This is a genomic window from Serratia sp. AR11 (genome assembly GCF_056376275.1).
The window spans coordinates 1-115,343 of sequence record NZ_CM150739.1 but is presented as its reverse complement, the minus strand read 5'-3'; the positions used below and the strand labels follow the sequence as shown (position 1 = coordinate 115,343).

The 115,343-nt window shown below is 56.3% G+C and carries 105 protein-coding genes and 2 tRNA genes (1 of these 107 running past the window's edge); 43 read left to right on the top strand and 64 right to left on the bottom strand.

The genetic code is table 11. The annotated features are described in order from the left end of the window. Positions 1-1,486: the 5' portion of a dipeptide ABC transporter periplasmic-binding protein DppA gene (gene dppA / locus ACSOSI_RS00535; RefSeq protein WP_012004610.1), read on the bottom strand. 122 nt of this gene lie to the left of the window's left edge; only the first 1,486 of its 1,608 coding nucleotides appear in the window; its start codon is at positions 1,484-1,486; its stop codon lies off the left edge, out of view. A gap of 603 nt (positions 1,487-2,089) precedes the next feature. Then, entirely contained in the window at positions 2,090-3,781 is a 1,692-nt protein-coding gene (chiA, locus tag ACSOSI_RS00530) for a chitinase ChiA (protein WP_012004609.1), read from the bottom strand. A gap of 382 nt (positions 3,782-4,163) precedes the next feature. On the opposite strand from chiA, the gene ACSOSI_RS00525 reads away from it, so the two are divergent. Further along, positions 4,164-4,454 carry a toxin-antitoxin system TumE family protein gene (locus ACSOSI_RS00525; protein ID WP_017891236.1) on the top strand — a complete coding sequence of 97 codons (291 nt, stop codon included), beginning with the start codon at positions 4,164-4,166 and terminating at the stop codon, positions 4,452-4,454. Continuing rightward, the gene (locus ACSOSI_RS00520) at positions 4,451-4,798 is read left to right on the top strand and encodes an HVO_A0114 family putative DNA-binding protein (RefSeq protein WP_017891235.1); all 348 of its coding nucleotides are present in this window, start codon (positions 4,451-4,453) and stop codon (positions 4,796-4,798) included. Before ACSOSI_RS00525 ends, ACSOSI_RS00520 begins: the two co-directional genes overlap by 4 nt. Before the next feature lie 48 nt (positions 4,799-4,846). Here ACSOSI_RS00520 and ACSOSI_RS00515 read toward each other — a convergent pair. The 7 genes from ACSOSI_RS00515 to ACSOSI_RS00485 form a co-directional block, all read right to left on the bottom strand. After that, positions 4,847-4,923 (bottom strand) — tRNA-Pro (locus ACSOSI_RS00515). A gap of 120 nt (positions 4,924-5,043) precedes the next feature. Continuing rightward, complete coding sequence (uhpC, locus tag ACSOSI_RS00510; RefSeq protein WP_017891234.1) at positions 5,044-6,375, bottom strand: MFS transporter; 1,332 nt, start codon at positions 6,373-6,375, stop codon at positions 5,044-5,046. Between the two features lie 94 nt (positions 6,376-6,469). Beyond that, on the bottom strand, positions 6,470-8,011 hold the full coding sequence (uhpB, locus tag ACSOSI_RS00505) for a signal transduction histidine-protein kinase/phosphatase UhpB (protein ID WP_017891233.1): 1,542 nt from the start codon (positions 8,009-8,011) through the stop codon (positions 6,470-6,472). Next, positions 8,011-8,601 (bottom strand): response regulator transcription factor UhpA, encoded by a 591-nt coding sequence (uhpA, locus tag ACSOSI_RS00500; RefSeq protein WP_012004604.1) that lies wholly within the window; start codon positions 8,599-8,601, stop codon positions 8,011-8,013. The genes uhpB and uhpA overlap by 1 nt, the downstream gene beginning before the upstream one ends. 120 nt (positions 8,602-8,721) lie before the next feature. Beyond that, a complete protein-coding gene (gene eptB, locus ACSOSI_RS00495; protein WP_012004603.1) occupies positions 8,722-10,416 on the bottom strand; it encodes a kdo(2)-lipid A phosphoethanolamine 7''-transferase in 1,695 nt (564 codons plus the stop codon). 225 nt (positions 10,417-10,641) lie between these two features. Next, positions 10,642-11,067, bottom strand: a complete 426-nt coding sequence (locus ACSOSI_RS00490) for an organic hydroperoxide resistance protein (RefSeq protein ID WP_004934114.1) — start codon at positions 11,065-11,067, stop codon at positions 10,642-10,644. Between the two features lie 156 nt (positions 11,068-11,223). After that, on the bottom strand, positions 11,224-11,688 hold the full coding sequence (locus ACSOSI_RS00485) for a MarR family winged helix-turn-helix transcriptional regulator (protein WP_017891230.1): 465 nt from the start codon (positions 11,686-11,688) through the stop codon (positions 11,224-11,226). A 111-nt stretch (positions 11,689-11,799) separates the two neighbouring features. On the opposite strand from ACSOSI_RS00485, the gene ACSOSI_RS00480 reads away from it, so the two are divergent. Next, the gene (locus tag ACSOSI_RS00480; RefSeq protein ID WP_261277823.1) at positions 11,800-12,399 is read left to right on the top strand and encodes an HD domain-containing protein; all 600 of its coding nucleotides are present in this window, start codon (positions 11,800-11,802) and stop codon (positions 12,397-12,399) included. A 12-nt stretch (positions 12,400-12,411) separates the two neighbouring features. Here ACSOSI_RS00480 and ACSOSI_RS00475 read toward each other — a convergent pair whose 3' ends face one another. Next, entirely contained in the window at positions 12,412-13,170 is a 759-nt protein-coding gene (locus tag ACSOSI_RS00475) for an SDR family NAD(P)-dependent oxidoreductase (protein ID WP_259191412.1), read from the bottom strand. Positions 13,171-13,284: 114 nt separating this feature from the next. On the opposite strand from ACSOSI_RS00475, the gene ACSOSI_RS00470 reads away from it, so the two are divergent. Next, entirely contained in the window at positions 13,285-14,148 is an 864-nt protein-coding gene (locus ACSOSI_RS00470; RefSeq protein ID WP_476706395.1) for a LysR family transcriptional regulator, read from the top strand. Positions 14,149-14,241: 93 nt separating this feature from the next. Continuing rightward, positions 14,242-14,991 carry an NAD-dependent epimerase/dehydratase family protein gene (locus tag ACSOSI_RS00465; protein WP_012004598.1) on the top strand — a complete coding sequence of 250 codons (750 nt, stop codon included), beginning with the start codon at positions 14,242-14,244 and terminating at the stop codon, positions 14,989-14,991. Here ACSOSI_RS00465 and ACSOSI_RS00460 read toward each other — a convergent pair. Next, the gene (locus ACSOSI_RS00460) at positions 14,988-16,436 is read right to left on the bottom strand and encodes an alpha/beta hydrolase (protein WP_476706394.1); all 1,449 of its coding nucleotides are present in this window, start codon (positions 16,434-16,436) and stop codon (positions 14,988-14,990) included. The two genes, ACSOSI_RS00465 and ACSOSI_RS00460, sit on opposite strands and share 4 nt — an antisense overlap. Positions 16,437-16,759: 323 nt before the next feature. Here ACSOSI_RS00460 and ACSOSI_RS00455 point away from each other — a divergent pair, with 323 nt between their 5' ends. The 5 genes from ACSOSI_RS00455 (at position 16,760) to ACSOSI_RS00435 (ending at position 22,087) form a co-directional block, all read left to right on the top strand. Further along, the gene (locus ACSOSI_RS00455) at positions 16,760-17,773 is read left to right on the top strand and encodes a TRAP transporter substrate-binding protein (RefSeq protein WP_012004596.1); all 1,014 of its coding nucleotides are present in this window, start codon (positions 16,760-16,762) and stop codon (positions 17,771-17,773) included. A gap of 24 nt (positions 17,774-17,797) precedes the next feature. Continuing rightward, on the top strand, positions 17,798-19,669 hold the full coding sequence (locus tag ACSOSI_RS00450) for a TRAP transporter large permease (RefSeq protein WP_135344766.1): 1,872 nt from the start codon (positions 17,798-17,800) through the stop codon (positions 19,667-19,669). A gap of 24 nt (positions 19,670-19,693) precedes the next feature. Then, positions 19,694-20,455: an SDR family NAD(P)-dependent oxidoreductase gene (locus ACSOSI_RS00445; RefSeq protein WP_476706393.1), complete on the top strand. Its 762-nt coding sequence runs from the start codon at positions 19,694-19,696 to the stop codon at positions 20,453-20,455. A gap of 68 nt (positions 20,456-20,523) precedes the next feature. Next, positions 20,524-21,561 (top strand): LacI family DNA-binding transcriptional regulator, encoded by a 1,038-nt coding sequence (locus ACSOSI_RS00440; protein ID WP_476706392.1) that lies wholly within the window; start codon positions 20,524-20,526, stop codon positions 21,559-21,561. 103 nt (positions 21,562-21,664) lie between these two features. Next, a complete protein-coding gene (locus tag ACSOSI_RS00435; RefSeq protein WP_017891223.1) occupies positions 21,665-22,087 on the top strand; it encodes an HIT family protein in 423 nt (140 codons plus the stop codon). 36 nt (positions 22,088-22,123) lie between these two features. Here the strand turns inward: ACSOSI_RS00435 and ACSOSI_RS00430 are convergent, their stop codons facing one another. Continuing rightward, positions 22,124-22,360 carry a DUF4282 domain-containing protein gene (locus tag ACSOSI_RS00430; protein WP_037426124.1) on the bottom strand — a complete coding sequence of 79 codons (237 nt, stop codon included), beginning with the start codon at positions 22,358-22,360 and terminating at the stop codon, positions 22,124-22,126. Positions 22,361-22,504: 144 nt separating this feature from the next. On the opposite strand from ACSOSI_RS00430, the gene ACSOSI_RS00425 reads away from it, so the two are divergent. Continuing rightward, on the top strand, positions 22,505-23,092 hold the full coding sequence (locus ACSOSI_RS00425; RefSeq protein WP_112363423.1) for a histidine phosphatase family protein: 588 nt from the start codon (positions 22,505-22,507) through the stop codon (positions 23,090-23,092). A 65-nt stretch (positions 23,093-23,157) separates the two neighbouring features. Here the strand turns inward: ACSOSI_RS00425 and ACSOSI_RS00420 are convergent, their stop codons facing one another. The 4 genes from ACSOSI_RS00420 to ACSOSI_RS00405 all read right to left on the bottom strand — a co-directional run bounded on the left by ACSOSI_RS00420 (position 23,158) and on the right by ACSOSI_RS00405 (position 26,644). After that, positions 23,158-23,889, bottom strand: coding sequence for a helix-turn-helix transcriptional regulator (locus ACSOSI_RS00420; protein WP_261421962.1), 732 nt, complete (start codon positions 23,887-23,889; stop codon positions 23,158-23,160). A gap of 556 nt (positions 23,890-24,445) precedes the next feature. Beyond that, on the bottom strand, positions 24,446-25,582 hold the full coding sequence (locus ACSOSI_RS00415) for an HlyD family secretion protein (protein WP_476706391.1): 1,137 nt from the start codon (positions 25,580-25,582) through the stop codon (positions 24,446-24,448). A 5-nt stretch (positions 25,583-25,587) separates the two neighbouring features. Next, the gene (locus tag ACSOSI_RS00410) at positions 25,588-25,911 is read right to left on the bottom strand and encodes a DUF3302 domain-containing protein (protein WP_476706390.1); all 324 of its coding nucleotides are present in this window, start codon (positions 25,909-25,911) and stop codon (positions 25,588-25,590) included. 160 nt (positions 25,912-26,071) lie between these two features. Further along, positions 26,072-26,644, bottom strand: a complete 573-nt coding sequence (locus ACSOSI_RS00405; RefSeq protein ID WP_218217390.1) for a GNAT family N-acetyltransferase — start codon at positions 26,642-26,644, stop codon at positions 26,072-26,074. Between the two features lie 274 nt (positions 26,645-26,918). Here ACSOSI_RS00405 and ACSOSI_RS00400 point away from each other — a divergent pair, with 274 nt between their 5' ends. Then, entirely contained in the window at positions 26,919-28,373 is a 1,455-nt protein-coding gene (locus ACSOSI_RS00400; protein WP_218217389.1) for an aminotransferase-like domain-containing protein, read from the top strand. Position 28,374: 1 nt separating this feature from the next. Here the strand turns inward: ACSOSI_RS00400 and ACSOSI_RS00395 are convergent. The 3 genes from ACSOSI_RS00395 to ACSOSI_RS00385 form a co-directional block, all read right to left on the bottom strand. Beyond that, positions 28,375-28,469: transfer RNA gene (locus ACSOSI_RS00395), tRNA-Sec, on the bottom strand. Between the two features lie 101 nt (positions 28,470-28,570). After that, positions 28,571-29,917, bottom strand: a complete 1,347-nt coding sequence (locus ACSOSI_RS00390; RefSeq protein ID WP_476706389.1) for an esterase-like activity of phytase family protein — start codon at positions 29,915-29,917, stop codon at positions 28,571-28,573. Positions 29,918-29,993: 76 nt separating this feature from the next. Continuing rightward, on the bottom strand, positions 29,994-31,193 hold the full coding sequence (locus ACSOSI_RS00385) for a CynX/NimT family MFS transporter (protein WP_276552763.1): 1,200 nt from the start codon (positions 31,191-31,193) through the stop codon (positions 29,994-29,996). Positions 31,194-31,319: 126 nt separating this feature from the next. Here ACSOSI_RS00385 and ACSOSI_RS00380 point away from each other — a divergent pair, with 126 nt between their 5' ends. Next, positions 31,320-32,174, top strand: coding sequence for a LysR family transcriptional regulator (locus ACSOSI_RS00380; protein WP_476706388.1), 855 nt, complete (start codon positions 31,320-31,322; stop codon positions 32,172-32,174). A 5-nt stretch (positions 32,175-32,179) separates the two neighbouring features. Here ACSOSI_RS00380 and ACSOSI_RS00375 read toward each other — a convergent pair whose 3' ends face one another. From ACSOSI_RS00375 to xylF, 6 genes are all read right to left on the bottom strand, one after another. Beyond that, a complete protein-coding gene (locus ACSOSI_RS00375; RefSeq protein WP_259191403.1) occupies positions 32,180-32,620 on the bottom strand; it encodes a DNA-binding protein in 441 nt (146 codons plus the stop codon). Continuing rightward, positions 32,571-33,191 carry a nucleotidyltransferase domain-containing protein gene (locus tag ACSOSI_RS00370; protein ID WP_476706387.1) on the bottom strand — a complete coding sequence of 207 codons (621 nt, stop codon included), beginning with the start codon at positions 33,189-33,191 and terminating at the stop codon, positions 32,571-32,573. The genes ACSOSI_RS00375 and ACSOSI_RS00370 overlap by 50 nt, the downstream gene beginning before the upstream one ends. 67 nt (positions 33,192-33,258) lie before the next feature. After that, positions 33,259-34,437, bottom strand: coding sequence for a D-xylose utilization transcriptional activator XylR (xylR, locus tag ACSOSI_RS00365; RefSeq protein WP_017891190.1), 1,179 nt, complete (start codon positions 34,435-34,437; stop codon positions 33,259-33,261). A 104-nt stretch (positions 34,438-34,541) separates the two neighbouring features. After that, a complete protein-coding gene (xylH, locus tag ACSOSI_RS00360; RefSeq protein ID WP_476706386.1) occupies positions 34,542-35,726 on the bottom strand; it encodes a xylose ABC transporter permease XylH in 1,185 nt (394 codons plus the stop codon). Continuing rightward, on the bottom strand, positions 35,704-37,245 hold the full coding sequence (locus tag ACSOSI_RS00355; protein WP_012004573.1) for a xylose ABC transporter ATP-binding protein: 1,542 nt from the start codon (positions 37,243-37,245) through the stop codon (positions 35,704-35,706). Before ACSOSI_RS00355 ends, xylH begins: the two co-directional genes overlap by 23 nt. Positions 37,246-37,274: 29 nt before the next feature. Next, positions 37,275-38,270, bottom strand: coding sequence for a D-xylose ABC transporter substrate-binding protein (gene xylF / locus ACSOSI_RS00350; protein ID WP_012004572.1), 996 nt, complete (start codon positions 38,268-38,270; stop codon positions 37,275-37,277). A gap of 366 nt (positions 38,271-38,636) precedes the next feature. On the opposite strand from xylF, the gene xylA reads away from it, so the two are divergent. From xylA to ACSOSI_RS00325, 5 genes are all read left to right on the top strand, one after another. Continuing rightward, a complete protein-coding gene (xylA, locus tag ACSOSI_RS00345; protein ID WP_085115228.1) occupies positions 38,637-39,956 on the top strand; it encodes a xylose isomerase in 1,320 nt (439 codons plus the stop codon). A 43-nt stretch (positions 39,957-39,999) separates the two neighbouring features. Next, positions 40,000-41,451, top strand: a complete 1,452-nt coding sequence (gene xylB, locus ACSOSI_RS00340; protein ID WP_476706385.1) for a xylulokinase — start codon at positions 40,000-40,002, stop codon at positions 41,449-41,451. A 146-nt stretch (positions 41,452-41,597) separates the two neighbouring features. Beyond that, a complete protein-coding gene (locus tag ACSOSI_RS00335) occupies positions 41,598-42,992 on the top strand; it encodes an amidohydrolase family protein (protein ID WP_261132780.1) in 1,395 nt (464 codons plus the stop codon). Positions 42,993-43,092: 100 nt separating this feature from the next. Next, entirely contained in the window at positions 43,093-43,644 is a 552-nt protein-coding gene (locus ACSOSI_RS00330) for a cysteine hydrolase family protein (protein ID WP_012004568.1), read from the top strand. Positions 43,645-43,646: 2 nt separating this feature from the next. After that, positions 43,647-44,570: a GlxA family transcriptional regulator gene (locus tag ACSOSI_RS00325; protein ID WP_476706384.1), complete on the top strand. Its 924-nt coding sequence runs from the start codon at positions 43,647-43,649 to the stop codon at positions 44,568-44,570. On the opposite strand, the gene ACSOSI_RS00320 is transcribed toward ACSOSI_RS00325, so the two are convergent. Continuing rightward, positions 44,565-45,557 (bottom strand): acyltransferase, encoded by a 993-nt coding sequence (locus ACSOSI_RS00320; protein ID WP_476706383.1) that lies wholly within the window; start codon positions 45,555-45,557, stop codon positions 44,565-44,567. The genes ACSOSI_RS00325 and ACSOSI_RS00320 overlap by 6 nt on opposite strands. 218 nt (positions 45,558-45,775) lie before the next feature. Here ACSOSI_RS00320 and ACSOSI_RS00315 point away from each other — a divergent pair, with 218 nt between their 5' ends. After that, complete coding sequence (locus ACSOSI_RS00315; RefSeq protein ID WP_174354779.1) at positions 45,776-47,023, top strand: MFS transporter; 1,248 nt, start codon at positions 45,776-45,778, stop codon at positions 47,021-47,023. Between the two features lie 27 nt (positions 47,024-47,050). Here ACSOSI_RS00315 and darG read toward each other — a convergent pair whose 3' ends face one another. The 11 genes from darG to fdnG all read right to left on the bottom strand — a co-directional run bounded on the left by darG (position 47,051) and on the right by fdnG (position 59,678). Beyond that, positions 47,051-48,127 carry a type II toxin-antitoxin system antitoxin DNA ADP-ribosyl glycohydrolase DarG gene (gene darG / locus ACSOSI_RS00310; protein ID WP_476706382.1) on the bottom strand — a complete coding sequence of 359 codons (1,077 nt, stop codon included), beginning with the start codon at positions 48,125-48,127 and terminating at the stop codon, positions 47,051-47,053. Continuing rightward, positions 48,124-48,780: a type II toxin-antitoxin system toxin DNA ADP-ribosyl transferase DarT gene (gene darT / locus ACSOSI_RS00305; protein WP_476706381.1), complete on the bottom strand. Its 657-nt coding sequence runs from the start codon at positions 48,778-48,780 to the stop codon at positions 48,124-48,126. Before darT ends, darG begins: the two co-directional genes overlap by 4 nt. Further along, positions 48,767-49,360 carry a DarT ssDNA thymidine ADP-ribosyltransferase family protein gene (locus tag ACSOSI_RS00300; RefSeq protein ID WP_476706380.1) on the bottom strand — a complete coding sequence of 198 codons (594 nt, stop codon included), beginning with the start codon at positions 49,358-49,360 and terminating at the stop codon, positions 48,767-48,769. Before ACSOSI_RS00300 ends, darT begins: the two co-directional genes overlap by 14 nt. Positions 49,361-49,434: 74 nt before the next feature. Beyond that, positions 49,435-51,276, bottom strand: coding sequence for a selenocysteine-specific translation elongation factor (selB, locus tag ACSOSI_RS00295; RefSeq protein WP_476706379.1), 1,842 nt, complete (start codon positions 51,274-51,276; stop codon positions 49,435-49,437). Continuing rightward, the gene (gene selA / locus ACSOSI_RS00290) at positions 51,273-52,664 is read right to left on the bottom strand and encodes an L-seryl-tRNA(Sec) selenium transferase (RefSeq protein ID WP_476706378.1); all 1,392 of its coding nucleotides are present in this window, start codon (positions 52,662-52,664) and stop codon (positions 51,273-51,275) included. Before selA ends, selB begins: the two co-directional genes overlap by 4 nt. A 67-nt stretch (positions 52,665-52,731) precedes the next feature. After that, on the bottom strand, positions 52,732-53,337 hold the full coding sequence (locus tag ACSOSI_RS00285; protein WP_261132773.1) for a glutathione S-transferase: 606 nt from the start codon (positions 53,335-53,337) through the stop codon (positions 52,732-52,734). A 34-nt stretch (positions 53,338-53,371) separates the two neighbouring features. Further along, positions 53,372-54,019 carry a DcrB/PsbP domain-containing protein gene (locus tag ACSOSI_RS00280; protein ID WP_012004561.1) on the bottom strand — a complete coding sequence of 216 codons (648 nt, stop codon included), beginning with the start codon at positions 54,017-54,019 and terminating at the stop codon, positions 53,372-53,374. Positions 54,020-54,157: 138 nt separating this feature from the next. Next, positions 54,158-55,087: a formate dehydrogenase accessory protein FdhE gene (gene fdhE / locus ACSOSI_RS00275; RefSeq protein WP_017891178.1), complete on the bottom strand. Its 930-nt coding sequence runs from the start codon at positions 55,085-55,087 to the stop codon at positions 54,158-54,160. After that, the gene (gene fdoI / locus ACSOSI_RS00270; RefSeq protein WP_012004559.1) at positions 55,087-55,722 is read right to left on the bottom strand and encodes a formate dehydrogenase cytochrome b556 subunit; all 636 of its coding nucleotides are present in this window, start codon (positions 55,720-55,722) and stop codon (positions 55,087-55,089) included. Before fdoI ends, fdhE begins: the two co-directional genes overlap by 1 nt. Beyond that, a complete protein-coding gene (gene fdxH, locus ACSOSI_RS00265) occupies positions 55,719-56,618 on the bottom strand; it encodes a formate dehydrogenase subunit beta (RefSeq protein ID WP_017891177.1) in 900 nt (299 codons plus the stop codon). The genes fdoI and fdxH overlap by 4 nt, the downstream gene beginning before the upstream one ends. Before the next feature lie 12 nt (positions 56,619-56,630). Beyond that, the gene (gene fdnG, locus ACSOSI_RS00260) at positions 56,631-59,678 is read right to left on the bottom strand and encodes a formate dehydrogenase-N subunit alpha (RefSeq protein ID WP_156816632.1); all 3,048 of its coding nucleotides are present in this window, start codon (positions 59,676-59,678) and stop codon (positions 56,631-56,633) included. A gap of 171 nt (positions 59,679-59,849) precedes the next feature. Between fdnG and fdhD the strand changes: the two genes are divergently transcribed. The 5 genes from fdhD (at position 59,850) to ACSOSI_RS00235 (ending at position 65,122) form a co-directional block, all read left to right on the top strand. After that, positions 59,850-60,659 carry a formate dehydrogenase accessory sulfurtransferase FdhD gene (gene fdhD / locus ACSOSI_RS00255; RefSeq protein ID WP_240780391.1) on the top strand — a complete coding sequence of 270 codons (810 nt, stop codon included), beginning with the start codon at positions 59,850-59,852 and terminating at the stop codon, positions 60,657-60,659. Positions 60,660-60,786: 127 nt separating this feature from the next. Next, on the top strand, positions 60,787-61,407 hold the full coding sequence (gene sodA, locus ACSOSI_RS00250; RefSeq protein ID WP_012004554.1) for a superoxide dismutase [Mn]: 621 nt from the start codon (positions 60,787-60,789) through the stop codon (positions 61,405-61,407). Between the two features lie 127 nt (positions 61,408-61,534). After that, the gene (locus ACSOSI_RS00245; RefSeq protein ID WP_476706377.1) at positions 61,535-63,463 is read left to right on the top strand and encodes a methyl-accepting chemotaxis protein; all 1,929 of its coding nucleotides are present in this window, start codon (positions 61,535-61,537) and stop codon (positions 63,461-63,463) included. Between the two features lie 93 nt (positions 63,464-63,556). Beyond that, positions 63,557-64,228 (top strand): 6-hydroxyaminopurine reductase, encoded by a 672-nt coding sequence (gene yiiM, locus ACSOSI_RS00240; RefSeq protein WP_012004552.1) that lies wholly within the window; start codon positions 63,557-63,559, stop codon positions 64,226-64,228. A gap of 114 nt (positions 64,229-64,342) precedes the next feature. Next, complete coding sequence (locus tag ACSOSI_RS00235) at positions 64,343-65,122, top strand: class I SAM-dependent methyltransferase (protein ID WP_012004551.1); 780 nt, start codon at positions 64,343-64,345, stop codon at positions 65,120-65,122. Between the two features lie 34 nt (positions 65,123-65,156). Here ACSOSI_RS00235 and ACSOSI_RS00230 read toward each other — a convergent pair whose 3' ends face one another. Continuing rightward, positions 65,157-65,519 (bottom strand): YibL family ribosome-associated protein, encoded by a 363-nt coding sequence (locus ACSOSI_RS00230; RefSeq protein WP_017891171.1) that lies wholly within the window; start codon positions 65,517-65,519, stop codon positions 65,157-65,159. Between the two features lie 72 nt (positions 65,520-65,591). Then, positions 65,592-67,058, bottom strand: coding sequence for an aminotransferase-like domain-containing protein (locus tag ACSOSI_RS00225; protein WP_476706376.1), 1,467 nt, complete (start codon positions 67,056-67,058; stop codon positions 65,592-65,594). Positions 67,059-67,197: 139 nt separating this feature from the next. Here ACSOSI_RS00225 and ACSOSI_RS00220 point away from each other — a divergent pair, with 139 nt between their 5' ends. After that, complete coding sequence (locus ACSOSI_RS00220) at positions 67,198-67,806, top strand: LysE family translocator (RefSeq protein ID WP_476706375.1); 609 nt, start codon at positions 67,198-67,200, stop codon at positions 67,804-67,806. Here the strand turns inward: ACSOSI_RS00220 and ACSOSI_RS00215 are convergent. The 4 genes from ACSOSI_RS00215 to ACSOSI_RS00200 form a co-directional block, all read right to left on the bottom strand. Beyond that, positions 67,803-68,354, bottom strand: a complete 552-nt coding sequence (locus ACSOSI_RS00215) for an MltR family transcriptional regulator (protein WP_012004547.1) — start codon at positions 68,352-68,354, stop codon at positions 67,803-67,805. The genes ACSOSI_RS00220 and ACSOSI_RS00215 overlap by 4 nt on opposite strands. A gap of 94 nt (positions 68,355-68,448) precedes the next feature. Next, positions 68,449-69,600 carry a mannitol-1-phosphate 5-dehydrogenase gene (locus tag ACSOSI_RS00210; RefSeq protein ID WP_476706374.1) on the bottom strand — a complete coding sequence of 384 codons (1,152 nt, stop codon included), beginning with the start codon at positions 69,598-69,600 and terminating at the stop codon, positions 68,449-68,451. A 58-nt stretch (positions 69,601-69,658) separates the two neighbouring features. After that, entirely contained in the window at positions 69,659-71,578 is a 1,920-nt protein-coding gene (locus tag ACSOSI_RS00205; RefSeq protein ID WP_476706373.1) for a PTS mannitol transporter subunit IICBA, read from the bottom strand. 549 nt (positions 71,579-72,127) lie between these two features. Next, positions 72,128-72,847: a DUF3053 domain-containing protein gene (locus ACSOSI_RS00200; RefSeq protein ID WP_012004544.1), complete on the bottom strand. Its 720-nt coding sequence runs from the start codon at positions 72,845-72,847 to the stop codon at positions 72,128-72,130. A gap of 186 nt (positions 72,848-73,033) precedes the next feature. Between ACSOSI_RS00200 and ACSOSI_RS00195 the strand changes: the two genes are divergently transcribed. Further along, positions 73,034-74,080: a Fic family protein gene (locus ACSOSI_RS00195; protein WP_223272803.1), complete on the top strand. Its 1,047-nt coding sequence runs from the start codon at positions 73,034-73,036 to the stop codon at positions 74,078-74,080. Positions 74,081-74,118: 38 nt separating this feature from the next. Here ACSOSI_RS00195 and glyS read toward each other — a convergent pair whose 3' ends face one another. Next, on the bottom strand, positions 74,119-76,188 hold the full coding sequence (glyS, locus tag ACSOSI_RS00190; protein WP_012004543.1) for a glycine--tRNA ligase subunit beta: 2,070 nt from the start codon (positions 76,186-76,188) through the stop codon (positions 74,119-74,121). 9 nt (positions 76,189-76,197) lie between these two features. Continuing rightward, positions 76,198-77,112, bottom strand: a complete 915-nt coding sequence (gene glyQ, locus ACSOSI_RS00185; protein WP_218217374.1) for a glycine--tRNA ligase subunit alpha — start codon at positions 77,110-77,112, stop codon at positions 76,198-76,200. A gap of 262 nt (positions 77,113-77,374) precedes the next feature. On the opposite strand from glyQ, the gene ACSOSI_RS00180 reads away from it, so the two are divergent. Further along, positions 77,375-78,715 (top strand): MFS transporter, encoded by a 1,341-nt coding sequence (locus ACSOSI_RS00180; RefSeq protein ID WP_476706372.1) that lies wholly within the window; start codon positions 77,375-77,377, stop codon positions 78,713-78,715. An 18-nt stretch (positions 78,716-78,733) separates the two neighbouring features. On the opposite strand, the gene ACSOSI_RS00175 is transcribed toward ACSOSI_RS00180, so the two are convergent. Continuing rightward, entirely contained in the window at positions 78,734-80,722 is a 1,989-nt protein-coding gene (locus tag ACSOSI_RS00175; protein ID WP_476706371.1) for an autotransporter outer membrane beta-barrel domain-containing protein, read from the bottom strand. 198 nt (positions 80,723-80,920) lie between these two features. Between ACSOSI_RS00175 and ACSOSI_RS00170 the strand changes: the two genes are divergently transcribed. The 8 genes from ACSOSI_RS00170 to ghrB all read left to right on the top strand — a co-directional run bounded on the left by ACSOSI_RS00170 (position 80,921) and on the right by ghrB (position 88,355). Continuing rightward, entirely contained in the window at positions 80,921-81,484 is a 564-nt protein-coding gene (locus tag ACSOSI_RS00170; protein WP_261132753.1) for a DNA-3-methyladenine glycosylase I, read from the top strand. Beyond that, positions 81,460-81,918: an N-acetyltransferase gene (locus ACSOSI_RS00165; protein ID WP_017891164.1), complete on the top strand. Its 459-nt coding sequence runs from the start codon at positions 81,460-81,462 to the stop codon at positions 81,916-81,918. The genes ACSOSI_RS00170 and ACSOSI_RS00165 overlap by 25 nt, the downstream gene beginning before the upstream one ends. Positions 81,919-82,188: 270 nt before the next feature. After that, a complete protein-coding gene (locus tag ACSOSI_RS00160; protein WP_476706370.1) occupies positions 82,189-82,851 on the top strand; it encodes an OmpA family lipoprotein in 663 nt (220 codons plus the stop codon). 137 nt (positions 82,852-82,988) lie between these two features. Continuing rightward, positions 82,989-84,005, top strand: a complete 1,017-nt coding sequence (locus ACSOSI_RS00155; protein ID WP_041418841.1) for a LacI family DNA-binding transcriptional regulator — start codon at positions 82,989-82,991, stop codon at positions 84,003-84,005. A gap of 183 nt (positions 84,006-84,188) precedes the next feature. Next, positions 84,189-84,941 (top strand): sugar phosphate isomerase/epimerase family protein, encoded by a 753-nt coding sequence (locus ACSOSI_RS00150; RefSeq protein ID WP_329910682.1) that lies wholly within the window; start codon positions 84,189-84,191, stop codon positions 84,939-84,941. A gap of 6 nt (positions 84,942-84,947) precedes the next feature. Then, the gene (locus tag ACSOSI_RS00145; protein WP_012004532.1) at positions 84,948-85,907 is read left to right on the top strand and encodes a sugar kinase; all 960 of its coding nucleotides are present in this window, start codon (positions 84,948-84,950) and stop codon (positions 85,905-85,907) included. A 97-nt stretch (positions 85,908-86,004) separates the two neighbouring features. Further along, complete coding sequence (locus tag ACSOSI_RS00140; protein WP_012004531.1) at positions 86,005-87,273, top strand: MFS transporter; 1,269 nt, start codon at positions 86,005-86,007, stop codon at positions 87,271-87,273. A 104-nt stretch (positions 87,274-87,377) separates the two neighbouring features. Further along, on the top strand, positions 87,378-88,355 hold the full coding sequence (gene ghrB / locus ACSOSI_RS00135; protein ID WP_218217369.1) for a glyoxylate/hydroxypyruvate reductase GhrB: 978 nt from the start codon (positions 87,378-87,380) through the stop codon (positions 88,353-88,355). 44 nt (positions 88,356-88,399) lie between these two features. Here the strand turns inward: ghrB and ACSOSI_RS00130 are convergent, their stop codons facing one another. After that, a complete protein-coding gene (locus ACSOSI_RS00130) occupies positions 88,400-88,687 on the bottom strand; it encodes a type II toxin-antitoxin system RelE/ParE family toxin (RefSeq protein ID WP_012004529.1) in 288 nt (95 codons plus the stop codon). Then, on the bottom strand, positions 88,677-88,925 hold the full coding sequence (locus ACSOSI_RS00125) for a CopG family ribbon-helix-helix protein (protein ID WP_012004528.1): 249 nt from the start codon (positions 88,923-88,925) through the stop codon (positions 88,677-88,679). Before ACSOSI_RS00125 ends, ACSOSI_RS00130 begins: the two co-directional genes overlap by 11 nt. Before the next feature lie 188 nt (positions 88,926-89,113). Here ACSOSI_RS00125 and ACSOSI_RS00120 point away from each other — a divergent pair, with 188 nt between their 5' ends. The 4 genes from ACSOSI_RS00120 (at position 89,114) to ACSOSI_RS00105 (ending at position 93,252) form a co-directional block, all read left to right on the top strand. After that, positions 89,114-91,180: an alpha-amylase gene (locus tag ACSOSI_RS00120; RefSeq protein ID WP_476706369.1), complete on the top strand. Its 2,067-nt coding sequence runs from the start codon at positions 89,114-89,116 to the stop codon at positions 91,178-91,180. Positions 91,181-91,314: 134 nt separating this feature from the next. After that, positions 91,315-92,562, top strand: a complete 1,248-nt coding sequence (locus ACSOSI_RS00115) for a valine--pyruvate transaminase (RefSeq protein ID WP_041418423.1) — start codon at positions 91,315-91,317, stop codon at positions 92,560-92,562. 88 nt (positions 92,563-92,650) lie between these two features. Further along, a complete protein-coding gene (locus ACSOSI_RS00110; protein ID WP_041418839.1) occupies positions 92,651-92,872 on the top strand; it encodes a ribbon-helix-helix domain-containing protein in 222 nt (73 codons plus the stop codon). Beyond that, positions 92,872-93,252, top strand: a complete 381-nt coding sequence (locus ACSOSI_RS00105; RefSeq protein WP_012004524.1) for a type II toxin-antitoxin system VapC family toxin — start codon at positions 92,872-92,874, stop codon at positions 93,250-93,252. The genes ACSOSI_RS00110 and ACSOSI_RS00105 overlap by 1 nt, the downstream gene beginning before the upstream one ends. Positions 93,253-93,270: 18 nt before the next feature. On the opposite strand, the gene ACSOSI_RS00100 is transcribed toward ACSOSI_RS00105, so the two are convergent. The 3 genes from ACSOSI_RS00100 to ibpA all read right to left on the bottom strand — a co-directional run bounded on the left by ACSOSI_RS00100 (position 93,271) and on the right by ibpA (position 96,047). Further along, positions 93,271-94,929 carry a putative transporter gene (locus tag ACSOSI_RS00100; RefSeq protein WP_112363463.1) on the bottom strand — a complete coding sequence of 553 codons (1,659 nt, stop codon included), beginning with the start codon at positions 94,927-94,929 and terminating at the stop codon, positions 93,271-93,273. A gap of 167 nt (positions 94,930-95,096) precedes the next feature. After that, entirely contained in the window at positions 95,097-95,525 is a 429-nt protein-coding gene (ibpB, locus tag ACSOSI_RS00095; protein ID WP_012004522.1) for a small heat shock chaperone IbpB, read from the bottom strand. Between the two features lie 108 nt (positions 95,526-95,633). After that, the gene (ibpA, locus tag ACSOSI_RS00090) at positions 95,634-96,047 is read right to left on the bottom strand and encodes a small heat shock chaperone IbpA (protein ID WP_004950577.1); all 414 of its coding nucleotides are present in this window, start codon (positions 96,045-96,047) and stop codon (positions 95,634-95,636) included. 304 nt (positions 96,048-96,351) lie between these two features. Here ibpA and ACSOSI_RS00085 point away from each other — a divergent pair, with 304 nt between their 5' ends. Beyond that, entirely contained in the window at positions 96,352-96,696 is a 345-nt protein-coding gene (locus ACSOSI_RS00085; protein WP_012004521.1) for a YceK/YidQ family lipoprotein, read from the top strand. A gap of 33 nt (positions 96,697-96,729) precedes the next feature. Here the strand turns inward: ACSOSI_RS00085 and ACSOSI_RS00080 are convergent, their stop codons facing one another. The 8 genes from ACSOSI_RS00080 to ACSOSI_RS00045 form a co-directional block, all read right to left on the bottom strand. Next, positions 96,730-98,010, bottom strand: a complete 1,281-nt coding sequence (locus tag ACSOSI_RS00080) for a YidR family protein (protein ID WP_476706368.1) — start codon at positions 98,008-98,010, stop codon at positions 96,730-96,732. A gap of 46 nt (positions 98,011-98,056) precedes the next feature. Next, on the bottom strand, positions 98,057-99,349 hold the full coding sequence (locus tag ACSOSI_RS00075; RefSeq protein WP_259191373.1) for an MFS transporter: 1,293 nt from the start codon (positions 99,347-99,349) through the stop codon (positions 98,057-98,059). A gap of 218 nt (positions 99,350-99,567) precedes the next feature. Next, positions 99,568-100,716 carry a galactonate dehydratase gene (dgoD, locus tag ACSOSI_RS00070; protein ID WP_012004518.1) on the bottom strand — a complete coding sequence of 383 codons (1,149 nt, stop codon included), beginning with the start codon at positions 100,714-100,716 and terminating at the stop codon, positions 99,568-99,570. After that, entirely contained in the window at positions 100,713-101,330 is a 618-nt protein-coding gene (locus ACSOSI_RS00065; RefSeq protein WP_261277904.1) for a 2-dehydro-3-deoxy-6-phosphogalactonate aldolase, read from the bottom strand. The genes dgoD and ACSOSI_RS00065 overlap by 4 nt, the downstream gene beginning before the upstream one ends. Beyond that, on the bottom strand, positions 101,314-102,207 hold the full coding sequence (locus ACSOSI_RS00060; protein WP_476706367.1) for a 2-dehydro-3-deoxygalactonokinase: 894 nt from the start codon (positions 102,205-102,207) through the stop codon (positions 101,314-101,316). Before ACSOSI_RS00060 ends, ACSOSI_RS00065 begins: the two co-directional genes overlap by 17 nt. Beyond that, on the bottom strand, positions 102,204-102,902 hold the full coding sequence (locus ACSOSI_RS00055; protein WP_026142139.1) for a FadR/GntR family transcriptional regulator: 699 nt from the start codon (positions 102,900-102,902) through the stop codon (positions 102,204-102,206). The genes ACSOSI_RS00060 and ACSOSI_RS00055 overlap by 4 nt, the downstream gene beginning before the upstream one ends. A gap of 243 nt (positions 102,903-103,145) precedes the next feature. Then, on the bottom strand, positions 103,146-104,093 hold the full coding sequence (locus ACSOSI_RS00050; RefSeq protein ID WP_476706366.1) for a 2-hydroxyacid dehydrogenase: 948 nt from the start codon (positions 104,091-104,093) through the stop codon (positions 103,146-103,148). Beyond that, a complete protein-coding gene (locus ACSOSI_RS00045; RefSeq protein WP_476706365.1) occupies positions 104,086-105,402 on the bottom strand; it encodes an MFS transporter in 1,317 nt (438 codons plus the stop codon). The genes ACSOSI_RS00050 and ACSOSI_RS00045 overlap by 8 nt, the downstream gene beginning before the upstream one ends. A gap of 274 nt (positions 105,403-105,676) precedes the next feature. On the opposite strand from ACSOSI_RS00045, the gene ACSOSI_RS00040 reads away from it, so the two are divergent. The 3 genes from ACSOSI_RS00040 to ACSOSI_RS00030 are packed head-to-tail and all read left to right on the top strand — an operon-like array spanning position 105,677 to position 108,175. Continuing rightward, entirely contained in the window at positions 105,677-106,282 is a 606-nt protein-coding gene (locus ACSOSI_RS00040; RefSeq protein WP_476706364.1) for a helix-turn-helix transcriptional regulator, read from the top strand. Continuing rightward, positions 106,279-107,247: a threonine/serine dehydratase gene (locus ACSOSI_RS00035; protein ID WP_476706363.1), complete on the top strand. Its 969-nt coding sequence runs from the start codon at positions 106,279-106,281 to the stop codon at positions 107,245-107,247. The genes ACSOSI_RS00040 and ACSOSI_RS00035 overlap by 4 nt, the downstream gene beginning before the upstream one ends. Then, positions 107,234-108,175, top strand: a complete 942-nt coding sequence (locus tag ACSOSI_RS00030; RefSeq protein WP_476706362.1) for an ornithine cyclodeaminase family protein — start codon at positions 107,234-107,236, stop codon at positions 108,173-108,175. The genes ACSOSI_RS00035 and ACSOSI_RS00030 overlap by 14 nt, the downstream gene beginning before the upstream one ends. A 45-nt stretch (positions 108,176-108,220) precedes the next feature. Here the strand turns inward: ACSOSI_RS00030 and yidA are convergent, their stop codons facing one another. From yidA to dnaA, 5 genes are all read right to left on the bottom strand, one after another. Then, on the bottom strand, positions 108,221-109,036 hold the full coding sequence (yidA, locus tag ACSOSI_RS00025; protein WP_476706361.1) for a sugar-phosphatase: 816 nt from the start codon (positions 109,034-109,036) through the stop codon (positions 108,221-108,223). Positions 109,037-109,159: 123 nt separating this feature from the next. Next, the gene (gene gyrB / locus ACSOSI_RS00020; protein WP_012004509.1) at positions 109,160-111,574 is read right to left on the bottom strand and encodes a DNA topoisomerase (ATP-hydrolyzing) subunit B; all 2,415 of its coding nucleotides are present in this window, start codon (positions 111,572-111,574) and stop codon (positions 109,160-109,162) included. An 18-nt stretch (positions 111,575-111,592) separates the two neighbouring features. Further along, on the bottom strand, positions 111,593-112,678 hold the full coding sequence (gene recF, locus ACSOSI_RS00015; protein WP_012004508.1) for a DNA replication/repair protein RecF: 1,086 nt from the start codon (positions 112,676-112,678) through the stop codon (positions 111,593-111,595). 168 nt (positions 112,679-112,846) lie between these two features. Beyond that, complete coding sequence (dnaN, locus tag ACSOSI_RS00010) at positions 112,847-113,947, bottom strand: DNA polymerase III subunit beta (RefSeq protein ID WP_012004507.1); 1,101 nt, start codon at positions 113,945-113,947, stop codon at positions 112,847-112,849. 4 nt (positions 113,948-113,951) lie between these two features. Beyond that, positions 113,952-115,343, bottom strand: coding sequence for a chromosomal replication initiator protein DnaA (dnaA, locus tag ACSOSI_RS00005; RefSeq protein WP_012004506.1), 1,392 nt, complete (start codon positions 115,341-115,343; stop codon positions 113,952-113,954).

The following is a 115,343-nucleotide window of genomic DNA, read 5'->3' as shown; positions in this document are numbered from 1 at the left end:
CGTGCATCACTACCTGAGCCTGTTTGTACAGTTCGATGCGTTTGTCGTGGTTCGATTCGGCGCGCGCCGGTTGAATAAGATCTTCAAACGGCTTGTAGCACCAGCGAGAGTAGTTGGAGCCATCTTTAGCCGCGGCGCAGCTAAACAGCGTGGCGAAGAAGTTATCCGGATCCCCATTGTCGCCGGTCCAGCCCATCATCACCGTCTGATGTTCGCCCGCTTTGGCGCGCTTGAGGTATTCGCCCCACTCATAGGTTACGATTTTGGCTTTCACACCGATTTTCGCCCAGTCAGACTGGATCATTTCCGCCATGCGGCGCGCGTTCGGGTTGTACGGACGTTGTACCGGCATTGCCCACAGATCGATGGAGAAACCGTCTGCCATGCCCGCTTCTTTCAGCAGCTCTTTAGCCTTGACCGGATCGTAGGTGTAGTCTTTCACCGCGTCGTTATAGCCCCACATGGTCGGTGGGATCAGGTTCTTGGCCGCCTGGCCTGCACCCTGGTACACCGCGTCGATGATCGCCTGCTTGTTGACCGCCAGGGTCAACGCCTGGCGCACCTTCAGGTTATCCAGCGGTTTTTTCTCAACGTTGAACGACAGGTAACCGACGTTCAGCCCCGGTTGTTCCATCAGGTTGATGGTTTTGTCCTGCTTCATGCGCGCGATGTCAGCCGGGTTCGGGTACGGCATCACCTGGCATTCGTTTTTCTGCAGTTTGGCGTAACGCACGGAAGCGTCTGGCGTGATGGAGAACACTAAGCGGTCGATCTTCGGCTTGGTGCCCCAGAAACCGTCAAACGCCTTATAGAGAATTTTGGAGTCTTTCTGGTATTGCAGCAGTTGGAACGGACCGGTACCGATTGGGTTCAGGTCAATTTTCTCCGGGGTGCCGGCCTTCATCATTACGTCGGCGTATTCGGCAGACAGAATAGAAGCGAAGTCCATGCCCAGGTCAGCCACAAATGGCGCCTCAGGACGGGTCAGCACAAAGCGAACGGTGTAGTCGTCCACTTTCTCGATTTTGGCGATCAGCTTCGGCATGTCCATGCCTTCAAAGTACTCATAGCTGCCGCCGGAGACTTTGTGATAGGCATTTTTCGCGTCCAGCTGGCGTTCGAAGGAGAACACCACGTCGTCGGCGTTGAAATCACGGGTCGGTTTGAAGTCTTTGCTGCTCTGCCACTTCACGCCTTTACGCAGGTGGAAGGTGTAGATTTTGCCGTCTTCGCTGACATCCCATTTTTCAGCCAGGCCCGGCTGCAGTTCGGTGGTGCCGATTTTGAACTCGACCAGACGGTTGTAAATAGGCACCGAGCTGGCGTCATAGGTAGTACCCGAGGTGAACAGCTGCGGGTTGAACCCTTCCGGGGAACCCTCAGAACAGTAAACCAGAGTCTTGGCTTGCACGCTGGCCGCAACGGTCAGCGCAATCAGCCCAATACCGAATTTCAGAATCCCTGTTTTTCCCAAGGAACTTGTCATCGTTTGTGCTCCATTATGTGATGTGATGTGTGTATTACCGCCAGAGCCTGTATTTTTTATTGCGCGGCCTGTGCAGTCGTGCCCGAAGGCTGGGAGGGATAATTGCGCGAGAGAGCCGGGTGGAACGCCTCCCGGTGGGGGCGTCTGAGCGCGTGGAATTCACTCAAACAACTCTCGCTCTTACCCCTGAGGCTACCAAATTGCCAACTGTTTGGGGTGTCGTCAATATAACCAGTGGGGATTTACGCAGACTGTGAGAAACAGCAAACAAACATAAAAAAAACCTTTTTTTAACAGTAGCAGCATGAAAACTTATGCTATGCGGTCATTTTTAGTTCGATAGGCTGTGTTGCAGAAAGTTGCTGGTGTTTAACTCCGATAAAAAACTAAAAAAGTTTGTTGCTGAATGATGAATATCTGAACGGTTATTTTTGTGATCGGCGTAAAAGACAGGACGAAATGCTGCCCTGTCACCCGAAAGGGTGAGGCGTCGGCGCATTTTTTTAGCCGGGTGACGCCACAATCTATTCACCGTAAAAAAACTTTCGTCTGTTAAAAAGCCGGGGGCAAAAGGATATCCCCCGGCAACGTGCTACAACCGATTTATTGCGTGCCGGCGCTGTTGCCCAGGCTGCTATTCATATTGTTCAGAATATCACCGTTATCGGCGTCGATTTCCCAGGAGAACAACCCGCCCAACTGCTTATCGAGCACATACTTGCCCTTCGCCTGTACCGAGCGGGCATCGTCGAAGGTGATCAGGTCACCGGTGGAAGGTTTGAACACATAAGGCGCTTCGGCAGTGGCGTCGTAGCTGTACTGCCATTCACCGCTCATAAACTCATTGGCGATTTGGCGATAATCCACGATGCCATTTTCCCAGGTGCCTTTCACCGGGCCGGTTGCGGTGCCGGTAAACGGAATGTTGTTCTGGTAGCCGTTAACACCGGTCCAGCCGCGGCCGTACATGGCAGTCCCCACCACGATTTTGCCCGGCTTCACCCCCTGCGTCAGCAGCGCGTTAACGCCATTCACCGTGGTATAGGCCGTATCCGGTTTCCAGGACGGCGCTTTCAGTGCGGTCTGATGGCCCAGGTTTTTCAGATCGAACGCGCCGTAGAAGTCGTAGCTCATCAGGAAGATGTGATCCATCGAGTTCTGCGCAGTGTTGTAGTCCACCTTGTCGATTTTGTCCTTGCCGGCACTGATCGCAGAGGTCAGTTCATACTTGCGACCGGTTTCCGCGGAAAGCTGATCCAGCATCGCCCGCAGTTCTTTCATCAGTTGCACATAGGTCGCCCCATCCTGTGCGCTGCCCAGTTTCGGGTTAGCGCCCTGCCCGCCCGGGAACTCCCAGTCGATATCTACGCCGTCAAAGAACTTCCAGGTTTGCAGGAACTCTTTCACCGAGCCGACGAAGCGATCGCGCTTGGCCTTGTCACCCATAAAGAAGAACGGGTCGGACAGCGTCCAGCCACCAATCGACGGCAGGATTTTCAGGTCCGGACGTGCCTGCTTCAGCGCCATCAACTGACCAAAGTTGCCTTTGTAGGGGTCGTCCCAGGCGGTCACGCCTTTTTGCCCTTTCTGCAACGCGGCGAACGGATCGTGGATCGACACCTTGAAGTCTTCACGGCCCTGGCAAGAACGTTGCAGCGCCTGGAAACTGCCTTCGATCTCTTTCAGGCTGTCGTTGATGCCGTCACCGCCGCAGATTGGAATGAAACCGTACAGCAAATGCGTCAGGTTCTGTGCCGGCAGTTTATCGACGGTGAAATTACGGCCGTAAACGCCCCATTCAACGAAATAAGAACCGACCACTTTGCCGGAGTCTTGTTTATAAGGCTTATTCTTTTCCAGCAACGGTTCTTTTAACGGTGCCAAATGGCTGCCATCGGTATCCGCCACTACAATTTCGGTGGCATCGCTGGCGGTACAACCATCAGCATTACATAACGCCACCTGCATTTGATAACGGCCGCCTTTATTAACCTTAAAGTTTGCCGTGCCCGAAGCGCCGGTTGAGGCACCGCTCCAGACTTCTTTGCCATTTAATAATACTTTTGCCGTAGTACCGGTATCGCCATTCCATAAATTCCATGAAACGGAAACGTCGGCGGCATTTTTCACCTTCACCAGGTTATTATAAGCCGTCGCCGCCTGATCAACCTCGACAATGGCGAACTTGGTATTGCCCCAGGCCAGCGTAGGCTTGCCCGGTACGGCGGCCTGTGCCGCAGAGCACAGCGTGCTGCCGATCAGCAACGCCAACAGCGGTTTATTAAATTTGCGCATAACTGATTCCTTTATTCCGAGAGGATAAACGTAAAATATTTAATGACGACCGCCGATTGTCGGACAAGAATAATTCCGCAATAACTCTGGCCGATTAAAATGAATAACTAAGTATTAATCTTTCCCACGTAACGGAAATCTATCATTCCCATTTCGTGTATTCAGACTATAGATAAATTAATCCTTAAAACAATAGCGCTATCAACCGGGTTTTATTGAGCAATAATGAATTAATTTAATAATAGATAACCAACAGCAGTGGGAATAAGGATAGTGAATTAAATACAGGGAAAGGATAAATATTTGTCATGCCACAAGATGTTGTCTTCATTGACAACACTCTAAATATGCTGTTATTTTAAACAACACGAAGGAGACGGAAGTGCCTTCTCAACTGATCTATCAGGACAAAATCCAACTGACAAACACTGAATTTATGCAAATGGTTATTTGGCATGTCGATCCCCCCGTTAACGGCAGCACTCATAACTACAAGTACAGGTTTGCCTACGTCAAAGCGGGCATTTGCCGTTTACGTTATGACAATGAAGCAGGTAAAGGCGACCACAAACATGTGGGCGACAAGCAGCAACCTATTACGTTTACCCACCTGACAGCGCTGCAACGCAGCTTCTTCAATGAAGTCGCACGACTAAGAGGTGAAAGAGAATGAACAGAGTCACCATCCGCGTGGCTTCTCTTGAGGAAGTACAACGCAATTTGGAGAAAGCCCTGCAGGGCAACAAGCAACAGCAAGGAAGCTACATCACATTTTTAGACTGGGAGAGCCTGTGGAAAACCCTGTCGCCTAAAAAAATGCAAATCCTTCATACCATGACCGGCGCTGGCGAACTTTCAATCCGGGAAGTGGCACGTCGCGTTAAACGGGATGTTAAAGCGGTGCATACCGATCTACAGGCTCTGTTAGGCTGCGGCATTGTTGATAAAAGCGAACGGGGCATTATTTTCCCCTATGACGAAATCCATTTTGACTTCGTAGTCGGCAAGGCCGCCTGAATGACAGACGAAAAAAAACCTGCTTTAAAAAGCAGGTTTTCTTGAATGTGGTCGGCGAGAGAGGATTCGAACCTCCGACCCACTGGTCCCAAACCAGTTGCGCTACCAAGCTGCGCTACTCGCCGATGCGGGGCGCATCTTACTGCTGACGATAATACGCGTCAATCACTTTCTCGTCCCGGTCAATCAAGTGGTGATAAAAGCGGCATAAAGCGCGCTACAGCAGCCTGCAGCACGCTTTTTCATCATGCCTTGGCGGTTTTCAGCGTCGGTGATTGGGCGCGTAAAAACGGCAACAGGAACAACGCAGACAAACAGGCAGCGATCGAGATCACCACGAAGAACCCATTCCAGTGCCAGATTTCCATGATGCGGGCAATCGGGTAACCGGACAACGCCGCCCCCAGATAAGCAAACAGGCCGACAAAACCGGTTGCCGCCCCGGCAGCATCCTTGTGCGAACATTCAGCCGCTGCCATGCCGATCAGCATCTGCGGACCAAAGATAAAGAAACCGATAGCAAAGAAGCAGGCCGCCTGCAGCAGGAAAGTAACACCCGGCATGATCCACAGCGCCGCAACCGACAGGAAGATGCCGATGGCGAAGATCAGGTTCATTGGCCCACGGTTACCGCGGAACAGTTTGTCAGAGCCCCAACCGGCCACCAGTGAGCCGATAAAGCCACCCACTTCGAACAAGGATATCGCCGAGTTGGCAGTCATCAGCGAATAGCCTTTCTCCTGCGTCAGATACAGGTTACCCCAGTCGTTGATGGCCGTACGCACGATGTACACCAGCACGTAAGACACCGCCAGCAGCCAAATGTATTTGTTGGTCAACACGTAGCGCTTGATAATTTCGCGGTTGGTCAGCCCCTGGCCTTCCGATTCCTGTACCAGCTCCATGGCGTCGTTACGCCATTTACCCACGCTGGGCAGCCCCATGGTGGACGGCTTGTCACGCAGGCGCCAGCACATCAGCAGGCCCAACACCACGCCGATAATACCCGGAATAATCATGCCGTAGCGCCAGCTAAAGTGCAGCGAGATAAAGCCGACCAGCAGCGGGATTAACGCACCGCCAAAGTTGTGCGAAGTATTCCAGATCGCCCACCAGCTACCGCGCTCGGAACGCGAGTACCAGCTGGTGAGGATTTTCGAACATGGCGGCCAGCCCCAGCCCTGGAAGAAGGCGTTGAGGATCCACAACGTCCCCAGCATCAGCAGCGAAGAACTGAGGCCGAAGAAGATATTGAGTATGCCGGTCATAATCAGGCCCAACCCCATAAAATAGCGCGGGTTGGAACGATCGCTGATCATGCCTGAAATAAACTTCGAGCAGCCGTAAGTGATGTAGAACAGCGTACCGAGGATGCCGACGTCGGACATCGTCAGGCCAAGATCGCTCAGCATCGCCGGCATAATGAAGTTGAAGCTTTTGCGCGTGAAGTAAAACGCGGCATAGCCGATGTACATCGTCCACATCAGCTGGATGCGCCAGTATTTATAGCTGGCATCGATCTGTTTTTGATCGGTAACCGGCGGCACATCATCGCGGCTTTTAAGGAAAGACCACATGTGAAACCTCAGAGAATATGAAAAGTGCCGCTATCATGCTGCGCGCGCGCGAAAATGACTTACGCCGGATTCCCGACGCGCCTAGGAGTATTTCCTAGTTTGGCCCTTCCGCCGGTGAAACTGTGGGTAAGATCACATTCAAACAGGTGCCATTCTCCGACGTCAGCCGCAGGCGGCCGCCCAGTGCGCTGATGCGCTCCTGCATGCCACGCAGACCATAACCCGGCTCATGATGGGCCAGATCGATACCGACGCCGTTATCGCGAATGGTCAGCAAGACTTGCGGCAACCGCCCTTTGCGCTGACGAAGACGTGCATCCAGCTCAATCCGGCTGGCGGCGGCGTGACGGCAGACATTGGTCACCCCTTCCTGACACACCCGATACAGCGTAATTTTCAAAGTCTCATCCAGCAATTCATCCGGTACCTGCCACTGCATCACGCTCACCAGCGACGTATCCTGCGGCAGCGATTCGCGCAGCATCGCCGCCACCGCCGCCGACAGCGGCAAATTATTCAACGCAGCCGGCCACAGTTGCGTCAACACGTCGTGGACGCCGTCATACACCCGCAGCGCCAGGGTATCTATCGCCTCGGCGCAGCCCATCACCTGCGGCTGCGGTGCCAAACGCTTGATAATACTGGCCTGAGTGCGGATCACGGTAATGGTTTGACCGACCTCGTCATGCAGCTCCCGCGCCACCTCGCGCCGGGTCTGTTCTTCTGCCGTGACCAGCGCGCGCGCCAGTTGGCGGTTTTCCGTCAGCCGCAGCCGCAGTTGCTGGTTCAGCTCGCGCTGGCGTTGAATACCTGCGCCGAGCAGCAGACCGGTCAGGCTCTGGGCCAGCAGCGACAACAGTAAATCACGGTGCGATTCAGGTTGTGGCGGTTCGTTGGCCACCAGCACCACCCCATTGAGCAAGGTTGCCAACAGTGCGCCCTGCCAGCCGTAGCGATAGGACATAAAGACTATCGGGATGGCCAGACAAAACGGCGCGAAGCGACGCAGCTCAGCGGCATTAACCTGCTGTTGCAGCCAGATACTGAGCGCAAACAGCAGCAAATAGCTGGCCAGATGGCGCAACCTTAGCGTCACCGGCTTATGGATCAGGCCCGGTTCAAGCGGCACCCAGATCTGCCGCGCCAGATAGTGCCACAGCAGCAGACAGGTTGGGGCAATGGTAAAACCGCCAGCCAACCCGAGCAGCAGCGCACGGGCACCCTCGCCGTTCACTAACTGCCACACCAGCGCCTGCAGCAACGCGGCCACCGCCACTACCGCGCCCTGCATCAATGGCCATTGCCATTCGCTGTCGCTTTCCTGATGCCGCAGCAACCAGGGGGAGGCCACCAGACTGAGCAACACCGTCAGTAGCAGCACCACCACCGAAGCCCACAGTGCCGGCCCGTAACCGAACTGATCGGCCAACACCACCATCAGCAGCAGATCGGCCAACAGGATGCCCGGCCAGAAGCGGTAAGGGCTTTGCAGCAGAATGCCCATACGCAGACCAAACGGGAACAGCAACAACGCCTGCCACGGCGGGTCGATCAGCGCGGTGCCAATCCCCCACAGGCAAAATGCACTGGTGGCATAGATAAAGAACAACGCCAGTTGGGTGATCAGGCGTTGCATCACAGGTTCAGCATCCGCTTCGCCAGCTCGACGTTGTTGTTGATACCCAATTTGGCGAACAGATTGGCGCGATGCACGTGTACCGTTTTGGGTGACAACCCCAGCGCGACAGCAATCTCCCGCACCTCCTGCCCTTGCGCCAGCAACAGTGCGATTTCGCGTTCACGACGGGTCAGCGGGTCTACCTTCACTCGCGCCAGTTGCTGGGCGATTTCAGGCATCAGATACACGCCACCGCTGGCGACGGTGCGTACCGCGGTGATCAAATCTTCCGGCTTGCAGCGTTTGGACAAGAACCCGCAGGCACCGCGTTCCAGTGCCAGCTCCACCAGCGCCGGGTTGTCATGCATCGACAGCATCACCACCCGAATACCGGAGGGAATGTCCGCCAGCAGATCCAGCCCGCTGCCGTCCGGCATCGAAATATCACAGATACAGATTTCCGCCTCCAGACCGGGCAGGCCGGCGCGTGCCTGAGCCGCGCTGCTGAACTCGCCGACCACCTGAATATCCGGCTCCAGCGACAGCAGTTGCACAAAGCCCGATCGCACAATGTCATGATCGTCAATAAACGCCACGCGCAAGGTCATGGAAATCTCCGGTCCGAGGGGGAAAGTGCGCAAGTATAGCGCAAGCCTGAGCCAGATTAGTTGATGAAAGGAAGGTATAAGCAGATTTTACCGGGCGCAGTGCGCCCGGTATGGGAGAGGTTACAGCTCGCTTGGCGACGCTTTTTCCTGCGGAATATCACACCAGTTGTTTTTGGCCACGATGCCGCCGTTCGGTGAGGTATAACCGAGGCAGCCGAGAATGGTATCGAACAGCTCAACATGGCGGTGGGTTTTACCAACCCGTTGCTGCGCCTGCAATTGCTCAAACGCTCCGCGATGCTGTGGGTCTTCCAGGAACTTGTCGGATGCCCATACCATCATTGGCACGCGGAACTGCTCCACCGGCGCCATTTCACGCGGCGTGCCGTGCAGGTGTGAATTCTCGCCGATCGATTCGCCGTGATCGGAAGAATAGAACACAATCGCCTTCTTCTCGCGTACCTGATCAATCACATTGGCGATAAAGCTGTCGGTATACAGCACCGAGTTATCGAAGGCGTTAACCAACTGATCCTTGGAGCAGAAATCGTCAACGCCAATACATTCCGGCTGATAACGCGCGTAGCTACGCGGATAACGCTGGGAATAGAGATAATGTGAGCCCTTGGTGTGCAGGATCACCAGATGCTTGCCCTTGGGATAACGGGCCAGCGACTCCTTCATTTCATCCACCAACAGCATATCGTCAACCGATTTGCCGTCGTTGCGCTTTTCGGAGGCGATCATCTCGCGGAACGAATAGTTGTTCACTTCGGTGTTGTTGTAGAACCAAACCTCACTCTGCATGGCGAACAGCTCGGAGGTGAAGCCCAAATCTTTCATTACCGCGAACACGTTTTGCTCTTTCAGAGTCCGTTGCGGGTTATCTGCCGTGCCGCCTTCCCGCACGAACATACAGCGCAACGACAGTTTGGTGGCGGTATCACAAGACGTGCCGCGGAACGCCACCAGATTTTTCTCTTTGGACAGCCGTGGCGTAGTGTCACGGTCGTAGCCAAGAATGCCCATGTGATCCCAGCGCGTGGTTTCACCAATGATAAACACCACGTAGGTATCATCAATATCGGCCGGTGCAACATAGGTAAAGTTCTTGGCCGGGTCGAACAAATTGGCCTGATCCTGACTTTCGTCATAACGGGTGTAGGCAAACAGCCCCAACGCCGACAGCCAGTTGGATGGCAAATAGGAATGTGCAACTACGCCACCGTAGCTTGGCAAATCCACATTGGTGATTTTTTCCTGTGCGCTTTGCTCGTTATCCAGCATACGCAGCGGCACCCAGACCAGCGCCACCACCGCCACCAGCACCACCAGCGGTTTTATCCGGTGTCCGGGCGTTTTCAGTTGCTCGATCAGGGTATAACGCAGGTTGTTTTTCCAGATGCACAGCAGCGGCAATGCGCTGAGCACTACCATCCACAGCACGAAGTGCATACCGACCACTTCTTTCGACAGGTCGATATCGGTGGTCATCACCGACACCACAATGCCGTAGCCGATCACCACGTTGAAAAACGTCATGTAATAGCTGGCCGCCACGGAAATCAGCACCAATAGCGAGGCAATAATCCGGTAGAACAGCCGGCCGCCGAGCGAGACCAGCCGCATAATAAAGAAGGTGAACAGAACGATGGCGATAACCTCGGTTACCGCAGAAATGACCTTAATCCCCTGAATGCCGTGCGAAAACGAATCAAAGCGACGATAGAAAACGGAAAGGTTCAAAAAGATGCCGATATAGATCGCTAACAATAACGATAAATTCTGCTGTGATAGCGATTTAACTTTGTTCATGTAACGCGGTGGCTCCGGGGGCTTTAACAGTTCTGAAGTCAGTCAGACATTCGATGCGGCTGCAGGTTCAGCCGATCGGCAATAAGCGCTATTTTGGGGGTAAGAATCAAGAGAATTCTCACAAAATAACCATTTTTGCCATTTTTTGTGCAAGGGATAAAGGGGCACGAGACGAGAAATGGAGGGCTGAAACCCTCCATTTGTTCCGTGATATTGGCGGAAATCTTACTTAACGTTAAGCGTTACATCAATATTGCCGCGAGTGGCGTTGGAATAAGGGCAGACCACGTGGGCTTTTTTCACCAGGTCTTCCGCCACGCTGCGCTCGATGCCCGGCAGAGAGATATCCAACTGCACTTCGATGCCGAAACCGTTGGGGATTTCGCCAATACCGACGGTGCCGTCAATTTTGGCTTCGGCCGGGATCTTCACTTTTTCTTTCGCCGCGACAAACTTCAGTGCGCCGAGGAAGCAGGCCGAATAACCGGCAGCAAACAACTGTTCCGGGTTGGTGACTTCACCGCCCGCGCCGCCCATTTCTTTCGGCACGCCCAGTTTGACATCCAACACGCCGTCAGATGAGGTCGCACGGCCATCGCGGCCACCGGTTGCGGTGGCATGAGCACGGTACACAACTTTTTCAATCGACATACATCATTCCTTCTTTCTGGTTGGAGGCAAGACGGCAATTCCTGCAGGTGGAACGTCGTCATTGGTATATCTTTCACGATTAAATCGCACACTATATATTTACTGCTTACTTCCAGTGTAGTCCACCCATGCCGATCCTGCTGCCGGCACTGGAGGTCAAAGCTGGTTGATTAGCTTGCCACGCAGCTTTTCCAACTGCTGTTTGATATTGACGATTTCATCGAGGCTGCAATCGGTAGCACACATGACCGCTTCCGGCACCGACTGCGCTTTTTCACGCAGCGCACGACCGGCATCGGTTAACGCAATAATCACCTGCCGCTCATCGGTGGTGGCACGGTAACGCGCTAACAAACCGGCGGTCTCCAGGCGTTTGAGCAATGGCGTCAGGGTGGCGGAATCGAGAAATAGCCGTTCGCCAATGTCCGTGACTCTGATTTCGTCCCGCTCCCACAGCACCAGCATCACCAGATATTGCGGATAGGTGAGTTCAAGCTGGCTCAGCAGTTTGCGATACACCTTGTTCAGCGCCAGGTTGGCGGAGTACAGGGCAAAGCAAAGTTGCTGGTCAAGCAGCAGCAGGTTTTTCGTCGCGGGTTGTTCGGTGTTTTCGATTTTCATGCTCTGAATATAGATAGTGCACGATGTAATCGCAAACTATTTTTTTGCCAATATGCTACCTTGTTAAAAGCAGGGGATGCCACAGCGAGGTGCTGTGTGGAGGGAAAGGACATGACAGACACTCTGACAGAACGCGCGCGCCGCTACGCCACCAAGGCCCATGCGGCTATCGATCAGCGCCGCAAATACACTAATGACCCCTACATTGTTCACCCGCAGGCGGTAATGGAAATCGTCAGCAGCGTGCCGCACAGCGAAGAAATGCTGGCCGCCGCCTGGCTGCACGACACGGTAGAAGATACGCCCACCACTCTTGGCGATATCGAAAGCCACTTTGGGCCACAGGTCGCAAGCCTGGTGGCGATGCTGACCAACGTCAGCGGCACCGGTGACGGCAACCGCTTCGAGCGTAAAAACCGCGATCGGCGCCACAGCGCCAAGGCTTCACCACAGGCCAAGACCATCAAGCTGGCGGACCTGATCGACAACACCCGCTCACTGCTGGACTATGACAGCCATTTCGCCAGAACCTATCTGATCGAAAAACAGCGGCTGCTGGAAGTGTTGACCGAAGGTGACCCGACGCTATGGCAGCAGGCGCATCATATTGTCGAAAAGGGGCTGGAAAGGCTCCAATTGCCACCGCATAACGTCCCGGCAAGCTGGTTTGAACATGCCCGCCGGCGCTATCGGGAAAGCGATGCGGCATAGCCGACAACCACTTCAGTGCGCAAAATAATGCATACCGCCATCCACCGGGATCACCGCCCCGGTGATATAGCGCGCCTGCGGGGAACAAAGAAACGCGGCCAGATAGGCCATATCCTCCGGCTCACCAAAATAGCCAATCGGGATATTCTGTTCGATAAACGCCTGGCGGGCGGCCTCCGTCGGGTGCAGTTTTTCACGCACCTGCTCGCTATTAATCCGCCCGGGCTGCAGTGTATTAACCGTAACCCCTTGCGCCGCCACGTTGCCTGCCAGCCCCTTGGCCCATAGGTGCAACGCCCCCTTGGCGGCGGTGGCAGCGTTCAAACTGCGCGGCTCCATCGAGCCACTGATGTTGATCACCCGTCCCCAGCCCTGCGCCAGCATCCGGGGCAACAACGCATGGGTTATCCGACGCGCCGGGGTAAAGTTCAGGGCAAAGGCTTCTTCCCAACCGGCATCGCCTTCGCTCAACGTGGTCGGGCGAGCCCCACCGACCGCATTAATCACAATATCGATGGTCCCGAACTGCTGTAGCGCCAGCGCCAGCATGCTGTCGAGCGCTTGCGCATTGGTGATATCTGCCGCGATGACATAGGGCCGTATGCCACCGGCTTGCTCAACCTCATCCGCCAGGGTCTGCAAACGGTCTTCCCGGCGCGCCGTCGCCACCACAGTCACCCCCTGCGCCGCCAATACCCGAACCATGCCTGCGCCAATCCCTTCGCTGGCACCGGTCACCAACGCGATACGCCCCTGCAGATGCAAATTCATAAGATATCCTAATTGAATAATTCAATCTGGTTACAAAGATAACGCCATTGAATCACGTCCCAGTCTGTGTGAATATTCCGTAAACTCGCGGCAATACTGTGCAGGAATTCACTGATGTTCGATTGGCAGGATTTAAAACACTTCGTGGTGCTGGCACGCACCGGTTCATTGTCGGCAGCGGCACGGGAGCTGGGCTGCGATCACGCCACGGTAGGGCGTCGGGTGGCAGCGCTGGAGAAAGCTCTCGGCCTGCCGCTGATCCTGCGCCTGCCGCGCAGCACGCCGCTGACGCAGGACGGAAAGGTGATTGCCGGGCTGGCCAACGACATCGAAAACCAAAGCCACGCCATAGTCCGCCATGCGCGCAGCATTGGTGAAACACCGCAAACCCAGGTGCGTATCAGCGCCCCGCCGTCGATTGCCGCGCGGGTTATTGCCCCGCAAATTGCGCAATTTCACCAGACTTTTCCGCATATTACGCTGATACTCTCCGGCGAATCGGCGATCGCCGAACTGGATCGCGGTGACGCCGAAGTGGCGGTGCGCATGGTGCGGCCGCAGCAGCCGGATTTACTGGTGCAACGCATCGGCATGATGCGCTATGCGCTGTACTCCACACCGCAGCACGCCGCCCTGCCGGAGGCGGCGCGGGCCTTCATTGGCTACGATCACCACTACCAAAACCAACCGCATCAACAGTGGCTGCAGCAGCTTTTGCAGGGCCGTCCGGTGGTATTTCAGGCCAGCGACCTTTTCTCGTTGCAAGAAGCCGCACGATCGGGACTGGGAGCGGTAGTATTGCCGACGTTTGTTGCCGATGGCGACCCAGACATGGTTACACTGCCCACTGCAATCGCTGCCCCGACCCGCGAGCTGTGGCTGGTCACTTACCCGGACCTGGCCCGCTCGACGGCCGTGCGCGCGGTAATGAATTTCCTGGCCGAAATCATCGGGGAAAAATGCCCACTGACACGCTAAAACATAAGGCATGCTAATTTGATACTGGACAAATCTTACGCGGCGGATTATTACTGGTCACCACAGAATGGACTTTAGGGACTGGTTGAGAGCATGACTTTGCGTACTGAATTTGGACGAATTCTGATTACCGGCGCGGGCGGCCGGGTGGCGACGGCATTCCGTCAATCGGTGGGAAATCGCTATCAACTGCGGCTGGCGGAAAAAGACCTCGGGCTGCTGACCAACCTACAGCCGAATGATGAGATCATCAGCTTCGACATTGCCGACATCGCCGCCTGCCGCGCGGCCTGTGCCGGCATCGATACCGTGTTGCACCTGGCGGCCGATCCTTCTCCTGACGCCGACTTCTGCAATTCATTGATGGATAACAATATCCTCGGCACCTTCAATATTTTCCGCGCAGCGAAGGACGCCGGTTGCAAACGCGTGGTCTTCGCCAGCAGCGCGCAGGCGGTGGAAGGTTATGCGTTGGATTACCAAATTCGGCCGCAGGACGCACCCAAACCGAAAAATCTGTACGGCGTCAGCAAGGCATTCGGCGAAGGCATCGCCGCCTACTTTGCCCATCAGGAAGGACTTTCCGCATTGTCGGTGCGCATCGCCAACTTCACCACGCTGGAACCAGGTGAGCAGCTCAGCGCTCGTGATATGAGCGCTTTTCTCAGCCACCGCGACGCCGCCGATCTGCTGGAACGTTGCCTGCGCATTGAAGGCGTACACCATGCGGTGGTGCACGGCGTTTCCAACAACCGCTATAAGCGGCTGTCGCTGGAGGAAACCAGCCAACTGCTGGGTTACTACCCACAGGACGACGCGTTTAGCATCCTCGGTTTCGGCTAAAGTTTGCTATCAATACGCTGCAGCAGGTAAGGGAAAAACGGGTTGGAGGCGATGCGCATTAGCGAATCGAGGTCCACCACCAGCACCGAGCGTTCACCACGCGCAGCAAGCGTGCCGAGGCTAATACCAAACTCGCCACGCTGCACCGGGAAACGACCATAAAGTGAATCGCTTACCGGGAATGGCAACGCCACATGCGACAACGAATAAATATCCGCTGGGTAAGTCATGCCCAGCGGCTGCTCACTTACCGTCGTTGCCCCGGCTGGCGTTACGCTGGCGATCGCCTCACTGCTATCCGGTGAGGCGTTGGCAATCACCGTGGTCTGGTAGCGGCGTGGGGGCGTAGGCAGCAATTGGCTGACTGCCGCCGCCGCATTGGGTCGCAGCAGCGGGCCGAAGTTGACCGTACGATTGACGTCAAACAGCACCAGTTCGCTGCCGTTAGCCGGCAGTTCGTTGTATAACGCGCGGATCACCGCCCGGGTACTGACGGTAGAATCCATCACCGACTGGAAGGTCAGCACCGGCGCTAATTTATCCAGCCTGCCATCACGCGCCGCACGGGCGATTTGCTGTTGCAGACCATTGCTGAGCAGATAAGACTGACGCGCTCCGTTCACCGGGAACGAGTTGTATTTGAAAGGGTTAAATTCCGGCAAGACGCCGAGCCACGCGGCCTTGGCAAACGCCGGGAACACCGCAGGCCAACCGGCAATACCGGCGAAACGGGCAAAACTGGTGACGCCAATCATCGGTGAGATCAGGATCAACCGCTGCGGTGCCGCCAATTGCGGATCGTCCAATGCATCCAGCGCGTACTTCATCGCCAGCGCACCGCCGTTGGAAAAGCCCACGATATGCAGCGGCTTGTCGCCCCCGGCCTTACTGCGCGCCTCACGTACCGCTAGCCGCGTTGCCGCCAACCAGTCTTGCCATTCAATATCGGTCAGGGCGCCCGGCACCGTGCCGTGTGCCGGCAGGCGAATGCCGACCGCCACATAACCATGCTGACGGTAGTTCTCGGCAATGTGCCGCAGGCTGTAAGGGGAATCGGTCAGGCCATGTAACAGCACCACCGCCCCACGCGGTTCGCCCTCTGGCATCAGCTCATAGGAACGGTTCCAGTCACGGGTAAAGTGCTCCGGATACACCGGACTGCCGTCAAAATAGCGATTAAGCGGAATACGTTCGCTGGCGGAGAGTTTGTCCGTGACGTTGACCTTCACCTCATCAAACACCCGGCTCTCTGCGGCCAGATAGCCCTGCCAGTCGGTGTTGTCCATTTCGGCGGCCGACAGCTCGTGTGGCACAAAGGTATGCCACGGCTCCAGCGCCGGACCGCTCTGAGTATCGTAAACGCGCACCGCAAACAGCGTGAGCAATACGGTGACAGCCACAATCGTCAGCCGTTTGGTCCATTTAATTATCGCCCTGGAAGGCATGCCCACTCCTGAATTCACGGTTATCCCAGCAGCGATTATAGAAGTTAAATGCCCGCAGGGGCAGCTCGACGATCGCCGGGCGTGACCCACCGATTTTTAGAACCTGCTCACAGAACCTGCATTTCCCCGCCATTTTGGCGGATAAAAATTGATCTGCCGACGGAATGTTTGTAGGTTTTCTGTAACGATACACTAAAACGTTACAGTGAAAGCAAAGACACAAAGTATCGTACCCGTTCCCCCTGTCCCTACAGCGTTACTCCACAGGGGAAATCATCTTCACCACCAGCATCGCAGGCTGTCTGCGATCGGGAGCCAGGCTGATGAAATCACTGACATGCCGTTTAACGCCGCGTCTGTTTATCACGCTGTTATTTATGCTGTTTATCTTGCCACTGCGCGCCAATGCCGCCGAAGTTAGCCTGAGGGTATATTCATCGCTACCCGACGATGGTTACTCCGCGCACGCCATCTGGTTTCACCGCTTCAAACAGAATCTGGACCAGCGCCTGCCGGGCAAAATCGCCCTTAATTACTTCCCTAACGGCATGCTTGGTAAAGAGGCCGATGCGGTCCAACAGGTACGTATCGGCGCGATCGACATGACTATCTCCGGGACTTCCATCTGGGGCACGCTGGTGCCGGAAATCGGCGTGCTGGATCTGGGCTATCTGTTTGACGATAACCAGCAACTGGGTCAGGCGCTGGATGGCCAGGCGGGCCAACTGCTGAGCGCCCTGCTGGCCAAGCAAAGCAATATCAAGGTGCTGGGCTATGGTTTCAGCCTGGGCGCACGCAACATTTACAGTAAAAAACCGCTGCAGTCACCGCAGGACCTCAACCGGATGAAAGTACGCGTACTGCCGGCCCCCAACTTTATCGCCACGCTAAAAAGCATGGGTGCCACGGCGATCCCGATGCCCGGCGGTGAGGTTTACTCCGCACTGCAAATGGGAGTGATCGACGGTGTGGAACATGACGCCGCCACGGTCTACACCAGCAAGTATTACGAGATTGCCAAATACGCCACGCTGACCCGCCATATCTACAACCCGATTGTCGCCACCATCAGCCAGGCGGCGTTCCAACGCATCCCGCAACCGCTGCAAGCCGACTTCTTGGCGGCAGCCAGCGAAGCGACGGTTTATGAACGCAAAATCGCAGCGGAAAAAGAAATTCAGGCGATGGACAAACTGAAAGCCGCCGGTGTGATCTTTACCGAAACCGACCGCGACTATTTCCGCCGGCAAACACTGCCGCTGCAGGCGGCATTTAGCGGGAAATACCCACAGGCCAAAGCGGTGCTGGATGCCATTCATGCCACAGCGCAGCCCTAACGCACGCCTGGCGGAGGATTTGCTATGACCCTTCCTGTAACCCTTGAAATGAGCGTAAAAAAAGTGGCCATCCTGACGCAGTTAAGCCGCGGTCTGACCCGCTTTACCGCCTGGGGTGGCGCACTGGCGCTGCTGATCAACGTGGTGGTGGTATTTGCCTCGGTGATTTGGCGCTACGCGTTGCACAGCCCGATTGAATGGGCGGAAGAAGTGGCGCGCGCGCTGATGGTAACGCTGGTGTTCTTCGGCGTCGCCACCTCCACCGGGCGTGGCCGACACATCGGCGTCGATCTGTTCCTGCGCTGGGTGCCCGCGGTAGCCCGGCCCTACGTAGTGCATGCCAGCCGTTGGGTGCTGGTACTGGTGGCGCTGGGCCTGACGGTGTCCAGCTTCAGCCTGGTGGGTATTTCACTGCCACAGACCACCGAACACGGCCTGCCACAGGCGATCTTCGTGGTTCCGGTGTTCATCGGCGCGGCAGTGATGCTGGTCAGCGCGCTCGATCACGCCTGCCAGGCATCGTTGAAAGTGGTGTTAATCAGCGCCGCCGCCGTCGCTCTTCTGGGCGGCGCTGGCTACCTCAGCCTGCATGCCCCGCTGGGGTTCAGCTCGCTGCCCGCCGCGCTGATGCTGGCCTGCTTTATCCTGGGCATCATCTCCGGCGTGCCAATCGCCTTTACCCTGGGCATGTCGGCTATGGTGTTCTTTCTTAGCGATCCGTCGCTGCCATTCGTGTTCTTTGCCCAGCAGGTGACCGCCGGCGTCGATCATTTTGTGCTGCTGGCCATTCCGTTCTTCCTGCTGGCCGGTGCGGTGATGGAGGTCAACGGCATGTCGTCACGGCTGGTTGAGCTGATCGTGCGCGGCATGGGGCGTTATCGCGGTGGCCTGAATATGACCACGATTGTATCGATGGCCTTCTTCTCGGGTATTTCCGGCTCCAAACTGGCAGACGTCGCCACGGTCGGCGGCGTGCTGATGCCCGCGGTACGCCGGGCACGCCAGCCGGCCGCAGAGTCTGCCGGGGTGTTCGCCGCCTCGGCGATCATGGCGGAAACCATCCCTCCCTGCGTCAATCTGATCGTGATGGGCTTTATCGCCAACATTTCCATTGGCGCACTGTTTATCGCCGGCCTGATCCCGGCGCTGTGCCTGCTGGTGTTGCTGCTGATTGCCGCCGTGATCTTCGGCAAGCGCATCAACGTCGATGACGCCTACCCGGTGCGAATGCCAACCCGCCAACTGCTGATCGGTGCCGCCGTCGGGCTGGTGATGATTTTGATGATCGGCAAGGGCGTGGTGGCCGGTATCGCCACCTCCACCGAGATTTCCGCCTTTGCCGTGGTTTACGCCATCGTGGTCGGTCGGCTGGCCTTTGGGGAACTGACCCTGAAAGCCACGGTGAAACTGTTCGTCGACACCGCAGCGCTGTCCGGCATGCTGTTGTTTATCGTCGCCTGCGCCACCAGTTTGTCCTTCGCTCTGACCATCGAGATGATCCCGCAGCAGTGCGCGCAACTGTTGGTCGCCATCGGCGCTGACTACGGCCCGTGGCTGTTTCTGCTGCTGTCGATTGTCATCCTGATTATTTTCGGCGCGGTGCTGGAGGGGGCCCCGGCGCTGATTATCTTTGCCCCCATCCTGGTCCCTATCGCCACCCAGCTCGGCTTCAACCCGCTGCACTACGCCATTGTGATGATTCTGGCGATGGGTTTCGGCCTGTTTTCCCCGCCGATCGGCCTGGGCCTGTACACCACCTGCGCCATTTGCGGCGTTCCGATGCAGGACGTGATTAAACCTATGGCCAAGTACCTGCTGATCATTCTGCTCGGCATCATTGTTATCGCGCTGTTCCCGGCGCTCACCACCTGGCTGCCCACGCGGCTGGGCTACTGATTTTCTCAAGCAAGGAGTCATACCATGTTCTCTGATTTAACCAACAAACGCGTGTTGATCACCGGTTCCACCGCCGGTATCGGATTGGCAACCGCCGCCCTGTTCGCCCAACACGGCGCCAAAGTGGGGATTAACGGCATGCGCAGCGAACCGCCGGCAGAAATCGCCGCCTTCCCCGGTGAATGCGCGTTCTTCTCCGCTGACCTATCACGTTCCGCCGGCTGTGAAGCGTTGGTGGAAGCCTTTGTCGCCCGCTTCGGCGGCATCGACATCCTGATCAATAACGCCGGTGGGCTGGGCGGGCGCAACGGGCTGGAAGCGATAGACGACGAGTTCTTTGATCGAGTGATGGATCTGAACTGCCGCTCAGCGCTGATGGTCACCAAATTCGCTATCCCTCACCTGCGCGCTTCGGCACGCGAGAGCGGCGTTACCGCCAGCGTGATCAGCACCGGCTCCATCGCTGCACGCGAAGGTGGCGGCATCGGCGCCGGTCTGTATGCCAGCGCCAAAGCCTGGTTGCACAATATTCATCGCAACTGGGTGAAGGAGTTCACCCAGGACAACATCCGTTTCAATATCGTGTCGCCGGGCAGCATCGACACCGCCTTCCATCAGGGTAAAAGTGAAGAAGTGCTGGGCAAGATGTGCGCCTCGATCCCGATGGGCCGCTTTGGTCGCAGCGAGGAAGTGGCCCCCACTTACCTGTTCCTGGCATCGCATAACTGCAGCGGCTACATCACCGGGCAGATTATCGACGTCAACGGCGGGCAGATTGCGCCCTAAGGGTCTGTGACTCACTTTCGGCCGCGTGATAAAGTCGGGGTAATGGGCTAATGCAAAACGGGAATGTAATGGCGAATATACGTGATGTGGCACGTCATGCCGGAGTGTCGGTCAGTACGGTTTCCAACGTGCTGAACGGCCGGGTCGATCAGATGCGCAAGGATACGCTGGCCCGTATCGAACAGGCGATGGCGGCGCTGCAGTACCAACCGAACCGTGCGGCGCAGCAGCTCAAAACCGGGCAGGTCAAAATGCTCGGCCTGCTGGTACCTTCGATCGTCAACCCCAGCTTCGCCGCACTGGTGCGTGAGATTGAGCTGGCGGCCAAGCAAAACTACGGCTATCAGGTGTTGCTGGGCGATACCCATCGCCAGCAGGAAGAGGAGATCCGTTTTCTCGACGATTTGCTGGCGTTAGGCATCCGCGGCGTGGTGGTGGCCTCCACCTTTTACGATCGCCCCCATTTCCGTGAGGCTCTGAAACGCGGCCTGGTGATGATTAACTACGACGAACGTGCCCTGACGGCCCCAGGTGAAACGGCGCTGCCGATCGACAGCGTGTCGATGGACAATGGCGCCGCAGGCAACATGGCGGCCCGGCATCTGATCGCCCAGGGCTGTCGCCGTATCGCTTTCGCCACCGCCTCCGGCATGACCAGCAGCCGCGCCAACAAGATTGCCGGCTACCGGCAGGCACTGGAGGCGGCCGGGCTGCCGGTCAGGGTGATCGAAGGCAAAGCGCAGTTCGCCTACGGCGATGCCGAAATGGCCGAACTGGGGAAAACGCTGGCTGAGCAGATCTGCCAGAGTGAACCCCGGCCGGACGGCGTGGTAGCGCTGAACGACATGCTGGCCATCGGCATGATTTCCGCCTTCCAGCGGCTCGGTGTGCGGGTGCCGGAGGATATCTCGGTTGTCGGCATCGATAACATGTTTCTGTCCGAACTGTTCAACCCGGCGCTCAGCTCTGTGGCGCCACCGCTGCGTGAGATGGCGGTAAAAATTGTCGAACGGCTGATCGGCCGGTTAGAAAACCCTGAACTGCCGGTGGAGGAGTTTTTATTTGCTCCCAGCCTGGTGTGCCGCCAGTCGGTCATTAACGCGTAATCCCCGGCGGGGTCGCTGCCCCGCCCTCATTCACATGAAACTCCTGGCTGCGCTAACGCGCGGCGGGGTTTCGCTGCGCCCAAATCGCAGCAGGAGATTAAAAATGAATAATGAATCTTGCGTTTACTGCCATCCAACCGATGAAATCGTGCTGTGGCAAAACCCGCTGTGCCGGGCGATATTCATCGCCGACAGCCCCTTCCCGGGCTGGTGCCGGGTGGTTTGGCATGAACATATCGCCGAACTGAGCGATTTACGTGACGACCAACGCAACAGCATCATGGCGGTGGTGGCGCAGGTTGAGGCGCAGCTGCGGCAATTGCTGACGCCGGCGAAGATCAATATCGCCAGCCTGGGCACCGCGCTACCGCATTTGCATTGGCATATCATCCCGCGTTACCTCGACGATTCGCACTTCCCGGAACCGGTCTGGAGCACGGCGCTGCGGGCGCCAACGACGAAAACGCTGCCGGAGAATTTTATTGAATTAATGCAGGAGCGGCTGGCGATAACGCTGGGGGCATGATACTACGCCGGGCAATGCCCGGCGTTTTCAACTTGATTACGGCTTTTCGGCGATTTTGCGCAGGTATTCGTTATTTTTAAACGCAATGATGATCATTTCAAAGCAAACGCGAGTGAACACGCCACCGATGATGATCGCGAACAGACCACGGAAAAACTCACCGTAGAACATCGCCCCAATCCCACCAACAATAATGCTCAGCAGGCACAGCCAGTAGACACCGGTGATGATTTTCGGTGTCAGCATCGCATCAAAAAAGAAAATGTTTTTCATTGTAAATCCTTCCTTAGGCCAGTATTTAATTATCCCAGAGGCGCCACATGGGTGCGGCAAGCCTTTTTGTCACGCCGGTTATGATAGCGAGTAACACGATGAAAAGCGCCCAGAAATCAGCACGCCATTACATAAGGGTTGAGGATGTTTAACAAAACAGGCAACAAAATACTCGGCGGTTTGGCGGCATTGCTGCTGCTGAGCCAAAGCGCACTGGCACAGGAAACGCTGATCTTCGTGCGGCACGGGGAGAAACCCGCCAACAACAGCGGGCAGTTAACCTGCAAAGGGCTGAACCGCGCACTGGCACTGCCGGACGTGTTGCTGAAGCGCTACGGCAAACCGGACTACATTTTTGCCGCCGGGCCGAAGGAAAACAAGCTCGGCAGTTCACTGCGGGCGCTGTCGACCATCATGCCCACCGCCGTGCGCGTCGGGCTGCCGATTGGCATTCAGTTCCACGCCGATGACATCACCGGGCTGCAGCAGGAACTGCTCAGCGAGCAATACCAAAACTCACGCATTTTCATCGCCTGGGAACACAAGAATCTCGATAAGGCAGTGAAGGCCATCGTGGCCGCACGCGGCGGTGACGCCAATTTGGTGCCAAAATGGCCGGGCAGCGACTTCGACAGTATCTTTGTGGTGACGCTGGATCAGGACAAGGTTTCATTCAGGCAGGAAAGTGAGGGTCTGACGCAGTTGGCGGAGACCTGCCCTGCTGCGGGATAAAGCCAAACCGCCTTTGGCGGGTTCGGTGAGATGACATAAGGGAGTCTCATCGGGCCTGACTCATTTTATCTGGCTGCTGACGGCGTCATAAGCCCCAACTCAACACCCAACCGAATCGCCTGCCGGGCGTTACTGACGCCAAGTTTAACCACAATATTTCTCATATGAAACTTCACCGTACTCGGGGAAATACTGGCGATGGCGGCAATCTCGCCATAGGTTTTCCCCATACTGGCCCAATACAGCACCTCACTCTCCCGTGGGGTAAAAATGGGTTTTTCCGTATCCGCATGATGCTTCCGCCGGTTGGATGAGACCGATCCTGCGAGACGGTACATTTGTTCATTGATATCGATCAGCAACATTTGCATGGCTCCGCGATCGGATGAGATCCGCTTTTCCAGATCCTCTTCTCCACTGCCGCCGAGGATAACCGATAACAACGCCAGGCTATTCATAGAGTCGTGCAACACAAAGGTGAAGCCGTTAACAATGTTGTAGCGCCTGGAAAGGCAAAAAATCTTATCTGACATCAGGGTGATATTTTCGTCCCAGACAAAGGGCGAGCTGCGCTTGAACGCGGTCAGTACCACCGGGTCAGTGAGCTGGAAATTGTTGGTGCGGTAGAGATCTACCCATTCTTCAGGATAACTGGAAATAATAAGCACATCTGACGGATCTTTTTTTCTAATCACCGTGTAGGCGAATTCAGGGCTACCGAGTGAGGACAACTTTCGGTCGATATGCCCTCTGAGCGTTTCCGTTATTGTTTGATTTTCACTGAAGGAAGAAAACATACAGGCTCCGTGGCAGTCTGACTTGGTCCATTTAGTGAGAAAACCTGCACTTATGTAGAGGTACGAACTGCACTTAAGTTCAGGTTATGAATCAGGCACTCTGTCTTATAATGAACCGCGTTAGGCGAAGAGTAAAAAACTGCTCTGCAAGATCAGGTAGGTCACTCAGCCAACACCAGGGAAACTATTCCGGTCAGACAGAATAGACAAAAAGTCACTGCTGGCCGGGATCCTTAATTTAACCCTGCTAATTTATCCTTTCAAATTCATCTTCGCCAAGGCCGAAGGTCGCCAATGCATCTCCATTGGGTTGCTTTACCCTCTTAAGTAGACAAGCGACGATCATGGTCAACGAAAACCTTGCTGATCAGAGGGGCGGGAATTACTGTGCGTTGAGCCTGTTTTGTCTTTCTCACTTCAAACATTTATCAATATAACAAGGCTCCACTTCAAAATAATAAACAACTTAAATAATTTCAAAAAGATATATTTGGATTAAACATTATCGCTCTAAAAATTAAGCCGCCTCCTCAGGAAGCGGCTTTTTTATACTGCGCTAATGGTCCAGATAGAGATAGTGCATCCAGCTGGTCATGCGTAGCAGTACCTTGCGCATGACCGCCACGTGGGTAAAGTGGTCGGAATAAACTGCCACCTGCGAAAAAATGCCGTCAGGTAATTCATCGATTTCACTGTTGGGTGCCAGCTCAATCACCGCCAGCACACCATCACTGCCGGCAGCCACACTCAGCGATTGTAGCGTCCCTTGCGCCTGGTAAGACCCGCCGGGGACTACCGGCAGAATTCTGATCAATTTACCGGGGAATACCTGGCCGGGAAATGCATTAAACACCACTTCGGCTTCGTCGCCGGCCTTAAGACGCAGCAACGAGTTTTGGCGGAACTGAGCAATGATTTGCCGTTTTTGCTCAGGAATAAACACCATCACCGGCCGCAGCGGAATTGCCGCGGCGTAGGTCCCTGGGCGGATCAGCACCTGGGTCACGTAACCGTCGCTGGGAGCGCGTATCACCGTTTGATCAAGATTATATTTGGCCTCTGCCAACTGCGCCCTGAGGCTAACGATTTGAGACTGTTCCCCGTTAATCACGCTGTCTAACTGACTTTTTATTTGCGCTTGCTCCGCCACGGAACCTTTTACCAGCGCATCTTGCGCCAGATAGTTCTGCCGGGCGTTATCAATATCACTTTCCGAAAATGGATTGACCTTGGCCTGGCTGCCTCGGACATAACGCTGATAGTCTTTATATAACCGGTCGCGCTCTGCACTAACCCGAGATGTGTTGGCAATCGCTTCGTCGAGCTGCCCTTTAAGCACCTGAGTATTATTAATCTCGGTGACCAAATCAGCCTGAAGTCGATTGACCCGAGCCTGATAGCGTGCGGGTTCTAATTTAAACAGCACTTCACCTTTTTTTATTAATACGTTTTGCTTCTCGGTTACTTCGCTAACCACGCCCGTGACCTGTGGCGTAATAGGGATTGATATAACCGCTTTCTGCGCCAAATAAGTATAGGGGTGGTTATAATTCATTAGCAGAATTAACGCCCCAATTAAAAACACCCCACCTAATGCAGCCGTGGGCACGGTCCATTTATTGACCGGTATTTTGAAAATCTTAAATATGGACCAGGCAAAAGCGACATAAGTCAGGATAATGAGCAGATCCATGGTGGCTACTCCGAAGGCGGCATTTTATTACCCGCCAGTTTCAACTCCAGCTCCGCCACACGTTGCTGCAACTGTGCGAACGACGCCTCCTGACCTTGCATACCCCAACCACGCTCGGGGCGATATAAAGTAGCCCATATCCATAAAAACGGCCAGATCACGTGCAGAGTAAATAAACTTACCCAGCCCGCGACATGGATAGCATCGGCATGCGGATGGTTGCGTGCCTTGGCAATAAGATAGGGAATATCATGCAGAATAATAATCCCATAGAAAATAATAAGGAAAACCAGAATAAGTACACCCAACGCGAAGTAATTAAGAAACATAACTGCCTCTCATTTGCGGAACCCGTGTTCACTGGTAAAGATAGACGCGTTTTTAGCTTTTTGTGCTAAAACTGGGTAAGTTTATTTCGGCGGGTGTACCTTACAGAAAATGAACCAAAATAGATAACAACGGCACTTTGATTTTATGGGATTTTTAGGTTTAAGCGGAAGAACCGTTACCACTCTGACGAGTAGCACAAACCATCCAGTAATAATGATTATTATTAAAGGTAAACTCATTCAAAACCTGCAGCCCCAGTTTACGCGTATGTGCCGCATAAGAGCGTGGGTTAATTTTATTCACAAATGTGACCAAGACATCAAAACGCGATGACATTTGTTTTAATGCAAACGCAAACAGCGCTTCAAGCACCCCGCTGCCCCGAACCGAAACGTCGACACAGATCGGCCCGTATTGGTAAGAGTTCTCCACCGTCAACACCTGGCCGGCAAACTCACATTCTCCCAATCTGCCAATCATGTGCTCAAATAAAGGCCAGGGTGCCCAAAACTGCCAGGAAGCGGCCATCACGAACGCGACAATCTTACCTTCCTGCCTGGCGACAAACAGCCCTTGTTCTTGCTCGATCAACGCGACCATTTGCTCATAGGTCAGCAAAGTGGTCACAAAACCATCTTTCTTGTCTTCCTCACTGATGGTTGCTACCTGATACCGCTTGAGCAGTTCAGTCACTTGTTCAATATCAGCCACATTGGCCACACTCAATTCCATGCAAACCTCCTCGAAAGTCGAAAATAGCCCAGTTTTTTTAGAAATTTATCATTGCAGTAAAAATTAATTCTCTGTATCCCATTAAAGTTATCCTTTGATAAATAACAAACGGCGCAGTCACAGGAATATAAACCCCGGTAATTCATCAACCCGAACTGACAAACTTTCTGCGAATGAACACGTTGAATTCATTATTTCCAAGCCTTGCTAGCTAAACTACTATCAAAGTAATCTGTTTTATACGTACAGATCAGAGCGATATGGAGTGGAACAGATGCCGATGGAGCAGACGGAAGCGGGAAGACAGGGCAGCCTGTACCGTCAGATTGCCGAACAGATCAAACAGGCAATCCACGCAGGATTTTTACCTGCCAATACACGTTTGCCGTCGGTAAGAACGCTGGCCACTCAATACAACATCAGTCTGACAACCGCACTTAAAACCTTGCGTACCCTGGAAGACGAACATTACGCCGTAGCCAAACCCAAATCCGGTTTTTTTGTCGCACCAAGACGGCATTCGCTGCAAAAGGACGCCGTTATCGTGGAACAGCCACGTGAGATTGCGCCGCTGGATGAACAAACCGAACTGCACATGGCAATGGTGGGGGAAGATTGCCGCGTTCGTCTGGATCTGGCTAATGGTGATAGCTCTTTGTACCCCATCAAAAAACTGAGTTTGATCATGCGCCAGCTGGGTTATAGCAAGCCATTTTTGCTTGGTGATACGGTCAAAGGCTCTGGCTATGCGCCGTTAAAAACAGAAATTGCCCGACGAGCAATAGACTACGGCTGCAACATCAACCCGGATAACATTTTAGTGACCAACGGCTGCGTGGAGGCACTGTCGCTCTCGCTGATGGCGACAGTAAAACCGGGAGATGCGGTTGCCGTTGAATCGCCCTGCTATTTCGTTTTATTGCAAATGTTGCGTCATCTCAAACTACGCGTGATTGAGGTTGAAACGGGTAACGAAGGCTATGTTGATAGCGAAAAGCTGGTTGCGCTGTTCCAGAGAAAAGCGGTGAAGGTGTTTGTCACCCTCGCCAATGTTAATAACCCTCTGGGCAAAACCATACCGAACGAGAAAAAAGCTCACATCGCGCGGCAGGCCGATGAAAACGGTGTGATTATTATTGAAGATGACACCTTTGGCGACATCGCCTTTGGTGTTCAACGACCATTTCCAATGAGGGCCTTTAGCCCCAATGTCATCCTGTGCAGCGGTTTCTCTAAAACCGTGGCGCCTGGCATGCGTGTCGGTTGGGTTCACAGCAACCATTACATGCGAAAAATCACCTCGCTAAAATACACCTCGACCATGGGCTCACCCATATTGCCGCAGGCTACCATTGCCGAATTACTGAGCAATGGCGGATACGACGCCCATCTGCGCAAACTCAGGCATAAGTTGGCTAGCCTGGTGAACAAAATCCGTCAGGTAGTGCTTCTAGCATTCCCCCCGGGCACAAAAGTCTCTGAGCCTGAAGGCGGTTATGTGCTGTGGGTGGAAATGCCGAAGAATGCCTTGAACGTACGTTCACTGTTTATCAAGGCGCGTAATGCCGGGATCGGTATCGCCCCCGGGCATATTTTTGCCACGGATAACCGCTACGATCACTGTTTCCGACTGAATGCAGGCTTTGGTTATAACGATGAAGTTGAACAGGCGATCGCCCAGCTTGGGCAATGGTGTACTCAATCACTTGTGGGGGGTGAAGGGGGTTGATTGGCGGAAGATCACAGGAGTCGAACCTGCCCAGGACCGCTGGCGGCCCCAACCGGATTTGAAGTCCGGCCGCCCCACCGGGGACGAGGATCTTCCTTCGGGAACAGGAAGCAAGGGGCTGATTATAGCGCAGTTTACCCTTGGCGCTAAGAGGGAAATAGCGCTAGCCCCCGGCACTATGCCGGAGGCAGGCAGGGTTAAGGTTTCAACAGTTCCTTCACGTCCAGCAGGATAAACTCGTTGTCATCCGCCACGTTCGGCTGGCGGCTGGAGGAGAACGGGAAGTTATTATCGTTGCCGACGATGATATGGCTGCCGTCCACCACGTCCACGTTTTCAATGGTGAAGAACGGGAAGGTCAGCACGCCGTTGTTCAGCGGTTTGCGCGCCAATTTGTTCGGGTCCTGAATGTTCATCAGGTCAATATAGGCCATTTTATCGACCGGTTTACCGACGTTGCCGTCAGAAAATGCAATTTTATATACCCGTTTAAACTTCGCCACCTGACTGAAGCAGTTGTCTGTGGGCGCACCCGCAGCGCAGGCTTGGTCCGCCGTGCCTTCGTTATTATCGCGCTCGATCACCAGGCCATGAGTGGCGTCGATCATATTAAAATCGCCGATGGCGTTCTGGTTGTCCTCCAACACGTATTGCCAACTGCGCCCGGTCCAGGCCTGTTGTTTCACGTCAAATTCCAGCACCCGCAGGTAACGTTTGCCATCGATGTTCTCGAATTTTTCACCGTCCCACAGCGCACCTTCCAGCAACGGGTACAATTTGCTGCCGTCCGGTGATGCCGCCATACCCTCGAAGCCTTTGGAACGCGCCACCTGGAAGTTCTGTTTGCCATCCGGTGCGCCCGGCAGGGTCAGCGTCGGGTTATCCGGCGACTTCACCACCTTGCCGTCGACCTTGGTATCGAACACCGCCAATACCTTACCGTTCAGATCGGCCTTAATCAGGTAGGGGCCGAACTCATCGCCAATCCACAGGGCATTATCGGCAAACTGGAAGCTTTCCGGGTCAAAGTCGCTGCCGGTCAGGTAACGTTTATCGGTGCTCTCATTGATGATATGGAAGGGAACATTTTTGTCCGGATCGTGCAGAAACACCGTTTTCAGCGGCGTCACCGTGCCGTTGTCAAAGTCGATTTTGTAGTGATTGAGGTACAGCATGGCGTCCGGCGAATTGGCCTTGCTGCCAAAACCATTGTCGGTCAGCACCCAGTAGGTACCGTCGGGCATATGTTTGATGCCGGAATGGCCCTGCAGCGGCTGCCCGTTGATCGGCAGGCCAATACCGGTCATGCGATCGGCGGATTTACCCGCCACGCTGCCCAGTTCGGTCACGCGTTTGCCGCTGGTGTATTTACCGCTTTGCTGTAAATCGGCGGGGGCATCCTGCGGTGCGGCGACGTTGGATTTCACCGCCAGTAACGCGTGCCCGGCCAGGGTTGCCGGCACCGGTTGGGCTTGCGCCCACAGGTTAGTGCTCAGTGCCATACAGCCGGCCAACAGTGCCAGGCGGGTTTTGGTTATGTGCATGTCTTGGTTCCCTTTTTGTTGTTATCACCCAGAAGTAAAAGCAACGTCACTATAGGGAACCGCAATGACAGTAATATTATTCGGCGAACGCCCGCCGGTAGCTGTGCGGATGGAAGCACCAGGTGATGGCGATCAGCACCACCACCAGCAGCGCATGGATTTGCCAATCCAGCACAAAGCCGCCGCTGTAATCACGCAACAGGCCGGAAATATAAGGCGTGGCTCCCGCCAGCAGGAAACCTATGCCCTGCATAAAGGCCACCAATCGCCCCGCGGCCGCCGGGTGCGGAATATGATCGAGCGCCAACACCAGGCACAGCGGGAAGGCGCCGCCCAGCCCCAGGCCGGAAACCAGCACCCATAGCCACGGCAACGTCTGCGGCAGATAAATCAGGCCGATGAAGCCGATCAACTGCATGACTAATGCCAGCAATAACAACGGCCGTCGATCCAGCGATCGCGCCAGCGCCGGCAACAGCAGCGCCCCGACGACCTGCCCGAAGGTCATGAGTGCCAACAGCGATCCGCTGGCCTGCGGCTGCCAGCCGAGCTGCATATAATACGGCGGCAGCCAGGCGATCAGGCTGGTATAGCCGCCATTGATCAAACCAAAATAGGCACCGAGCAACCAGGCACGACGGCTGAACCACAGGCTCGGCCCAGAGGAGGTTCCGGATGGCGTCAGGCGTGCCAGGCTACGGCTGACCGGCCACCAGGCGATTAACGCCACCAGTGCAGGTACCGCCCACCAGGCCAATGCACGGTGCCAGTCATGGCCGACACTCATCAGCCAGGGGGTCATCGCCGCTCCCAGACCGCCACCGCCCATCAGAGCCGCCGACCATAGCCCGGCCACCAGCGCCATCTGCTTGAGAAAGTGATGTTTGATAATGCCGGGCATCACCGCCTGGATCACCCCAATCCCCAGTCCACCCAACACCGCGCTCAGCAGTAATTGCGTGCTGCCCGGTGCCAGCTCACGCCAGGCGGCCCCCAGGCCAATGGCCAACAGGCTCAGCACTACGCTGGTACGCTCGTCGAACAGGCGGTTGATCGCCCCACCCGCCAGCGCCATCAACCCCATCATCAGCACCGGCAAGGTGGTCAGCAGCGCCGCACCGCCAAAGCTCAGCCCGGTGGCCTGCCGCAACGTCGGCAACAACGGGCCGATCGAGGTCAACAGCGGCCGCATATTCAGGCCAATCAGCACCAGCGCCCACAGCAGGGGGTTGAACCAGCGGCGTAAGAAAGGGGGAGCAACAAATTGATTTAACACGATCTATTCCTGAACTTCCGGGATGAAGAGTGCGGGCTCACAGAGTGGCAGCCGCAACGTTGCCTTACTCTAGGCTTCCCCGTTAGTATTGGGAAATTAAATAATAAAATAGCCAACAGTGGAAAAATGAATCGTTACCCGATGTTCAATCCGCAGTTACTGCTCAGCTTTGTCGCAGTATGCGACAGCAACAGCTTCACTCGCGCCGCAGAGCGGGTGTTTTTGTCGCAGTCGACCGTCAGCCAACAGGTGCGCCGCTTGGAAGAAATGCTGGGTAAATCCCTGTTTGAACGTTCGTCCCATCAGGTACTGCTGACCGAGGAAGGCGTCAAGCTGCTGAGCTATGCGCGGCGCATCATTGCGCTGAATGAAGAGGCGCACGACGCCTTGACCGGCATCTGGCGCGACGGCGTACTGCGGTTGGGGATGCCGGAGGATTTTGCCGCCCCCACCACCGAACTGCTGGCGGAATTCAGCCGGGCGCATCCGCATCTGCGGCTGGACGTCACCAGCGGCCTGAGCGCCGATCTGCACAGTGCCTACGCCCGTGAAGAGCTGGATCTGATCCTGGTTAAACAACGCCGTAGCCAGCCGCCGCGGGCCGCCCGGCCGGAACCGCTGCTGTGGCTGGACAGCCTGGCCTTCCCGGCAATAGAACAGTCACCGGTACCGCTGGCGGTGTTCCCGCTCAATGGGTTATATCGCGATGATTTGTGTCAGGCGCTGGATAACCTCGGCAAGCGCTGGCGTATTGGCTACAGCAGCGCCAGTCTGGCCGCACTCACCGCCGCATCCGCCGCCGGGCTGGGCGTCACCCTGCTGCCGGCCGGCTGCCGCTTGCCCAGCCATCGGGTTCTCGGCAGCGCCGAAGGGTTGCCGCCGATCGACAACATTGAGCTGGCGCTGTACTACCGCGACGGCGCCCCCGCAGCCACTCCCGCGCTGGCCGAACGGCTGAAGGCGTTTTGTGGGTTGGCGTGAGAAGATTATTCCAAAAGTTGCGGATGTTTGAGCTGCAGCCAATCGTTAACCGCCAGCCAGAGTGCGCCGGCCTGTTCCAGACAGGCGGACACCGCCGCATCCGTCACCAAATCACCTGAATAATCGGCGATGTTACGTTGTTTCCTCAAAGCATCCAGACAGATCATTGCCTCACGCGAAATACCCAGGGTCAGCGGCAATGATTGGATCATGAGTTGATGATGACCGGGTTTATGGGTCGAGGTCCGAAACCCCTCCGCCTGCAGGGCTGCATTGGCGATTTGCATGACCGCTTTATACGCCGTGTCAAAACGCGTTTCATTGCTGAGCAGAGTGATACTGGCGTCATGTCGATTACGCGCAGCGGCGGAGAGTAATTTTCTGATTGCACCCGCGTCAGGCTTTATTGCCTCCAGGCCAAGGCCGATCAGGTTGTCTAACGTCATCCTTGTCTCCCAAAATCCCTAGCTGAGGCTTACTCATAATATCCTGAATAAAAGCTGAATTTTCCGCCAAAGCCGCCTGCCACTCGACTGGCGAGTACAGCTTGGGATTAATTTCCCTACCGAGCTCCTGCTGCAGAGGGTAAAACGCGTTGATCACCTCTGAGAATGACGGGTTGCCGACTATCAGGACGTCTATGTCACTGTCATCCTTGGCCTTGCCAGTGGCAATCGAACCAAAAATAAAGGCCAGTTCAAACTCAGCGTTAAGTTCAACCAATGCCTGGCGCAAACGCTCGACCATCCCGGAGGTTTTGCGGAAAATAGCCACCAACTCAGGAAAAATCAGGCAATCAGGGTTAGCCCGATAGCAGATTTGGTTTCCCTGTTGCTGTCTGAGCAAGATGCCGCCCTGTGCCAGTTTGTTCAACTCTTTATGTAAGGTACCGGCCTGAGTTGCGGTCTGACGCGCAATTTCTCGCACATGAAATGCCTTTTCTGGCTTATTTAGCAACAAAGTTAACAATTTTCGCCGATATTCACTGAACAGGAGAGCAAGCAAAGGATCGTACATAGTGCCTCGTAATGTAGCCTTATTAGCTACAAATGTAGCCAATAAGGCTACATTAGACAAGCAAACCCTAATACCCAACCTCGCCATAACGCCCACGGTAGTCTTTGGGCGTCATGTCATAACCTTTCTTGAACACCGAATAAAAATACTGCAGTGACGGGTAGCCACACATCTGTGAAATCTCGTTGATGGTCAACGAGGTAGCCGTCAGCAGGTTGCGGGCGCGATCCAGCTTTTCCTGATGGATCATATGGTGGATAGTTTCGCCGGTTTCATCCCTGAAGCGTTTTTCCAGGTTGGAGCGCGACAGGCCAATCGCGTCCAGCACCTGCTCGACCTTGATGCCCTTGCAGGCGTGATGACGAATGTAATGCATTGCCTGAATTACCGCCGGATCGCGCAGCGAGCGGAAATCGGTAGAACGACGTTCAATCACCTTCACCGGCGGCACCAGAATGCGCTGCAGCGGCAGCTCACGGCGATCGAGCAGTTGGTGCAGCAGCTTGGCGGCACGATACCCCATCTGACGGGTACCCTGCGCTACCGAAGACAGCGCCACCCGCGACAGGTAACGCGTCAGTTCTTCATTGTCGATGCCGATCACGCAAAGCTTTTCCGGCACCGCGATGTCCAGATGTTCGCACACCTGCAGCAAATGGCGCGCCCGCGCATCGGTCACCGCGATGATGCCGGTCTGCTGCGGCAAGGTCTGCACCCAGTCCGCCAATCGGTTCTGCGCGTATTGCCAGTTATCCGGCGCGGTGGCCATGCCCTGATACACCACGCCCTGATACTGCTCCAGCGCGACCCGCTGGCGGAAAGCATGCTCACGCTCCTGCGCCCAGCGTTTACCGCCTTCACTGGGCAAACCATAGAAGGCAAAACGATTAATGCCTTTTTCTTTCAGGTGACTGAATGCCGCCTCCACCAGCGCCTGATTGTCGGTAGCAATGTAGTGCACCGGCGGATAGTCCTCGTCACGGTGATAAGAGCCGCCCACCCCGACAATCGGCACCCGGACGTTATGCAGCAGTTGCTCGATGGCACCATCGTCGAAATCGGCGATCACCCCATCGCCCAGCCAGTCCTTGATGTTGTCGATACGGCAGCGAAAATCCTCTTCGATAAAGATGTCCCAGTCACATTGTGAGGCCTGTAAATACTCACCTACGCCCTCAACCACCTGACGGTCGTACACTTTATTGGCGTTGAACAACAACGTAATGCGAAAGCGCTTTTCAAACATGCCACATCCCCGGTAAACGAACTGCCCTCTGGGTCTGGGATAGCACAACTATCTGCAAGAACAGCAGGCATCACCTCATAACTGTGAGCTCAGACGCTATTCTTTTATGCCCGGCGCTTGGTGGCGGAGTCCATCCATACCGCCAGCAGCAAAATGGCGCCCTTGACGATGTACTGCCAGAAGGTCGGCACGTCCAGCATGCTCATGCCGTTATCCAGCGACGCCATAATGAATGCGCCCATCACCGCGCCGGCCACGCTACCGATGCCCCCCGCCAGGCTGGTGCCGCCAATCACGCAGGCAGCGATGGCGTCCAGCTCGGCGATATTGCCCGCCGAAGGCGAACCGGCACCCAGGCGCGAACTGAGGATCAACCCGGCAATCGCCACCATCAGGCCGTTGATGGCGAACACCGCCAGCTTGGTGCGCTCGACGTTAACGCCCGACAGCCGCGCAGCGTCAATATTGCCGCCGATGGCGTAGATCCGACGGCCAAAAGCGGTGCGGGTGGCCATAAATATCCCCGCCAACATCAGTGCGGTGAGGATCAGCACCGGCGTCGGTACCCCACGGTAATCATTGAGCAAATAGATAGCCCCGAGCACCAGCAGCGCCAAAATGCTTTGTCGGGTGACGTCACCGCCTGCTGTCGCCACCGGCAAACCGAGCTGGGCACGCCGACTGCGTCGCCGCCACTGCCAGGCGACAAACAGCATCAACCCAACGGCACCGATGCCAAAACCCAGGCCGTTCGGCAAATAGCTCTGGCCAATTTGCGACATCGCTCCGCTGGTCGGCGCGACCGTGGTGCCATTGGTAATGCCGATCAGGATGCCGCGAAAGGCCAGCATGCCCGCCAGGGTAACGATAAACGACGGAACCTTGCGATAGGCCACCCACCAGCCGTTCCAGGCCCCCAACAGCAGGCCGGCCAGCAGCGTCACCACGATGGTCAGCGGCAGCGGCCAACCCAGCCAGACGTCAAAAATCGCCGCCGCCCCGCCCAGCAGGCCCATCATTGAGCCGACCGACAGATCGATTTCTGCCGAAACAATCACGAACACCATGCCGACCGCCAAAATGCCGGTGATCGCCGTCTGGCGCAGCAGGTTGGAAATATTACGCGCGCTGAGATAGGCCCCTTCGGTGGTAAAGGTAAAGAACAGCATAATGACGACTATCGCCGCCAGCATCACAAACACCTGCAAATTGATGGATTTTAGTTTCACTATGGTTTTTTTCTCCACCATTGCCTGCACGATCGCTTCAGACTGCGTGTTTTTCGACATCTGTTTCACTCCTCAATGCGGCTTCCATCACCTGTTCCTGGGTCAAACCCTGGTTGACCAACGAAGCCTTGATACGCCCCTGGTGCATCACCAATACCCGATCGCTTAATCCCAGCACTTCCGGCAGCTCCGAAGACACCACGATCACCGAAATACCCTGCTGGACCAGCTGATTGATTAACTTATAGATTTCGTGTTTGGCACCGATATCGATACCGCGCGTCGGCTCATCCAGAATGAGAATTTTCGGCTTCAGTAGCAGGCATTTGGCGAGTATGGCCTTCTGCTGGTTACCGCCGCTCAGCCGGGCTATCGCCAGCTCGGGTGAGGAAGTCTTCACTTTTAACTGCGCCAGCGATTGGCGAATGGTCGCCTGTTCCCGTGCATCATCAAGCACCGTCAGCACGCCGCTAAAGTCGCTCAGCGCCGCCAACGTCATGTTGGCCCCCACGCCCATCACCGGCACGATGCCATCACGCTTGCGATCTTCCGGCACCATGGCAATGCCATATCGCATCGCCTGGCGGCAATTGTTGATGACGGCCGGCTGGCCATTGAGGCTAATGCTCCCCTGCCAACGGCCAGGGTAGACGCCGAACAGGCACTGCATGGTTTCGGTGCGCCCGGAGCCAACCAACCCGGCCACCCCGAGGATCTCGCCGCGTCGCAGGGTGAAAGAAACATCGTCCACCCGACGAACGTGGCGGTTCACCGGGTGCCAGGCGGTGAGATTATCCACCTGCAGGATCACCTCGCCGATATCATGCTGTTGCTGCGGATAGAGCTCGGTTAATTCGCGCCCAACCATCATGGCGATAATGTCGTCCTCGCTCATTTCCGCTGCCGGGCGCGTACCGATATGCTTGCCATCGCGGATCACGCAGATCAGATCCGAGATCGCCTTCACCTCATTGAGCTTGTGCGAAATGTAAATGCAGGCGATGCCGTGATCGCGCAGATCCTCGATGATCGCCAGCAGCGTAGCGGTTTCACTTTCGGTCAGCGACGCCGTCGGCTCATCGAGCACCAGCAGCCGCACCTGCTTGTTCAGCGCCTTGGCAATCTCCACCAGCTGTTGCTGCCCCAGACCCAGTTCGCCGATCGGGGTGTTGGGATCCACCGCCAGCTTGACCTGCGCCAGCATCCGTCGGCAGCGCAGATACATGGCGTCATAATCCATTACGCCGTACCGGCGCCATTCATTGCCGAGAAACATGTTTTCCAGCACCGTCATCTGCTTCACCAGCGCCAGCTCCTGATGAATGATGGCGATGCCTTTCTGCTCGGTGTCGCGAATATTTTTCGCCGCTAATAAATCATCAGAGAAATAAATATCGCCCTGATAACTGCCATGCGGATATATACCGCACAACACTTTCATCAGGGTGGACTTTCCCGAACCGTTTTCACCACACAGCGATAATACCTGGCCTGCCTCTAACTTCAGGCTGACATTATCTACCGCCTTGACCGCACCGAATTGCATGGTGATATTTTTCATTTCTAATAGGCTGGGCATTATTCCCTCCGGATTACCGGCTTGCGGAATTAATTAATCTCGGCTTTTTTATGGAAACCGTCGGCAACAATGGTGCTGTCGATATTCGATTTATCAACCGGAATAGGGGTTAATAACCAGGATGGCACGTCTTTGCTGCCGTTATTTAATGTGGCGTTGGCCTTCGGTTGTTCACCCTTGCCCAGTTGCACCGCGATGCCCGCCGCCTCGTCGGCCAGTTTGCTGATTGGCTTATACACCGTCATGGTCTGGGTACCGGCGACAATGCGCTTCACCGCCGCCAAATCGGCATCCTGACCGGAAATAGCCACCTTGCCCGCCAGGCCCTGCGCGGCCAGCGCCTGGATAGCGCCGCCGGCGGTGGCATCGTTGGAAGCCACTACCGCGTCAATCTTGTTATTGTTGGCAGTCAGCGCATTTTCCATGATTTTTAATGCGTTTTCCGGCAACCATCCGTCGACCCACTGATCGCCCACCACTTTGATTTTCCCACCGTCAATCAGCGGTTGCAGCACCTTCATCTGCCCCTGGCGGAACAGCTTGGCGTTGTTATCCACCGGCGAGCCGCCCATCAGGAAATAATTGCCCTGCGGCACCCGCTGCACCAGGCTTTGCGCCTGCAGCTCACCGACCTTTTCATTATCAAAGGAGATGTAAAAATCGATATCGGCGTTATTGATCATGCGATCGTAAGCCAGCACTTTAATGCCTTCCCGCTTGGCTTCGCTGATGACGTTACTCAACACCTTGCCGTTGTAGGGAATAATCACCAGCACGTCGACGCCGCGGTTGATCATATTTTCAATCTGCGCCATCTGGGTTTCTTCATTACCATTGGCCGACTGAACAAACACATCCGCCCCCAGCGCTTTGGCTTTGCTGACGAAGATGTCGCGGTCCTTCTGCCAGCGCTCCAGGCGCAGGTCGTCGATCGCCATGCCGATTTTGACTTCTTTGCTCTGCGCCGGTTGGCTCGCCAGCGCCAGCAGCGCACAGACCGAAAGGAACACAGGTTTGAATTTCATCTTATATACCTTTGTTATTTAACGGGTAGGGGCAATAATTGAAACGGACTGGTGATGCAACTTAGAGCGGATTGTTATCGGTTATTTAATATTCAGCAATTACTGATTTTTACCGGCCAATTATGATTTTTGGTTTAATGTTGTTTTTATGATGGCGGTCATGCTTTCGCGCTGAAAAACAGCAGGTCGACAAATAAAAGTGAATTAAGCCTTAAATAAACTGCGGTTAATAACCAATTATGAGATCTGTCGCACATTTAATAATTCTGTGAATTTAACTGTGAAATAACGTAATTGAGCAGCCTGTCGCAAACTCCGAAGATAAAGCCATCCCGTAAACCGGGCATTGCTACCCAGGAGTCGATAATGCAATCTTATTTTGATCAGCTTGAGCAAGTGCGCTACGAAGGCCCCACCAGTAATAATCCGCTGGCCTTTCATCATTACAATCCGGATGAACTGGTGCTCGGCAAGCGCATGGCGGAGCACCTGCGCTTTGCCGCCTGCTACTGGCACACCTTCTGCTGGAACGGTGCGGACATGTTCGGCGTCGGCTCGTTCGATCGCCCCTGGCAGCAGCCGGGCGACGCGCTGGCGTTAGCCAAACGTAAGGCCGACGTGGCGTTCGAGTTTTTCCACAAGCTGAACGTTCCCTATTACTGCTTCCATGACGTCGACGTCTCGCCGGAAGGCGCTTCGCTGAAAGAGTACCTGCACAACTTTGCGGTCATGACCGACGTGCTGGAAGAAAAACAACACAGCAGCGGGGTAAAACTGCTGTGGGGCACCGCCAACTGCTTTACCCATCCGCGTTACGGTGCCGGTGCGGCCACCAACCCGGATCCGGAAGTCTTCAGTTGGGCCGCCACCCAGGTGTTCACCGCCATGAATGCTACCCAGCGCCTGGGCGGTGAAAACTACGTGCTGTGGGGCGGCCGCGAAGGCTATGAAACCTTGCTGAATACCGATCTGCGCCAGGAGCGTGAGCAAATTGGCCGCTTTATGCAGATGGTGGTGGAGCACAAGCACAAAACCGGTTTCCAGGGCACCCTGCTGATCGAGCCAAAACCTCAGGAGCCGACCAAGCATCAATACGATTACGACGTCGCCACCGTGTACGGCTTCCTCAAGCAGTTTGGCCTGGAGAAAGAGATCAAGGTGAATATCGAAGCCAACCACGCCACGCTGGCAGGCCATTCGTTCCACCATGAGATCGCCACCGCCATTGCGCTCGGCATCTTTGGTTCCGTCGATGCCAACCGGGGCGACCCACAGTTGGGCTGGGATACCGACCAGTTCCCGATCAGCGTGGAAGAGAACGCGCTGGTGATGTTCGAAATTCTCAAGGCCGGGGGCTTTACCACCGGCGGGCTGAACTTCGATGCCAAGGTACGCCGTCAAAGCACCGACAAATACGACCTGTTCTATGGCCATATTGGGGCTATGGATACCATGGCACTGGCGCTGAAGGTCGCGGCTAAAATGGTGACCGACGGCCAGTTACATCAGCAGGTATCAAAACGCTATGCCGGCTGGAATGGTGAATTGGGCCAGCAAATTTTGCAGGGCAAACTGTCGCTCGAGGCGCTGGCGCAGTACGCTGAAGGACATGCACTGGCGCCACAGCACGTCAGCGGCCGCCAGGAACAGCTTGAAAACCTGATGAACCGCTATCTGTTCGGCTAACTGACCCCGCGCGGCACTCGCCGCGCCTTTAAGGATCTTTTCCATGTATATCGGCATCGACCTCGGCACGTCCGGCGTAAAAGTCATTTTGCTCAGTGAGCAGGGCCAATTGCTCGCCAGCCACGGTGAGTCGCTGCCCATCTCCCGCCCTCATCCCTTATGGTCAGAGCAGGCCCCGCAGGACTGGTGGCACGCCACCGATCGCGCCATGCTGGCGCTGGGCAAGCAACACAGCCTGCAACAGGTGAAGGCCATCGGTCTCAGCGGCCAGATGCACGGCGCCACGCTGTTGGACGCACGGCAACAGGTGCTACGCCCGGCCATTTTGTGGAATGACGGCAGAAGCGGCGCGCAATGCCTGGCGCTGGAACAGGCGGTGCCGCAATCGCGGCAAATCACCGGTAACCTGATGATGCCGGGCTTCACCGCCCCTAAACTGCTGTGGGTGCAACAGCATGAACCCCAGGTGTTTGATCGCATCGATAAGGTGCTGTTGCCAAAAGATTATTTACGCTGGTGCCTCACCGGCGACTTCGCCAGCGACATGTCGGACGCTGCCGGCACCGGCTGGCTAAACGTGGCGCAGCGCGACTGGAGCGCCGAGATGCTGGCCGCCTGCGGCCTGACCCGCCAGCAGATGCCGCAACTGTTCGAGGGCAATCAGGTCACCGGGCAAACGCATACCGAACTGGCCCGGCGCTGGGGCATGTCCCCGGTACCTGTGGTGGCCGGTGGCGGCGATAATGCCGCCGGGGCGATCGGTGTCGGGCTGTATCAGGCCGGGCAGGCGATGCTGTCGCTCGGTACCTCAGGGGTTTATTTTGCCGTCAGCGACGGCTTCCTCAGCAACCCGGCCAGCGCGGTGCACAGTTTCTGCCATGCGCTGCCCGACACCTGGCATTTGATGTCGGTGACGCTCAGCGCCGCCTCCTGTCTGGACTGGGTTTGCAAACTGACTAACGTCGAAGACGTCGCCACCCTGCTGCGCAATGTCGAACAGGCCCCCCCGGCGGCGGCTCCGCTGTGGTTCCTGCCCTACCTGTCCGGCGAACGGACGCCGCATAACAATCCGAACGCCAAGGGGGCATTCTGGGGCCTCACCCATCAGCACGGGCCGAACGATCTGGCGCGTGCGGTGCTGGAAGGCGTCGGTTTCGCTCTGGCAGAGGGCATGGATGTATTGCACGCCAGCGGCCTGCAGCCCACCAGCATCACCCTGATTGGCGGCGGTGCGCGTAGCCCGTTCTGGCGGCAAATGCTGGCGGACATCAGTGGTCAACGGCTGGAATACCGCACCGGCGGTGACGTCGGCCCGGCGCTGGGGGCCGCGCGGCTGGCCCAAATCGCACTGAACCCGCAGCGCCCACTCGGCGAAATGCTGCCTGAGTTGCCGCTGGAGCAGGTGCATACCCCTAATGCCGAGCGCCATCAGCAGTACGCCGAACAGCGCAGCACCTTCCGCGAACTCTATACTCGCTTGTTGCCGCTGATGTAAAACCAGTGGGGGCATTAGCCCTGCCCCCTTATTATTGCCAAATCGAATAGTCGCCAGTGGCAAATGTCACTGCCAACCCGCCAGCTCCTCTCCTAAATTGGTGGCTGTCTTTTGACGCACTTCACCTCTGGATTAAGGAACTGAACGTGGAAAAAAACCAACAACAAAGCCGCAGAGCTTTCCTCAGCCAAACCGGCAAAATCACCACTGCCTGCGCGGTGATCGGCCTGACCGGCGGCGTGGCGCAGGCCGCCGTCCCCACTGGCAGCCCTTGTTTACCGGAGGCCCAACCCATGACCCTGACCGACAGCCACTACTGGCTGAGCGATGTGCGGCTGGAAGAGGGTTTCGAGTACGATGGCGACACGGTGATCGGCACCCGCACCGCGCTCTATCAGCTTGAAATCAAAGACGGCAAGATTGCGGCCATCCACCCGAAGGATACCGCGGCCCCCGCTGGCGTACCGCGCTATCAGGCACAGGGCCAGTTACTGCTGCCGGCATTTCGCGACATGCATATCCATCTGGATAAAACCTTTTACAGCGGCCCATGGCAGGCACCGCGCCCGCGTCAGGGCAAAACCATCATGGATATGATCGCGCTGGAACAAACATTAATCCCCAAACTGTTGCCCACCTCGCAACAGCGCGCAGAAAACCTGATCGCCCTGCTGCAATCCAAAGGCAGCACCGTGGCGCGCAGCCACTGCAATATCGATCCGGTCAGCGGGCTGAAAAGCCTGGAACACCTGCAGCGCGCGCTGGAAAATCACCGGGCAGATTTTAGCTGTGAAATCGTCGCCTTCCCGCAGCACGGGCTGCTGCATTCCAAAGTCGACGGTTTGATGCGCGAAGCCATGCAGATGGGAGTGCAATACGTTGGCGGGCTGGACCCGACCAATGTCGACGGGGCGATGGAGCAGTCGCTGGATGCCATGTTCCAGATTGCGCTCGATACCGGCAAAGGCGTCGATATCCACCTGCACGAAACCAGCCCGGCCGGGGTGGCAGCCATCAACTACATGATTACCACCGTAGAAAAGAACCCTTCGCTACGCGGCAAAGTCACCATCAGCCATGCCTTTGCCCTGACCGCGCTGAACCCGAATGAATTAGAGGAAACCGCCACCCGACTGGCGGCGCAGCAAATCACCATCGCCTCGACGGTGCCGATCGGTGGGTTGATGATGCCACTGCCGCAGCTCAGTGAAAAAGGGGTATTTGTGATGACCGGAACCGACAGCGTGATCGACCATTGGTCACCGTTCGGCACCGGCGATATTCTGGAAAAAGCCAACCTTTACGCCCAGCTCTATCGGGGTTCCGACGAGTTCCATCTGTCACGCGCCATGGCGATTTCCACCGGCGGCGTGCTGCCGCTGAATGACAAAGGCCAACGGGTGTGGCCCAAAGCCGGGGACAGCGCGGAGTTCGTGTTGATCGACGCCAGTTGCTCCGCCGAAGCGGTAGCCCGTCTGCCAACGCGCCGCACCACCTTCCATCAAGGGCGGCTGGTGGCCGGCCAGGTTGGCAAAGCCTGATGCTGGTCCGCTAATGCCACCATGATGGCCGTTTTTGGCCTTCTCCCTTGCAGAATAACGGCTCAGTATGGCGTTATACCTAATTGGCGGAGGGCCGAAAATGTCACATAGCGCGTTATTGATCATCGATGTTCAACAATCATTTCAGCATCGTCCATTCTGGCAAGAGCAGGATCTCCCCGCTTTCCAACAGGCGCTGACGCGGCTGATTGAAGGCTGCCGCCAGCAGGGCGTAGCGCTGGTTGATGTATTTCATGTATCGCCAGAGGGGCCATTTTCGTTGGCGTCCGGCTGGGTAAAACGCCTGCCGTTCCTCGACCATCAGGCCGATGTCACCGTACACAAACAGGTGCACAACGCGCTGACCGAATCCGGCCTGGATGCCTGGCTGCTGGAGCGACATATCAAGCATTTGATTATTTGCGGCATTCGTACCGAACAGTGCTGTGAAACCACCACCCGGGTGGCGGCCGATCTCGGCTATCAGGTGACTTTCGTGACCGAGGCCACGCTGACTTTCCCGATGCAGCATCCCGATGGAGAAGTCTTTACCACCGAACAACTCAAGCGGCATACTGAGACGGTGCTGGTCGACCGCTTCGCCCGCATCGCCAGCGTGGATGAGGCTCTGGCGCAACTCTCACAGGAGTAACCATGCCGCAGGCCGTCTACTTTCTGATGCTGCCCCAGGTGCTGTCGCTGGACGTTAGCGGCCCAGCCGAAACCCTGCGCCTGGCCGGGCAGTTCAGCCTGCACTACATCAGCCCAGTGCCGCAGGTTACCTGCTCGGTTGGCATGACGTTGAGTCAGCTACAGCCGCTGCCTGATCGGCTGGAAGACGGCGCTATTTTAGTGGTGCCGGGCGTCAGTGATTCGCAACATTTCTTCGCCAATGGGCCGGCCGAACAGGCCCGTCGCTGGCTGGCCGCGCTGCAACCCGACCTGCAACAGCAACGTATCACGCTGGTTTGTGTCTGTTCCGGCGCCCTGCTAGCGGCACAGGCCGGTTTGCTCGACGGTTACCAGTGCACCACCCATCACGACGTGATTGAACGCATGCGCCAGCAGGCCCCGGCAGCGCAGGTGAAAGAAAACCGCATCTTTGTTGAAGACCGCAGCGTTTACACCAGCGCCGGCATCACCGCCGGGATCGATCTGGCGTTGCACCTGATTAATCGCCAATGCGGCGCTAGCCGGGCGATGGAGATTGCCCGGGAAATGGTGGTGTATTTTCGCCGGTCCGGCGACGATCCGCAGCTTTCACCCTGGCTTCGCTACCGTAACCATCTGCACCCGGCAGTGCACCGGGCGCAAGACGTGATGGCCGCCGAGCCGGAAGCGGAATGGTCAGTACCGCAGGTGGCGGAAAAGGCCCATGTCAGCAGCCGCCATCTGGCACGGCTATTCCGCAGCCATGTTGGCATCAGCGTGCGTGAGTACCATGAACAATTACGGCTGGCGTTGGCGCAGCAGCGCCTGCAGCAAGGCTATGGACTGGAGAAAGCGGCGTTGGCCGCGGGATTTTCCTCCGGCCGCCAACTGCGCCGCGCCCAGCAGCGCGGCTCAATCGGCTTATGACACCAACCGTCGAGTGTCTATTTTCTGCAGGCCTATCGACAGCAGCAGGCTAAGCGCCAGCGCCACGCCAAACACCCAGAAGATATCCAGCAACGGATGACTGGTCAGTTCCAGGTGCCGGTTGCGCATAAAGTTAACGATAATGGCGTGAAAACCGTAGATCGCCAGCGAATGGCGGGAAAAAACGCCCAACCAGCCAATCGGCTCCGGCAGGCAGTTTTTAAACCAGATAACCAAAGACACCGCCGCGATAAACACCAGCGGGCCGCAGTAAATGTAATAGGTATCGGCGAAGTTGCCGTTGATAAACATCTGGCTTTTGGTGCCGTGGATAATCAACGCCACGCTGGCTACAAACCCCAACGCCGCCAGACCACTGACGCCCCGCCCCTGGGTGTCCATCATGCCAATCGCCCGTCCGGCCAACGCATACAGCAGGTAATAGAAGGTATCGCCGTAGATATACAGATTCACCGGTAACAGGTGCGTGTTACCCAGGGTCAGCGAGCTGGTATTGGGGTTGGCAATCACCGCCAGGATCACCAGCACCCCGGCCAGATAGCGGCGCGATACCGGCTTGACGCTGACCAGCGGCGACAGCAAATAAATGACCGCAATCGCATAGAAGAACCACAGGTGATAGAACACCGGCTTGAGTAACATGCCGCGCAGCGACGGCCAGAAGCCGATTTTGGTGAACACCGCAATATAGATCAACGCGATGGTGCTGTAGAACAGGATGCAACAGCCAATGCGGATGAAATGTTTCTTGCCTGCGCTTTTCTCACCGAAAAACAGATAGCCGGAAATCATGAAAAACAACGGCACCGAGACGCGTGACAGCGAGTTCAGCACATTGGCGATATCCCAGTTGTGTTCCCCCACCGCCACTCCGCTGGTGACGTAATAGGTGGTGGCGTGGATCATCACCACCATCATGCACGCCACCGCGCGCAGGTTATCTATCCAGCCAATTTTATTACTCAAAGGTCGCCCGTAATATTGTCATCTTCGTTTGTTATAAAGAGGTTAACCAGCGAAAGTGTGGGTGGCAACCCTGACGGGCAATATCAGAATGTGCTTAAACAACACCTGATGATTGCCAAGGTGAACAATTGGCGGCAAAATAGCCGCAACAACTCGCTCAGATAGCGTTCCCCGCCCTGACAGTTCCTTATTTATTCTTTACTTTCAGTACGATAACTATGAAAACAACATTACCACCTGCGGCTCGCTTGGGTCGACAGGCGCTTTTATTCCCTCTTTGTCTGGTGCTGTTCGAGTTCGCCACCTATATCGCCAACGATATGATCCAGCCTGGCATGCTGGCGGTGGTGGCAGATTTCAACGCCGGTGAAGAGTGGGTGCCAACCTCAATGACCGCCTATCTGGCCGGCGGTATTTTCCTGCAGTGGCTGCTGGGGCCATTGTCGGATCGCCGTGGTCGTCGCCCGGTGATGCTGGCGGGTGTGGCATTCTTTATCGTCGCCTGCCTGGCGATTTTGCTGGTGACCAGCATCGAGCAATTTATCTTTATGCGTTTCCTGCAGGGGATTGGCCTGTGCTTTATCGGCGCGGTCGGCTACGCCACGATACAGGAATCTTTTGAGGAATCGGTGTGCATAAAAATCACCGCGCTGATGGCCAACGTGGCGCTGATTGCCCCGCTGCTCGGGCCATTGGCCGGTGCTGCGCTGATCCACGTCGCGCCGTGGCAGAGCATGTTCGTGCTGTTCGCGGCGCTGGCGGCCTTTGCCTTCTATGGCCTGTGGAAAGCGATGCCGGAAACCGCGTCGCTGCAGGGTGAGAAACTCTCGGCCGCCAACCTGTGGCGTGACTATCGCCAGGTGTTGTCCAACCGTCGTTTTGTCTGCGGGGCGCTGGCCATTGGCTTCGCCAGCCTGCCGTTGCTGGCCTGGATTGCCCAATCACCGGTGATCCTGATCAGCGGCGAGTCGCTGTCGACGCTCGATTACGGCCTGCTGCAAATTCCGGTGTTCGGTGCGCTGATCCTCGGCAACCTGACGCTGGCGCGTTTGACCGGTAAAAACAGCGTACAACGCCTGATCAAACTGGGTGCAGGGCCAATGATGCTGGGGCTGTTGATCGCGGCGCTGGCTACCCTGTTCTCGACTCACGCCTACCTGTGGATGACCGCCGGCCTGAGCCTGTACGCCTACGGCATCGGGCTGGCCAACGCCGGGCTGTACCGCCTGACGCTGTTCTCAAGCTCCGTCAGCAAAGGCACGGTTTCCGCCACCATGGGCATGCTGAGCATGATGGTGTTCACCGTCGGCATAGAACTGGCGAAAGTGGCCTACGTTTGGGGCGGCAGCGGGTTGTTCAATTTGTTCAACCTGATTAGCGGCCTGTGCTGGCTGGCGCTGGTGGCGCTGTTCCTCAGCAAACGCCGCAGCGGCGATGTGACGCCGACGGCAACAACAAGCCTGTGATCTCTTCTGATGGGGTGCAGAACCCCATCAGGCATGAGGGAGATATAACGTTTGTAAGCGGGTTAACGCCATATTGATAGCCGTCTTATCGAACAACCCTGCCTTCCGTTGCGCCCAACGCTCACCTGCAGGCCAGTGACGAATACCTTCTGCCAGTGACTCCTCGTCGGCAGAGACATGTTCCTGGCAGACTAACCAATCAATAGTCGAGAGTAATTCCAGCCCATAAGGCGATTCAAAACCATCAATCAACTCCGTTGTCTTCTGCAACGCAGGTAACCAGGTTTTAGCTTCACTTTTGAGATAGGCAAGTACCACATCGCGCTTGGCATCATTAAACCAGATAATATCCAAGGGTTTAGCATCACCCAGACGTTTCTCGCAGCGTAAATAGCTTCCATCCAACCCGTTGAGCAAATGACGCAGTCTGTCCGCATAAGGGCCATAATTCTGAGCTTTAAACTGGAGATTCAAGGGGTTTTCAACCTGTTGCGCGATGATTGCACGTTCCAGGAACCACGCCAGCTTTTGTATTTCAAGTAAACTGCACTCCATCCCCAAGACCCAATAGCGACGGACCAACTCAGCGATCAGCGCCCGAGCTGGTGTGAGTTTCTCGACACCTACGTTTTTTGCCACATTCTGATATTTTTCAATGGGTTCATAAATAATGATATCCACCTGCGGCAAATCGCTGAGCTCTTGAATAATCACTTCACGAACTTCGGGCCAGCCCAGCCCGCCATGCCCTGCCCCAAGAGGTGGGATGGCAATTGAGGCAATCTCATTTTGCATGATGAAGAGGCGGAGATCGCGTAATCCTTCAACAATCCACTCTAATTTGGACGGACTGCGCCAATGTTGTTTGGTCGGAAAATTAATAATCCAACGCGGCCCCATTAGCTCACCGGTATCGGTAACGAACATTTTGCCGGTTTGCACCGCCCCGGCCTTACATGCCGCCGAATAGGCTTTCATATTGGCCGGGAAACGTTCTTTGAACATTAGGGCAATGCCTTTACCCATGACGCCGACGGTATTAACGGTGTTGACCAGAGCCTCTGCAGACGCATCCAGCAGGTTACCTTGAGTAAAACGAATCATTGGTTTCCCCCACCATTAAAATACCAATCTGGCAAACACTGTATGTTCAGCAAATGACCGATTTCTTTTTGCAATTCTTCTTGTAACACCGGGCTATAACAGACAATCCCTAACAATGCAGTGACGGGCAAATGTTGATGAACCAAAGCCTCAGCCTGATAACGCTCTATTTGCTCAGGTTTATCGAGAACCCGGTGGAAATTACGTTGCTGCAATAATTCCCAGTCGATTTTATCCAACTGTTCGAGATGGCTATAGTAACCAGCCATAGGGGTATAGGCATGACGATCGGTAAACACAAAAACCCGTTCTAACTGCTGCAACCGGTGCAGGCTTGAAACCAGGATGACAATGTCTTCGTTATCCTGCCGGGTTACGCCACCACGACCAGTATGAATATTGTACAGCATCGGCGAGAACGGCGTGAAATAGAAAGGGATATAGTCGTTCAGTGTCCCACCAGGAGCAACAGGCACCCTGCGTTGTTTACGGCGTTCAATCAGCTCCATGTTGCCAATATTCACCCAGTCAGAAGCTTTTATCTCGCTGCTACCGGCATACAAACCATTGGCCAGGATCCAGGGAAGATTATCCTTGTGAACGATGCGCCAAATCAGCGCTTTTTTGGGGTTCAGGCTCTTATAGTTCGCCATGTTGCTTCAAGAACATCCATTGGTTAACGGTCACTCGGGGAGTATATTTAGTCTCTGTAAGCAACGCATCTACTTGCTGCTTTGTCTCCTCATCTTTACACCAAATCGTGTTAAACAACGCAGGCTCTACCTTTCCCGGCGCTAAGCACTCTGCCATGCAAACACATTTTGATTGGCTATCATGATAGTCACGCCGCTCCATGCTTGCCCAATCAATTTGACCAACACCGTCTAAATAATCAAACAGTTGTATATCTTCATGGGAAAGAGGGTGACGAGGAACAATGCGCCAATTGTCGCGCGCCGCAATATCACGACGGACGCTGATGATAATAAATTGCTTACCTTGATGTTCAGATTGAACCCTCCCATCAAAAGGGTTGTTGGCAAAGAAGTGGAACGGTACCTGGTAGTCCAAACCCAGTTTTTTTCGTTTTTCTAAAATGCCACCGTCTGCAACATCTTCAAATAATTCAGGATTAAGCTCAGCGCGGGTTAATAACCCCAGTTGCAAAATAGAAGACAAATTGCTCAGGCTGGTTAAATGATATAACAGTTGCCCATGTTCAATACTTCCCATGATATTCATCCTTAAATACATTAGGTTTACTGATGTAATCTATCAAATATTGAACAACCTTGGCTAAAGCAACATCACATTTTAAACAACCCACTGTCGCGCAGCAGGTGCTGGTTGCCCTTGCGGCGGGTGAAGCCGCTGCGGTCGAAGAACTCCAGCACCTGGATCGCCAGTTTGCGGCCCACGCCGAGCCGATCGCGAAAATCGGCGGCATTGGTGCTGCCCTGCTCCACATCAAGCTCACGGATCAGTGCAGCGAACTGTTCAATGCGTTGGCTTAAGTAGTAACGATCCACCACTACCGCCGTGACATGCCCCAACTGTGCCGCTTTACGCAATGTCGCCCGTATCCGGGCCTCGTCTTCGCCCAGTTCGGTCGCCAAATCGCGAACCCACCAGGCTTCATCGCCGAACCGCGGCTCGATAATTTCCCACAGGGCCAGTTCTTCAGCACTGAACGCCAGGCCGTGTTCCGGCAGGTGCAACCAACCCCGGGTATTGTTTATCAATCCCTCGGCCAGCAGCCGATCGATCATCATAAATACCAGCGGCTCAGCAAGCTGAGGCAGTGCCATGCGCCGCAGCCGCGCCCGCCCCAGACCGAGCTGATCGCTATGCTGCTGGTGGTAGTCGGCCAATACCTGTAGCAGACGCTGTTGACCCTGCTGCACATTCTCTTGCGCCAGCGCCATATCGCCGGCAATCAGCAACTCACGGCTCACCAGCAGTGCTGCCAGTTCGCCTGCCGTCAGTTGCCGGGCCCAGGCGAAGGCGGCCAGATCCAGTGCGCCATTAGGCAAATGCAATGCCAGCACCTGCCGGTCATCGTCGGCCTTTGCCAGCGCCGCCAGCCAGGCCAGATACTCAGGTTGGCGTTTGCCTCGCTTCGGGGTGGCCAAACTCAGCACTCTGGCGCCCCCCAGCGTTTGGCGAGCGCCAATATCACGTAGCACCAGCCGATCGTTTTCCGCCAACCAGAGTGGACGATCGAGGATCAGCTCTGCCAGCCCCTCATTGAGCAGCGAAACTCGCCCGGTGATATGGCTGGCGGCATGATGCAGATGCAGCGGTTGCCAGTGTTTGATCGGTTGGTCAGCATCCAGTGCGACCAAAATGCGCTCGGCAGCGGCCAGCGGCTTTTGCGCCAGCAGCCAGTCACCGCGCGCCACCTGTTCTTTACTGACGTCACCACTGATATTCAGTGCGATACGCTGCCCGGCCTGCGCCTGCTCAACCGGTTGGTTCTGCGCGTGCAGGCCTCGTACCCGCACCGGGGTATCGGCACCGGTCAGCCACAGCTGATCACCCACGGCGACTTGCCCCCCCAATGCGGTACCGGTCACCACCAGACCCGCGCCTTTAACGCTGAACGCGCGATCCACCGCCAGACGGAAGCGACGGGTTAACGCATGTTCGTCAGGCTGCAACGCCAGCAGATGCGCGCGCAGCGCGTCGATTCCCCGCGCCTGTAGCGTCGCAGTGACGAACATGGGCACCTGATGCCAACCCTGGTGCGTCAGCTCGTCACTTAGCTGACGTCGTACTTCTTCAATGCGTGCCTCATCCACCCGATCGGCCTTGGTCAGCGCCACCGTCAGCGCCGGCCGGCCACTCAACCGCAGTATCGCCAGGTGCTCGCGGGTTTGCGCCATCACGCCGTCGTCACAGGCCACCACCAGCAGCGCATGGTCAATGCCGCCGACGCCTGCCAGCATATTGGCGAGGAATTTTTCATGACCGGGCACGTCGATAAAGCCCAGCACCCGGCCATCGGGCTGCGGCCAGTAGGCATAGCCCAGATCCAGGGTCATGCCGCGGCGTTTCTCCTCCGGCAGGCGATCGGCGTTGATCCCGGTGATCGCCTGCAGCAGGGTGGTTTTGCCATGATCGACATGACCGGCGGTAGCGATAATCATGCGCTCAGCGCCTCAATCAATGCGTCTTCCTGCTCCAGACAGCGTAGATCCAGCCACAGCCTGCCGTCGTTAATGCGGCCAATCACCGGCTGCGGCAGAGCGCGCCAGCGTTCCGCCAATGCTTCCAGCGTTGCGCCGCGGCCGTCCTGCGGCGTAAAGGTCAATGCATAGCTGGGCAGCCGATCCACCGGCAATGAACCGCTACCGATCTGCGACCAGCACGGCTCGGCACGCAACTGGAAATGCCCGGTAAACTGCGGCGTCAGCGCCTGTAACAGTCGCTCGGCGGCATCCTGCATCGCCTGTTGTGGACGTGTCAGCAACCGCAACGTCGGCAACTGTTGCCCCAGCAGTTCGGGTTGTTGATAGAGACGTAAGGTGGCCTCCAGCGCCGCCAGCGTCAGTTTGCCGACGCGCAGCGCACGCTTTAACGGATGCTGCTGCAACCTGGCAATCAGCGCCTTTTTACCGACGATGATGCCGGCCTGTGGGCCGCCCAACAGTTTGTCACCGGAGAAGGTCACCAGATCAACACCGGCAGCCAGCAGTCGCTGCGGCATAGGTTCGGCCGGCAGGCCGTACTGCGCCATATCAATCAGCGAGCCGCTGCCCAGATCGGTGGCGGTCGGCAGGCCGTGTTCGGCACCCAGCTGCGCCAGCTCGGCTTCGTCCACCGCCGCGGTAAAGCCCTGAATGCTGTAGTTGCTGGTATGCACCTTCATCAACAACCCGGTCTGATCGTTAATCGCGTTACGGTAGTCTTTCAGATGGGTGCGGTTAGTGGTGCCTACTTCGACCAACTGGCAGCCCGCCTGACGCATCACGTCGGGAATACGGAACGCGCCGCCAATTTCCACCAGCTCACCGCGCGACACCACCACTTGCTTGCCGGGGGCGATCGCCGCCAGCATCAGCAATACCGCGGCCGCATTGTTATTGACGATGCAGGCGTCTTCCGCGCCGGTCAGTTGACACAGTAAATCCGCAACGGCGCGATCGCGATGCCCACGCCCGGCGCCATCGAGATCGTATTCCAGCGTCACCGCCGCGCCCATCGAACGCGTCACCGCCTCTATCGCCGGTTGCGCCAGCAGAGCCCGGCCGAGATTGGTGTGCAACACGGTACCGCTTAGATTGAATACCGGTGCCAACGACGGGCGCTGCTGCTGTGCCAGCCCGGCACCAAGCGCCTGCGGCCAATCGGCGCACCAATCAGGCAGCCGTTGATGCTGTTTAATAGTCTCACGCGCCTGCCATTGCAGTTGGCGCAGTAGCTCGCTAATCAGCGTCTGGCCATACTGCGCCACCAATGGTTCGATAGCGGGATCGCGCAACAGGCGGTCAATGGCGGGTAACTGGCTGTAAAGATGCTGGGATTCAGTGCTCATGGTCGCTCGGTTTTATTGTAGTGGTCTCGGCATAAAGCAGAACCCCGCCGCAGCGGGGTGGGAGACATCAGGGGGGCGAGGTGCGGGCAAAGCTTTCGCGGGCAAACAGCCGTTCGGCCAGTTTGATCAACGCCGGTCGTTCGACGCACCAGTTGGGCATGATACGGCGGAAATTGAGATAACCCAGCGCACAGCCGGTGGCGATATCCGCCAGCGTCAGCGTTTCGGTGTTCAACAACGTTTTTTCCTGCGCCAGTTTTTCCAGCGCGTCCAGCCCGTGCGTCAGCTTGGCGCGCTGGCGCAGGATCCAGTTTTCGTCCTGTTTATCCGATGCCCGCTGGCTCTCGCGATACAGCGTGGCGGCGGCCTCGGTCACGCCATCCGCCAGGGCTTCCACCTGACGTATGCTCAATGCTGCCGCGCGATCGGCGGGTAAAAATGCCGGGGCGGCAGGCAGCAGTTCAAGGTATTCGGCGATCACCCGCGAGTCGTAAAAGACGCCGCCGTCGTCAGCCACCAGCACCGGAACCTTGGCGAGCGGATTCAGCTCCACCACCCGGCTGCCCGGCTCATACGGCGGATCGTTAACGAATTCGAACGCGATGCCCTTTTCCAGCAGCATCACGGAAATCTTGCGGACAAAAGGGCTGGTGTAACTGCCAATAAGCTTCATCAGTCTTCCCCTCGGCTTGCAAACCTCAGCGTTGTTAGTTCACCGTCAGCGTGTCGATAATCTGCTGAACCAGCGCCTGATGCGCCTCCGGCGTTTTGGCCGGCGACAGCATTTGCAGCGTCACCACCCGCTTGTTGAGCACCGTCAGCATGATGGTAGACACCACCTTCTGCCCGTTGATGCTCTGCTCGGTGTCCACCCGGCGGAATTTCTGCTTACCGACGGTGAAGTTCTCTTCTTTGGTGGTCTGGATATTTTGATAACGGTCGGCCAGCTCGGTAATCATGCTCTGCGTCAGATCTTTGAGCATTTTATCGCTGCTGTTGAGCTTCATGTCGTCAGGCGGGATCACTTCGGAAGAGACGGTGCTCTGGCGCGATTTGCCGTCCAGGAAGCGCTGAATGGTGGATTTGCTGTCGTTGATGATGCCGCTGTTCTCGGTCTGATCGCTAAAGCCCGATGGCAATTCAAAGGTGATCTTGCCCTTTTGCATCGAGACTTTCAGGCCCGGAGGCGGTGCGGGTTTTGTCTCCACCACCGGCGGTGTCGGTGCAGGCTGCGTGACGACCGGTTTGGTATCCGGCTTTGGCACTTCAGGTTTGGTGTCGTCCTTGTTGTCACAGGCCGCCAGTCCGATGGCCAATACGGCAACCGCCGTAAATTTCGCAATGGTCTTCAACATCGTCAGTCCCTTTCCTTTCGCTTCGCGCGTCATTGCGTAAACGTAGCAAGTCGCCCCGGCGAATGCCAGAAGCCCAGTCCGAAATTAATCATCCGATAAATGATAAGGGCCGAATATATTCAGCCCATACGCCAGATATTACGAACCCGGGAACAGGAACGGGTTGATGCTGCTGCGGGCAAAGCCTTCATCTTCCATTTTGGCGTCGAGCACCAGCGTGGCCAGATCGTCGGCAACCGCTTCAACCTGCGGGTCTTTTTCCTGATACAAAATCTTCAGGTAAGTGCCGCAGTCACCGCAACTTTCCGCCTTCACCGCCGCCAGTTCGCTGTCCAGCGACCAGTAGTTGAGGTCACGAGTCTGCTCGCAGTTACTGCATTTGATTCGCACTACGTGCCATTCGCTTTCGCACAGGTTGCAGTGCAAATAACGCAGGCCGCTGACGGTGCCGATATGCACTACGCTGGAAACAGGAATACTGCCGCACACCGGGCAGAACTGGCGGTGTTCGCCATATTCAGCGCGAGCCTTGCCGGGGATAAGACCGGCCATCTGCGCCCAATAGAGCGACAGCGCGGCCCAGATAAACGGCGCTTTCTCGCTGCCAATCTTGCCGAAGTCCTGGTTAAGCAAGGCGTCGGCCAGCAATTCCAGTTCGTGCGACGAGGCCTTTTCCAGGTTATCCAGCACCGCCAGAATGTGCTCCGGCGCCTGCGGGCGCAACTCGGCAATCAGCGAAGCCAGCAGTTTGTGCCAGTGTTCACTTCGCGGAAAAACGCTCAGATCCAGCGGTGGTTTGCCGCTGGCTGCGCCCTGCTGCAACGCTTCGGTCAGATCCAACGTCAGCGGGTTGTCGTGCAGCGCGTGATGCTGCGCCTCGGCCAGTTGGGCGGCGAAGTTCAGGTAGTCGCCCAGCGGGTTGTCGGTCGCCAGCTTGCGCAGGCGCTCAGCACGGCGGCTGTAAAGGCTTTTCAGATTCGCGAAAAGTAACGGCGGGATGGTTTCCGCCGTTGTGGACTTCTCACGCTGTGCCCCTAACTGCTCTTTAGGAACAATGCGGATGCTCATCAGGGTTTGTCTTCCTGTTGTTTCTCGCGGACCTCTCGGTACCAACGCGGGTGATGTTTTTTAGCCCAGGCCGCCGGCACCCAGCCTTCCACCATCGCGGTAATGGTGCCTTTTACCCACAACGCGGCGTAAATATGCACCATAATCACAATGATAAGCCCCACCGCCGCCAGCGAATGCACCAGCAACGCGATACGGATCAGCGGTATTGGGAAGGACGGCGCAAAGTACGGCCGCCAGATCACCACACCGCTGGCCAGCAACAGCACCAGACTAATGATTGCCGCCCAGAATACGCACTTCTGACCGAAATTATAACGCCCAGTGTCACCCACTTCCTCGTTCATGACGATTTTTTGGATGTTTTTGGCCCAGACGATGTCTTCGCGGTTGATCAGGTTATGCTTCCAGTAGCGCAGGAACATCAGCAGGAAGGCCGCAAACATAATCACCCCAACGAAGGGGTGCAGAATACGCGCCAACTGCGGCGTGCCGAGAATGTTCATCAACCAGTTGAAGGAGGGGAAAAAGAACCCCAGCCCGCTAATGGCGGCGAACACAAAGCAGAACGCCACAATCCAGTGGTTAATCCGCTCCGGCGCGCTGTAGCGCTGAATACGCTTTTCCTTCTTCATTTGCGCGTCTCCTCATCGTGCAGCTCGTCGTTGTCTTCCTCTTCGACGCGGTTAGGACCGACGCCGACATAGTGGAACACGCTCGCTGCAAAGGTGGCGGCAAAGCCGATGGCCGCCAGGGGTTTCCACACGCCTTTCCAGAACGTGATTGCCGGGCTGATGGTCGGGTTATCCGGCAAACCGTGATACAGCTGCGGCTTGTCGGCATGGTGCAGCACATACATCACGTGGGTGCCGCCCACGCCCGCCGGATCGTACAGACCGGCGTTCTGATAACCACGGGTGTTCAGCTCGCTGACGCGCTCGGCGGCGATTTCCTTCATGGCGTCCTTGGTGCCGAAATGGATGGCCCCGGTCGGACAGGTCTTCACACAGGCCGGTTCCTGGCCGACATCAACCCGATCGACGCACAGGGTGCACTTGTACACCCGGTTGTCGTCCTTGTTCATGCGCGGCACATCGAACGGGCAACCGGCGATGCAGTAACCGCAGCCGATGCAGTGTTCGGACTGGAAATCGACGATGCCGTTGGCGTACTGGATGATGGCCCCTTCCGACGGGCAGGCCTTCAGGCAGCCCGGATCGGCGCAGTGCATGCAGCCGTCCTTGCGGATCAGCCACTCCAGCTTGCCGTTTTCCTCCACCTCGGAAAAGCGCATCACCGTCCACGACTTGGCGGTCAGATCGGCGGGGTTATCGTACACCCCGACGTTGCTGCCGATTTCATCGCGGATGTCGTTCCATTCGGAACAGGCCACCTGACAGGCCTTGCAGCCGATACAGGTGGTGACATCGATCAGTTTGGCCACTTCCTCCTGGTGGTCACGGGCGCGCGGCGCCGGCGTGAAACCATTGGTGGCGGATTTACGAATGATGTCCTGAGATTGCATTGCCATAATTCGTCTCCGTTACACCTTTTCCACGTTGACCAGGAACGCCTTGAACTCTGGCGTTTGCGTATTGGCATCACCGACAAACGGCGTCAGCGTGTTGGCAATAAAGCCTTTCTTCGCCACCCCTTCGTAACCCCAGTGGATCGGGATACCTATGGTGTCGACGTCCTGGCCGTTCACCTGCAGGGTGCGGATACGTTTGGTCACCACCGCCTTGGCCTTGATAAAGCCGCGGTTGGAGCTGACCTTCACCGTATCGCCATGCTGAATGCCTTTTTTCGCCGCCAGCTTCTCGCCAATCTCCACAAACTGTTCCGGCTGCGCGATGGCGTTGAGTATCGCGTGCTTGGTCCAGTAGTGGAAATGCTCGGTCAACCGGTAAGTCGTCCCGACATACGGGAACTTGTCGGAAGTGCCCATCGCCGCCAGATCGTCCTTGAACACCCTTGCCGCCGGGTTGGAAACCACGTTCGGGTGCAGCGGGTTGGTACCGAGCGGCGTTTCAAACGGCTCGTAGTGTTCCGGGAACGGCCCTTCGGCCATTTTATCGGTGGCAAACAGACGGCCCATGCCTTCCGGCTGCATGATGAATGGCCCCACGTCACTGCCCGGTGCGGCGGCGCTGTAGTCCGGGATATCCACCCCGCCCCACTTGGTGCCGTCCCATTCCAGCAACTGACGTTTTGGATCCCAGGGCTTGCCCTGCGGGTCAGCGGAAGCACGGTTGTACAGAATGCGGCGGTTGAGCGGCCAGGCCCAGGCCCAACCCAGCGTATTGCCGAGGCCGGACGGATCGGCGTTATCGCGCCGCGCCATCTGGTTACCGGCCTGCGTCCAGCTACCGGCGAAGATCCAACAGCCGCTGGCCGTCGTGCCGTCGTCACGCAGGTGGGCAAAGGTGCTGAGCTGCTCACCTTTTTTCGCCAGCACTTTGCCGTCGGCGTCGAGAACGTCCGCCAGCGCCTTACCGTTGCTTTCCATCGCCACTTCTTCCGAAGCAGGATCTTCCGGCGTCAGGTAATCCCAGGTCATGTTCAGCACCTGTTCAGGTACCGCACCGCCTTCACGCGCGTACATCTCACGCAGACGGATGAAGATGCCCGCCAGGATTTCCCCGTCGTGCTTAGCCTCGCCTGGGGCATCAGCCCCTTTCCAGTGCCATTGCAGCCAGCGCCCAGAGTTCACGATCGAACCGTTCTCTTCGGCGAAACAGCTAGACGGCAGGCGGAATACCTCGGTCTGAATCTTCGACGGATCGACGTCGTTGAACTCACCGTGGTTCTGCCAGAAGTTGGAGGTTTCGGTATTGAGCGGATCAATGGTCACCAGGAACTTCAGTTTTGACAGTGAGGCCACCACCTTGTTCTTGTTCGGGAACGACGCCACCGGGTTGAAGCCCTGGCAGAAGTAACCGTTGACCTTGCCTTGCGACATCAGCTCGAAGTACTGCAGCACGTCGTAGCCTTTGTCCCACTTCGGCAGCCAGTCAAAGCCCCAACCGTTTTCCTTCTGCGCCTTGTCGCCATAGAAGCTCTTCATCATGCTGACGAAGAATTTCGGGTAGTTGCTCCAGTAGTTCACCTGGCCCGGCAGCAACGCCTTCGGCGTATTGGCTTTCAGGTAGGTGTCGATATCGGTCTGTTTCTCCGACGGCAGCGTCATATAGCCCGGCAGGCTCTGCGACAGCAGGCCCAGGTCGGTCAGACCCTGAATGTTGGAGTGGCCACGCAGCGCGTTGACGCCGCCACCCGCCATGCCCATGTTTCCGAGCAACAGCTGGATCATCGCCATGGTACGGATGTTCTGCGAGCCGACCGAGTGCTGAGTCCAGCCCAAGGCGTACAGGAACGACGCGGTTTTATCCGCCACGCAGGTTTCGGCGATGTATTCACAGACCTTGATGAAGTCTTCGGTCGGCGTACCGCAAATGTTGTTCACCACTTCCGGCGTATAACGGCTGACGTGCTGTTTCAACAGGTTCCACACGCAACGCGGGTCCTGCAGCGTCAGATCGCGCTTGGCAAAGCCGTTTTCATCGAACTGATAGTTCCAGGTGGTTTTATCGTACTTGCGGTTTTCCGCGTCATAACCGCTGAACAGGCCGTCTTCAAAGGTAAAGTCTTCCCGCACCAGCAGGCTGGCGTTGGTATAGGCGTGGACGTATTCGCGGTTAATCTTGTCGTTGGTCATCAGGTACAGCAACACGCCCGACAGGAAGGCAATGTCGGTCCCGGAACGGATCGGCGTGTAGAAATCCGCCACCGATGCGGTACGGGTAAAGCGCGGATCGATGACGATCAGCTTGGCTTTATTGTGTATTTTGGCTTCCATCGCCCAGCGGAACCCCACCGGATGCGCTTCCGCCGCATTACCGCCCATGACGATAATCAGATTCGCGTTCTTGATATCAACCCAGTGGTTGGTCATCGCACCGCGACCAAATGTTGGAGCAAGACTTGCTACCGTTGGTCCGTGTCAGACACGTGCTTGGTTGTCTACGGCAAGCATGCCGAGAGCGCGACTAAATTTTTGGGTTAAATAACCGGTTTCGTTACTGGAAGCGGAGGCACACAACATGCCGGTGCTCAGCCAGCGGTTGACGGTCACGCCCTGTTCGTTGGTTTTAACGAAGTTGGCGTCACGGTCTTCCTTCATCAGCTTGGCGATGCGGGTGAAGGCGTCGTCCCAGCTCAGGCGCTGCCACTTGTCGGAACCTGGCGCGCGGTACTCCGGGTACTGGAGACGGCTGGCACTGTGGATGAAGTCGACCAAGCCTGCGCCTTTCGGGCAAAGCGCGCCGCGGTTGACCGGGTGATCCGGGTCACCTTCAATATGGAAAATGCTTTCTTTGGCGTTTTTGGCGCCATCACCAAGGCTGTACATCAACAGCCCACAGCCGACGGAACAATACGTACAGGTATTACGGGTTTCACGGGCGCGCAGCAGTTTGTACTGCCGGGTTTCCGCTAACGCCACTTCCGGGGCAAAGCCCAGAGCAGCCACCGTCGTCCCTGCCATACCGCCAGCGCAGATCTTAAAGAACTGCCTTCTGCTGACCTGCATGGGGGTCTCCTTTCACTTGCGATTGTCACATTGTTTCAAATGGCGCTTTCCCCCTGGAAGCGGGAAGCGCTAAAATTACTGTTGTTTTTACGCGGCAATATTACCACAGCGTATATGTGGTTGTTACAAACAGGTGCCACTTAAGTGAACAATATAAACCCAGACCAACATATCAATGATATCAATGAGACCTTGCTCACAGGGGTGACCCGGTCCCAGGTGTATCAACGCGGGCAACTCGCCACCGCACAGCAGGATTGGCTGGCGGAAGAAGTCCCGGTCGCACTGGTCTATAACGGCATTTCTCACGTGGTGATGATGTGCACCCCCAAAGATCTGGAGGCGTTCGCCCTGGGTTTTTCCCTGTCTGAAGGCATCATCGAGTCACCGCGCGATATTTACAGTATAGAGATTAACCAAACTTGTAACGGACTGGAGGTGCAAATTGAGCTTTCCAGCCGTCGCTTTGCCGGTTTGAAAGAGCGCCGCCGTGCCATGGCGGGCCGCACCGGCTGCGGCGTGTGCGGCATCGAACAGTTGGCAGATATTTTTCGCCCGCTGCCTGCACTGCCGTTTACCCAGACCTTTTCCCTCACCAATCTTGACTCTGCATTGAAACAACTGCGAGAAGTGCAGGAAGTTGGGCAACTGACCGGTTGCACCCATGCCGCCGCCTGGTTGTCGCCACAAGGGGAATTACTCGGCGGGTGTGAAGATGTGGGCCGTCATGTCGCCCTGGACAAGCTGCTCGGCGTACGCGCCAAACAGGGCTGGCAGCAGGGTGCGGTATTAACTTCCAGCCGTGCCAGCTATGAAATGGTGCAAAAATCCGCCATGTGCGGCGTCGAGATCCTGTTTGTGGTTTCTGCGGCCACCTCACTGGCAGTGGAAATCGCCGAGCGCAGCAACCTGACGCTGGTCGGCTTCAGCAAACCCGGCCGTGCCACGGTGTTTACCCATCCGCAGCGCATTGTGGATTAACCAAAGACCACATAATAAGTAGGGCATTGATAATCATTTTCAATATCATTTAAATAACTATAATGATCCGACTGCTTACGCGGTGCTCACATAATGCGCCGCCCCTATACCATTGGAGATGATGATCATGAGTTACTCACTGCCATCCCTGCCGTACGCCTACGACGCACTGGAACCGCATTTCGACAAGCAGACGATGGAAATCCATCACACCAAACATCACCAGACTTACGTTAACAACGCCAACACCGTACTGGAAGCTTACCCAGAACTGGCTCAATACAGCGTTGAAGACCTGATCCAGGATCTGGATAAAGTGCCTGCTGACAAGCGCACCTTCATGCGTAACAACGCCGGCGGCCACGCTAACCACAGCCTGTTCTGGAAAGGCCTGAAAATCGGCACCACTCTGGGTGGCGATCTGAAAGCGGCTATCGAACGTGATTTCGGCAGCGTTGAGAAATTCCAGGAAGAGTTCGAGAAAGCCGCAGCGACCCGCTTCGGTTCAGGTTGGGCCTGGCTGGTACTGAAAGGCGACAAACTGGCTGTAGTGTCTACTGCTAACCAGGACAGCCCGCTGATGGGCGAAGCCGTTGCCGGCGCTTCAGGCTTCCCAATCGTGGGCCTGGACGTGTGGGAACACGCTTACTACCTGAAATATCAAAACAAACGTCCAGACTACATCAAGGCATTCTGGAACGTGGTTAACTGGGATGAAGCGGCAGCACGCTTCGCTGCGAAGAAGTAATTCGCCCCCAGAAATGAAGATACCCGCTTGATGCGGGTATTTTTTTGACCAAAATTCGCTAAAGTTTGACCGTTCTTTGCCGATGGTTTGTTCAATTGACGTTCGCCCGAAGGAAAGGAAAATCATTATGGCGGCATTGAAAACCTTGGCAGGAAAGTTCGTTCATCTCACCGTGGGTAAAAAGCTCGGCCTCGGATTTGGCCTGATGCTGTTGCTGACGGCGATCATCGCCGGTACCGGCGCCCAGTATCTGAATATCATCGAATCTCGCGCCAACCGCATCGATTTCAGCAACCGGCTGAACGACGAGATCAATCAGGCCAAATACAACCGTGCGCTATTCGGCCAAACCTACCAACCGGAATACCTGAAAAATAACCGCACCAATATCGAAAACGCGGTCAAGCTGATCAACCAGGGCCAGGAACTGAACTGGGATACGCAGAGCCGGAAAGATCTGCAGCGTTTGGTCGGGCTGATTGGCCAATACCAGCAACAGCAAAACGCCTTCGAAAAGGCGGTAGCGGCAAAAGATGCCGTACGCCAAAGCTGGAACATGTCGGAAGTGCAGGACAGCCTGAACCAGGTGGAGCGGCAAATCACCAATGCTGACCTGCAACTGGCCTTTATCCAGTTGAACCAAAAGCTGACCCTGGTGCGCTACGGTGCTCGCGGCCTGCTGCTGAGCCTGAGCGCGGAATCCGAAGCCCCGCTGGTGGCGGCCATTGACGATGCACGCAGCGCGGCCAATGCGCTCAGTCGCCGACTCAGCGATGCTCAACGCCCCTTGCTGCAACCCCTGCTGACTGCGCTCGACGACTACAAAAACCGTATCGAAGCCTACCTGCCGGCTTATCAGCAGGAACAAGCGGTCAGTCAGTTGCTGGGCAACAGCGCGCAAGAAGTCGGCACGCTGGTTAATGCCTTTATGCAGGACGAACTGACGCAAACCCATAACGACATCAATTCGGCGCAGTTGCAGATGGGTATCACCACGCTGATCGCCATTATCGCCGGATTACTGGTTGCCTGGCGCATCACGCTGCAAATAACCCGACCGCTGCAAAGCACACTGGCGCTGGCGGAACGCATCGCCAGTGGCGATCTGCGTCAGGCGCAGACCAGTACCCGCCGCGACGAACTGGGCCAGTTATTGAACGCCGTGGCGGCCATGAGCCAGAACCTGCGCGATATGATTGAAAAAATCCAGATGGGCGTCAGCCAGGTGTCCACCGCCGCCGCCGAGATTGCCGCCGGTAACACCGATTTGTCCTCACGCACCGAACAGCAGGCGGCCGCAGTGGAAGAAACCGCCGCCAGCATGGAACAACTGACCGCCACGGTGAAGCAAAACGCCGAAAACGCCCATCATGCCAATCAGTTGGCTACCGATGCCTCGCAGACGGCCCAGCAGGGCGGCAAACTGGTGGAAAGCGTGGTCAGCACCATGCGCGATATTTCCAGCAGTTCGCAGCGGATCGCTGAAATTACTACCCTGATCAACGGCATTGCCTTCCAGACCAACATTCTGGCGCTGAATGCGGCAGTGGAAGCTGCGCGTGCCGGCGAACAGGGCCGTGGCTTCTCGGTGGTCGCCAGCGAGGTGCGCAATCTGGCACAGCGCAGTGCCCAGGCAGCAAAAGAGATAGAAGGACTGATTGCCGAGTCGGTCAACCGGGTACAAACCGGCACCACACTGGTGGAACACACCGGCAATACCATGGAGCAGATCGTCCTGTCGGTCACCCACGTGCGTGACATCATGGCGGAAATTGCCGCGGCCTCCGACGAACAGACTCGGGGTATCGCCCAGATCGGCCAGGCGATTGTCGAAATGGACCACACCACCCAGCAGAACGCCGCACTGGTGGAAGAGTCCGCCGCCGCCGCCGACTCGCTGGAAGAACAGGCAGAAATGTTGCTGCAGAGCGTTTCGGTATTCCGCCTGGCGGAGCATTCTGTGCCTGCCGCCGCGAAAGCCGTCGTGGCCAAAGCCCCGATCGGCAAACAACCGGTCACCCAAACCGCCGGGCAAGACAACTGGACCACCTTCTGACCCTCTCCCGCCCGAAACCTCTCGGGCGGGTTATTGTTCCCCGCTGCCAACTCGGGCTATGCTGGGCCTTCGACGCGAGACAAGGAGGCGCATATGCATCACCCAGAGGTTTACATCGGCACTATCCAACCCTACGAAGGCGGACGGCCCAGCGGCATCGCCAAGCGCCTGGTGGATGGGATCGTCAAACTGACCCCGCTCGGCCTGGAAGGCGACGAACAAGCGGAGAAAAGTTATCACGGTGGGCCGGATCGCGCGCTGTGTCACTACCCCCGTGAACATTACGAGCACTGGCGCGAACAGTTCCCGGCGCAGGCGGAACAGTTCTGCGCACCGGCCTTCGGTGAAAATATTTCTACCCTCGGGCTGACCGAACATAACGTGTTTATGGGCGATATCTTCCGCTGGGGCGAAGCGCTGATCCAGGTCACCCAGCCGCGCTCTCCCTGCTTCAAGCTCAATTACCATTTCGATATCGACGACATTTCGGTGCTGATGCAGCAAAGCGGCCGCTGCGGTTGGCTGTACCGCGTAGTGTCCGCCGGTAAGGTCAGTGGCGATCGTCCGCTGGAACTGGCAACGCGCAACAGCGACGTCTCGGTCGCCGAAGCCATCGGCATCGCCTGGCATATGCCGTTTGATGAAGAGCAGTATCGCCGCCTGTTGGCGGTGGCCGGGCTGTCTGCCAGCTGGAGTAAAACCATGCTGACGCGCATCAGCGAAGGCCGGATCGAAGACTTTAATCGCCGCCTGCTGGGCCGCTAAAATAGACCGGTTGAAAATAAAACCTGGCGCTGCCTACAGCGCTAAACATTTTCACCGGCCTATACTGTTCAGCGTCGGTCGTTCCGGCAACCTCTTTCAGGCAGGAGCAAAGTTATGAACACCCCGTCTCATTCGATTCACCATGCCGCAGCCGAAGGCTACCAGGCCAACGCCGATCGTTACGTTAAAGGGCGTCCGGACTATCCGCCGGAGATAACTACCTGGCTACGCGACACCATCGGCCTGCACGCCGGTATGACGGTGATCGATCTCGGCGCCGGAACCGGCAAGTTCACTCCGCGCCTGTTGGAAACCGGTGCGCAGGTGATCGCCGTCGAACCCGTGGCCCAAATGCTGGAAAAACTCTCGGCGGCGCTGCCGCAGGTGAAAACATTGGCGGGCACCGCGGAGTCAATCCCATTGCCGGATGAGTCGGTCGACGCCGTGGTTTGCGCGCAGTCCTTCCACTGGTTTGCCACGCCGCGTGCTTTGGCCGAAATCCAACGTATCCTCAAGCCTGGAGGCAAGCTTGGCCTGGTGTGGAACATGCGCGATGCGCGCGTGAGCTGGGTGCGTAAACTCAATCAGATTGTCGACCGTCACGAAGGCGACGCGCCGCGTTTCTACACCGGTGAATGGCGTAAACTTTTCCCGACCAAAGGATTAGAACCGCTGCAGGAACAGGTGTTTATGCTCGGCCACCAGGGCGCAGTAGAAGATGTGATTTATAACCGGGTGCGCTCCACCAGTTTTATCGCCGCCTTGCCGCTCGAGCAGCAGGAACAGGTGATCGAACAGATTCGGCAGTTGGTGGCAGAGGAAGGGGAACTGCAGGGCAAAGACACTGTGACCGTGCCCTATCAGACCAAAGCGTATTTCACCACCAAGCTTTGAAAACCGGGCGCCACAATCAACGGCGCCCCGGCAATCAGAATGCTTTTCTGGCGTAGCCGGTGACCACTTTCAGACCCATTTCACGGCCCAGTGCGGTCATCGGATGCACCACGATCAGGCCGCGCACGTTTTTCTTCAACGTGCCCATATCCGCCTGCTCTTTCTTGGTGATTTCACGATTGAACGGCAGTTGGCTCAGCTTTTGCGCTTCTGCGCTCAGCTTCTCAACGCGCACGCCTTTCAGGCGCTCGATCTCCGCAGCCATCTTCTCTTTTTCTTTGGTGTGCTGAGCAATCAGGTCAAGATTCCCCTGTTGGATAATCAGGGTGTCTTTGTGCTTGAGTGCGTCCAGCAGGTCGCTAAGGCGCTTAATCTCTGCCTTTTCTATTTCTTTCATGGTTTCTGGCCTGTTGTGCCGATACGGCACGCTAATCAATGATGTCCACATTGTAGCAAAATGCGCGCGTGGTTACTCGTCTTGCGCAATGCCCGGCGGCAAGCCGCTCATCTCGCAGGCTTTGGCACCGACACGTGCCAGTGCCTGGCTGTAACGGACATTAAACGGGTAGCAGCAGGAAAGCCGCAACGCGTTACGATAGCGGCCACTGGGGGAATACAGCGTGCCGGGCGTCAGGCAAATCTGTTCCTCCAGCATCTGATGGAATAGCGCTACGCTATCGACCCCGACCGGGAACTCCACCCAGAATACAAAACCGCCCGCGGGTTGTGTCGCCCGGGTACCACGTGGGAAGTGACGCGCAATCAGCGCCCGCGCCTCATCCACCTGAGCGGCGTAGCGTTTTCGCAGGTTGCGCAGATGGTGATCATAGCCGCCGGTTTCCAGAAACATCGCCAGGGTTTCCGACAGCAGCTGCGACTCGGACATCGACGACACCGCCTTCAGTTTGCGCAATGCCTCGTTAAAGCGGCCACCACTGATCCAACCGATGCGGAAGTCCGGTGCCAGGGTCTTGGTAAAGCTGGAGCAGAACAACACCCAACCGTCACGATCGAAAGATTTTACCGCCGGGGACAGCGCACCGCCGAATTGCAGCTCGGCGTACAACCCATCTTCAATCAAGGGCACATGGTGATCGTTCATCAGCCGCGCCAACCGTTTTTTCGCCGCCAGCGGCATGGTGCAGCCCAGCGGGTTTTGCACCGTCGGCATGGCAATCACCGCATTCAGCCGCTTCTCATTGAGCAACAGTTCCAGCGCATCCAGCGACAGCCCGTGCTGCGGATCGGTAGGAATTTCCAGCGCCTTCAGCCCCAGGCTGGCCAGCAGCGGCAGCAGATAAAAATAGGTCGGTGATTCCAGGCCGATGCAATCACCCGGTTTGGTGGTCACCCGCAGCGCCAGTTGCAGCGCCTCCATGCAGCCATGAGTCAGCGTGATATCGCCGGGCTCCAGCAGCATGCCCAGCGCCATCGAACGACGAGTGATTTGCTGTCGTAGCCTCAGGCTACCCGGCGGTAGTGCATATTGGCCGATCAAATTCGGCTGACGGCGTAACTGCGACGACAGCATCCGCCCCAACTTGCCGCCGGGATAAAAATCAGAAGTCTGCGGGCAGGCCAGCGAAAGATTGGTGAACGCCGAGTTTTGCTGGGCGGCAAACACCGTGTCGATCAACGCCAGTACGTCATCCGCCGGTGGCTCTATTCGGCTGCTGGTCGGTGAAGCGGCCTTCAGCGCCGGTAAGGTGTTACACACATAAAAACCGGACTGTGGCCGTGCCTCTATCAGCCCGCGATCTTCCAGCGTGCGGTAAGCCGCCACCACGGTATTGATACTGACGCTGTGGCTCTGCGCACAGCGGCGCACCGAAGGTAAACGGCTGCCGGGTAGCAGCGTGCCGCGGCGTATGGCTTCTGCCAGCGTATCCGCCAGCTGCTGGTAGCGCGTTTCCGGCATTTCATCGAGCAAGGTCACAGTTTGTCTCCAGGTAATGGGTACAGTTTGAATTTGCTACAACTGTATCCATGACAATAGCGGGTTTTTGGTTCTGTCACCATCTGCCCGTAGGTTTTATGCTGGTTCCCTTGCTTCTTAGCCTTAAAAGGAACCCGTTATGCTGGACTCCGCCTTTATCAGTTATGTCACAGTCATGTCGATCACCCCTGGCCCCAACAACCTGCTGCTGGCCTCGTCCGGGGTCAATTTTGGGCTGCGTCGCACCCTGCCGATGGTGTTTGGCATTAGCGTCGGCTGTGCGGTGCAACTGGCCCTGACCACCACCCTGCTGGCGCTGATCCTGAGTTCGGCCGCCATGATCCGCTTTCCGTTAGCGGTGATCGGTTGCACCTACCTGCTGTGGCTATCATGGAAATTATTCAGGGCAGCCTCGCCCGACGGCAAACAGCAGGCACAGCCGATGCGCTTAATCAGCGGCGCGCTGTTTCAGGCGGTGAATCCCAAAGCCTGGCTGATGGCGATTAACGTCGCCATTCTGTTCACCCCGCGAGAAGGTGCCAGCCTTGGCCATACGCTGATGATCATTGCCGGTTTCACCGCCCTGAACATTCCTTGCGTCCTGGTATGGGCGATATTGGGCGATCGACTGCGCGACGCGCTGCGCGTAACCTGGAAACTGCGGTTGTTTAACGGCGTCATGGCGGGGTTGATGGCAGCCACGGCACTGTGGCTGTTATTGGACGAGTGGCGCGCGGCCTTTGCTTAATTGCGGCCGAGCGGGGAAAGCCGGGACGGTTGTTTGGCACCGATACCGGCGATCAGATCGGTGACCGACAGTACCATTGTGGAACGTAACACCTGCTGGTATCGCTGACGCTGCATGGCGATCAGCGATTCTTCCGCTTCGCCGGGCTGCAGGAAGGTCGGTACCGGCGGCAGCGCAGCCACGCAATGCAGTTCGCCGAACGGCCCGAGGATTTCATCATCGACAAAACGGTATTCCGCCCCGTCGTGGTTCAGTTCTTCGCGCATCGCCATCAGCAGTTCGGCGTCTTCATATTCGTGACGTGAAATCACCCCCAGCCCATACATCAGCTTCAGACGTACCGACAGCTCACCCAATGGACCGGCGCCGGACAATAGCGGTTCGACGGCATACTTCACCGCATAGTCATCTTTGCGGAACACCTGCACCACCAGCACGTTCAGCGCCTCCGCCAGCAGCTCTACCGCCGCGATCAGGAAACTGCGCACCGTCTTGCCTGCGTTCAGCCGTTCCAGAACCTTATTTTCAAATGCCTGTGCTTCTTCCATCGTCGCTTTTCGAATGGCCTGGGTGGCGCCGTCAATGCCGAAGTCGGGGTGTAGGGGCGCAACTTGCTGCGCCCGAAGATTCATCATATTGAATCTACTTTTGCATGGCGTTATACACAGCAACCGCCTGTTCTACAACCTCACTTTCCACCGGCAGGCCGGAAATTTGCGCCAGCGCCGCTTTTGGCCCCAGTTTGGCCAGCAGTTCCACCAGCTCTTTGGCCTGCGGATCCTGCTCGCTGCGGTAGCTCATGGCGGCGGCTATACCCTGGATCAGGTTGGCGTGCGGCAGACCGTACTCCAGCGTGCCGAGCAGCGGCTTGATCAGGCGATCGCCGGCGCTCAGCTTGCGCAGTGGCTGACGGCCCACGCGCTCCACGTCGTCTTGCAGATAGGGGTTTTCAAAGCGGCTGAGGATTTTGTCGATGTAAGCGGCGTGCTTGGCGGCGTCAAAACCGTAGCGTTTGATCAGCACCGCACCGCTCTCTTCCATCGCGCCTTTCACCACCTGGCGGATCTTCGGGTCAAGAATGGCATCGCGAATGGTCTGCAGGCCGGCCTGTTGCCCAAGATAAGCGGTAATCGCATGGCCGGTATTGAGCGTGAACAACTTGCGCTCAACAAACGCCATCAGGTTGTCGGTCAGTTCCATGCCGGCAATCGCCGGTGGCTGGCCCTTGAACTGGGTTTGATCGACAATCCACTCGCTGAAGGTTTCTACCGTCACTTCCAGCGGATCGCTGCTGCCCGCTTCCGCCGGCGGTACAATGCGGTCAACCGCCGAATCAACGAAGCCCACATGCTGTAGGGCCCATGCCTGATCTTCCTGCGGCAGGACATCAAACACGTGCTGTTTTAACTGGCTGGTGCCCCGCACCATGTTCTCACAGGCGATGATGTTCAGCGGTTGGCTGTTGCCCTGCTGGTGACGCTTGGTCAGCCCTTTGGCGATAGTCCCGGCAATTTTAGCCAGGATCTGCGGACCCACGGCGGTGGTCACGATATCCGCTTCGGCGATCAGCGCAACCGCCTCTTCACTGCCGCTGTTCACTGCGCTGACGTTGTTGACCTGTTCGACCCTGGCCTGTTCGCCGACCACGTGCACCTGATAACTTTTGCGGCTGTTCAGCAGGTCCAGCACCGTCTGGTTGACGTCGGCAAAGGTCAGTTCGGCCTGCGCGTCCGCCAGCAGCTTGCCGATAAAACCACGGCCAATATTTCCCGCACCGAAATGTAATGCTTTCATATTCCTACCTTTCTAATGTCGAAGGGTGCAGCAAGCTGCACCCCTTAAAATGATTCTGTTATCCGCGTTTTTTGCCGCCCAGCAGATCCAGCACTTCCTGCACGCTGCTGGTATTCGCCAGCCGCTCGATGACGCCGTCGTCATCCAACGCATTGGTCAGGCTGGTGATCACCTGGATATGTTCGTTATTGCGTGCGGCAATACCGATGACCAGCCGCGCCACCTCGTCCTCTTCATCACCGAAACGCACGCCCTGCGGGTATTGGCAGAACACCACGCCGGTGCGCAGTACCCGGTCTTTGGCTTCGATGGTGCCGTGCGGCACGGCGATCGACTCGCCCAGATAGGTGGAGGTCAGTTTCTCGCGCTCCAGCATCGCAGGAACGTATTCCGGCTCAACGTAGCCGCCCTTGACCAGTTGCTCACCGGCAAAGCGGATCGCCTGTTCCTTGTCGCTGGCCTGCAGGTTAAGGAACACGTTGCTTTCGCTGAGGCGGAACAGGTTTTGCTCGCTCGCTTCAAAGCTGTCGTCAAGCCGGCTGATGACTTTCTGTTGGTTATCGGTGGTTTTGTTGGCCGCCACCAGACGCTCGGTCAGATCGCTGTACAGCTTGCTGTCGAGGAAGTTGGTCAGCGAGATATGCTGGGCCTGAGGCGCGTGCCGCATCGCTCGCTCGGTCAGGTCGCGGTGAGTGATCACCAGATCCACATCGTCCGGCAGGCTATTGATGGCGCTGTTGGTCACCGAGATATTTTTCAGCCCGGCATCCGCCACTTTTTTGCGCAGCACCCCGGCTCCCATCGCGCTGGAGCCCATACCGGCATCGCAGGCAACGATGATTTTACGTACCGTGGTCAGATCGCCATCGACCGCTGCATGAGCCGCCGCGCCGCCTTTAGACTGCGACTTCATTTCTTGCATACGGCGAGTTGCATCGATCAGATCGTCCTCTTCTTTCACTTTTGAGGTTTTCAGCAGGAAGCCCGCGACCACAAACGACACCACAAAGGCCGCACCGATAGCCGCCAGGTTAGCGAAATAAGCGCCCTTCGGCGTCATCGCCAGCACCGCCAGAATCGAACCCGGTGAAGCCGGAGAAACCAGACCGCCGTGCAACAGGGTCAGGGTGAATACGCCGGTCATGCCACCCAGGATCACCGCCAACAGCAGACGTGGGTTCATCAGCACGTACGGGAAGTAGATTTCGTGGATACCACCGAAGAAGTGGATGATCGCAGCACCACCGGCAGACTGCTTGGCACTGCCGCGGCCAAAGAACATGTAGGCCATCAGCACGCCCAAGCCCGGGCCTGGGTTGGCTTCGATCAGGAAGAAGATGGATTTGCCGGTTTCGGTCGCCTGCTGGATGCCCAGCGGTGAGAAGATACCGTGGTTAATCGCGTTATTGAGGAACAGGATTTTCGCCGGTTCCACGAAGATTGACGCCAGCGGCAACAGGTTGTTGGTCACCATGATGTTCACGCCGGTAGCCAGGATATGCGACAACCCTTCGACCAGCGGACCAATCGCCATAAACGACAGGATAGCCAGCAGCATACCGATAATGCCGGCGGAGAAGTTGTTCACCAACATCTCAAAACCGCTTTTGATTTTGCCGTCGACCCAGCGGTCAAAATGCTTGATCGCCCAGCCGCCCAGCGGGCCGGCAATCATCGCACCGAGGAACATCGGCATGTCTGCGCCGACAATCACGCCCATGGTGGTGATGGCACCGACCACGCCGCCGCGATCGCCCCCCACCAGACGGCCACCGGTGAAACCGATCAGCAGCGGCAGCAGGTAAGTGATCATCGGGCCAACCAACTTGGCTAAGGTTTCGTTCGGCAGCCAACCGGTAGGAATGAATAACGCGGTGATGATACCCCAGGCGATAAATGCGCCAATGTTGGGCATCACCATGTTGCTTAAGAAGCGGCCAAAGTTCTGAACTTTGACTTTGATGTCTGGTGAAAACATAAAACACACCCCTATTGTTACGCGCTGACAATAGAGCGCGTGATTATTGTTGTTACGATCCAGCTGTGTTGTGGCTGTATGCGAAATGGACTCTATCACGCTGTTTTTACCGTGCGAACTTCACGGATTTTTTGTGATGCAGATCACCAACAACACCCCATCCAATAGGCATTTATAGTGATATACATCACATTTAATCGGTGTAGAAAAAATACAACGCGCCAAATTCGCCCTAAAATCCCGACATAATGCGACGTTGATCACATTTTCATATTGCGTATTTGTTTTTAAATTGTGACATCAATCACAATTTATTTGCTGATGGCTACCGGATCCTGGCCTGGGGGTGTTCTTCCCTGTGAGCATTCATCCCGTCGGGAAATAACAGTGCGATGAATGAAAGAAAACTACATGTCGGAAAAAGATGATTAATTGAAGTGTAGTACAGAAGCGACGCGCAAGAAGTGAGCAAGTGATTGGAAAGACAGGGAGGGAACAGCGAAAGGGAAATGGCAGAAGCCGGGTATGCCGGCTTCTGCTTTTACACTATTACTGAGTGACGCTTGAGACGGTTTTCTGTGCGTTCAGTAAATCCTGCTGCTTGGCGACCAGATTCGACATCATGGTGTTGTACTGCGTTGCCTGCTGGGAAGTACGGAATTGCACGCCGTTATTGTTAAAGCTCACCTGATTACCCTGTGTACGCAGGAAATCCCCAACCTGCACCAGATCCTGAACGAAACTGGCGGTCGCAGGAATAACCGGCATCAGCGCATTGGCCGGCCCGGTGACGATTTTGTCGTAGGCCTGGTTATACACGGCTTTCAGATCGTCAGGTTGCTTCAACGTTGCCCGGGCGGTATCCGCCTGTGACTTGGCCGACTGGATCTGCTGCCCCAGCAGGTTCAGCGCCCCAACGGACTGTTGCAACGAATCGCGCTTGCTCATGTAGTCCTGTGCGGTGCGGATCTGGTTGATTTGATCCAACGCCGGCGTCAGGCTGGCGTCCAGTGACTTGGACAACTGCTGTGAAAAGCCGACCAAAATAGCGTAATCACCGGCATAGTTGCCGAACTTCTGTTTCTGATCTTCGCTCAGCGTCGGGATTTTCGCGCCGCTGCGCATCACCGTATTCTGTATGTAATCAATAAACGCCTTGCGTTGTTCCGGCTCTTTATCGCCGCAAGCAGTCAGTTGCATGACCACCAACAATGCCAATACCGGGGCCAACCAACGCGCGAAATTCCTGCTCTGGATCCCTACCGCCATGTGACATAACTCCTGTTATAAACCTGCTTTTTCATCGGACTCCGTCCCTTTTGCTGCACTCCCTGCGCCTATAAGAATAGATCAACTGAGTGCGATCCGATACGCGATTCACCTTTCGGGGCTTATTCTTCGGTGAAAGGCCAAGCTCTGCGGGTTGGCAAGAGGCTACTGTACCGGCTCAGGAGCATGATACACTTTTGTATCATTTATCACCGGGCCAAGCTGCGCATGTCATCCTATCAGCCACCGTTGACCATCAGCTCACGCATTCTGCATCTGGTAACCGATGTCGGTGCTGCACTGGCGCGCTTAAAAATGCAGGCCGAGCAAGAACATGCCTTACGGCTGCGCCGCATCAACCGCATCCGCACTATTCAGGGCTCTCTGGCTATCGAAGGCAATAGCCTGAGTGAAGAACAGATCACCGCCATCATCGAGGGTAAACGCATCATTGCGCCACCTCGTGAGATCCAGGAAGCACTCAATGCCATTCGTTGCTATGGAAATCTGAACAACTGGCGTCCCGTGCAGGAGAAGGATTTACTCGCCGCACATCTTGTGCTGATGGAGGGTCTGCTGCCTGATGCAGGGCATTATCGCCATGGCGGTGTCGGGGTCATGAACGGTAGAAACGTCATTCATATGGCACCGCCGGCAGAACGGGTCTCGCTGTTAGTGCGTCAACTGCTGGTCTGGTTACAAGAGACAGATCTGCCGCCGCTGATCGGCAGTTGCGTATTTCATTACGAGTTTGAGTTTATTCATCCTTTCGCCGACGGTAACGGACGAATGGGCAGACTGTGGCAAACGCTGATCCTGTCACGTTGGGACCCCCTGTTTGCCAACGTACCGGTTGAAAGCCTGGTACATGACAATCAGCCCGGTTACTACCAAGCGTTGAATGCCAGTAACCAGCAGAGCGACTGTGCTCCCTTCGTTGAGTTTATGCTGGACATGATTTTGCGAGCACTAGAGCAAAGCCTTACCCCCCAAGTCACCCCCCAAGTCACCCCCCAAGTCGCTGAGCTACTGGTGATACTGAAGGGGGAGATGTCACGCGAAGAGATTCAACAAGCACTTCAGCTACAGGATAGAAAATCTTTCCGGGAGCGCTATCTGCGCCCGGCGTTGAGCGCTCAACTGATTGAGATGACGCTGCCTGAAAGACCCAACAGCCGCCTGCAGAAATACCGCCTTACCCTTCAAGGCGATGCACTGCGCCGACAGCAATAAAAAAGGCGCCCTGAGGCGCCTTTTCACAGCAGAACCGCTTATTGCAGCACGGAGATATCCGCGACCTGCAGGAACAGCTCACGCAGTTTGCTCAGCAGCGTCAGACGGTTCACACGCACCGCTTCGTCTTCTGCCATCACCATCACGTTGTCGAAGAACGCATCGACCGGCTCACGCAGGTCTGCCAGCTCCACCAGCGCATCCTGATAGTTGCCTGCCGCAAAATACGGCTCCAGCTTATCGCGCAGTACCACCAGATGGGTCGCCAGTTGGATCTCAGCCGCTTCTTTCAATACCGAGGCGTGTACACGATCATTGAGCGTATCGGTAGATTTGGCCAGGATATTGGAAACGCGTTTGTTGGCCGCAGCCAGCGCAGCTGCCGCTTCCAGGGTACGGAAGTGGGTCACCGCTTTGACGCGCGCATCGAAGTCCGCCGGTTTGGTCGGACGACGTGCCAACACCGCCTGAATGGTGTCGACCGCGTGGCCTTCTTCCTGATACCAGGCGCGGAAACGGCCCAGCATAAACTCGACAACCTCGTCGACCACCTTGGCGTTGGTCAGCTTGCTGCCGTACAGGCGCACAGCCTCTTCGGTCAGGGTCTGCAGATCCAGCGTCAGGTTTTTCTCAACGATAATACGCAGCACGCCCAGCGCAGCACGGCGTAGTGCAAACGGGTCTTTATCGCCTTTCGGATGTTGCCCGATGCCGAAGATACCGGCCAGGGTGTCCATCTTGTCGGCGATCGCCAGCGAACAGGCCACCAGCGACTCCGGCAGTGCGTCACCGGCAAAGCGCGGCTGGTACTGTTCGTTCAATGCAACAGCCACGTCTTCAGCTTCGCCGTCATGACGCGCGTAGTGCATGCCCATCACGCCCTGGGTGTCGGTGAATTCGAAGACCATGTTGGTCATCAGATCGCACTTCGACAGCAGGCCCGCACGGGTAGCGTGGTTAACATCAGCACCAATCTGACCGGCAACCCAGCCCGCCAGCGCCTGAATACGGTCGGTCTTGTCGCGCAGGGTGCCCAGTTGCTGTTGGAACAGCACGGTTTCCAGACGCGGCAGGTTGTCTTCCAGACGTTTTTTGCGGTCGGTGTTAAAGAAGAACTCGGCATCGGCCAGACGCGGACGCACTACCTTCTCGTTACCGGAAATAATCTGCTGCGGATCTTTGGATTCGATATTGGCCACGAAGATAAAGTTCGGCAGCAGTTTGCCCGCGGCGTCATACACCGGGAAATACTTCTGGTCGCCTTTCATGGTGTACACCAGCGCTTCCGCCGGCACCGCCAGGAATTTCTCTTCGAATTTGGCGGTCAACACCACCGGCCATTCCACCAGCGAGGCCACTTCTTCCAGCAGGCTTTCGCTCAAATCGGCCTTGCCGCCAATGGTCGAAGCAGCCAGCTCGGCGTCACGCTTGATCATTGCCTTACGGGTTTCGTAATCAGCGATCACCTTACCACGCTCCAGCAGGATCTGCGGATATTGGTCGGCATTGTCGATAGTGAATTCCGCTTCACCCATGAAACGGTGGCCGCGAACCGTACGGGCAGAATCGATGCCCAGCACGGTGCCAGGGATCAGTTCCGCACCCAACAGCATCGTCACGGTGTGCACCGGACGCACAAACTGCACGTCGGAATCGCCCCAGCGCATCAGTTTCGGGATCGGCAGCTTGGCCAGAGAATTGCTGACCATGCCCGCCAGCAGCGCTTGCGCGGATTGGCCTTTAACATGGGCGCGATACAGCAGCCATTCACCTTTGTCGGTCACCAGGCGTTCGGCCTGATCGACGGTAATACCGCAACCGCGTGCCCAACCTTCGGCCGCCTTGCTTGGCTTGCCTTCGGCGTCAAACGCCTGGGCAATGGCCGGACCGCGTTTTTCGACTTCGCGATCGGCCTGTGCAGCGCTCAAATTGGCCACTTTCAGCGCCAGACGGCGCGGAGCGGCAAACCAGCTCACTTCGCCGTGTTCGAGGTTGGCGCTATCGAGCTCGGCGGTAAAATTCGCGGCAAAAGCTTCTGCCAGTGAACGAAGAGCCTTCGGCGGCAGCTCTTCCGTGCCGATTTCCACCAGGAAAGTCTGTTGAGTCATGGCTGCCTCTTAGCTCTTGTTCTTTTTGCACATTGGGAAGCCCAGCGCTTCGCGAGAAGCGTAGTAGGCCTCGGCCACGGCTTTGGTCAGCGTGCGGATACGCAGAATATAACGCTGACGCTCGGTCACCGAGATCGCCTTGCGCGCATCCAACAGGTTGAAGGTGTGGCCGGCCTTCAGAATACGTTCGTAAGCCGGCAGCGGCAGTGGTTTATCCAGCGCCAGCAGCGACTGGGCTTCTTTCTCGTACTGCTCAAAGCAGGAGAACAGGAAGTCCACGTCGGCGTATTCGAAGTTGTAAGTGGACTGCTCCACTTCGTTCTGATGGAACACGTCGCCATAGGTGGTCACACCCAGCGGGCCGTCGCTCCACACCAGATCGTAGACGCTGTCCACGCCCTGGATATACATCGCCAGACGTTCCAGACCGTAGGTGATCTCGCCGGTTACCGGTTTGCACTCCATGCCGCCGACCTGCTGGAAGTAAGTGAACTGCGTCACTTCCATGCCGTTCAGCCACACTTCCCAGCCCAGGCCCCAGGCGCCAAGCGTCGGGTTTTCCCAGTTATCTTCTACGAAGCGGATATCGTGAATGGTCGGATCCAGACCCAGCTCTTTCAACGAGCCCAGGTACAGTTCCTGAATGTTGTCCGGCGATGGCTTAATCACCACCTGGAACTGGTAATAGTGTTGCAGACGGTTTGGGTTTTCACCGTAGCGGCCGTCGGTCGGGCGGCGGGACGGCTGCACGTAGGCGGTAGCCATTGGCTCCGGCCCCAGTGCGCGCAGGCACGTCATCGGGTGTGAGGTTCCCGCGCCGACTTCCATGTCCAATGGTTGAACGATGGTGCAGCCCTGGCGCGCCCAATAGTCCTGCAGTGTCAGGATCAGGCCCTGAAAGGTCTTGGTATCAAACTTTTGCATGTTGAATTCGCACGCGATACAAGTGGATTTAAATGGGATGCGCCAGTATACCCGTTGACCGTAAGATATACAGCCCGAATCCGGTAACAAGTGCGAATCATCAAAGAAGCGCGGTGTTTTTACGCACTGAAATGGGGCAAATGCGCCTGCATGGCACGGTTTCCCCCTGCGAATACACCACGCCCCCCCGCCCTCCATGATCTCCGAGACTGGCACCAACCTTGCTAGCGTCCTGATAACCAACATTTCAGGAGGTTCGCTGATGACTACCGCCTTAACCGACAGCCGCTATCGCTACCGTATTTTCGCCATGGTGTTCTTTATTGCGTTGATCAACTACGTCGATCGCGGTGCGCTATCCTTCGCCGCCAACGATATCTCCCGAGAATTCAACTTCAACAAGGCCCAACTGGGCGCCGTGCTGGGCTACTTCGGCTTTGGCTATTTGTTCGGTTCGCTGTGCGGCGGTTTTCTGGCCGACCGCGTCGGCACCAAAAAGGTCTGGCTGATCGCCGGGGCGCTGTGGTCGCTGCTGGAGATCGCCACCGCCTGGGCGGGCGAACTGGGGGTAGCACTGTTTGGAGGGTCGGCGATCATGGGTTTCGCCGCGCTGCGTATCATGTTCGGTTTTGCCGAAGGTCCGGCCTATGCGCTGATGAACAAAACCATCGCCAACTGGGCACCGCGCAAGGAGCGTGGGTTTTCGCTGGGCATCGGCCTGCTGAGCACTCAGGTGGGGTCGCTGCTGACCGCACCGCTGGCCGTGGGGCTGCTGCTGCTGACCGATGACTGGCGCAGCATGTTTATGCTGCTGGGTCTGTTCTCGCTGATCGCCATTCTGCTGTTTGCCCGTTTCTTCACCGACACGCCGGAGGAGCACCCTGAAGTCAACGCCGTCGAACTGGCAGCCATTAGCGCCGATCAGGACGCAGACAGCCAGCAACCACGCCTGCCGTGGTGGGCATTCTTTACCAACCGCACGCTGGTGTTTAACGCCCTGGGTTACTTCTCTTTCCTCTATGTCACCTTTGTGCTGGTGACCTGGGGGCCTAAATACCTGCAAGACACCTTTAATTACGATCTGCACTCGCTGTGGTATGTGGCGATGATCCCGTGGAGCGGGGCCTGTTTCACCGTTCTGCTCGGCGGCCGCATCGCCGACGCGCTGCTACGACGCTTTGGCAACCTGCGGCTGGCGCGCAACCTGTTCGCGGCAATCACCTTGCTGCTGACCGCCACCTGCTTCCTGCTGATCCCCTTTATGAGCACGCCGACCGAAATCATTCTGCTGATGACGCTGGGTAACGCGCTGAATGCGCTGGTGAATAATGTGTATTGGTCGGTGGTGATCGACGTCACGCCCAAGGCTTCGGTGGGTGCCTACAGCGGCATGACGCTGGCGATCGCCAATATTGCCTCGATCACCGCACCGGTGCTGAGCGGCTGGCTGGCACAACACCACGGTTATGGCGCGATGTTCTTCGCCACCGCCGTGGTGTCCTTCTGCAGCATGCTGTGCATGACCCTGCTACAGCCGGAAAGAAAGATAGTGGCCGATGGCTCGCTGCCCAATCGCCCTGGTGTGCAGCAAACGGCTCCCTAAGCGATTAGGCTTCGACACTCAAAACCGCGCACTGACGCCGACGTTATACATAAACTGTTCGCCGCTGCTCAGGCCGCCGGTCTGCGAAACGGTGGCGAACGCGGCCACCTGATCGGTCAGCGGCATGTTCGCTCCCAGCGTCACATCCACCCAGTTTTTATCCTGATTGGCGCTGTCGCGGGTAAAAGAGGTCTGGGTGGACTTCAGGCCGCCGCCGGCCCGATAGACATCATCGCCAAACTGATGCTGATAGCTCACCTCGGCGTACGGGTTAAACAGGCCGAAATTGCTGTCTAACCGCCAGCCCAGCGCACCAATCTGCGAATGATAGTTCTGGTCATTGAACCGCATGGCGGTGCTGTCGTTGCCGTCCTCGCTGTAACCGGAGACGTTACTGTAATCCCAGGCGAACTGCGCCATCGGCCCGGTGGTCAGATAAGAAGTAACAGGGAAGTCATAACCGGCGGTGACCCTTGCGCCCCACTGCTTGCCATCGGTGCTGCCGGTTTCGGTGCGGGTTAACGACCCTAGCTGCATGCTGCGGCGAATATCATCGTAATCCATTGTCGCGTAGTGCAGATCGGCATTCACCCAACCGTGCTCAAACACGTCCAGGGCGGTAAAGGCCGAGAACAGCAGGCCACGCGCCTTATAGTCGTAGCGGCTGGAAGGCTGCTGATCGTCATTGGAGCCGGAAATCAACGCACCGATCAGCCAACCGTCGGTCAACTGGTAATCCACCCCGACCGTCAGATTATGGGTGGTGGCGTTGCCATCACCTGCCGCCAGATTGGCGGAATAGTCATAGTGTTGTCCGGCATAACCGCCGAACACGCCCAGCGCCCCTTGCGGATTGCCGCCATTGCGCAACTGTTGGAAACGGCTGTCGAGGGTAGCGCGGCTGTCACGCGCCATGGCCGCCGTCGCCTGATTCAGCGCCACCACCTGCGCCGGGCCGTCCAGCACCGCCTGAATGTAATCGGCGATCAGTTGATGTGCCTGCGGGCTGGGGTGGAAATGATCGGCAAACAGATAGGTTTGGCTGCTGTCAAAACCCGGCATCGCCGAGCTGCACACCGCGGAAGAAACGCCCGGCGGGCAGGCCATGCCGGCGGTATTGGTAAAGCCAAACTGCGCCGGATTGGCAATCGCCTCGCTAAACAGTTTGTTGACATCAACCCGAACGATATTGCCGCTGCCCTGTGCCAGCAGGCGGTCTTCGTTCTGGTTGTAAAAATCGGTCAGTTGCCCGGCCTGAGCACTCAGGTTGTCAAAGGCGGCAATCAACTGTGCGGCAATCGCCTGCTGCACCTGCGGGATGGCACTGCCCTGCGCCGCAGCGGCCGTCAGCGCTTGGTGGATGGCCTGAGTTCGCGAGTCATTGTCCGGGGTCGCCAGCGAATTCAGGGTGGCGTAGGCCGCCTGCACTGCCGCGTTTTGCACCGGCGTCAGCGCCTGCTGGATAATCAGTTCCATCAACTGCGGCGTAGAGCCAATATTCGGCACCGTCGGGACAATCACCGTTCCGGCACCGGCATTTAACAACGAGTGAACCTGCGCTGCAGCGGCGGCCGCACTGTTGTAGGCCACTCCCGGCGCAGTCGTCGGATTTAACGCCGCCGCCGCCAGGTCGTTGCCGCCAATCCAGTGAATATACAGCCCATCACCGTCGGCCCGGCCATTGACCCGGTTGAGGTAGCTCTGCACCTGATCCTGAGTGTTATCCGCCGGGTTAAGCGCCGGTACCGCCACGCCACCGCCCGCGGCATAGTTGTCACCGCCGTTATCCGATGCCACCAGCGCGGCACCAATACGTTGCGCCAGCACTTCGTCGTATAACAGATGTTTATTGCTGTCGTAGGTAAAGCGGCCATTGTTGCCGGTGTCGCTCAGACTGTCGCCGAAGACGTAGAGTTGGTCGTAGGCCAGCGCTGAGGTCGTCATACTGCATAATATTGCCACTGCAAGCACCGCCGGGCGGGGCATACGAGTTATTTTTAGAGGCATGAACAGACTCCTGAGAGCCAAGCAAATGAAGGAAAATACATTTTTATCATTGGCCTTTTTGGCTACCGGCCATCTAGTAAATATTGCTGGCTTTTTCGCCACGTCAAGCCGGTCGTTGATAAAACAATCAGGGGCTTGCCAAGTTCGTAACTTCGGGCGATGCTTACTGTAAATAAACACAGCACAAGGACAGTCAGTATGATCAACGAACGTTGCGGTTGGGTGACGGCAGATCCGTTATATCTCGAGTATCACGACAAGGAATGGGGCGCACCGACGACCGATGCGCGTGAACTGTTCGAAATGCTGTGTCTGGAAGGGCAACAGGCCGGGCTTTCCTGGATCACCGTGCTAAAGAAACGTGAAAACTACCGTCGTGCCTTCCACAATTTCGATCCACAGCGGGTGGCGGCCATCAGCCAACAAGAGGTGGAAACGCTGCTGCAGGACAGCGGCATTATCCGCCACCGGGGCAAAATCGAGGCCATCATTGCCAACGCCAGGGCCTATCTGGCGATGGAAGCAGCCGGTGAAGACTTCGTCAGCTTTATCTGGACCTTTGTCGACGGCAAGCCACTGCTCAACCGTTGGCAACAATTGAGCGAAGTACCGGCGAAAACCGAACGTTCAGACGCCATGTCCAAGGCGCTAAAAAAACGCGGCTTCAAATTTATCGGTTCTACCACCTGTTATGCCTTTATGCAGGCCAGCGGGCTGGTGAACGATCATCTGACCGGATGCCTCTGCTACCCAAAGCCGTAGCGATCCACCCTTGCGGCCCGGCCGATCTGCCGCGGCTGATGGCCCTGTGGTTGCCCAGCACCATCGCCGCCCATCCGTTCGTGAAGGAAAGCTACTGGCGGGAAAGCGCAACGCTGGTACGGGAAAACTACCTGCCGCGAGCGCACAGTTGGGCGTATTGGCATGAGGGGGAGATCGTCGGCTTCATTAGCGTGTTGGATCAGCGTTTCATTGGCGCGCTGTTTGTTGAACAGGCGTTTCACGGTCGCGGCGTCGGACAGGCGCTGATGGCGCACGTACAACAACGCTATCCCCAGCTGAGCCTGGAAGTGTATCAGGAGAATCTGCGCGCCTGCGCGTTCTACCATAAGCAGGGTTTCCAGGTAACACAGCGCCTGTTAAATGAAGAAACTCAAGCCTATACGTTGCTCATGAACTGGGCCGCCAGCGTTTGATTCTTGTCACTTCTGGCTAAAAACAGCGCACTCCGCACCGGGGTGCGCTCAATTCAGAATCCGCTGCATGGTATTCCCCTCCGTTTTACCGGATAACAAGCGCAGCCCGTGAGCCGCTTATAATTTGTCACGTTTTTTTCCGGAACTGCCGGAGGAGATACGCGTCATAGTAGCGCCGCAATCTGGCGTGCCAGGCGGCCAACGGTTTTTTTTTAGCGTCCCCGAGATTGGACTGACGCACACAGATTCTGATGCCACAAAGGAAAAAACATGAATAAACGCATTGCGATTATTGCCGGCGCGGTGAGCATTGCGCTCACGCTGTCAGCCTGTACCACCAACCCGTACACCGGGGAATCTGAAGCCGGAAAATCCGGCATTGGCGCAGGGATCGGCGCGGCATTGGGCGCAGGCGTCGGCATGCTGTCCTCGTCGAAAAAAGACCGCGGCAAAGGCGCACTGATTGGTGCCGCTGCCGGTGCAGCACTGGGCGGCGGTGCCGGTTATTACATGGACGTGCAGGAAGCCAAACTGCGCGACAAAATGAAAGGTACCGGCGTTAGCGTGACCCGTCAGGGCGACAATATCGTGCTGAACATGCCAAATAACGTCACCTTCGACAGCAGCAGCGCTACCCTGAAACCGGCGGGTGCCAATACCCTGACCGGCGTGGCCATGGTGTTGAAGGAATACCCGAAAACGGCGGTTAACGTGGTCGGTTACACCGACAGCACCGGTTCCCGTGCGCTGAACATGACCCTGTCGCAGCAACGTGCCGACGGCGTGGGTAGCGCGCTGATCACCCAGGGTGTTGCGGCCAACCGCGTCCGCACCTCAGGTGCCGGTCCGGACAACCCGATCGCCTCCAACAGCACCACGGAAGGCAAGGCGCAAAACCGCCGCGTTGAAATCACCCTCAGCCCGCTGCAGTAATCCCGTGCGGGGCGCTCTGCCCCGCCACTTCCTGTCCTCCGCCGCTCCGCCATTGGGCATTCCGGCTCTGCGCCGGGTGTGTTAGTCTCCTTGGCAATTAACCACAGGGGAGATCGGCTGTGAGCAGTGTTAAGGCAATTCGCGCCTCGGGGCGGGCCACCATCAGCGATGTGGCGAAAACCGCCAAGACGGGTAAAACCAGCGTATCGCGCTATCTCAATGGTGAGCAGCACCTGCTTTCTGACGATCTCAAACAGCGCATCGAACAGGCGATCCACCAGCTCGACTATCGGCCCAGCCAGATGGCACGCAGCCTGAAGGGCGGCCAAACGCGGCTGATTGGCCTGATCATCGCCGACATCACCAATCCCTACTCGGTGGATGTAATGCGCGGTATCGAAGCGGCCTGCCGCCAACACGGTTTTACCCTGCTGGTGTGTAATACCAATAACGAGGTCAATCAGGAACAGCACTACCTGCAATTGCTTAGCAGTTACCGGGTAGAGGGCATCGTGGTCAATGCCGTCGGTATGCGCGAAGAGGCGCTGTCGACCCTGCAACAATCGATGCTGCCGATGGTGCTTATTGACCGCAAAATCTCTGATTTCGCCTGCGATGTGGTGGGCCTCAACAATCACGAAGCGGCCACCGTCGCCACGGAACACCTGCTGCAACAGGGTTTCGAAGCCATTTTGTTTCTCAGCGAGCCAATCGGCACGGTCAATACCCGCCTGGAAAGGCTGCACGCCTTTAACCAGACCATGGCGCAACATGCCGGACTGTTGGCCGAACAGGCCGAAACTCCGCTTAACGACGTTAAGCAGCTGGAAGGCGTGATCCGCGACTTTAACGCTCGCCATCGCGGTATGCGCAAGGCGGTGATTTCCGCTAATGGTGCCCTGACGCTGCAGGTGGCACGCGCCATGCGCCGGCTGGGTATCCAGTGGGGCAGCGATATCGGCCTGCTGGGCTTTGACGAGCTGGAATGGGCCGAACTGGCTGGGGTGGGCATCACTACCCTGAAACAGCCCACCTATCAAATGGGCCATGCCGCGCTGGAGCAACTGGTGCAACGCATTCAGGGCCTGAATACCCCCATCAGCGAACAGATGTTCCCCGGTGAACTGATCGTGCGCGGCTCCACCACCCGATAATCTCTCCCCTTTCCCGCAGGGGCGCGAGCTGTGCGCCCCTTACATCGCATCATCCAGACTATTTTTTGCTCAGGTTCGTGACTGCGATCATATTTTTACACTCTGTCGCTTTTGTCTGGAACCGGTACCATTTAACTTGTGGTTAACAGTATCGGTGGGACTGACACCACCTCAGGAGCAAAAATGACCAGAGAAATTATCATAGTGACCGGCGCCTATGGCACCGATACCGTCCAGCAGCTCGGTGGCCAGGCCGCTTTACTGCCGATCATCGCCGGTGCAGGTGCCGACGGCGTAGAAATTCGCCGCGAACTGTTTTCTGCTCAGGATCTACAGGCCCTGCCGGCTCTGGCTCAGGCCATCGAACAGCAGCAACTGTTTGCCGTTTATTCCGCACCTGAAGCCCTGTTTACCCCGCAGCACACGCTGAACCCAAATCTGCCTGCACTGCTGGCGGAAGCCCAGACGTTGAATGCGCGCCAGTTAAAATTATCCCTGGGCCATTACCAGCCGGGCTTCGATTTTACCGAACTGAAAGTGGCACTGGAGCAGCATCCGGTCAACCTGGTGGTGGAAAATGACCAGACCCCGGACTGCGGCATTCTGTCACTGCTGAACGCCTTTTTCCACGCGGCGGAAGATAACCGTCTGCCGGTCAGCATGACTTTCGATATGGCCAACTGGCATTGGGTGGGCCAAGACGCCTTCGCCGCCGCCGAGCGCCTGGCCCGCCACGTCAGCTACGTTCACGTTAAAGCCGCCACTCATAGCCTGAAAGGCTGGCGTGCCGTGGCGCTGGACGACAGTGACGGTAAATGGCGTGAGTTGCTGACCCGCCTGCCGCAGGATGTTCCACGTGGCATTGAATTCCCATTGCAGGGTGACAGTCTGGAAGACGTAACCCGCTACTACGTTAACCTGTTACGCGCGGAGTAAAACATCATGACAACGCTGACAGCCGCGCATAGCGCACCATTGGACGTCGTCACCCTGGGTGAAGCCATGGCCATGTTCGTGGCAAGCCAAACCGGCGATATGGCGGAAGTGGAAACCTTCACCAAACGCATTGCCGGTGCCGAACTGAACGTGGCGATCGGTCTGGCACGTCTGGGCCTGAACGTCGGCTGGGTCAGCCGCGTCGGCAATGACAGTTTCGGCCGCTTCGCCCTGCAACAATTGAAAAAAGAAGGCATTAACGCCCAGCAGGTAACGGTAGACGGCAATTATCCGACCGGTTTTCAGATCAAATCTAAAACCACGGATGGTACCGATCCCAAGGTGGAGTATTTCCGCAAAGGTTCGGCGGCCAGTCATCTTTCAGTGGACGATTTCAACCGCGAATACTTCGGTTCCGCTCGCCATCTGCACCTGAGCGGCGTAGCGGCGGCCCTGTCCGGTCAGTCGCTGGCGCTGTGTCACCATGCCGCACGTGAGATGCGTGCGATGGGTAAAACCATTTCGTTCGACCCTAATTTGCGTCCGGTGCTGTGGTCCAGCCAACAGGTGATGATCGAACAGCTCAATAAGCTGGCGTTTGCCGCCGACTGGGTGCTGCCGGGGCTGAAAGAAGGGCAAATCCTCACCGGCCAATCAACGCCGGAAGGCATTGCCGATTTTTACCTGGAGCGCGGCGTACAGGCGGTGATTATCAAAACCGGCCCGGACGGCGCCTGGTTTAAAACCGCCGCCGGCGACCAGGCGGCCGTAGCTGCCATTAAAGTCGACAACGTAGTGGACACCGTGGGGGCAGGCGACGGTTTTGCCGTCGGCACCCTTAGCGCCCTGCTGGAAGGCAAAACGCTGAAACAGGCGGTCCAACGCGGTAACAAAATCGGCTCGCTGGCGATCCAGGCCATCGGCGACAGCGAAGGCTTGCCGACCCGCGCAGCACTGGCTGAATAAATATAACAAACATAATCGGTTAACCGACTTCTCCACATGACGTGTACCTCTGGCCCTACAACCAGGACGCGTTGAGAGAACACTGAGGAATCTGAACATGAACAAAGCGACTATCGCGGCTAAACGCTGGTGGTACATCATGCCCATCGTGTTTATCACCTACAGCCTGGCCTATCTTGACCGCGCCAACTTCAGCTTTGCTTCGGCCGCCGGCATTAATGACGATCTGGGCATCACCAAGGGCATGTCCTCGCTGCTGGGCGCGCTGTTTTTCCTCGGCTATTTCTTTTTCCAGATCCCCGGCGCTATCTATGCCGAACGCCGCAGCGTTAAAAAACTGATTTTCTGGTGCCTGATCCTGTGGGGGGCCTGCGCCTCACTGACCGGCATGGTCAGTAATATCCCCATGCTGGCCGCTATCCGCTTTATCCTCGGCGTGGTGGAAGCCGCGGTAATGCCGGCGATGCTGATTTACATCAGCAACTGGTTCACCAAATCAGAACGCTCACGCGCCAATACCTTCCTGATCCTCGGCAACCCGGTCACGGTGCTGTGGATGTCGGTGGTTTCCGGCTACCTGATCCACGCCTACGGCTGGCGTGAAATGTTCATCTTTGAAGGCATTCCGGCGGTGATCTGGGCCTTCTGCTGGTGGGTGCTGGCCAAAGATAAACCCGCCCAGGCCAAATGGCTGAGCGACGGCGAAAAACTGGCGTTGCAGCAGCAGTTGGAGGAAGAACAAAAAGGCATTAAAGCGGTGCGTAACTACGGTGAAGCCTTCCGTTCACGCAACGTTATTCTGCTGTGCGCACAGTACTTTGCCTGGAGTATCGGCGTGTATGGCTTCGTGCTGTGGTTGCCTTCCATCCTGCGCAGCGGCATGCAGATGGGTATGGTGGAAGCCGGCTGGCTGTCGGCGGTGCCTTATCTGGCGGCGACTATCGCCATGATCCTGGTGTCCTGGGCCTCCGACAAAATGCAAAACCGTAAGCTGTTCGTCTGGCCGCTGTTGCTGATTGGCGCGCTGGCTTTCTTCGGCTCTTACGCCGTCGGTGCCAACCATTTCTGGGTCTCTTACACCCTGTTGGTGATTGCCGGTGCCGCTATGTATGCCCCTTATGGGCCTTTCTTCGCCATCATTCCTGAAATGCTGCCGAAAAACGTTGCCGGTGGCGCTATGGCACTGATCAACAGCATGGGTGCACTGGGTTCCTTCTTCGGCTCGTGGTTTGTCGGTTACCTGAACGGCGCAACCGGTAGCCCGGCGGCTTCTTATATGTTTATGGCTATTGCCCTGCTGGCGGCGGTGGTGCTGACGCTGGTCGTCAAACCCGCTCGCAACGAGGCCCAGCCACAACTGGCCTGATCTACCTGAATGACCGGGGTGACGGGCGCTGCGCCCTTCACCCTTTTTGCTTTATGTTATGTTGGATCCCCAACGTCCTAATCGTTAGCTTGCTGGAGTTCGTGATGAAGCCTTCTATCGTTTTATACAAAAATATCCCCGCCGACCTGCGTGAACGACTGGAACAGCACTTCACCGTGCACGCCTTCGACGGCCTGACCCCGGATAACCACGATGAGCTGCGCCAGGCGTTGCAACAGGCGGAAGGGATCATCGGTTCCGGCGGTAAAATTGATGAGGCTTTCCTGCAGCAGGCGCCAAAACTGCGTGCGGCCTCAACCATTTCCGTCGGTTACGACAATTTCGACGTCGACGCGCTTAATGCCCATAACGTGCTGCTGATGCATACCCCTACCGTGCTGACCGAAACCGTCGCCGATACCATCATGAGTCTGGTGCTGGCGACAGCGCGCCGGGTGGTGGAAGTGGCCGAACGGGTAAAGGCCGGCGAATGGCAGGGCAGCATTGGGGCCGACTGGTTTGGCGTCGATGTACACCATAAAACCATCGGCATCCTCGGGATGGGCCGAATTGGCCTGGCGCTGGCGCAACGTGCGCACTTCGGCTTCGGCATGCCGGTGTTGTATAACGCCCGCCGCACGCACGAAGAAGCCGAGCAACGTTTTAACGCCCGCCGCTGTGACCTGGATACGCTATTGGCTGAATCCGATTTCATCTGCATTACGCTGCCGCTGACGGATGAAACCTTCCATATGATCAGCCGCGACCAACTGGCGAAAATGAAAAAGAGCGGCATCCTGATCAACGCCGGTCGTGGCCCGGTGGTGGACGAAGCCGCGCTGATAGAAGCGCTGCAGAACGGGACCATCCATGCCGCCGGGCTGGACGTTTTCGAAAAAGAGCCGCTGCCGGTGTCTTCTCCGCTGCTGACGCTGCCAAACGTAGTGGCACTGCCGCATATCGGTTCTGCGACCCATGAGACCCGCTATGGCATGGCCGAATGTGCCGTCGACAACCTGATTGCCGCCCTGACCGGCACGGTCAAAGAAAACTGTGTTAATCCGCAACTGCTGAAAAAGTAACTTTCATGGATGCCAGTGAAATAAAAACTGGCATCCATTCAAAATTACCAAGATTTTTTCGGCGGATGTCGCCGCATATGGAATACCCGAAGGATATGTATTTCATTATTTTTGATTCTGTAGGGGATCAGATAAGGAAAGGTTTTCATCACGATTTCCCGGGTTCCCATCACCCTGCCTGCCCTGCCCAAAGCCGGATTTGTCGCCAGCAAGTTTACTAATCGAAAAACCTCCCTGGCGAATTGGGTCGCAACCTGAGGACTCTCTTGATAAAACCAATCGTACGCATCATCAAAATTGCTTGCGGCTTTCCTTAGCCATTTAATTTTCATCGTTAACAATCACCCCCATCTTCTTGAAGCGGGCTTCCATTTCATCGTCAGAAACAAAATCCCCCTGATCCGCCTCAATGATTGCCTGCTGAGTTTCAGCAATTTGCCAGGCTTCGCGGTTAATAAAATCTCGGATGGCCTGCCCGGCCAAAAACGATTTAGTTCTGCCGGTCGCTTTGGCCAAAGCTTCGAGCTGCTCACTAAGATCTTCCGATAGTCGAACGGACATCACGCTCATAGGTCACCTCACACTACAATGTATACATTGTAATATAGATTAAAAAACCACCGGGTAACAGCCTGGTTTCTCCCCCCACCTTCTCCTCCCGGAAAATTATCTGTTGGGATGAGGCTATTTTTTTATCGTTGGTCACACTGGGCATTACCCTACAAGAAAAACGCTTCCTGCCACGCGTAAGGAGAGCCATGAAACGCCTGACCCTTCCCCTGTTGATGCTGCTGTCACCGGCGGCAATGGCGAGCTGGACGCTGCAAAGCTTCCCGACCTTTGACGAGTCCGCCAGCGGCTTGTTCACCAGCCACGCCACGTTGGCCAAGGGCGAACTGCCGCTGAAGATTTACCAGAACCAACAGTGCTGGCAGCCGACCACGGCGGCCAAACTGAATCAAGCCCTGTCACTGCAACCTTGCGGCGATAACCCACCGGTTAACTGGCGGTTGTTCCGCGCAGGCGAATATCAGGTGCGCATCGACACCCGCAGCGGTACACCAACGTTGCAGCTCAGCCTGAAAACCGCACCGGAAATCGCCGCCGCTTCGGTAGCACGCATCTGCCCACGCTGGAACGGCTTGCCGGTCACTCTTGACGTGGCGGCGACCTTTGCCGAAGGTGAAACGGTACGTGATTTCTATTCTGGCCAAACGACCAGGGTCAGCCAGGGCAAAGTCACCCTGCAACCGGCCGCAGGCAGCGGGGGGTTACTGTTGCTGGAGTCGGCAAGCAGCGAGAAAGCCGCGCCGTTCAACTGGCACAACGCCACGGTCTACTTCGCCCTCACCGATCGCTTTGAAAACGGTAACCCGGCCAACGACCACAGCTACGGCCGCCGCAGCGACGGCATGCAGGAGATAGGCACCTTCCACGGCGGCGATTTGGCCGGCCTGACGAAAAAGCTCGATTATCTGCAACAGCTCGGCGTCAATGCGCTGTGGATCAGTTCGCCGCTGGAGCAAATCCACGGCTGGGTTGGTGGTGGCACCAAAGGCGACTTCCCGCATTATGCCTATCACGGATACTACGCGCTGGACTGGACCCGGCTCGATGCCAACATGGGCAGCGAGCAAGATCTGCGCACGCTGGTCGAGCAAGCGCACCAGCGTGGTATCCGCATCCTGTTCGACGTGGTGGTGAATCATGTCGGTTACGCCACGCTGGCGGATATGCAGGCTTTCCAGTTCGGCTCGCTGTATCTGAAAGGTGCAGAGATCGAAAAAACACTGGGTAAAAACTGGGGCGACTGGCGGCCAGGCACAGGACAAAACTGGCACAGCTTCAACGATTACATCAACTTCAGCGATAAGGCCGGTTGGGACGCCTGGTGGGGTAAAAACTGGATCCGCACCGATATCGGCGACTACGATCCACCGGGCTATGACGACCTCACCATGTCGCTGGCCTTCCTCCCGGACATCAAAACTGAAGCGTCCGGCGCCAGCGGTCTGCCGCTGTTTTATCGCCATAAACCCGACAGCGCTGCACACGAAATTCCCGGTGCGACTCCCCGCGACTACCTGACTACCTGGCTCAGCCAATGGGTACGCGATTACGGCATTGACGGCTTTCGCGTCGATACCGCCAAGCACGTGGAGAAACCGACGCTGGCGCTGCTGAAACAGCGTGCCACGGCGGCGTTGGCCGAGTGGAAAGCCGCTCATCCGCAACAGGCACTGGATAACACCCCGTTCTGGATGACTGGTGAAGCCTGGGGCCATGGCGTGATGAAAAGTGACTATTACCAGAACGGCTTCGACGCGATGATCAATTTTGATTTCCAGGATCAGGCGTCGCAGGCGCTGAGCTGCTTCTCCAGCATCGACACCACCTACCAACAGATGGCTGACAAGCTGCAGGATTTCAACGTGTTGAGCTACATCTCTTCGCACGATACCCGGCTGTTCTTTGCCAGTGATGCCAAAGGGTCGCTGGCGCTGCAGCAGCGTGCCGCCGACCTGCTGCTGCTGGCCCCCGGCGCGGTACAAATTTACTACGGTGATGAAAGTGGCCGTCAGCTTGGCCCGAGTGGCTCAGACCCGTTGCAGGGCACCCGTTCCGATATGAACTGGAGTGAGCTGCAGGGCGACAAAGCCCCACTGCTGGCGCACTGGCAGCGGCTGGGTCAATTCCGCGCTCGTCACCCGGCAATCGGTGCGGGTAAACAGCAGTCGCAACAAACGGCGCAATACTACGCCTTCAGCCGCCGGCTCGGCGACGATAAGGTGATGGTGGTGTGGGTCGGCGATCGGTCACAATAATTCAGCGCGATATGCTGGTAAATGGCCATCGGGCGAAGTTTACTCCCGGTGGCTGTTTTATGAACCGCATTGCGTCGGAAATTGACAGGCGGTATGGTGGGGAATTACCTGCTAAAAATAATACAGCTGCACCTATGACTTTTTCACTTTTCGGCGACAAATTTACCCGTTACGCGGGCATTACCCGTTTAATGGATGACCTGAACGAAGGCCTGCGCACCCCCGGTGCCATCATGCTCGGCGGCGGTAATCCGGCGCAAATTCCAGAGATGGAAAGCTACTTCAAACAGCTGTGTCAGGACATGCTCGACCAGGGCAAACTGACCGAGGCGCTGTGTAACTATGACGGCCCGCAGGGCAAAGACGCCCTGCTGAAAGCACTGGCCAAATTGCTGCGCGACGAGCTGGGCTGGCAGATCTCTCCACAGAATATTGCACTGACAAATGGCAGTCAGAGCGCGTTTTTCTACTTGTTTAACCTGTTTGCCGGCCGCTATGCCGACGGCAGCCGCCGCCGCGTGCTGTTCCCGCTGGCGCCGGAATATATCGGCTATGCCGATGCCGGGTTGGATGAAGGGCTGTTTGTCTCGGCCAAACCCAACATCGAATTGCTGCCAGAAGGCCAGTTCAAGTATCACGTTGATTTCGAACACCTGAACATCGGCGATGATATCGGCATGATCTGCGTATCACGCCCGACCAATCCGACCGGCAACGTGATCACCGACGAAGAGCTGATGAAGCTCGACCGGTTGGCGCAGCAGCGCAATATTCCGCTGGTGATCGATAACGCCTATGGCGTGCCCTTCCCCGGCATTATCTTCAGCGACGCAACGCCGCTGTGGAACCCGAACATCATTCTGTGCATGAGCCTGTCGAAACTCGGCCTGCCCGGTTCGCGCTGCGGCATTGTGATTGCCGATGAAAAGACTATCAGCGCCCTGACCAACATGAACGGCATCATTAGCCTGTCACCGGGCAGCATGGGGCCGGCGATGGCAACGGAAATGATTGAACGCGGCGATCTGCTGCGCCTGTCCAACGAAGTGATCCGTCCGTTCTACAAACAGCGCGTCGAGCACACTATCGAGATCATTCGCCGCTACCTGTCACCAGAACGCTGCCTGATCCATAAACCGGAAGGGGCAATTTTCCTCTGGCTGTGGTTCAAGGACCTGCCGATTACCACTGAATTGCTGTACCAGCGCCTGAAAAAACGTGGCGTGCTGATGGTACCCGGCCACTATTTCTTCCCTGGGCTGGAGCATGAATGGCCGCATACTCATCAGTGCATGCGGATGAACTACGTGCCGGATCCGGAGAAGATTGAGCGTGGCGTGGCAATCCTGGCGGAAGAGATCGAACGCGCGCACCAGGAATAATGATCCTGCCTTGCCCGATTGATTGAAAATTAACCAAAAAAGATATATGATACGTATATCGTATATCTTTTTTCTCAGAAGGTTAATTATGGCCCGCATAGTGATTGATTTACCTGAAGAAGACCTGCGGCAACTCGACAATCTGAAGAACATTCGTCATGTCCCTCGAGCTGAGATCATCCGGCAGGCAGTCTCTCGTTATCTGGTGGTAAACCGGGTGGATGACCCAAGTAATGCTTTCGGATTATGGTCGGGTGTATTGGGTGACGGCGTCGATTATGAGAATCAGCTCCGCGAGGAGTGGGATTAATGACCGCTCAACTGGTGCTATTTGATACCAATATCCTGATCGATTATCTCAATGGCATTCCGCAGGCCAGGGAGGTACTCACCGAATACCATGCCCACCCGGCAATCAGCGCCATTACCTGGATGGAGGTCATGGTTGGAGCAAAAAAACAATCGTCAGCGCTCGAACTTAAAACCCGCCAATTTTTAGGGCAATTCTTGTTGCTGCCAATCACCGATGAGGTTGCGGAGCGAGCAGTTGAACTACGTCACTCACGAGGAATAAAACTACCCGATGCCATTATCTGGGCTACGGCGCAAATTGGTTTCAGAACGCTAATTTCTCGCAATCCCAAAGACTTCGGCACCAGTAACGGTGTGCTGATGCCGTATCAACTTTGACGCACTATTGCCAGAGTCTTACATCGCCCAGAACAAGACCGCCAGCAACTGTGGCGACATGATGCGCAGGAACATCGCCAAAGGATAAACCGTGGCGTAAGACAGCGCGGCGGCACCGCTGGTCGGGTGCAGGCCGTTAGCGAAGGCCAACGCCGGCGGATCGGTCATTGACCCTGCCAGCATGCCAGACAGCGTCAGGTAGTTCATCTTGCCCACCATCCGCGCCAGTACGCCCACGCTAAACAGAGGGATCGCAGTAATCAGCGCGCCATAGCCAATCCATGCCAGCCCTTCGCCATTAATCAGCGTATCGACAAAGTTACCGCCCGACTTCAACCCGACCACCGCCAGAAACAGCACGATCCCCAGTTCACGCAACGCCAGATTGGCACTGGGCGGCATAAACCAGTACAGCTTGCCGATGCTGCCGATACGCCCAAGGATCAGCGCCGCCACCAGTGGGCCACCGGCCAGCCCCAGACGCAATGCCGCTGGGAAACCCGGTATAAACAGCGGGATGGATCCCAACAGCACGCCGAGGCCGATTCCGATAAACACCGGTAGCATTTGCACCTGCTGCAACTTCTGTTGGGCGTTGCCGACAATCGCCGCCACCGCCTCGATAGATTCGGGCCGCCCCACCAAGTTGAGGATGTCACCAAATTGCAGCGTCACATTGCTGCCGGCCACCAGCTCGACCCCGGAACGGTTGAGTCGCGAGATCACCACGTCGTATTTCTGCTTCAGGTTCAGATCGCGGATTTTACTGCCCAGCACCTTCTCATTGGTCACCACTGCTCTCACCACCTGCAGCTCTGTACCGCGCGTTGACAGCGAGACGTCGACCTCTTCGCCAATCACCAGCCGGGCATTTTCCAGGCTTTCGCGCTTGCCCACCAGATGCAGATAATCGCCCAGTTCCAACTTTTCAAGCGGTGCCGGCACCATCAGCAAATCGCCGCGTTTCAGGCGAGAACAGATGATATCCTCGCCGTTCAGCAGTGGTACATTTTTGATAGCCATCCCCTGCAGATTCGGGTTACGCACCGCCACGTTCATGGTATGCAGCAGTTCGCGCTGGTTGCCCAGGCTGCTTTCAAACGCCTGCGCCTCTTGCTCGATATTAATGCGGAAAAACAGGCGTATCAGCCACATCACCAATAAAATGCCACAGATGCCAAACGGATAGGCCATGGCGTAACCCATACCCATGCGATCAACCAGTGCCGGATCTGAACCCAAATCGGTAAGGATTTGCTGCCCAGCGCCGAGCGCCGGAGTATTGGTGACCGCCCCGGAGAACACGCCAAGAATAATCGGCAACGGCACGGCAAACAGCTTGTGAACCACCGCCGCGACCAACCCACCGACCAGCACCAGTAAAATGGCGAAGCCGTTGAGCCGTAGCCCGGACACCCGCAAGGAGGAGAAAAATCCCGGACCGACCTGAATACCAATGGTGTACACGAACAGGATCAGGCCGAATTCCTGGATGAAATGCAGCATGTCGCCATTAAGATTGAGCTGCCAGCTCTGGGCGAAATGCCCAACGATAATGCCGCCGAACAGCACCCCACCGATGCCCAGACCCACCCCGTAGATCTTCCAGTTACCCATCCACAGCCCGAGAACGGCCACCAACGCCAACATGCTGACGGTCAGGGCGATTTCGCTCATAGCTCACATCCTTGCCAAAAGTTTAACAACCGGTTTGCGGTTAAAGACTCACAATTAACAGGGATTTTGGCACAGGCGGAAAAGGGTGACTGTGGCTTGCGCCACAGAAAGCAAAGGGGGAAGCCCGTTAGGACTTCCCCCTGAAAATTTAACTGTTTCTCAGTCGGTTATTTGGCTTCCAGCCCTGGCGTAGTGCCGATGGCGATCCGCTGTGGCTGCAGGGCTTCCGGTACCTGACGCACCAGATCGATATGCAGCAGGCCATTTTCAAACTGGGCCTCGGAAACCTGCAAATGCTCAGCCAGCGTGAAGGTCAGTGCGAACTCTTTGCACACCAACCCCTGATGCAGATATTCCACCTGTTTTTCCGACGGTGTCGGCTTACCGCGCACGGTCAGGCGTGGGCCTTCGACTTCAATATCCAGTTCGCTTTGTTTGAAGCCGGCCAGCGCCAGAGAAATGCGGTAGTGGTTATCGTCGCTTTTCTCGATGTTGTATGGCGGGAACCCTTGCGGCTCCTGGCCACCCATTGAACTGGCCAATTTGTCAAAGCCGATCCACTGACGCAGTAGTGGGGATAAGTCGTAATTGCGCATAGTATTAACTCCTTCTATGAAGCGAGATAAGGTTTAATCGCCCCCTGACGGCAGGCAGTTAACTAACATTCATTGCACCGGCGGTTCATTCCGCCGATGAAATAAGAATTACTTAATTTCTATCCGGCGCGGTTTTAATGTTTCCGGCACGATGCGTTCCATATCGATATACAACAGGCCGTTTTCCAGTTTGGCGCCTTTAATTTGGATATGCTCGGCCAACTGGAATTTACGTTCAAAGTTACGTTCGGCAATACCTTGATATAAGTAGGTTCTTTCCGCCGGCTCATTATTATGAGCGCCACGTACAATCAACAGGTTATCCTGGGTGGTAATCTCGAGCTCTTGCTCGGCGAATCCTGCCACCGCGATCGCGATGCGGTAATGATTTTCATCCACCAGCTCAACGTTATAAGGAGGATAGCCGCCATTACCCTGACTCTGGCCTGCCTCCAACGCATTAAACAAACGGTCAAAGCCAATTGCAGAACGGTAGAGTGGAGAAAGATCGAAATTACGCATAAAACAGCCTCCTAAGGCACTTCAGCGAGGTTTAATAATTAAGCCTTCCATCATGGACAGGCTAAATAATCAGAATTCCCTTACGGCGAATTCTTAATTTGCTTCTGATAAGAAAATGGGGGTGACTTTCACCATTTCAACCGGCGATGATCAAAAAAATGATAATCAGTGCAGCGAAAGTTTTTTTATCCCTTACAATAAACTGAGACGGCCGCCACAGAGCGGGCTCTTGCTCCTTTTAAAACATCCACAAGATGTTATAGATCAGCAGATTTTGGGGAACAGCACCCTGCAGGATGGAATAATGAAAACGATAAGAGTCATAGCAACCAGTTGCATGCTGTTAGCGACCAACGGCTGCTCCAGCGTAATGAGTCACACCGGCCCGAATCAGGGCTACTATCCGGGTACCCGTGCCAGCATGAACGTGCTGAGGGACGACAATACCAGTTGGGCAATGATGCCACTGGTGGCGCTGGATCTGCCATTCTCGGCGGTGATGGACACGGTGTTACTGCCTTACGACTATATGCGCTCCGGCAGTGACGGTACCGCAGACTCGCCGAGAGCGCGCATCTTGCGTGGCGAAGAGCAGAATCTGGCTGCCAGCGGCGATCCAGCCCATGCGGCGGCTGCCACCCCACAGTAAAAAACCTGATGCGGGCTGTTCGCCCGCCGTTGCTCATACCTCGGCCACAAAAATCTGGCTGAACCCGTCGATCTCACGCATAAACGCCACTTTACTGCCGTCCGGAGAGAACACCACCGCATCACCCGATGGCGGTATCGCAGTACGCTGCGTCAAACGCTGCATCCGCCCGCTGGCTACCTCACATAACATCAGGCTGTTATCACACACCAGCGCGATACGACCGCCCTGCGGATGCCAACTGAACGCCGATTGAATCCCCTGTTCACCCTGCGTGACCTGACGCGGGTCACCGCCGTTGGGTGAGACCACCCACAGCTGTACCACGCCCGCGTCATCCTTCATCAGGCAGGCAATCATACTGCCGTCGGGTGAACTACGCAGCCAGTGGCGGGGAGTGGTCGCCACACCAGGGAAACGTCGCCGGCCAGTAAAGGTCAGCCGACGTTGGCGTACCCCCAGCGGGGGGGCAGGTATTTGGGTCGGGGTACCTTGCAACGGCCGGGCACCGGCTTTGGCGTAATCGGCATCATCCTGCGGCAGATCAACGATAAACACCTCAGGCAGCTTTTCACCGCTGCTGGAAATCGTATCGCCGATAAACGCCAGCGCCCAGCGCTGTTGCCGCCCATCAGGCCGGGTATAACCGCCTTGGCCAACCCAGCCCTCTTCATAAGCGCGATTAATTTGGTCACTGCCCGGCTGCGGTTGTGGCGTGGTCTCGCTGACCAATACGCAGTAATGGCTGCCGTCATATTCACGCGGATGCTGCTTGGGAGGGTTCACGCCCTGTAATGGCACGGCTACGCCCACGTTGCGCAGATCCAGCGCCGGGTCCAGCTCATGCATCACATGGTCATTATAGGTAAAGCTCAGGCGACTGCCGTCCGGACTAAAAACGTGCACGTGAGTGCCGCCGCGCAGTGCGCCGGGAGTATAGGGCGCGGTGATGTCCATCGCATCGAGGGTAATGGCCAGTTCGCGATCCGGTTCACTGACAATCACCCCGCGACGATGGTGAAAATCATAATGCCAAACGCTATCTGGGTGCTCCGGGCCGTGGATAAAAGCATACCGGGCCGGTGCGTCCGGGCTGACGGTCACCACGCCCACATGAGCACCGTGCTGGGCACGGTACACCACCTCCACCACGCCGCTGTCGACGTTCACCCGTTCAATACTCAGGCCGGTGAAAGAGGCGCCGCTCGGGCGTACGTCGTAAGCCAGCCACTGGCTGTCCGGCGTCCAGACGTTAATATTGGTTAACTGATGCCCACGTGGATCAAAAGTCAGCTGTTTTTCCCGATGGCTCATGGCGGCTCCCCTGCGCATGCTGGCACTGAGCCGCCATCTTACCGGATCAGCCAACGCGTTTCACATCACCCACCAACAACAGATACGACAACGCGCCGAGTAGTGCCACCACGGCGATATAAATCAGTGAGGGAGCAAAACCATAATCCTGCGCCAGATAACCGACCACCAAGGGTACTGTGATCCCCCCCAGCCCGCCGACAAAGTTAAACACCCCACCGGTCAAGCCAATCAACCGGGTCGGTGCCAGCGATGATACCAGCGACCAGGTAATGGAGGCGAAACCGTTGCCAAAGAATGCCAGCGCCATCAGCACCATAATCCACAGCGGATCGTTGGTGTAATTGGCCCCCATGATGCAGGTAGAGAGCAGCAACCCACAGATAATCGGTGTTTTACGCGCAAAACCGATGGAACGGCCGCTGCGTAGCAAGCGATCGGCAACAAAACCGGATAACAACACGCCGCAGAACGCCGCCAGGAAGGGCACCGTGGTCATAAAACCGGCGGTCAGTGCGGCAATGTGCTTTTCCTGCGTCAGATAATTCGGGAACCAGGTGAGGAAGAACCACAGCGTTGAGGTAATAGCGAACTGGCCGAGATACACCCCCACCAGCTTGCGGTGAAACACCAGTTTCCAGTCGGCAGCGGTGAGCGCCACGCGGCTTTTCTTTTCCGACGCGACGTCGCCATCCACCATGCCGCCACCGTCCTGAATATATTTCAGCTCGGCGTCGTTCACCCCTTTGCTGTTGCGCGGTGACTGATAAACACGCTGCCACACCAACGCCCAGACGATGCCGACACCGCCAGTGATGATGAACACCCAGTGCCAACTGAGGATCTCTTGTACCCAGATCAACAGCGGCGTCAAAAACGCCAGCCCGACAAACTGACCGGAAGTATAGAACCCCACCGCCGAAGCCCGCTCCTGCTCGGGGAACCAACTGGTGACGATGCGATTATTGGTGGGAAATGCCGGCGCTTCAAACAACCCGGTCACCGCACGCAGGCCAATCAGTGATACCAGACCACTGGCGAACCCCTGCAGCAACGTCGCAATTGACCAGCCCATAATGGCAATAAAATAGGTCAGTTTTGAGCCGACGCGATCCAGAAACCAACCGCCAGGGATCTGACACAGGGTATAGGTCCAGGCAAAAGCAGAGAAAATATAGCCCATCTGCGCCTTACTGATGCCGAACTCCTGCTGAATATGCGCCGAAGCCACCGCCAGATTGGCACGGTCGACATAGCAGATCACCACGGTGACAAATATCATGAATAACGTTAAATAGCGGCGTTTACTTTTTGGTGCTGAGGTTAAGGTTATTTCCATTATTTTTATTCCGTTATTTTTCGGATTTTAAGACGGAAGAGAAGTAGGGGATCCCCTTCCGGGTTAACAGAATTATTTAATTCAATTGATGGTGTTTTTAATTTAGGACTACTTTATTTAGCCTTAACGCTATCGGTTATTACCCTGTAAATCGTCAATCCATGACTGGGGTCAGTGCGTGCAGGTAATAACGCTGCGGTTTGAAAGATGACGGCTAATTACCACTCGGCAACTGCGCCGTCCGGATAGCGCCACACGGGATTACGCCAGTCCGTCGCCTGTTTACTGCGCTCGATCACCAGCTCTTCGTTAATTTCCACCCCGAGGCCCGGTTTAGTCAGTGGGTAGAAGTGGCCGTCGGTCATTTTGAAATCGTCTTTATTCACTACGTAGTCCAGCAGTTCGGCCCCCTGATTGTAGTGAATGCCCATGCTCTGCTCCTGGAACACCGCGTTACGCGCCACAAAGTCCACATGCAGACAAGCAGCCAGCGCAATCGGCCCCAGTGGGCAATGCGGAGCCAGCGCCACATCATAGGTCTCCGCCATGGCGGCAATCTTGAAGCATTCGGTGATGCCACCGGCATGAGACAGGTCAGGCTGAATAATCGCCAGGCCGCCATCGGCCAGCACCCGTTTGAAATCAAAACGTGAATACATACGTTCACCGGCGGCAATCGGGATATGCGTCTGCGCCGCCAGGCGCGGATAGTACTCTGCCTGTTCCGCCAGCACCGGCTCTTCAATAAACAGCGGACGGTACGGCTCCAGCTCTTTGATCAGGATTTTTGCCATCGGCGCATCGACACGACCATGGAAATCCAGACCGAACTCGATACGGTTACCAAAGGCTTCGCGGATCTGCGCCACCACCGCCACCGCAGCATCCACCTTGCGCGCACTGTCGATAATGCCCATCTCTTCACAACCGTTCAGCTTAAAGGTATCGAAGCCGATTTCCGTCAGCTTGTTGATGCCGGCAATCACGTCAGAAGGACGATCGCCGCCCACCCAGCTATACGCCTTGATTTTGTCACGCACCAATCCGCCCAACAGCTGATAAACCGGTACGCCCAGCGCCTTGCCTTTGATATCCCACAGCGCCTGATCAATACCGGCGATCGCACTCATCAGGATCGGGCCGCCGCGATAGAAACCGCCGCGGTAGAGGGTTTGCCAGATATCGTTAATCCGCGCCGGATCCTGGCCGACCACATATTCCGACAGCTCGTGCACCGCCGCCTCCACGCTGCGTGCGCGCCCTTCAATCACCGGTTCACCCCAACCGACGATGCCTTCATCGGTTTCAATCTTCAGGAACATCCAGCGCGGCGGTAGCCGATAGGTGGTCATTTTGGTTATTTTCATTGAGTGGCTTCCTTATAGGCCCGAACGAAAGCGGCAGCCTGCTGAGCGGTGCGTTCCACCGATTGGCCGGCGCGATAGAGATCGCCCCCCAACCCGGCACCCACACAGCCTGCGGCCAGATACAGATGCAAGTTTTCCGGCGTGATGCCGCCGACGGCAAAAACAGGGATCTGAGGCGGCAGCACCGCTTTCAGCGCCTTGATATAGTCCGGGCCAAAGGAGACCGAGGGGAAAATCTTCAATGCCTGAGCCCCGGCCTCCAGTGCGTTGAATGCTTCTGACGCGGTGGCGCAACCGGCGCAAACCGTCATGCCCAGCGCCACGGCCCTGCGGATCACCGCCGGTTGGGTATTGGGGGTCACCACCAGTTGACCACCCAGCGCGGCCAACTCTTCCACCTGCGCAGGTTGCAGCACGGTGCCGGCACCGATCAGGGCGCGATCGCCGAATTTATTCACCGTATCACCGATGCTTTGCTGCCAGTCCGGCGAGTTCATCGGTATTTCAATCGCATCGAACCCCGCCTCCAGCAAGGTTTGTACGTGATCAGCCACCTCTTGCGGCGTAATGCCGCGCAGGATGGCGATCAGCGGCAGTTCAGTATTCCAGCTCATGCACAATGCTCCTTATTCCCGATTGGAAAGCCCGATCGCCGTCCAGGATCTGGTGGCGTATCCCGGCCATAGTCAGTGCCTGGGCATAACGCTCGCCAAGCTGCGGGTTGCCGATCACCGTTAATGCAGCATCAGGCGGCAGCGGGTATTCACGCTGCATCTGCGCCACCTCGTTGCCGATCAACAAGCCGGAAAGCCAGTCACTGACGGCGCTTTTTTCCAGTTTGCCAAGCACGTGAGCGGCGCGGGTTTCAAATAAACGTCGCACGATGTGGCTTTCATTCATGCCGACTTCCAATCCGTTGATAAACGCCTGTGGATTAGGCCGTTGTTCACTTAGCCCCACGCCGATCAACGAATGGCTGAGCAGCAAATGATGCAATTCGCCTGTCATCACCGTGCGGAAATCCGCCAGGCTGTCGCCCTCCATGCGCACCCATTTGCTGTGGGTACCGGGCATGATATAAACCGCCGCCGGCTGTTCGGCATAGGCGCCAATCAACTGGGTTTCTTCACCGCGCATGACGTTGCAGTTATCTTCACGTTCGATGCAGATGCCCGGAATAATCCAGGCCCGGTAAGGTAAAGCCTGCTCTACCGCCGTTAACTGTTGGGCAACTTCGGTCAGGCGGGTTGGGCAATGCAGATAAGGCACCTGCAGCCAGCCGGCATTGCTGCCGACCATCCCGGCCATCACCACCGGCAGTGGCTCAGCCCACCGCGCCATCAGCTCGCTGAAAACCTGCTGTGGCGTGCGGCCATCAAGGCGGGTAACACCGGCCTGCGACTGCAGGCTATCGACACAAACGCCCTGTTCGTAACGCCAGGCGCGCAGGTTGGTGGAACCCCAGTCAATCGCGATAAAGCTGTCACTCATGTTATGTCCTTTAGGCGTTTGGTTGAGCTGGCGATCATCGCCAGTGCCGCCTGCTCTGCGGCATCAGGATCCTGATGACGGATCGCGTCATACAATTCCTGATGCTCGCGCAAGGTACGCGGCATATTGTTCTCATCCGACATGTAGGTGCGCTCAAACACCGCGCGCTGCAGCGAGCTAATCGCCACGCTAAGCTGTTGCAAAACCGGGTTGTGTACCGCCGCCAGCACCGCTTCGTGATAGCGGATGTCGGCCTCATTAAAACGTTCGCGATCCTGGTGATGGATTTTCATGTCGTTCAGCGCCGCTTCGATCACCGCAAGTTCGCTGGAGGTAGCTCGCTCCGCCGCCCAGCGAGCAATCGTTGGCTCCACCAGGTTACGAACCTCACTCATCGAGGCGATCAGCCGTGGATCATAATCCTGCGCCAGCACCCAGTTCAGGACGTCGGTATCCAGATAATTCCACTGGCTGCGTAGCGTTACGAATGCGCCACGATAGCGCTTCACCTCCACCAACCGCTTGGACATCAGCGCACGCAAGACTTCGCGGATGATATTGCGCGAAGTTTCAAACTCTTCACACAGTTCCGTTTCTGCGGGTAATGCCGCCCCCGGAATATACTTACCGCCGACGATCTGCTGGCCCATCTCGATAATGATGCGGTCGGTTTTACCGATCTGCTGCTTGTTCATGATTTCTCCGTGGCGTTCGCCATGCTGTGATAACGGATTTACTTTACCCGCGTCTCCCATTGGCGTCCTGCGGTTGCAGCACAATCTTGATAACTTCCCTAAACAACCACCACCTCATTGTAGTACCTATATGTTTTGTTGTACTACAATCAAGATCACAAAACAGACAACAAGTTTGCGTGACGTATCAAAACAGACCACCGTTGTTGGGCGATAAACAGGCTGGAAACAGAGGCAATGCCACTACGGGTTGGGGCTTTCCGTTACCGGCGTTGGCAAAGCCCGACCGGAAAAATAAGCGGCTATGTTGTCGAACACCAGATCGGCCATCATCCACCGCGTGCTGTGGGTCGCACTGGCCATATGCGGCGTTAGTACCACATTGTCCCGCCCCATCAACCCGGCGGGAACCTGCGGTTCGCATTCAAAAACATCCAGACCAGCACCGGCAATTACCCCTTGGTCAATCGCCTTTACTAATGCCGCTTCATCCACCACCGAACCCCGCGCAATGTTGATTAAGATGCCGTTAGCGCCCAATGCTGCTAACACCTGTGCATCCACCAGCGCCCGCGTCGCCACCCCTCCGTTGGTGCACACCAATAAAAAGTCGCAGTGCTCGGCCAGTGCCAGAGGGGTCGCAAAAAAACGCCCGGTAAAATCGTCATATTGTTGGCGGGAATGATAACTGACGTCCATTTTGAAGGCCGCTGCACGCTGAGCTATCGCCCGCCCGATCCTTCCCAATCCAAGAATGCCCAGGCGTGCGCCGCTAACCTTGCGCGTCCAGGGATAGCCGCCCTGCAGCCAGTCACCGCGCTCGATAAAACGTTGGGCGCCGCCAATCTGCCGGGCCGTCGCCAGCAGCAACCCAATCGCCAGATCGGCGACGTCATCGGTCAACACCCCCGGCGTATGTGTTACCCGAACACCCTGAGCCCGTGCGGCCAACACATCCACCCGCTCATAACCCACGCCAAATACGGCAATCAGTTTTAACTGCGGCAAAGCGGCAATTTGTGCCGCACTGACCGCCGTTTCGCCATCAACCAGCAGGACGGTGAATTCGCCGGCTCGGGCCGCCAGCGCCAAAGGGGCCAATTCGCGCTGATCCACCAATGGGAAATGTTGACGCAGTTGCACCACCAACCTTTGCGGCAAGGGTGAGGCCTGCAAAATGGTCTCAGCCATGGTTGTTCTCCTGCAGTGCAACCTCGCCTGTGGCCGCTGATTGCGGCCTGCCAAGCCGCAGGCCGATAATGCCGCCAGCCACCAACGCCGCAGCAATGGCCATCAGCGCAATATCATAGTTGCCGGTAATATCTTTAATTCGCCCCATGACCGGTGGGAAGACCAGGCCGGCAATATTGGCCACCGCATTAATCAAGGCTATTGACGCCGCACCAGCCACGCCGGCGATAGATTCGGTGGTTACCGCCCAAAAAATAGGGGTGATCGCCCAGTTCAACGCGACGGTAAGCACTAGCATGCCGTAGGCCAACACCAGATTTTGACAATAAATCGCCGCCAGCAGCAGCAGACCGGCGGCAATCAGCGGGCCCCCCAAATGCAGGGATCGTTCACCGGTCAAATCGGAGTGCCTGCCGTTGAAGTACATGAAAATGCAGGCAAAGAAAAATGGAATGGCGGAAAGGACACTGACAACAAAGGAGCTTTGCTCCGTGACTACGCCTTTGACGATTAAAGGCAAAAATAGCGTGATACCTATGGTGCCGAACGCCTGCAACAGCCACATAAAGCTCAGCGCCCAAACCCGCCGGTTGGTCAACGCCTGGCTCCAGCGATGTGATTGTCCGCCAGCGGTCTCCGCCATTTCACCGGCCATTTTATTGACCAGCCACTGACGTTGCGGCGGCGCCAACCATTTTGCCTGTTGCGGCGCATCATCGAGGTAAAAATAGGTCACGATGCCCAGCAACACCGCCGGGATACCTTCCAGCAGGAACAGCCAGCGCCACCCTGCTATGTCAAATAAACCATGCATATTCAGGATGCTGCCGGACAGCGGCAGGCCAATAACCGAAGCCAGGGCTGCACCGATGTAAAACATCGACATGGCACGCGCACGGTCACTGCGCGGATACCAACAGGAAAGATAATAAATAATGCCAGGGGTAAACCCGGCCTCCGCCACGCCGAGTAAAAAACGCATCACATAGAGTTGCGTTGGTGTTTGCACCAGGCTCATACCGGCGGCGATGATGCCCCAGGTGACCATGATGCGCGCAATCCATATCTTGGCACCGATACGGCTCAATAATATGTTGCTGGGGACTTCAAAAATAATGTAGGAAATATAGAAAATTCCTGCGGCAATACCATACATCTCGGCGCTAAGCGCCAAATCGGCATTCATCTGCAATGCAGCAATGGAAATATTTGATCTGTCTATATATGCAATAAGATAAAGCAGCATAATAAATGGAATAATACGCCGGTTCATCCTTTTGATTGTCGTGGAATAAGTACTGGAATCCATAATTCATCCCCCAGAGCAATTCATTAATTTCTGCACGATCTGTTCCTGACAAATCACGCATCCAGTGGTGTTTTCATCTCATCATCAGAAAAAACTCGTTGTTGAATATAAAAATCGGTTGGTTGTTTAATAGGCTAGCGCACATTGTAGACACGAAATCGCATCTTGTAATACAAGATGGATCACAAAAAGACACCGGCCAGAAGAACATAGTGATTTACATGTTGGAAAATTAATTCTAAATTGGATTTTTAAATCTAACTAAAAGATCACCATGCTGAGTCGCTACCACACCATTGCCGATGCCATAACGCTGTTGTTTGCCCCTTACGCCGAGGTGGCACTTCATGATCTCGCCAGCCAGAAGCTGGTTTACATCAGTAATAATCGCTCGCAGCGTGAGCTGGGCGAAGACTCCAACCTGAGCGAGCTGCAGGGCGACCAAGGCTTGCAGGTGATCGGCCCCTATCTGAAGCGCAATTGGGATGGCAGCCAACTGCGTTCTATCAGTGCGGTATTGCGCGACGATAACGCTGCCCCCATTGGCCTGTTGTGCATCAATCTTGATATCACCGTGCTGGAAAGCGCCAAAGCCGCGCTGGAAGTCTTCCTTGCCGGAAATGCTCTGCAACCACAACCGGACGTGCTGTTTCAGGACGACTGGCAGGAACGCATCAACACCTTCATTCACCAATGGTTGCAACAACGCCAGCAGACGCTCAGCACCCTTAACGGTGCAGGCAAGCGGGCACTGGTGGAGGCGCTCTATCACCAGGGGGCTTTCAAAGGAAAAAACGCCGCCGGCTACGTCGCCAAAATCCTCGGTATCGGCCGCGCTACCGTTTACAACTATCTGAAAAATATCAAGGAGTCTGTATGAGTCAGCTATTTGACGCGATTGTTTCCGCCCATCAGCAATTGCGCCCGCAGGTTCGCGTGACCCCGCTGGAACGCAGCGTACTGCTGTCACAGCAGTTGGGTTGCGAGCTGTATCTGAAATGCGATCACCTGCAACCTACCGGCTCTTTCAAATTTCGAGGTGCCAGCAACAAACTGCGGTTGTTAAGTGACGAGCAGCGTCAACGCGGGGTGATCGCGGCTTCCAGCGGTAATCACGGCCAGGCGATGGCGCTGGCAGGCAAACTGACGGGTGTCAGCGTGACGGTGTATGCACCGGAAACAGCGGCAGCTATCAAACTGGAAACCATCCGCGCGTTGGGCAGCGAAGTGGTGACGGTACCGGGAGATGCCCTGAAAGCGGAACAGGCGGGGGAAAAAGCGGCGCAGGAACAGGGCAAGGTGTATGTCTCTCCCTATAACGACGAGCAGGTGATCGCCGGTCAGGGCACCTGCGGTATGGAGTTGGTCGAGCAGCAAGCGGATTTGGATGCAGTGTTTATCGCCGTCGGTGGTGGTGGCTATATTTCAGGAATTGGTACCGTTTTGCAGCAATTATCGCCGAAAACGCAGATTATTGCCTGCTGGCCAGAAAACTCCACCAGCATGTACAGTGCTCTGCAGGCCGGTCATATTTATCCAGTCGAAGAGCAGGACACGCTGTCCGATGGCACCGCCGGCGGCGTTGAGCCGGGTGCGATCACCTTCCCGCTGTGTCAGCAGGTGATTGACCGCAAAGTATTGGTCAGCGAAGCGGAAATCAAACAGGCCATGCGTCAGATAGCCGCCAGCGACCGCTGGATTATTGAAGGTGCTGCCGGGGTGGCCTTAGCCGCTGCCATCAAACTGGCGCCGGAATTCCAGGGCAAAAAAGTGGCGGTGGTACTGTGCGGGAAAAACATTGTGCTGGAGAAATACCTTAAGGCAATCGCCGATGAAAATCCTTAATAAACGGCAGATCCTTGAAGCGTTCGATGCAGATGCCGTCACATTGTTGCTCAAAAAAGGATTTATTGCCTATTCCCAACGGCAGGTACAACAGCCGCCGGTGCAGCATTTCCTGTTTGAACAGGCAGCGGGTGACTGCTGTATTAAATCGGCCTGGCTGGAAGGGGACGAACAATTTGTCGTCAAGGTTTCCTCTGGCTTTTACCGTAATCCGGCGCAGGGGTTGGCCAGTAATCAGGGGCTGATGATGGCCTTCTCTGCGCAAACCGGTGAACCCCAGGCATTGTTACTGGATGAGGGGTGGTTAACTGCGTTACGTACCGCGCTGGCCGGGCGTATTGTCGCTGAACTCTGTGCTCCGGCATCGATCCCGGCGATTGGCATTGTCGGCTGCGGCATGCAGGCCCGACTGCAGTTACAACAGCTAAAATCCCTGACCGCCTGCCGTGAGGTTTGGGTATGGGGCCGTAACGAAGAGACCTTGCAAGCCTATCGGCGCGATGTCGAAGCCGAAGGTTTCCGGGTGAATATCACCCAGGATGCCGCAGAACTGGCGGCGCACTGTCGGCTGATTGTCACCACCACCCCGAGCCGCGAACCTATTTTGCAAGCGGCGGATATTCAACCCGGCACCCACATCACCGCCGTCGGCGCTGACAGCCAGGGCAAGCAAGAGCTGGCGGCCGATCTGGTGGCCAGGGCGGATATGCTGTTGGTGGATGCTTTGGCACAATGTGCAGATTATGGTGAGATCGCCACTGCTTACCGGCAGGGTTTGCTTAAATCGACGCCGATCGTCGAATTGGGTACGGCATTGGCTCAGGGGACAAAAGTGCGCAGCGACGCGCATCAAATCACCCTGGCCGATCTGACCGGGCTGGCGATTCAGGACGTACAGATTGTGAAGGGTATTTTGGCACGGATATAGAATGTTTTTGGGGGCGCGACTGCGCCCCTGTAAATCGAATCACCGTCAAGCATTCAGCACAAACTTCTCGATGGCGCGGGCTACACCGTCTTCGGTATTGGTGCTGGTAACAAACTGCGCTACCGCTTTCAGTTCCGGGATAGCATTGCCCATCGCCACGCCTAACCCGGCATACTCAATCATCGCCGTGTCGTTGGCCTGATCGCCCAACGTCATCACATTTTTACGCGCAATACCGAGATGATCGGCCAGCATTTTCACCCCAGCCCCCTTATCCACTTTCTGGTGCAAGATTTCCAGGTAATAAGGCGCGCTTTTCAGGATGGTGTAACGTTCCCGCGTTTCTGCCGGGATGCGAGCGATGGCGCGATCCAACAGCTCAGGCTCGTCGATCATCATCACTTTAGGGAAACGAATCGAAGGATCCATCTCTTCCACGCTGCGGTATTTCAGCGGAATACCGGTCATCTCAGACTCATGCACGGTGTATTTGCCGATATCCTTGTTCGGGGTATACAGGGTATCGAAATCAAACGCCTGGAAATGGACGCCAAACTCGCGAGCCATCTTCTCGAAGTGCAGGTAATCCTCAAAACCCAGCGTTTCCTGCAGGATGCAGGCGCCGTCTACCGCCTTCAACACCAGCGCGCCATTATAGGTAATACAGAAATCACCGGGCCCCTGAATGTCCAACTGACGCAGATAATCCTGCACACCGACGTAAGGCCGCCCGGTGGCCAGCACCACATGCACCCCTTTGCGGCGTGCCTCGGTGATCGCCTGCTTTACCGCCGGCGTAATCTGGTGCTGCGGGTTAAGCAGCGTGCCGTCCATATCAATCGCAATCAGTTCAATAGCCATTCGAGCCTCTCCCAGTGGTTTTGCCCCATGCTAACGCGTTTCAGCCCGTAATGTCAGCGCCAAAAAAGGCGTAAAAAAATCCGCGCGGGTCGCCCGGCGCGGATTTTTACAGCCATCAATGCGTTAGATATCGATGTTTGCCGCTTTCAGGGCATTTTCTTCGATAAAGGCACGACGAGGCTCAACCGCATCACCCATCAGGGTGGTGAACAGTTGGTCAGCAGCAATGGCGTCCTTCACGGTCACGCGCAGCATGCGGCGGCTTTCCGGATCCATGGTGGTTTCCCACAGCTGCTCTGGGTTCATTTCACCCAGACCTTTATAACGCTGTACTGCCAGCCCACGGCGTGACTCTTTCACCAGCCACTCCAATGCCTGCTCGAAGCTTTCAACGGGTTGACGACGCTCACCACGTTCGATGAAGGCATCTTCTTCGATCAGGCCGCGCAGTTTCTCACCCAGCACGCAGATCTTGCGATATTCGCCGCCGTGGATGAAGTCGAAGTCCAGCGCGTAGTCGGTATCCACACCGTGGGTACGGATGCGCAGTACCGGCTCAAACATCTGGCGCTCACGGTTCTCAAAGATCACCGAGTCATAGCTGCTGCCATGCTGCTCTTTGTCGTTCAGCAGTTTCACCAGCGAATCAATCCAGGTTTTAACCTTGGCCTGATCGCTCAGATCGCCCTCTGCCAAAGTTGGCTGGTAAATCAGGTTGTTCAGCAGTGCACGCGGGTAGCGGCGCTCCATACGACCGATCAGCTTCTGCACGCTGTAGTGCTCGGCAACCAGTTTTTCCAATGGCTCACCGGCAAGTGCTGGTGCGCTGGCGTTGGTGTGCAGGGTTGCGCCGTCCATTGCGATAGAGATTTGGTACTGATCCATCGCTTCGTCATCTTTGATGTACTGTTCCTGCTTGCCTTTTTTCACCTTGTACAGCGGCGGCTGAGCAATGAACACGTGGCCGCGCTCAATGATTTCCGGCATCTGACGGTAGAAGAAGGTCAACAGCAGCGTACGGATGTGCGAGCCATCGACGTCGGCATCGGTCATGATAATGATGCTGTGGTAACGCAGTTTGTCCGGGTTGTACTCATCGCGGCCAATGCCGCAGCCCAGTGCCGTGATCAGCGTCGCCACTTCCTGCGAAGACAGCATCTTGTCGAAGCGTGCTTTCTCAACGTTGAGGATTTTACCTTTCAACGGCAAGATTGCCTGGTTCTTACGGTTACGCCCCTGCTTGGCAGAGCCGCCCGCTGAGTCCCCTTCCACCAGGTACAGTTCGGACAGCGCCGGATCGCGTTCCTGACAGTCTGCCAGTTTGCCCGGCAGGCCGGCCAGATCCAATGCGCCTTTACGACGGGTCATTTCACGCGCTTTACGCGCCGCTTCACGAGCACGCGCCGCATCGATGATTTTGCCGACGACGATTTTCGCGTCGCCCGGGTTTTCCATCAGATAATCGACCAGCTTTTCATTCATCAGCGTTTCAACCGCGGTTTTCACCTCGGAAGAAACCAGCTTGTCTTTGGTCTGAGAAGAGAACTTCGGATCCGGCACTTTCACCGAAACCACGGCAATCAGGCCTTCACGCGCATCGTCACCGGTGGCGCTGATTTTGGCTTTTTTGCTGTAGCCTTCTTTATCCATGTAGCTGTTCAGGGTACGGGTCATCGCGGTACGGAAACCGACCAGGTGGGTACCCCCATCACGCTGTGGGATGTTGTTGGTGAAGCAGTAGATATTTTCCTGGAAACCGTCGTTCCACTGCAGCGCCACTTCCACACCGATGTCGTCTTTCATGGTCGAGAAATAGAACACGTTTGGATGGATCGGGGTTTTGTTCTTGTTCAGGTACTCAACAAACGCCTTGATACCGCCTTCGTAGTGGAAGTGGTCTTCTTTGTCGGTACGTTTGTCTTTCAGGCGGATAGACACGCCCGAGTTCAGGAATGAGAGTTCGCGCAGGCGCTTGGCCAGAATATCGTACTCAAATTCGACATTATTGGTGAAGGTTTCATAGCTCGGCCAGAAACGCACCGTGGTGCCGGTCTGATCGGTTTCACCGACCACTTTCAGCGGCGCCTGTGGCTCGCCCATGGCGTAGGTCTGTTCGTGCACCTTGCCTTCGCGACGGATAACCAGTTCCAGCTTCTCGGACAAGGCGTTAACAACAGAAACACCCACGCCGTGCAGACCGCCGGAAACCTTGTAGGAGTTGTCATCAAATTTGCCGCCGGCATGCAGCACGGTCATGATCACCTGCGCCGCAGAAACCCCTTCCTCTTCGTGAATACCGGTCGGGATACCACGGCCGTCATCCTGTACCGAAACGGAGTTATCGGCATGGATGGTCACCTGGATGTCACTACAGTGGCCAGCGAGTGCTTCGTCGATAGCGTTGTCCACAACCTCGAATACCATGTGGTGCAGACCGGTGCCATCATCGGTGTCGCCGATATACATGCCCGGGCGCTTACGCACCGCGTCCAGCCCTTTTAATACCTTGATACTTGAGGAGTCATAAGAATTCGACATCAACGTTTCTCGCTCATTTTAGTCCTGTGGTTGAACCTCTATTTTACCTTGTTCCACGCGGAACATCTTGCCCTTTTCACCGGCCATATCGGTCACTTGTTCAGCGCTTACCGCACTGACAAAGACCTGGGCCTGGGTGGCTTTCAGGCGATCGGCCAGCAACCGGCGACGGCCGGTGTCCAGCTCGGAGGCAAAATCATCAATCAGATACAGGCAACGCCGCCCGCTCTGCCGGGTGAGAAACTCACCCTGCGCTAAGCGCAACGCGCACATCAGCAGTTTAAGCTGACCGCGCGATAACAAATCCTCTACCGGCGTGCCGTCGGCACGAATGCGGAAGTCCGCCTTATGCGGCCCCACCGCGGTATAGGTTAACGCCCTGTCACGCTCAAACTGGCGCTCCAGCAGCTCTCCGTAGTCGCTCTCTTTGTCCCAGCCACGCTGGAAAGAGAAACTCAGGGCAAATTCGGGCAAAAACTGCGCGCATGTCGCGGTAATATCCGCGGCAATCGCGTCGCTGTAAGCTGCCCGCCACTCGCTGATACGCTCGGCCAAGGGGATCAGTTCCTGATCCCAGGCGCGGATCTGCGCATAGCGACTGACCTGGCGCAGCGCGGCATTGCGCTGCTTCAGTAACCGTTTCAGGTTGCTCCAGGCGGTGAAAAAACCGGGTTCGTTATGAAAACAGCCCCAGTCCAGGAAGGCACGCCGGAATTTCGGCCCACCGTTTAGCAGGGTAAAACCTTCGGGGGTAATCAGTTGCATCGGCAATAACTGCGCCAGTTCAGCCACTTTGTGGCCGTCGCTGCCATCGATGCGTACCTTGCTGTCCCCCTGACGGCTCTTGCTTAATCCTACGGAAATTTCACGCTCTGCGCCGTCAATACGGCCGTGCAAAATAAACTCCGGCTGGTCGTGGCGGATCACCCGCCCGGCCTGCAGGCTGCGAAACGCCCGCCCGTGTCCGAGGGTATACACCGCCTCAAGCACGCTGGTTTTTCCGCTGCCATTGGCACCCACCAGGAAGTTGAATCCCGGCGCCAGCGCCAAATCGGCAGCTTCTATATTACGGAAATCTTTAATCAGTAAACGCGTCAGAGCCATGCAATCTCTTTACCCATGACGGTAAGTTATTCAACCTTATATACCCTATGGATTTCAAGTTGCGGCTAGGCGGCCAGCTAGCTTATCCCCAGGCGCTTACTTAAGTAAGTAACTGGGGTAAGCTAGTGCAGCCAACAACGCTGCAGCTTGAAAGACGACGGGTATGAACTACAACCGCATTGGCATGACGACGTAAGCAGCAGACTTACTGGCACCGTCTTCGATCTGCACGCTGGAAACCGAGTCGGTCAGCAGCAGGCGCACATCTTCACACTTGAGCGCGTTCAATACGTCCAGCACGTAGCTGACGTTGAAACCAATTTCCATCTCGGTGCCGTCGTAGCTGACATCGAGGATCTCTTCCGCCTCTTCCTGTTCCGGGTTGTTGGCGGTGATCTTAAGCTGGTTTTGGCTGACATACAGCCGCACGCCGCGGAACTTCTCGTTCGACAAGATCGCCGCACGAGCAAACGCCTGCTTGAGCAGATCGCAGCCGGCTTCCAGCGTTTTGTCCGGGTTCTTCGGCAAGACGCGACGATAGTCAGGGAAACGGCCATCAACCAGCTTGGAGGTGAAGATAAAGTCACCGACGTGGGCGCGAATGTTGTTACTGCCGATTTGCAGTTGCAGCAGCGTATCGCCACCGTCCAGCAAACGCACCAGCTCCATCACGCCTTTACGCGGCACGATCACCGAATGCGACGGCAATTGCTGACCGATCGGCATCGAGCACACCGCCAGGCGGTGACCATCGGTCGCCACGGTACGCAGTTCTTCACCTTCGGTTTCGAACAGCATGCCGTTTAAGTAGTAGCGCACGTCCTGATGAGCCATTGAGAACTGCGTGGCTTCGATCAGGCGCTTAAGGGTCGCCTGTGGCAGAGAAAATTCAACTTCGCTCTGCCAGTCGTCCAGGTTCGGGAAATCAACCGCCGGCAACGTAGAAAGAGAGAAGCGACTGCGGCCGGAACGCACCAGCATACGCTCGCCTTCCAGCGTCACAGTGATCTCGGCCCCTTCGGGCAAGCCACGGCAGATATCAAATAATTTACGCGCGGGGACGGTAGTCGCGCCCGCTTCATGAGGTTGGGACAGGGCAACGCGTGCCACCATCTCCATCTCCAGATCGGTGCCGGTCAACAGCAGGCAGCCTTCCGTCACCTGCAACAGCAGGTTACCCAGAATTGGCAGCGTTGGGCGGCCGCCCAGCGGGCTGCTCACCTGTTGCAGTGGTTTTAGCAGATGCTCACGTTCAACGATAAATTTCATAGCGCTAGGAAGATAATGTTCTGATTAAATTGGAGAAATCTTCTTTGATGTCGTGACTTTCCTCACGCAACTGCTCGATCTTCCGGCAGGCGTGCAACACCGTGGTATGGTCGCGGCCACCAAACGCATCGCCGATTTCTGGCAGGCTGTGGTTGGTGAGCTCTTTTGCCAACGCCATCGCCATTTGGCGGGGACGGGCAACGGAACGCGAGCGCCGCTTGGACAACAAATCAGCGATTTTAATTTTATAGTATTCCGCCACCGTCTTTTGAATATTATCGATGGTGACCAGCTTTTCCTGCAATGCCAGCAGATCGCGCAGCGCTTCACGCACGAAATCAATGGTAATGGCACGGCCGGTAAAGTTTGCGTTGGCGATCACGCGATTCAACGCCCCTTCGAGCTCACGCACGTTGGAACGCAGGCGCTTGGCGATAAAGAACGCCACTTCGCCCGGCAGACGGATATTATTCTCGTCGGCCTTTTTCATCAGGATCGCTACGCGGGTTTCCAGCTCCGGCGGTTCGATCGCGACCGTCAGCCCCCAACCGAAGCGGGATTTCAGACGATCTTCCACGCCGTTAATCTCTTTCGGATAACGGTCCGAGGTCAGGATAATCTGCTGATTGCCTTCCAACAGGGCGTTAAAGGTATGGAAGAACTCTTCCTGCGAACGCTCTTTATTGGCAAAAAATTGGATGTCATCGATCAGCAGCGCATCGACCGAACGGTAATAACGCTTAAATTCTTCAATGGCATTGTTCTGCAAGGCTTTGACCATGTCCTGCACAAAGCGTTCAGAGTGCATATAGACCACTTTGGCGTTGGCCTTGCGTGCCATGATGCCGTTACCCACCGCGTGCAACAGGTGAGTTTTACCCAGGCCGGTGCCGCCATAAAGGAACAACGGGTTATAGGCACCACCCGGGTTATCCGCCACCTGACGGGCCGCCGCGCGCGCCAACTGGTTGGATTTACCCTCAACAAAGTTATCAAAGGTGTGCTTTGGGTTAACGTTGGAGCGGTAAGAAAGTTCAGGCTGCGGCGCTGCGTTGTCCCAGCTTGGGCGGGACGGCGCGGCAACCCGCACTATTGGCGCGCTGGGTGCACTGACGCTGGCAGTAACGGTCTGGCTGATGATTTGGGAGAGGGGCTTACTGCCCACTTCAAAACGCAGCAATGGGGCATCCGTACCGCAGAAATCATTCAACAGACCATTGATATTGTTTAAGTATTTATCGCGAACCCAATCCAGCACAAAACGATTGGGCGCATAAAGCGCCAGGGTGTTGTCACTCAGTTCCGCCTGCAATGGGCGTATCCACATACTAAATTCTGTGGCAGGTAACTCATCCTGCAATCGGGCAAGACACTGCTGCCAAAGCGAAAGTGACAC

Excerpts from the sequence above, each read along its gene's own strand:
- chiA (WP_012004609.1), bottom strand. The coding sequence starts at position 3,781 with ATGCGCAAATTTAATAAACCGCTGTTGGCGTTGCTGATCGGCAGCACG.
- ACSOSI_RS00520 (WP_017891235.1), top strand. The coding sequence starts at position 4,451 with ATGAACAGAGTCACCATCCGCGTGGCTTCTCTTGAGGAAGTACAACGC.
- uhpC (WP_017891234.1), bottom strand. The coding sequence starts at position 6,375 with ATGTGGTCTTTCCTTAAAAGCCGCGATGATGTGCCGCCGGTTACCGAT.
- uhpB (WP_017891233.1), bottom strand. The coding sequence starts at position 8,011 with ATGCAACGCCTGATCACCCAACTGGCGTTGTTCTTTATCTATGCCACC.
- uhpA (WP_012004604.1), bottom strand. The coding sequence starts at position 8,601 with ATGACCTTGCGCGTGGCGTTTATTGACGATCATGACATTGTGCGATCG.
- eptB (WP_012004603.1), bottom strand. The coding sequence starts at position 10,416 with ATGAACAAAGTTAAATCGCTATCACAGCAGAATTTATCGTTATTGTTA.
- ACSOSI_RS00490 (WP_004934114.1), bottom strand. The coding sequence starts at position 11,067 with ATGTCGATTGAAAAAGTTGTGTACCGTGCTCATGCCACCGCAACCGGT.
- ACSOSI_RS00485 (WP_017891230.1), bottom strand. The coding sequence starts at position 11,688 with ATGAAAATCGAAAACACCGAACAACCCGCGACGAAAAACCTGCTGCTG.
- ACSOSI_RS00480 (WP_261277823.1), top strand. The coding sequence starts at position 11,800 with ATGACAGACACTCTGACAGAACGCGCGCGCCGCTACGCCACCAAGGCC.
- ACSOSI_RS00475 (WP_259191412.1), bottom strand. The coding sequence starts at position 13,170 with ATGAATTTGCATCTGCAGGGGCGTATCGCGTTGGTGACCGGTGCCAGC.
- ACSOSI_RS00470 (WP_476706395.1), top strand. The coding sequence starts at position 13,285 with ATGTTCGATTGGCAGGATTTAAAACACTTCGTGGTGCTGGCACGCACC.
- ACSOSI_RS00465 (WP_012004598.1), top strand. The coding sequence starts at position 14,242 with ATGACTTTGCGTACTGAATTTGGACGAATTCTGATTACCGGCGCGGGC.
- ACSOSI_RS00460 (WP_476706394.1), bottom strand. The coding sequence starts at position 16,436 with ATGCCTTCCAGGGCGATAATTAAATGGACCAAACGGCTGACGATTGTG.
- ACSOSI_RS00455 (WP_012004596.1), top strand. The coding sequence starts at position 16,760 with ATGAAATCACTGACATGCCGTTTAACGCCGCGTCTGTTTATCACGCTG.
- ACSOSI_RS00450 (WP_135344766.1), top strand. The coding sequence starts at position 17,798 with ATGACCCTTCCTGTAACCCTTGAAATGAGCGTAAAAAAAGTGGCCATC.
- ACSOSI_RS00445 (WP_476706393.1), top strand. The coding sequence starts at position 19,694 with ATGTTCTCTGATTTAACCAACAAACGCGTGTTGATCACCGGTTCCACC.
- ACSOSI_RS00440 (WP_476706392.1), top strand. The coding sequence starts at position 20,524 with ATGGCGAATATACGTGATGTGGCACGTCATGCCGGAGTGTCGGTCAGT.
- ACSOSI_RS00435 (WP_017891223.1), top strand. The coding sequence starts at position 21,665 with ATGAATAATGAATCTTGCGTTTACTGCCATCCAACCGATGAAATCGTG.
- ACSOSI_RS00430 (WP_037426124.1), bottom strand. The coding sequence starts at position 22,360 with ATGAAAAACATTTTCTTTTTTGATGCGATGCTGACACCGAAAATCATC.
- ACSOSI_RS00425 (WP_112363423.1), top strand. The coding sequence starts at position 22,505 with ATGTTTAACAAAACAGGCAACAAAATACTCGGCGGTTTGGCGGCATTG.
- ACSOSI_RS00420 (WP_261421962.1), bottom strand. The coding sequence starts at position 23,889 with ATGTTTTCTTCCTTCAGTGAAAATCAAACAATAACGGAAACGCTCAGA.
- ACSOSI_RS00415 (WP_476706391.1), bottom strand. The coding sequence starts at position 25,582 with ATGGATCTGCTCATTATCCTGACTTATGTCGCTTTTGCCTGGTCCATA.
- ACSOSI_RS00410 (WP_476706390.1), bottom strand. The coding sequence starts at position 25,911 with ATGTTTCTTAATTACTTCGCGTTGGGTGTACTTATTCTGGTTTTCCTT.
- ACSOSI_RS00405 (WP_218217390.1), bottom strand. The coding sequence starts at position 26,644 with ATGGAATTGAGTGTGGCCAATGTGGCTGATATTGAACAAGTGACTGAA.
- ACSOSI_RS00400 (WP_218217389.1), top strand. The coding sequence starts at position 26,919 with ATGCCGATGGAGCAGACGGAAGCGGGAAGACAGGGCAGCCTGTACCGT.
- ACSOSI_RS00390 (WP_476706389.1), bottom strand. The coding sequence starts at position 29,917 with ATGCACATAACCAAAACCCGCCTGGCACTGTTGGCCGGCTGTATGGCA.
- ACSOSI_RS00380 (WP_476706388.1), top strand. The coding sequence starts at position 31,320 with ATGAATCGTTACCCGATGTTCAATCCGCAGTTACTGCTCAGCTTTGTC.
- ACSOSI_RS00375 (WP_259191403.1), bottom strand. The coding sequence starts at position 32,620 with ATGACGTTAGACAACCTGATCGGCCTTGGCCTGGAGGCAATAAAGCCT.
- ACSOSI_RS00370 (WP_476706387.1), bottom strand. The coding sequence starts at position 33,191 with ATGTACGATCCTTTGCTTGCTCTCCTGTTCAGTGAATATCGGCGAAAA.
- xylR (WP_017891190.1), bottom strand. The coding sequence starts at position 34,437 with ATGTTTGAAAAGCGCTTTCGCATTACGTTGTTGTTCAACGCCAATAAA.
- xylH (WP_476706386.1), bottom strand. The coding sequence starts at position 35,726 with ATGTCGAAAAACACGCAGTCTGAAGCGATCGTGCAGGCAATGGTGGAG.
- ACSOSI_RS00355 (WP_012004573.1), bottom strand. The coding sequence starts at position 37,245 with ATGCCCAGCCTATTAGAAATGAAAAATATCACCATGCAATTCGGTGCG.
- xylF (WP_012004572.1), bottom strand. The coding sequence starts at position 38,270 with ATGAAATTCAAACCTGTGTTCCTTTCGGTCTGTGCGCTGCTGGCGCTG.
- xylA (WP_085115228.1), top strand. The coding sequence starts at position 38,637 with ATGCAATCTTATTTTGATCAGCTTGAGCAAGTGCGCTACGAAGGCCCC.
- xylB (WP_476706385.1), top strand. The coding sequence starts at position 40,000 with ATGTATATCGGCATCGACCTCGGCACGTCCGGCGTAAAAGTCATTTTG.
- ACSOSI_RS00330 (WP_012004568.1), top strand. The coding sequence starts at position 43,093 with ATGTCACATAGCGCGTTATTGATCATCGATGTTCAACAATCATTTCAG.
- ACSOSI_RS00325 (WP_476706384.1), top strand. The coding sequence starts at position 43,647 with ATGCCGCAGGCCGTCTACTTTCTGATGCTGCCCCAGGTGCTGTCGCTG.
- ACSOSI_RS00315 (WP_174354779.1), top strand. The coding sequence starts at position 45,776 with ATGAAAACAACATTACCACCTGCGGCTCGCTTGGGTCGACAGGCGCTT.
- darG (WP_476706382.1), bottom strand. The coding sequence starts at position 48,127 with ATGATTCGTTTTACTCAAGGTAACCTGCTGGATGCGTCTGCAGAGGCT.
- darT (WP_476706381.1), bottom strand. The coding sequence starts at position 48,780 with ATGGCGAACTATAAGAGCCTGAACCCCAAAAAAGCGCTGATTTGGCGC.
- ACSOSI_RS00300 (WP_476706380.1), bottom strand. The coding sequence starts at position 49,360 with ATGGGAAGTATTGAACATGGGCAACTGTTATATCATTTAACCAGCCTG.
- selB (WP_476706379.1), bottom strand. The coding sequence starts at position 51,276 with ATGATTATCGCTACCGCCGGTCATGTCGATCATGGCAAAACCACCCTG.
- selA (WP_476706378.1), bottom strand. The coding sequence starts at position 52,664 with ATGAGCACTGAATCCCAGCATCTTTACAGCCAGTTACCCGCCATTGAC.
- ACSOSI_RS00285 (WP_261132773.1), bottom strand. The coding sequence starts at position 53,337 with ATGAAGCTTATTGGCAGTTACACCAGCCCTTTTGTCCGCAAGATTTCC.
- ACSOSI_RS00280 (WP_012004561.1), bottom strand. The coding sequence starts at position 54,019 with ATGTTGAAGACCATTGCGAAATTTACGGCGGTTGCCGTATTGGCCATC.
- fdhE (WP_017891178.1), bottom strand. The coding sequence starts at position 55,087 with ATGAGCATCCGCATTGTTCCTAAAGAGCAGTTAGGGGCACAGCGTGAG.
- fdoI (WP_012004559.1), bottom strand. The coding sequence starts at position 55,722 with ATGAAGAAGGAAAAGCGTATTCAGCGCTACAGCGCGCCGGAGCGGATT.
- fdxH (WP_017891177.1), bottom strand. The coding sequence starts at position 56,618 with ATGGCAATGCAATCTCAGGACATCATTCGTAAATCCGCCACCAATGGT.
- sodA (WP_012004554.1), top strand. The coding sequence starts at position 60,787 with ATGAGTTACTCACTGCCATCCCTGCCGTACGCCTACGACGCACTGGAA.
- ACSOSI_RS00245 (WP_476706377.1), top strand. The coding sequence starts at position 61,535 with ATGGCGGCATTGAAAACCTTGGCAGGAAAGTTCGTTCATCTCACCGTG.
- yiiM (WP_012004552.1), top strand. The coding sequence starts at position 63,557 with ATGCATCACCCAGAGGTTTACATCGGCACTATCCAACCCTACGAAGGC.
- ACSOSI_RS00235 (WP_012004551.1), top strand. The coding sequence starts at position 64,343 with ATGAACACCCCGTCTCATTCGATTCACCATGCCGCAGCCGAAGGCTAC.
- ACSOSI_RS00230 (WP_017891171.1), bottom strand. The coding sequence starts at position 65,519 with ATGAAAGAAATAGAAAAGGCAGAGATTAAGCGCCTTAGCGACCTGCTG.
- ACSOSI_RS00220 (WP_476706375.1), top strand. The coding sequence starts at position 67,198 with ATGCTGGACTCCGCCTTTATCAGTTATGTCACAGTCATGTCGATCACC.
- ACSOSI_RS00215 (WP_012004547.1), bottom strand. The coding sequence starts at position 68,354 with ATGGAAGAAGCACAGGCATTTGAAAATAAGGTTCTGGAACGGCTGAAC.
- ACSOSI_RS00210 (WP_476706374.1), bottom strand. The coding sequence starts at position 69,600 with ATGAAAGCATTACATTTCGGTGCGGGAAATATTGGCCGTGGTTTTATC.
- ACSOSI_RS00205 (WP_476706373.1), bottom strand. The coding sequence starts at position 71,578 with ATGTTTTCACCAGACATCAAAGTCAAAGTTCAGAACTTTGGCCGCTTC.
- ACSOSI_RS00200 (WP_012004544.1), bottom strand. The coding sequence starts at position 72,847 with ATGGCGGTAGGGATCCAGAGCAGGAATTTCGCGCGTTGGTTGGCCCCG.
- ACSOSI_RS00195 (WP_223272803.1), top strand. The coding sequence starts at position 73,034 with ATGATACACTTTTGTATCATTTATCACCGGGCCAAGCTGCGCATGTCA.
- glyS (WP_012004543.1), bottom strand. The coding sequence starts at position 76,188 with ATGACTCAACAGACTTTCCTGGTGGAAATCGGCACGGAAGAGCTGCCG.
- glyQ (WP_218217374.1), bottom strand. The coding sequence starts at position 77,112 with ATGCAAAAGTTTGATACCAAGACCTTTCAGGGCCTGATCCTGACACTG.
- ACSOSI_RS00180 (WP_476706372.1), top strand. The coding sequence starts at position 77,375 with ATGACTACCGCCTTAACCGACAGCCGCTATCGCTACCGTATTTTCGCC.
- ACSOSI_RS00175 (WP_476706371.1), bottom strand. The coding sequence starts at position 80,722 with ATGCCTCTAAAAATAACTCGTATGCCCCGCCCGGCGGTGCTTGCAGTG.
- ACSOSI_RS00170 (WP_261132753.1), top strand. The coding sequence starts at position 80,921 with ATGATCAACGAACGTTGCGGTTGGGTGACGGCAGATCCGTTATATCTC.
- ACSOSI_RS00165 (WP_017891164.1), top strand. The coding sequence starts at position 81,460 with ATGCCTCTGCTACCCAAAGCCGTAGCGATCCACCCTTGCGGCCCGGCC.
- ACSOSI_RS00160 (WP_476706370.1), top strand. The coding sequence starts at position 82,189 with ATGAATAAACGCATTGCGATTATTGCCGGCGCGGTGAGCATTGCGCTC.
- ACSOSI_RS00150 (WP_329910682.1), top strand. The coding sequence starts at position 84,189 with ATGACCAGAGAAATTATCATAGTGACCGGCGCCTATGGCACCGATACC.
- ACSOSI_RS00145 (WP_012004532.1), top strand. The coding sequence starts at position 84,948 with ATGACAACGCTGACAGCCGCGCATAGCGCACCATTGGACGTCGTCACC.
- ACSOSI_RS00140 (WP_012004531.1), top strand. The coding sequence starts at position 86,005 with ATGAACAAAGCGACTATCGCGGCTAAACGCTGGTGGTACATCATGCCC.
- ghrB (WP_218217369.1), top strand. The coding sequence starts at position 87,378 with ATGAAGCCTTCTATCGTTTTATACAAAAATATCCCCGCCGACCTGCGT.
- ACSOSI_RS00130 (WP_012004529.1), bottom strand. The coding sequence starts at position 88,687 with ATGAAAATTAAATGGCTAAGGAAAGCCGCAAGCAATTTTGATGATGCG.
- ACSOSI_RS00125 (WP_012004528.1), bottom strand. The coding sequence starts at position 88,925 with ATGAGCGTGATGTCCGTTCGACTATCGGAAGATCTTAGTGAGCAGCTC.
- ACSOSI_RS00120 (WP_476706369.1), top strand. The coding sequence starts at position 89,114 with ATGAAACGCCTGACCCTTCCCCTGTTGATGCTGCTGTCACCGGCGGCA.
- ACSOSI_RS00115 (WP_041418423.1), top strand. The coding sequence starts at position 91,315 with ATGACTTTTTCACTTTTCGGCGACAAATTTACCCGTTACGCGGGCATT.
- ACSOSI_RS00110 (WP_041418839.1), top strand. The coding sequence starts at position 92,651 with ATGGCCCGCATAGTGATTGATTTACCTGAAGAAGACCTGCGGCAACTC.
- ACSOSI_RS00105 (WP_012004524.1), top strand. The coding sequence starts at position 92,872 with ATGACCGCTCAACTGGTGCTATTTGATACCAATATCCTGATCGATTAT.
- ACSOSI_RS00100 (WP_112363463.1), bottom strand. The coding sequence starts at position 94,929 with ATGAGCGAAATCGCCCTGACCGTCAGCATGTTGGCGTTGGTGGCCGTT.
- ibpB (WP_012004522.1), bottom strand. The coding sequence starts at position 95,525 with ATGCGCAATTACGACTTATCCCCACTACTGCGTCAGTGGATCGGCTTT.
- ibpA (WP_004950577.1), bottom strand. The coding sequence starts at position 96,047 with ATGCGTAATTTCGATCTTTCTCCACTCTACCGTTCTGCAATTGGCTTT.
- ACSOSI_RS00085 (WP_012004521.1), top strand. The coding sequence starts at position 96,352 with ATGAAAACGATAAGAGTCATAGCAACCAGTTGCATGCTGTTAGCGACC.
- ACSOSI_RS00080 (WP_476706368.1), bottom strand. The coding sequence starts at position 98,010 with ATGAGCCATCGGGAAAAACAGCTGACTTTTGATCCACGTGGGCATCAG.
- ACSOSI_RS00075 (WP_259191373.1), bottom strand. The coding sequence starts at position 99,349 with ATGGAAATAACCTTAACCTCAGCACCAAAAAGTAAACGCCGCTATTTA.
- dgoD (WP_012004518.1), bottom strand. The coding sequence starts at position 100,716 with ATGAAAATAACCAAAATGACCACCTATCGGCTACCGCCGCGCTGGATG.
- ACSOSI_RS00065 (WP_261277904.1), bottom strand. The coding sequence starts at position 101,330 with ATGAGCTGGAATACTGAACTGCCGCTGATCGCCATCCTGCGCGGCATT.
- ACSOSI_RS00060 (WP_476706367.1), bottom strand. The coding sequence starts at position 102,207 with ATGAGTGACAGCTTTATCGCGATTGACTGGGGTTCCACCAACCTGCGC.
- ACSOSI_RS00055 (WP_026142139.1), bottom strand. The coding sequence starts at position 102,902 with ATGAACAAGCAGCAGATCGGTAAAACCGACCGCATCATTATCGAGATG.
- ACSOSI_RS00050 (WP_476706366.1), bottom strand. The coding sequence starts at position 104,093 with ATGGCTGAGACCATTTTGCAGGCCTCACCCTTGCCGCAAAGGTTGGTG.
- ACSOSI_RS00045 (WP_476706365.1), bottom strand. The coding sequence starts at position 105,402 with ATGGATTCCAGTACTTATTCCACGACAATCAAAAGGATGAACCGGCGT.
- ACSOSI_RS00040 (WP_476706364.1), top strand. The coding sequence starts at position 105,677 with ATGCTGAGTCGCTACCACACCATTGCCGATGCCATAACGCTGTTGTTT.
- ACSOSI_RS00035 (WP_476706363.1), top strand. The coding sequence starts at position 106,279 with ATGAGTCAGCTATTTGACGCGATTGTTTCCGCCCATCAGCAATTGCGC.
- ACSOSI_RS00030 (WP_476706362.1), top strand. The coding sequence starts at position 107,234 with ATGAAAATCCTTAATAAACGGCAGATCCTTGAAGCGTTCGATGCAGAT.
- yidA (WP_476706361.1), bottom strand. The coding sequence starts at position 109,036 with ATGGCTATTGAACTGATTGCGATTGATATGGACGGCACGCTGCTTAAC.
- gyrB (WP_012004509.1), bottom strand. The coding sequence starts at position 111,574 with ATGTCGAATTCTTATGACTCCTCAAGTATCAAGGTATTAAAAGGGCTG.
- recF (WP_012004508.1), bottom strand. The coding sequence starts at position 112,678 with ATGGCTCTGACGCGTTTACTGATTAAAGATTTCCGTAATATAGAAGCT.
- dnaN (WP_012004507.1), bottom strand. The coding sequence starts at position 113,947 with ATGAAATTTATCGTTGAACGTGAGCATCTGCTAAAACCACTGCAACAG.